General features: G+C 46.0%; 120 protein-coding genes, 3 tRNA genes and 1 pseudogene (2 of these 124 running past the window's edge). 39 read left to right on the forward strand and 85 right to left on the reverse strand.

Annotated elements, in window-relative coordinates:
• The 3 genes in view from IT393_09925 to IT393_09935 are tightly spaced (at most 17 nt apart) and all read left to right on the forward strand, a layout consistent with a single transcriptional unit that may run on beyond the window.
• Positions 1-96: the 3' portion of a MerR family transcriptional regulator gene (locus tag IT393_09925; GenBank protein ID MCC7202962.1), read on the forward strand. 354 nt of this gene lie to the left of the window's left edge; only the last 96 of its 450 coding nucleotides appear in the window; its start codon lies beyond the left edge, outside the window; it ends in the stop codon at positions 94-96.
• A gap of 9 nt (positions 97-105) precedes the next feature.
• Complete coding sequence (locus IT393_09930; GenBank protein ID MCC7202963.1) at positions 106-873, forward strand: flagellar motor protein; 768 nt, start codon at positions 106-108, stop codon at positions 871-873.
• 17 nt (positions 874-890) lie between these two features.
• Positions 891-1,625, forward strand: a complete 735-nt coding sequence (locus IT393_09935) for an OmpA family protein (GenBank protein MCC7202964.1) — start codon at positions 891-893, stop codon at positions 1,623-1,625.
• A gap of 23 nt (positions 1,626-1,648) precedes the next feature.
• On the opposite strand, the gene IT393_09940 is transcribed toward IT393_09935, so the two are convergent.
• From IT393_09940 to IT393_10125, 38 genes are all read right to left on the reverse strand, one after another.
• Positions 1,649-1,954, reverse strand: a complete 306-nt coding sequence (locus tag IT393_09940) for a hypothetical protein (GenBank protein ID MCC7202965.1) — start codon at positions 1,952-1,954, stop codon at positions 1,649-1,651.
• 6 nt (positions 1,955-1,960) lie between these two features.
• Positions 1,961-3,574 (reverse strand): HAMP domain-containing protein, encoded by a 1,614-nt coding sequence (locus IT393_09945; protein ID MCC7202966.1) that lies wholly within the window; start codon positions 3,572-3,574, stop codon positions 1,961-1,963.
• On the reverse strand, positions 3,571-4,023 hold the full coding sequence (locus IT393_09950) for a chemotaxis protein CheW (protein MCC7202967.1): 453 nt from the start codon (positions 4,021-4,023) through the stop codon (positions 3,571-3,573). The genes IT393_09945 and IT393_09950 overlap by 4 nt, the downstream gene beginning before the upstream one ends.
• 34 nt (positions 4,024-4,057) lie before the next feature.
• On the reverse strand, positions 4,058-5,107 hold the full coding sequence (locus tag IT393_09955) for a chemotaxis response regulator protein-glutamate methylesterase (protein ID MCC7202968.1): 1,050 nt from the start codon (positions 5,105-5,107) through the stop codon (positions 4,058-4,060).
• Positions 5,108-5,122: 15 nt separating this feature from the next.
• Positions 5,123-6,907 (reverse strand): chemotaxis protein CheA, encoded by a 1,785-nt coding sequence (locus tag IT393_09960; GenBank protein ID MCC7202969.1) that lies wholly within the window; start codon positions 6,905-6,907, stop codon positions 5,123-5,125.
• A 197-nt stretch (positions 6,908-7,104) separates the two neighbouring features.
• A complete protein-coding gene (locus tag IT393_09965; protein MCC7202970.1) occupies positions 7,105-8,232 on the reverse strand; it encodes a protein phosphatase CheZ in 1,128 nt (375 codons plus the stop codon).
• Positions 8,233-8,251: 19 nt separating this feature from the next.
• Positions 8,252-8,635 (reverse strand): chemotaxis response regulator CheY, encoded by a 384-nt coding sequence (cheY, locus tag IT393_09970; GenBank protein ID MCC7202971.1) that lies wholly within the window; start codon positions 8,633-8,635, stop codon positions 8,252-8,254.
• Positions 8,622-9,008 (reverse strand): response regulator, encoded by a 387-nt coding sequence (locus tag IT393_09975; GenBank protein MCC7202972.1) that lies wholly within the window; start codon positions 9,006-9,008, stop codon positions 8,622-8,624. Before IT393_09975 ends, cheY begins: the two co-directional genes overlap by 14 nt.
• A 41-nt stretch (positions 9,009-9,049) precedes the next feature.
• Complete coding sequence (locus IT393_09980; GenBank protein MCC7202973.1) at positions 9,050-9,904, reverse strand: protein-glutamate O-methyltransferase CheR; 855 nt, start codon at positions 9,902-9,904, stop codon at positions 9,050-9,052.
• Positions 9,891-11,870, reverse strand: coding sequence for a HEAT repeat domain-containing protein (locus tag IT393_09985; protein MCC7202974.1), 1,980 nt, complete (start codon positions 11,868-11,870; stop codon positions 9,891-9,893). The genes IT393_09980 and IT393_09985 overlap by 14 nt, the downstream gene beginning before the upstream one ends.
• 55 nt (positions 11,871-11,925) lie before the next feature.
• A complete protein-coding gene (locus tag IT393_09990) occupies positions 11,926-12,639 on the reverse strand; it encodes a FliA/WhiG family RNA polymerase sigma factor (GenBank protein ID MCC7202975.1) in 714 nt (237 codons plus the stop codon).
• An 80-nt stretch (positions 12,640-12,719) separates the two neighbouring features.
• Entirely contained in the window at positions 12,720-13,610 is an 891-nt protein-coding gene (locus IT393_09995; protein MCC7202976.1) for a MinD/ParA family protein, read from the reverse strand.
• Positions 13,611-13,643: 33 nt separating this feature from the next.
• On the reverse strand, positions 13,644-14,828 hold the full coding sequence (gene flhF / locus IT393_10000; protein MCC7202977.1) for a flagellar biosynthesis protein FlhF: 1,185 nt from the start codon (positions 14,826-14,828) through the stop codon (positions 13,644-13,646).
• Positions 14,818-16,944 carry a flagellar biosynthesis protein FlhA gene (gene flhA, locus IT393_10005; protein ID MCC7202978.1) on the reverse strand — a complete coding sequence of 709 codons (2,127 nt, stop codon included), beginning with the start codon at positions 16,942-16,944 and terminating at the stop codon, positions 14,818-14,820. Before flhA ends, flhF begins: the two co-directional genes overlap by 11 nt.
• 35 nt (positions 16,945-16,979) lie before the next feature.
• Positions 16,980-18,041 (reverse strand): flagellar biosynthesis protein FlhB, encoded by a 1,062-nt coding sequence (gene flhB / locus IT393_10010; protein MCC7202979.1) that lies wholly within the window; start codon positions 18,039-18,041, stop codon positions 16,980-16,982.
• 1 nt (position 18,042) lies between these two features.
• The gene (gene fliR, locus IT393_10015) at positions 18,043-18,813 is read right to left on the reverse strand and encodes a flagellar type III secretion system protein FliR (protein MCC7202980.1); all 771 of its coding nucleotides are present in this window, start codon (positions 18,811-18,813) and stop codon (positions 18,043-18,045) included.
• A gap of 19 nt (positions 18,814-18,832) precedes the next feature.
• Positions 18,833-19,102: a flagellar biosynthesis protein FliQ gene (fliQ, locus tag IT393_10020; protein MCC7202981.1), complete on the reverse strand. Its 270-nt coding sequence runs from the start codon at positions 19,100-19,102 to the stop codon at positions 18,833-18,835.
• A 20-nt stretch (positions 19,103-19,122) separates the two neighbouring features.
• The gene (gene fliP / locus IT393_10025) at positions 19,123-19,920 is read right to left on the reverse strand and encodes a flagellar type III secretion system pore protein FliP (protein ID MCC7202982.1); all 798 of its coding nucleotides are present in this window, start codon (positions 19,918-19,920) and stop codon (positions 19,123-19,125) included.
• On the reverse strand, positions 19,898-20,977 hold the full coding sequence (fliO, locus tag IT393_10030; GenBank protein ID MCC7202983.1) for a flagellar biosynthetic protein FliO: 1,080 nt from the start codon (positions 20,975-20,977) through the stop codon (positions 19,898-19,900). The genes fliP and fliO overlap by 23 nt, the downstream gene beginning before the upstream one ends.
• 69 nt (positions 20,978-21,046) lie before the next feature.
• Positions 21,047-21,481: a flagellar motor switch protein FliN gene (fliN, locus tag IT393_10035; GenBank protein MCC7202984.1), complete on the reverse strand. Its 435-nt coding sequence runs from the start codon at positions 21,479-21,481 to the stop codon at positions 21,047-21,049.
• 27 nt (positions 21,482-21,508) lie between these two features.
• Complete coding sequence (fliM, locus tag IT393_10040) at positions 21,509-22,474, reverse strand: flagellar motor switch protein FliM (GenBank protein MCC7202985.1); 966 nt, start codon at positions 22,472-22,474, stop codon at positions 21,509-21,511.
• A 9-nt stretch (positions 22,475-22,483) separates the two neighbouring features.
• Positions 22,484-23,014, reverse strand: a complete 531-nt coding sequence (locus IT393_10045) for a flagellar basal body-associated FliL family protein (protein MCC7202986.1) — start codon at positions 23,012-23,014, stop codon at positions 22,484-22,486.
• 251 nt (positions 23,015-23,265) lie between these two features.
• A complete protein-coding gene (locus IT393_10050; protein MCC7202987.1) occupies positions 23,266-24,597 on the reverse strand; it encodes a flagellar hook protein FlgE in 1,332 nt (443 codons plus the stop codon).
• Between the two features lie 65 nt (positions 24,598-24,662).
• Complete coding sequence (locus IT393_10055) at positions 24,663-25,334, reverse strand: hypothetical protein (GenBank protein ID MCC7202988.1); 672 nt, start codon at positions 25,332-25,334, stop codon at positions 24,663-24,665.
• A gap of 18 nt (positions 25,335-25,352) precedes the next feature.
• Positions 25,353-26,384, reverse strand: a complete 1,032-nt coding sequence (locus IT393_10060) for a flagellar hook-length control protein FliK (GenBank protein ID MCC7202989.1) — start codon at positions 26,382-26,384, stop codon at positions 25,353-25,355.
• Between the two features lie 18 nt (positions 26,385-26,402).
• Entirely contained in the window at positions 26,403-26,981 is a 579-nt protein-coding gene (locus IT393_10065) for a hypothetical protein (GenBank protein ID MCC7202990.1), read from the reverse strand.
• The gene (gene fliJ, locus IT393_10070; protein ID MCC7202991.1) at positions 26,978-27,421 is read right to left on the reverse strand and encodes a flagellar export protein FliJ; all 444 of its coding nucleotides are present in this window, start codon (positions 27,419-27,421) and stop codon (positions 26,978-26,980) included. Before fliJ ends, IT393_10065 begins: the two co-directional genes overlap by 4 nt.
• Entirely contained in the window at positions 27,418-28,743 is a 1,326-nt protein-coding gene (gene fliI / locus IT393_10075) for a flagellar protein export ATPase FliI (GenBank protein ID MCC7202992.1), read from the reverse strand. The genes fliJ and fliI overlap by 4 nt, the downstream gene beginning before the upstream one ends.
• Position 28,744: 1 nt before the next feature.
• Positions 28,745-29,386, reverse strand: a complete 642-nt coding sequence (locus IT393_10080) for a hypothetical protein (GenBank protein ID MCC7202993.1) — start codon at positions 29,384-29,386, stop codon at positions 28,745-28,747.
• A 19-nt stretch (positions 29,387-29,405) separates the two neighbouring features.
• Positions 29,406-30,413, reverse strand: a complete 1,008-nt coding sequence (gene fliG, locus IT393_10085) for a flagellar motor switch protein FliG (protein MCC7202994.1) — start codon at positions 30,411-30,413, stop codon at positions 29,406-29,408.
• A 29-nt stretch (positions 30,414-30,442) separates the two neighbouring features.
• The gene (fliF, locus tag IT393_10090) at positions 30,443-32,056 is read right to left on the reverse strand and encodes a flagellar M-ring protein FliF (protein MCC7202995.1); all 1,614 of its coding nucleotides are present in this window, start codon (positions 32,054-32,056) and stop codon (positions 30,443-30,445) included.
• Positions 32,057-32,159: 103 nt separating this feature from the next.
• Entirely contained in the window at positions 32,160-32,456 is a 297-nt protein-coding gene (gene fliE / locus IT393_10095) for a flagellar hook-basal body complex protein FliE (GenBank protein ID MCC7202996.1), read from the reverse strand.
• Positions 32,457-32,486: 30 nt separating this feature from the next.
• Entirely contained in the window at positions 32,487-32,897 is a 411-nt protein-coding gene (flgC, locus tag IT393_10100) for a flagellar basal body rod protein FlgC (GenBank protein MCC7202997.1), read from the reverse strand.
• A 2-nt stretch (positions 32,898-32,899) separates the two neighbouring features.
• Positions 32,900-33,310, reverse strand: a complete 411-nt coding sequence (gene flgB / locus IT393_10105) for a flagellar basal body rod protein FlgB (GenBank protein ID MCC7202998.1) — start codon at positions 33,308-33,310, stop codon at positions 32,900-32,902.
• Positions 33,311-33,462: 152 nt separating this feature from the next.
• Positions 33,463-34,815 (reverse strand): sigma-54-dependent Fis family transcriptional regulator, encoded by a 1,353-nt coding sequence (locus tag IT393_10110; GenBank protein ID MCC7202999.1) that lies wholly within the window; start codon positions 34,813-34,815, stop codon positions 33,463-33,465.
• Complete coding sequence (locus IT393_10115; protein ID MCC7203000.1) at positions 34,815-35,585, reverse strand: hypothetical protein; 771 nt, start codon at positions 35,583-35,585, stop codon at positions 34,815-34,817. Before IT393_10115 ends, IT393_10110 begins: the two co-directional genes overlap by 1 nt.
• Before the next feature lie 5 nt (positions 35,586-35,590).
• On the reverse strand, positions 35,591-37,666 hold the full coding sequence (locus tag IT393_10120; GenBank protein ID MCC7203001.1) for a tetratricopeptide repeat protein: 2,076 nt from the start codon (positions 37,664-37,666) through the stop codon (positions 35,591-35,593).
• A gap of 158 nt (positions 37,667-37,824) precedes the next feature.
• Complete coding sequence (locus IT393_10125; GenBank protein ID MCC7203002.1) at positions 37,825-39,222, reverse strand: sigma-54-dependent Fis family transcriptional regulator; 1,398 nt, start codon at positions 39,220-39,222, stop codon at positions 37,825-37,827.
• An 85-nt stretch (positions 39,223-39,307) separates the two neighbouring features.
• Between IT393_10125 and IT393_10130 the strand changes: the two genes are divergently transcribed.
• Together IT393_10130 and IT393_10135 are read left to right on the forward strand one after the other, a co-directional pair.
• A complete protein-coding gene (locus IT393_10130) occupies positions 39,308-39,751 on the forward strand; it encodes a hypothetical protein (protein MCC7203003.1) in 444 nt (147 codons plus the stop codon).
• Positions 39,752-39,793: 42 nt separating this feature from the next.
• Positions 39,794-40,066, forward strand: a complete 273-nt coding sequence (locus tag IT393_10135; protein ID MCC7203004.1) for an HU family DNA-binding protein — start codon at positions 39,794-39,796, stop codon at positions 40,064-40,066.
• A gap of 163 nt (positions 40,067-40,229) precedes the next feature.
• On the opposite strand, the gene IT393_10140 is transcribed toward IT393_10135, so the two are convergent.
• Together IT393_10140 and ilvD are read right to left on the reverse strand one after the other, a co-directional pair.
• The gene (locus tag IT393_10140) at positions 40,230-40,418 is read right to left on the reverse strand and encodes a hypothetical protein (GenBank protein ID MCC7203005.1); all 189 of its coding nucleotides are present in this window, start codon (positions 40,416-40,418) and stop codon (positions 40,230-40,232) included.
• A 271-nt stretch (positions 40,419-40,689) separates the two neighbouring features.
• On the reverse strand, positions 40,690-42,354 hold the full coding sequence (ilvD, locus tag IT393_10145; GenBank protein ID MCC7203006.1) for a dihydroxy-acid dehydratase: 1,665 nt from the start codon (positions 42,352-42,354) through the stop codon (positions 40,690-40,692).
• A 180-nt stretch (positions 42,355-42,534) separates the two neighbouring features.
• On the opposite strand from ilvD, the gene IT393_10150 reads away from it, so the two are divergent.
• Entirely contained in the window at positions 42,535-43,401 is an 867-nt protein-coding gene (locus IT393_10150; GenBank protein MCC7203007.1) for a response regulator, read from the forward strand.
• On the opposite strand, the gene IT393_10155 is transcribed toward IT393_10150, so the two are convergent.
• Both IT393_10155 and lexA read right to left on the reverse strand, forming a co-directional pair.
• Positions 43,391-44,701 carry a DNA polymerase IV gene (locus tag IT393_10155; GenBank protein ID MCC7203008.1) on the reverse strand — a complete coding sequence of 437 codons (1,311 nt, stop codon included), beginning with the start codon at positions 44,699-44,701 and terminating at the stop codon, positions 43,391-43,393. The genes IT393_10150 and IT393_10155 overlap by 11 nt on opposite strands.
• A 238-nt stretch (positions 44,702-44,939) precedes the next feature.
• Positions 44,940-45,539, reverse strand: coding sequence for a repressor LexA (lexA, locus tag IT393_10160; protein ID MCC7203009.1), 600 nt, complete (start codon positions 45,537-45,539; stop codon positions 44,940-44,942).
• A gap of 582 nt (positions 45,540-46,121) precedes the next feature.
• On the opposite strand from lexA, the gene IT393_10165 reads away from it, so the two are divergent.
• The 9 genes from IT393_10165 (at position 46,122) to IT393_10205 (ending at position 53,861) form a co-directional block, all read left to right on the forward strand.
• Entirely contained in the window at positions 46,122-47,264 is a 1,143-nt protein-coding gene (locus tag IT393_10165) for a chromate transporter (protein MCC7203010.1), read from the forward strand.
• 101 nt (positions 47,265-47,365) lie between these two features.
• Positions 47,366-47,683 carry a helix-turn-helix transcriptional regulator gene (locus IT393_10170; protein ID MCC7203011.1) on the forward strand — a complete coding sequence of 106 codons (318 nt, stop codon included), beginning with the start codon at positions 47,366-47,368 and terminating at the stop codon, positions 47,681-47,683.
• Between the two features lie 2 nt (positions 47,684-47,685).
• The gene (locus tag IT393_10175; protein MCC7203012.1) at positions 47,686-48,144 is read left to right on the forward strand and encodes a YaiI/YqxD family protein; all 459 of its coding nucleotides are present in this window, start codon (positions 47,686-47,688) and stop codon (positions 48,142-48,144) included.
• 103 nt (positions 48,145-48,247) lie between these two features.
• Complete coding sequence (locus tag IT393_10180; GenBank protein MCC7203013.1) at positions 48,248-48,727, forward strand: hypothetical protein; 480 nt, start codon at positions 48,248-48,250, stop codon at positions 48,725-48,727.
• A gap of 208 nt (positions 48,728-48,935) precedes the next feature.
• Positions 48,936-49,487 (forward strand): hemerythrin domain-containing protein, encoded by a 552-nt coding sequence (locus IT393_10185; GenBank protein MCC7203014.1) that lies wholly within the window; start codon positions 48,936-48,938, stop codon positions 49,485-49,487.
• 80 nt (positions 49,488-49,567) lie between these two features.
• Entirely contained in the window at positions 49,568-50,134 is a 567-nt protein-coding gene (locus IT393_10190) for a cytochrome b/b6 domain-containing protein (GenBank protein ID MCC7203015.1), read from the forward strand.
• A gap of 323 nt (positions 50,135-50,457) precedes the next feature.
• Positions 50,458-51,540, forward strand: coding sequence for an HlyD family secretion protein (locus tag IT393_10195; protein ID MCC7203016.1), 1,083 nt, complete (start codon positions 50,458-50,460; stop codon positions 51,538-51,540).
• Positions 51,541-51,643: 103 nt separating this feature from the next.
• On the forward strand, positions 51,644-53,143 hold the full coding sequence (locus IT393_10200; GenBank protein MCC7203017.1) for a DHA2 family efflux MFS transporter permease subunit: 1,500 nt from the start codon (positions 51,644-51,646) through the stop codon (positions 53,141-53,143).
• A gap of 73 nt (positions 53,144-53,216) precedes the next feature.
• The gene (locus tag IT393_10205; GenBank protein ID MCC7203018.1) at positions 53,217-53,861 is read left to right on the forward strand and encodes a DUF853 family protein; all 645 of its coding nucleotides are present in this window, start codon (positions 53,217-53,219) and stop codon (positions 53,859-53,861) included.
• Positions 53,862-53,895: 34 nt separating this feature from the next.
• Here the strand turns inward: IT393_10205 and IT393_10210 are convergent, their stop codons facing one another.
• The 17 genes from IT393_10210 to IT393_10290 all read right to left on the reverse strand — a co-directional run bounded on the left by IT393_10210 (position 53,896) and on the right by IT393_10290 (position 67,376).
• Positions 53,896-54,726: a methyltransferase domain-containing protein gene (locus tag IT393_10210; GenBank protein MCC7203019.1), complete on the reverse strand. Its 831-nt coding sequence runs from the start codon at positions 54,724-54,726 to the stop codon at positions 53,896-53,898.
• Positions 54,727-55,074: 348 nt separating this feature from the next.
• Positions 55,075-55,146 (reverse strand) — tRNA-Thr (locus IT393_10215).
• Positions 55,137-56,000, reverse strand: coding sequence for a purine-nucleoside phosphorylase (locus IT393_10220; protein MCC7203020.1), 864 nt, complete (start codon positions 55,998-56,000; stop codon positions 55,137-55,139). Before IT393_10220 ends, IT393_10215 begins: the two co-directional genes overlap by 10 nt.
• Before the next feature lie 316 nt (positions 56,001-56,316).
• The gene (locus IT393_10225) at positions 56,317-57,081 is read right to left on the reverse strand and encodes a DUF4115 domain-containing protein (protein MCC7203021.1); all 765 of its coding nucleotides are present in this window, start codon (positions 57,079-57,081) and stop codon (positions 56,317-56,319) included.
• Entirely contained in the window at positions 57,059-57,826 is a 768-nt protein-coding gene (locus IT393_10230) for a tetratricopeptide repeat protein (GenBank protein MCC7203022.1), read from the reverse strand. Before IT393_10230 ends, IT393_10225 begins: the two co-directional genes overlap by 23 nt.
• Positions 57,823-58,749, reverse strand: coding sequence for a sugar kinase (locus tag IT393_10235; GenBank protein ID MCC7203023.1), 927 nt, complete (start codon positions 58,747-58,749; stop codon positions 57,823-57,825). The genes IT393_10230 and IT393_10235 overlap by 4 nt, the downstream gene beginning before the upstream one ends.
• 17 nt (positions 58,750-58,766) lie before the next feature.
• Positions 58,767-59,630: an S-methyl-5'-thioadenosine phosphorylase gene (gene mtnP, locus IT393_10240; GenBank protein MCC7203024.1), complete on the reverse strand. Its 864-nt coding sequence runs from the start codon at positions 59,628-59,630 to the stop codon at positions 58,767-58,769.
• Complete coding sequence (gene hfq / locus IT393_10245; protein ID MCC7203025.1) at positions 59,617-59,889, reverse strand: RNA chaperone Hfq; 273 nt, start codon at positions 59,887-59,889, stop codon at positions 59,617-59,619. The genes mtnP and hfq overlap by 14 nt, the downstream gene beginning before the upstream one ends.
• Positions 59,890-59,904: 15 nt before the next feature.
• On the reverse strand, positions 59,905-60,849 hold the full coding sequence (gene miaA, locus IT393_10250; protein MCC7203026.1) for a tRNA (adenosine(37)-N6)-dimethylallyltransferase MiaA: 945 nt from the start codon (positions 60,847-60,849) through the stop codon (positions 59,905-59,907).
• Positions 60,850-60,878: 29 nt separating this feature from the next.
• Positions 60,879-62,672, reverse strand: a complete 1,794-nt coding sequence (mutL, locus tag IT393_10255; GenBank protein MCC7203027.1) for a DNA mismatch repair endonuclease MutL — start codon at positions 62,670-62,672, stop codon at positions 60,879-60,881.
• Between the two features lie 20 nt (positions 62,673-62,692).
• The gene (gene ybgF / locus IT393_10260) at positions 62,693-63,592 is read right to left on the reverse strand and encodes a tol-pal system protein YbgF (protein MCC7203028.1); all 900 of its coding nucleotides are present in this window, start codon (positions 63,590-63,592) and stop codon (positions 62,693-62,695) included.
• A 58-nt stretch (positions 63,593-63,650) separates the two neighbouring features.
• Entirely contained in the window at positions 63,651-64,940 is a 1,290-nt protein-coding gene (gene tolB / locus IT393_10265; GenBank protein MCC7203029.1) for a Tol-Pal system beta propeller repeat protein TolB, read from the reverse strand.
• Positions 64,937-65,722: an energy transducer TonB gene (locus IT393_10270; protein ID MCC7203030.1), complete on the reverse strand. Its 786-nt coding sequence runs from the start codon at positions 65,720-65,722 to the stop codon at positions 64,937-64,939. Before IT393_10270 ends, tolB begins: the two co-directional genes overlap by 4 nt.
• Positions 65,723-65,740: 18 nt before the next feature.
• Entirely contained in the window at positions 65,741-66,145 is a 405-nt protein-coding gene (locus IT393_10275; GenBank protein ID MCC7203031.1) for a biopolymer transporter ExbD, read from the reverse strand.
• Positions 66,146-66,880, reverse strand: coding sequence for a MotA/TolQ/ExbB proton channel family protein (locus IT393_10280; GenBank protein ID MCC7203032.1), 735 nt, complete (start codon positions 66,878-66,880; stop codon positions 66,146-66,148).
• A gap of 93 nt (positions 66,881-66,973) precedes the next feature.
• A tRNA-Asp gene (locus IT393_10285) sits at positions 66,974-67,051 on the reverse strand.
• Between the two features lie 249 nt (positions 67,052-67,300).
• Positions 67,301-67,376: transfer RNA gene (locus tag IT393_10290), tRNA-Val, on the reverse strand.
• A gap of 214 nt (positions 67,377-67,590) precedes the next feature.
• Between IT393_10290 and IT393_10295 the strand changes: the two genes are divergently transcribed.
• The 3 genes and pseudogenes from IT393_10295 (at position 67,591) to IT393_10305 (ending at position 69,851) form a co-directional block, all read left to right on the forward strand.
• Positions 67,591-68,142 carry a YbhB/YbcL family Raf kinase inhibitor-like protein gene (locus tag IT393_10295; GenBank protein ID MCC7203033.1) on the forward strand — a complete coding sequence of 184 codons (552 nt, stop codon included), beginning with the start codon at positions 67,591-67,593 and terminating at the stop codon, positions 68,140-68,142.
• 27 nt (positions 68,143-68,169) lie between these two features.
• On the forward strand, positions 68,170-69,132 hold the full coding sequence (locus IT393_10300) for a TIGR01212 family radical SAM protein (GenBank protein MCC7203034.1): 963 nt from the start codon (positions 68,170-68,172) through the stop codon (positions 69,130-69,132).
• A gap of 650 nt (positions 69,133-69,782) precedes the next feature.
• A pseudogene (locus tag IT393_10305) lies at positions 69,783-69,851 on the forward strand (SEC-C domain-containing protein).
• Between the two features lie 16 nt (positions 69,852-69,867).
• Here the strand turns inward: IT393_10305 and IT393_10310 are convergent.
• The 13 genes from IT393_10310 to IT393_10370 all read right to left on the reverse strand — a co-directional run bounded on the left by IT393_10310 (position 69,868) and on the right by IT393_10370 (position 83,535).
• Positions 69,868-70,140, reverse strand: a complete 273-nt coding sequence (locus tag IT393_10310) for a DUF2442 domain-containing protein (GenBank protein MCC7203035.1) — start codon at positions 70,138-70,140, stop codon at positions 69,868-69,870.
• Positions 70,124-70,360: a DUF4160 domain-containing protein gene (locus IT393_10315; protein MCC7203036.1), complete on the reverse strand. Its 237-nt coding sequence runs from the start codon at positions 70,358-70,360 to the stop codon at positions 70,124-70,126. The genes IT393_10310 and IT393_10315 overlap by 17 nt, the downstream gene beginning before the upstream one ends.
• A gap of 31 nt (positions 70,361-70,391) precedes the next feature.
• Positions 70,392-70,592, reverse strand: a complete 201-nt coding sequence (locus IT393_10320; protein MCC7203037.1) for a YwbE family protein — start codon at positions 70,590-70,592, stop codon at positions 70,392-70,394.
• Positions 70,580-72,064 (reverse strand): SAM-dependent DNA methyltransferase, encoded by a 1,485-nt coding sequence (locus IT393_10325; protein ID MCC7203038.1) that lies wholly within the window; start codon positions 72,062-72,064, stop codon positions 70,580-70,582. Before IT393_10325 ends, IT393_10320 begins: the two co-directional genes overlap by 13 nt.
• 2 nt (positions 72,065-72,066) lie before the next feature.
• On the reverse strand, positions 72,067-72,534 hold the full coding sequence (locus IT393_10330) for an HTH domain-containing protein (protein ID MCC7203039.1): 468 nt from the start codon (positions 72,532-72,534) through the stop codon (positions 72,067-72,069).
• Between the two features lie 46 nt (positions 72,535-72,580).
• Entirely contained in the window at positions 72,581-72,790 is a 210-nt protein-coding gene (locus tag IT393_10335; GenBank protein MCC7203040.1) for an ATP-binding protein, read from the reverse strand.
• 185 nt (positions 72,791-72,975) lie between these two features.
• Positions 72,976-75,762 carry a DEAD/DEAH box helicase family protein gene (locus IT393_10340; protein MCC7203041.1) on the reverse strand — a complete coding sequence of 929 codons (2,787 nt, stop codon included), beginning with the start codon at positions 75,760-75,762 and terminating at the stop codon, positions 72,976-72,978.
• A gap of 30 nt (positions 75,763-75,792) precedes the next feature.
• A complete protein-coding gene (locus IT393_10345; protein ID MCC7203042.1) occupies positions 75,793-76,221 on the reverse strand; it encodes a hypothetical protein in 429 nt (142 codons plus the stop codon).
• A 6-nt stretch (positions 76,222-76,227) separates the two neighbouring features.
• Entirely contained in the window at positions 76,228-76,533 is a 306-nt protein-coding gene (locus IT393_10350; protein ID MCC7203043.1) for a type II toxin-antitoxin system RelE/ParE family toxin, read from the reverse strand.
• Positions 76,530-76,748, reverse strand: coding sequence for an addiction module protein (locus IT393_10355; GenBank protein MCC7203044.1), 219 nt, complete (start codon positions 76,746-76,748; stop codon positions 76,530-76,532). Before IT393_10355 ends, IT393_10350 begins: the two co-directional genes overlap by 4 nt.
• Positions 76,749-76,832: 84 nt before the next feature.
• Complete coding sequence (locus IT393_10360) at positions 76,833-79,880, reverse strand: DUF1156 domain-containing protein (protein MCC7203045.1); 3,048 nt, start codon at positions 79,878-79,880, stop codon at positions 76,833-76,835.
• Positions 79,864-80,862: a hypothetical protein gene (locus IT393_10365; protein MCC7203046.1), complete on the reverse strand. Its 999-nt coding sequence runs from the start codon at positions 80,860-80,862 to the stop codon at positions 79,864-79,866. The genes IT393_10360 and IT393_10365 overlap by 17 nt, the downstream gene beginning before the upstream one ends.
• Positions 80,863-80,865: 3 nt before the next feature.
• Positions 80,866-83,535: a hypothetical protein gene (locus tag IT393_10370; GenBank protein ID MCC7203047.1), complete on the reverse strand. Its 2,670-nt coding sequence runs from the start codon at positions 83,533-83,535 to the stop codon at positions 80,866-80,868.
• A 394-nt stretch (positions 83,536-83,929) separates the two neighbouring features.
• On the opposite strand from IT393_10370, the gene IT393_10375 reads away from it, so the two are divergent.
• The 6 genes from IT393_10375 (at position 83,930) to IT393_10400 (ending at position 88,284) form a co-directional block, all read left to right on the forward strand.
• Positions 83,930-84,253: a hypothetical protein gene (locus tag IT393_10375; protein ID MCC7203048.1), complete on the forward strand. Its 324-nt coding sequence runs from the start codon at positions 83,930-83,932 to the stop codon at positions 84,251-84,253.
• Positions 84,254-84,411: 158 nt separating this feature from the next.
• The gene (locus IT393_10380) at positions 84,412-85,155 is read left to right on the forward strand and encodes an ABC transporter ATP-binding protein (protein ID MCC7203049.1); all 744 of its coding nucleotides are present in this window, start codon (positions 84,412-84,414) and stop codon (positions 85,153-85,155) included.
• Between the two features lie 68 nt (positions 85,156-85,223).
• The gene (locus IT393_10385) at positions 85,224-85,943 is read left to right on the forward strand and encodes an ABC transporter permease (protein ID MCC7203050.1); all 720 of its coding nucleotides are present in this window, start codon (positions 85,224-85,226) and stop codon (positions 85,941-85,943) included.
• Between the two features lie 96 nt (positions 85,944-86,039).
• Positions 86,040-86,810, forward strand: coding sequence for a hypothetical protein (locus tag IT393_10390; protein MCC7203051.1), 771 nt, complete (start codon positions 86,040-86,042; stop codon positions 86,808-86,810).
• On the forward strand, positions 86,801-87,559 hold the full coding sequence (locus tag IT393_10395; protein ID MCC7203052.1) for a hypothetical protein: 759 nt from the start codon (positions 86,801-86,803) through the stop codon (positions 87,557-87,559). The genes IT393_10390 and IT393_10395 overlap by 10 nt, the downstream gene beginning before the upstream one ends.
• A complete protein-coding gene (locus tag IT393_10400) occupies positions 87,556-88,284 on the forward strand; it encodes an SDR family oxidoreductase (protein ID MCC7203053.1) in 729 nt (242 codons plus the stop codon). The genes IT393_10395 and IT393_10400 overlap by 4 nt, the downstream gene beginning before the upstream one ends.
• A gap of 59 nt (positions 88,285-88,343) precedes the next feature.
• Here the strand turns inward: IT393_10400 and IT393_10405 are convergent, their stop codons facing one another.
• Both IT393_10405 and IT393_10410 read right to left on the reverse strand, forming a co-directional pair.
• Complete coding sequence (locus IT393_10405; GenBank protein ID MCC7203054.1) at positions 88,344-89,267, reverse strand: hypothetical protein; 924 nt, start codon at positions 89,265-89,267, stop codon at positions 88,344-88,346.
• 54 nt (positions 89,268-89,321) lie between these two features.
• Positions 89,322-90,509, reverse strand: a complete 1,188-nt coding sequence (locus IT393_10410; protein ID MCC7203055.1) for a sigma-70 family RNA polymerase sigma factor — start codon at positions 90,507-90,509, stop codon at positions 89,322-89,324.
• A 102-nt stretch (positions 90,510-90,611) separates the two neighbouring features.
• Between IT393_10410 and IT393_10415 the strand changes: the two genes are divergently transcribed.
• The 13 genes from IT393_10415 (at position 90,612) to IT393_10475 (ending at position 100,458) form a co-directional block, all read left to right on the forward strand.
• Positions 90,612-91,100, forward strand: coding sequence for an Hsp20/alpha crystallin family protein (locus IT393_10415; protein ID MCC7203056.1), 489 nt, complete (start codon positions 90,612-90,614; stop codon positions 91,098-91,100).
• A 78-nt stretch (positions 91,101-91,178) separates the two neighbouring features.
• A complete protein-coding gene (locus IT393_10420; protein ID MCC7203057.1) occupies positions 91,179-92,405 on the forward strand; it encodes an aminomethyltransferase family protein in 1,227 nt (408 codons plus the stop codon).
• A 91-nt stretch (positions 92,406-92,496) separates the two neighbouring features.
• The gene (locus IT393_10425; protein ID MCC7203058.1) at positions 92,497-92,733 is read left to right on the forward strand and encodes an AtpZ/AtpI family protein; all 237 of its coding nucleotides are present in this window, start codon (positions 92,497-92,499) and stop codon (positions 92,731-92,733) included.
• 1 nt (position 92,734) lies between these two features.
• Complete coding sequence (locus IT393_10430) at positions 92,735-93,133, forward strand: hypothetical protein (protein ID MCC7203059.1); 399 nt, start codon at positions 92,735-92,737, stop codon at positions 93,131-93,133.
• Positions 93,117-93,905, forward strand: coding sequence for a F0F1 ATP synthase subunit A (gene atpB, locus IT393_10435; protein ID MCC7203060.1), 789 nt, complete (start codon positions 93,117-93,119; stop codon positions 93,903-93,905). Before IT393_10430 ends, atpB begins: the two co-directional genes overlap by 17 nt.
• 27 nt (positions 93,906-93,932) lie before the next feature.
• Positions 93,933-94,169: an ATP synthase F0 subunit C gene (gene atpE / locus IT393_10440; GenBank protein ID MCC7203061.1), complete on the forward strand. Its 237-nt coding sequence runs from the start codon at positions 93,933-93,935 to the stop codon at positions 94,167-94,169.
• Between the two features lie 24 nt (positions 94,170-94,193).
• A complete protein-coding gene (atpF, locus tag IT393_10445; protein MCC7203062.1) occupies positions 94,194-94,679 on the forward strand; it encodes a F0F1 ATP synthase subunit B in 486 nt (161 codons plus the stop codon).
• Positions 94,676-95,221, forward strand: a complete 546-nt coding sequence (gene atpH, locus IT393_10450; protein ID MCC7203063.1) for an ATP synthase F1 subunit delta — start codon at positions 94,676-94,678, stop codon at positions 95,219-95,221. The genes atpF and atpH overlap by 4 nt, the downstream gene beginning before the upstream one ends.
• Before the next feature lie 105 nt (positions 95,222-95,326).
• Entirely contained in the window at positions 95,327-96,835 is a 1,509-nt protein-coding gene (locus IT393_10455; protein ID MCC7203064.1) for a F0F1 ATP synthase subunit alpha, read from the forward strand.
• 9 nt (positions 96,836-96,844) lie between these two features.
• On the forward strand, positions 96,845-97,696 hold the full coding sequence (atpG, locus tag IT393_10460; GenBank protein MCC7203065.1) for an ATP synthase F1 subunit gamma: 852 nt from the start codon (positions 96,845-96,847) through the stop codon (positions 97,694-97,696).
• An 88-nt stretch (positions 97,697-97,784) separates the two neighbouring features.
• Positions 97,785-99,191: a F0F1 ATP synthase subunit beta gene (gene atpD, locus IT393_10465; protein ID MCC7203066.1), complete on the forward strand. Its 1,407-nt coding sequence runs from the start codon at positions 97,785-97,787 to the stop codon at positions 99,189-99,191.
• 4 nt (positions 99,192-99,195) lie between these two features.
• A complete protein-coding gene (gene atpC / locus IT393_10470) occupies positions 99,196-99,468 on the forward strand; it encodes an ATP synthase F1 subunit epsilon (protein ID MCC7203067.1) in 273 nt (90 codons plus the stop codon).
• A 33-nt stretch (positions 99,469-99,501) separates the two neighbouring features.
• A complete protein-coding gene (locus tag IT393_10475; protein MCC7203068.1) occupies positions 99,502-100,458 on the forward strand; it encodes a PilZ domain-containing protein in 957 nt (318 codons plus the stop codon).
• On the opposite strand, the gene IT393_10480 is transcribed toward IT393_10475, so the two are convergent.
• From IT393_10480 to IT393_10495, 4 genes are all read right to left on the reverse strand, one after another.
• Positions 100,412-102,874, reverse strand: a complete 2,463-nt coding sequence (locus IT393_10480; GenBank protein MCC7203069.1) for a glycogen/starch/alpha-glucan phosphorylase — start codon at positions 102,872-102,874, stop codon at positions 100,412-100,414. The two genes, IT393_10475 and IT393_10480, sit on opposite strands and share 47 nt — an antisense overlap.
• Entirely contained in the window at positions 102,838-103,638 is an 801-nt protein-coding gene (locus tag IT393_10485; protein MCC7203070.1) for a response regulator, read from the reverse strand. Before IT393_10485 ends, IT393_10480 begins: the two co-directional genes overlap by 37 nt.
• A gap of 22 nt (positions 103,639-103,660) precedes the next feature.
• Complete coding sequence (locus IT393_10490) at positions 103,661-106,897, reverse strand: response regulator (protein MCC7203071.1); 3,237 nt, start codon at positions 106,895-106,897, stop codon at positions 103,661-103,663.
• A gap of 91 nt (positions 106,898-106,988) precedes the next feature.
• Complete coding sequence (locus tag IT393_10495; protein ID MCC7203072.1) at positions 106,989-107,804, reverse strand: NYN domain-containing protein; 816 nt, start codon at positions 107,802-107,804, stop codon at positions 106,989-106,991.
• A gap of 180 nt (positions 107,805-107,984) precedes the next feature.
• Here IT393_10495 and IT393_10500 point away from each other — a divergent pair, with 180 nt between their 5' ends.
• Entirely contained in the window at positions 107,985-108,731 is a 747-nt protein-coding gene (locus tag IT393_10500; protein ID MCC7203073.1) for a hypothetical protein, read from the forward strand.
• Positions 108,732-108,733: 2 nt separating this feature from the next.
• Entirely contained in the window at positions 108,734-109,981 is a 1,248-nt protein-coding gene (locus IT393_10505) for a histidine--tRNA ligase (protein MCC7203074.1), read from the forward strand.
• Between the two features lie 7 nt (positions 109,982-109,988).
• On the opposite strand, the gene IT393_10510 is transcribed toward IT393_10505, so the two are convergent.
• The 7 genes from IT393_10510 to aroA all read right to left on the reverse strand — a co-directional run.
• Entirely contained in the window at positions 109,989-110,279 is a 291-nt protein-coding gene (locus IT393_10510; protein ID MCC7203075.1) for an integration host factor subunit beta, read from the reverse strand.
• A 10-nt stretch (positions 110,280-110,289) separates the two neighbouring features.
• Positions 110,290-111,192 carry a signal peptide peptidase SppA gene (gene sppA / locus IT393_10515; GenBank protein MCC7203076.1) on the reverse strand — a complete coding sequence of 301 codons (903 nt, stop codon included), beginning with the start codon at positions 111,190-111,192 and terminating at the stop codon, positions 110,290-110,292.
• 16 nt (positions 111,193-111,208) lie between these two features.
• Positions 111,209-112,882, reverse strand: a complete 1,674-nt coding sequence (locus IT393_10520; GenBank protein ID MCC7203077.1) for a 30S ribosomal protein S1 — start codon at positions 112,880-112,882, stop codon at positions 111,209-111,211.
• A 112-nt stretch (positions 112,883-112,994) separates the two neighbouring features.
• Positions 112,995-113,306 carry a hypothetical protein gene (locus tag IT393_10525; protein MCC7203078.1) on the reverse strand — a complete coding sequence of 104 codons (312 nt, stop codon included), beginning with the start codon at positions 113,304-113,306 and terminating at the stop codon, positions 112,995-112,997.
• Between the two features lie 77 nt (positions 113,307-113,383).
• Positions 113,384-114,046, reverse strand: coding sequence for a 1-acyl-sn-glycerol-3-phosphate acyltransferase (locus tag IT393_10530; protein MCC7203079.1), 663 nt, complete (start codon positions 114,044-114,046; stop codon positions 113,384-113,386).
• 13 nt (positions 114,047-114,059) lie between these two features.
• On the reverse strand, positions 114,060-114,737 hold the full coding sequence (locus IT393_10535; GenBank protein ID MCC7203080.1) for a (d)CMP kinase: 678 nt from the start codon (positions 114,735-114,737) through the stop codon (positions 114,060-114,062).
• A 16-nt stretch (positions 114,738-114,753) separates the two neighbouring features.
• Positions 114,754-115,343, reverse strand: the end of a protein-coding gene (aroA, locus tag IT393_10540; GenBank protein ID MCC7203081.1) for a 3-phosphoshikimate 1-carboxyvinyltransferase. It continues 694 nt past the right edge of the window; the window shows 590 of its 1,284 coding nt (coding positions 695-1,284); the start codon falls outside the window, past its right edge — the gene reads right to left on this strand; its stop codon occupies positions 114,754-114,756.

Raw genomic sequence — 115,343 nt, forward strand, 5'->3', positions numbered from 1 at the left:
GCAAACAGCAGAAAATGCCAGACATGCAGGGTTTATGATGCAGCGAGGGAAAATCAGTACCTGGTACCGTCAATATTTGTTGAATCAGGAGATTGAAGATAGAAAATGGATATTCTCATTCCTCTTGGTATTGTTTTTAGTATAGCTGCTATTCTGATAGGGCAGGCCCTTGAGGGCGGACACGTCGGGTCTATCATGCAGTTTACAGCCTTCCTGATCGTTATCGGAGGGACTATCGGGGCTGTCATGGTCAACTACCCTCTTAAGCCATTTCTTATGGCATTTAAACTCGCCATAGGGGCAATATTTCCGGGAAAGACTGATTATGAGGGTTTTATTTCTCAACTCGAGAATTTTGCACAGATTGCAAGAAAAGAGGGCATCCTTGCCCTTGAGTCACGGGTCAAAGATGTTAAAGACCCCTTTCTTGGGAGGGGACTCCAGTACGTAATTGACGGGACTGAGCCGGAGATGCTCAAAAAGATACTGGAAATTGAGATGTCGTATCAGGAAGAGCGCGAAATGTTGTCAGCAAAGGTATTTGAAACAGCCGGGGGATTTGCTCCGACTGTCGGAATCCTTGGGGCAGTCCTGGGATTAATCCATGTCATGGAAAACCTCGCAGACCCGAGTAAACTGGGTGGAGGTATAGCAACGGCATTTGTTGCAACAGTCTATGGGGTCGGCTCAGCAAACCTCCTCTTTCTGCCGCTTGCCGGAAACATAAAGATAAAAATAAAGAGCAAGACACTTATAAAGGAGCTCACAATAGAAGGGCTAATCGGAATAGCCACTGGCGAGAATCCGCGTCTGCTTAGAGAAAAATTAGAGGGCTTCATTGAAAAAACAAATAATAAACAGACTAAGAAATAATCAATAATGGAGCACTGATGTCAAAGAAGAAACATGAAGAACATGAAAATCACGAACGGTGGCTGGTATCTTATGCAGATTTCATAACACTATTATTTGCATTTTTCGTAGTAATGTACTCCACATCATCCATAAACGAGGGTAAATACAGGGCTGTTAGCGAATCTGCCCAGGCGGCATTCAATCCATCAAGTCTTACTTCAAAGAAAGTCGAGATCGGACCAAAATTATCCTCAGGAGACAGGACGACCGGCAAAGTTGAATATATAGCCGCAATAAAGAATGTACTGAAGACATTTGAACAGAATAAAAAGGTATCGGTCTTTCAGAACACAAAGGGTATAGTTATCAGGATTACAGATACAGCACTTTTTGATTCCGGAAAGGCAGAGATCAAGAGTGAGGCATTAGAGACCATTGACCATCTGGCAGGCACCCTCACAGGCATCAAAAGAAATATTCAGATAGAAGGACACACCGACAACATCCCGATCAACAGCCCTGTTTATCCCTCAAACTGGGAACTGTCTTCTTCAAGGGCAACAAGCATAGTGCGCCGTTTTGTCAATATGCGATTGGAACCATCCAGCCTTACTGCAATAGGTTACGGTGAGTACCGTCCGATAGCGTCAAACGATACTGAAGAGGGACGCAGCAGAAACAGGAGAGTTGACATCGTTATTTTAAATGAGAAACAGCAAACCGGCGAAGAACAATTCACAAATCCCTTTGCAAACTTGAAAGTGGAATGATTGTTAATACTATTAAGTTTACACTACGCAGTAATATCAATGTGATTTGATTTGTCTCCGGTCTCATCCTTATCGCTTTCATCCGCATAATCTTTTTCTTTTTTTTCTGATTCGTGCTGTTGTCCCTTTTCTTCGTCTCTTACACTTATTTCAACCCTGTCAACCGGTTCCTTATCTTCAATAGTCTTTCCTTTGGTCTCCGCGCTCTTCTGTCCCTCAGATGTATGCCTGGCTTGTTCTGCCTGTACCTGTTGCTGCTGAACATGCTGAACCCTGTCAACTCCGGCAATATTGGACAGCACCTGCTGTATGTTGGATACGCCTGCCATTGTAAGTTATAACCTGAATTGGGAGGTCACGGCCTGTAACTCTGATGCTATTTTAGAAAGTTCGTTTGCGGAATTGCTTGTTTCCCTGACACTGCCTGCAGTCTCTCTTGTAACAGCAGCTATGCCCTCCATATTTGATGATATATCCCCGGCTGCAGCAGACTGCTGCTCAGAGGCTGCAGCGATCTGATGAATCATATTTGATACATTTCTTACTATATCTACTATCCTTGTCAGGCTCTCGCCTGCGCTCGAAGCAAGTTCCACACCTGTCTCAACATCTTTTCTCCCGCTGTTCATTGCATCAACCGCCCCCGCTGTCCGCTTCTGAATAAACTCAATCTTATCCCTGATTTCTTTCGTTGATTTTGAAGTCCTCTCAGCAAGTTTTCTGACTTCATCTGCCACTACAGCAAACCCCTTTCCATGTTCACCGGCCCTCGCTGCCTCGATTGCAGCATTCAGGGCAAGAAGATTGGTCTGGTCCGCAATATCATTTATGACAGTTATAATATACCCTATCCGGTCTGAATTCCTTCCAAGCTCTTCAATGGTCTTTGCAGACTCTTCCACATATTTTGCTATTCCCTGCATCCCTGACACTGTCATGGAAACAACCTCGCCTCCGTTCATTGCCATTTCCGAGGCCTTCCTGGCAAACTCAGCAGCCTGACTCGTATTGCCGGCAACCTGACTTACTGTAGCACTCATCTGCTCAATGGCAGTAGCGACCTGCGTAACCTGCATGTTCTGATTTTCAGTACCTTTGGATATATGCTCAGAGGTGGCAGACAACTGCATTGCCGTGAATCCGGCACGTTGAGTTAATTCAGCCGCCCTGGTAAGCACATCAGTTATTTTATCCGCAAATGTATTGAAACTTAGGGCAACTTCCCCTGATTCATCCATCCTGTCTGTATCAAGCCTCCGTCGCAGGTCTCCGTCGCCTTCAGCAATTTCTTTAAATACCAATGCCAGATTGTGTAATGGCGAAACGGTCATTCGAGCTATGAAGTATGCCATAACGAATCCTGTAATTATCATGGCCAGGCTCATAAACGTAAATATCCTGTTATTCCATCCTGTTATGGATTCTATGTCTGAAATCCTGTTACTGAACATTTCAGAAGTTCTTCGTTTATACAATTCAAGCCGTTCTTTAAGCCCTGATACAGATTCACTGAATCTCGTCATACCGGATTCTATCATCTGCGGGTCTCTGCTGATTACTGCCTCTGTTATCAGCCGGCCGTCATGGTTAAACCTTTCAAATAATTCGCTTATTTCTTCAATCTCCCTGATCCCGGATGCATCACTGATTTTAAGTTCATTGATTGATGCGGTAAATCTGTCTGAGCTCTCTTTGGCCCTGGCCATGATACGGGTATCTGCTGATCCAGCCGTATTTGAGTAATAACCCACTATTGCCTGAAATTCGGATAAAAGAATATGTGTATGCTCAAGGCGCAGATAATCTCGGTTCCTGAGTTCATGTGAATGCCTCTGAATGGCTTTGTTTGAAATAAAGGAAAACAGGGTGGTAGAAACAAACAGGAGAGATAATATGCAGAAACCAAGATATATTTTCTGTCTTATTCGAAGAGAATTTAAATACCTCATTCCTGGCCTACAATAAGCAGTTCTTCCAGATTCAAGACTGTAATCAGCCTATCTTCCTTTTTACCGATACCCATAATGTACTTGGAACTGGTATTTTCATCAATAGCAGGACAGGGCTCAAGCTCATCAGGACTGAGATTTATAACATCTATAACAGCATCCACGACCAGGCCTGTCATCCTTGTCCCGGAATCAACGACAATAATCCTTGATGATTCTGTACATTCTGTGACACTTGTGCCCATTCTGTTCCTTAAGTCTATTACCGGGACTATTTTTCCCCTGAGGTTTATTACACCTCCGACATAGGAAGGGGCCTTTGGGACCTTTACTGCTCCAATAACTCTTATGATCTCCTGAACCTTCATAATGTGTATACCGCACTGTTCATTTCCTACCATAAAGGTAACTATTTGCAATGTATCATCTGCAACTGCATTGTTCTTCATTATGAAAGTATCCTTTCTGTCATACCATGCCCTCTCACAACATATTGATTATTTCATCGGCGATCTTTCCAAGCGGAACTATCTTATCTACTACACCACTGTCTATAGCAGCCTTTGGCATCCCAAATATTATGGAACTCTCTTCATCCTGGGCAATAACTTTTCCGTTCATTTTCTTGATCATCTTAAGCCCTTCACAGCCATCCTGTCCCATCCCTGTCATAATGACACCAAGGGCATGTCCTGAATAAGTCTTCGCTACTGATTCCATAGCAACATCCACTGAAGGCATATGTATCATTTTGGGTTCATTGGTCAATCTTATGTGCACATCACCTGCCCTGCCCCTTTCAACTGTAAGATGTGAACCTCCCTTTGCAATAAGCGCCAGTCCAGGTTTGATGATGTCGCCATCTTTAGCCTCCCTCACCCCAATGTGGCACAACTCACCCATCCTCTCTGCAAAGGATGCAGTAAACAGGGGCAGCATATGCTGCACAACTATAATCCCGGCGGGAAAGTTTCCCGGGAGCCTTGGCAGCACGTCCTGAAGAGACTTGGGACCTCCTGTCGAGGATCCAATAATTACAATATTAATGCTGTGCGCATCAGGCTTATGCTTGAAGTCATGATTCAAAACAGAAACAGGTATTGCATCAACTAACCGTTTCATCTTATTTTTACTGCGGCCAAACATCTTTACCTTGCTTACAATTTCATCCTTTATATTGGTAATATTAACGATATTTCCTGACAGATGCTTCGGCACATAATCAACAGCTCCAATATCGAGCGCCTTCATGGTCTCCCTTGCCCCTTCTTCAGTAAGGGAGCTGACCATTATAACAGGCACAGGCATATCCTTCATTACATGCCTCAGTGCATCCAGCCCATTCAGCCGAGGCATCTCAATATCCATTGTAACAACATCAGGAACCAGGGACTTTACTTTGCGTACTGCATCCTCACCATCTGACGCCTCCCCGATAACCCTTATATCCGGGTCAGAGTTCAGCATACCGGTAATTGCCTTTCTCATAAATGCAGAATCATCCACCACAAGAACCCTAACAGGACTGCTCATTACGAAGGACCTCCCCTATGCTGTTGCCAACTCCTTTTGTTTGTAAATCAATGATCCGGGGTCAAGTATCAGCCCCACTTTGCCGTCGCCTGTAATAGTTGCGCCAGACACCTCTTTTATATCTGTAAAATATGAACCGACTGGTTTTATTACAACCTCTTCCTGATGGCACAACTCATCTACAATGACTCCAACCTTTTTCTCAGCAATATCCATGAGGACAACATACACCCAGTCACGCTCCGCCTCATCGCTGGCCAGTTCCAGCGCATCGCTGAGCTTAATAAGAGGAATCAGGCTGTTTCTGACATTAAGGATTCTCTGACCATCAATGATTTTGAGACTGCTCTTGGGAACCCTGAAAGTCTCATGAATGGAAACAAGGGGAAGCGCATACATCCCGTCATTTACCTTGACCATCAGAACCTGAATTATGGCAAGTGTAAGCGGTATTTTAAGCGTCATCTGCGTCCCTTTGCCAACTTCTGAATTTACATCTATTATTCCATTTATACGTCCTATGTTGGTTTTTACGACATCCATCCCGACGCCTCTGCCTGATATGTCACTAACCTTTTCAGCAGTACTAAAGCCTGGTTCAAAAATATAGTTTATAATCTCTTTGGATGATAATTTAATATCCTGATTTCTAATAAGACCACGCTCCCGGGCCTTTTTTTCAATAACTGAAGGATCAATACCCTTTCCATCATCCTCAATCTGAATTACTATGGAGTTGCCTTCCTGACATGCTTTAAGTCTGATAGTACCTGTCTCAGGTTTTCCATTTTTTACCCTATCCCCGGGTGCCTCAATCCCGTGATCTATGGAATTCCTGATGAGATGAACCAGAGGGTCATTAAGTTCTTCTATTACTGACTTGTCTATCTCTGTGGCCTCACCAAGCATCTCGAGATTGATCTTTTTATTTGCCTTTCTGGCAATATCGCGCACCATCCTTGGAAATTTATTAAATACCTTCCTGATTGGCACCATTCTCATCTTCATAACTGACAGCTGAAGGTCTGTCGTGATAAGACTGAGGTTGGATGAGGTCTCAAGGAGGGTCTTGATCTTCTCGTCTCCATCGTATAATCCCTCAATATCAGAGAGTATCTTTGTCAGTCTGTTTCTGCTAAGTACCAGTTCACCGACGAGATCCATAACGTGATCAAGCCGGTCAGTATCAATTCTCAATGTCTGTTCTTTTTCTTCAACAGCTGCAACAGCCTGTTTTTCCGATACCCTGTCTGCCGACTCATTTACCGCAGCCGGTTTAACAGGTTTAACAGATTCGGATAGTTCGACCTCCGGAGCCTGAGAAATCACCTGGTTTGCACCTGGCTTCTCTTCAGCGTTTTCGGATGCATTGGGATCTGATGATGACGAATCAACAAGCGCTGAGTATTCCAGAAGTAATGCCAACTTTCTTTTTATAGTACTTATATCAACCTTATCGCCGGAACTATCCTTTATCTCGCTCATCAGGACCTTCAACACGTCAACTGATTCAAGGATTATATCTATGGTCTCAGATGTTGCCTGTATCTCCTGCTGACGGAGTTTGTTCAATACATTTTCAGACTGATGGGCCACCTCTACAAGACGCGTAAATCCGAGAAATCCGGCAGAACCCTTGATACTATGCACCGCCCTGAATATCTCATTAATAAGACCCAAATCACCAGGGGCCTCCTCAAGCGTTACAAAACACTTATCAAGCCCTTCAAGCACCTCATCAGTCTCTACAACAAAATCCCTTATCAGCTCCTGCATCTCATCCTGCGTCTCGTCCGCCATCTCCCCCTCCTGCAATTTCAATTAAAACATGTGTATTCTTAATTTTTGCTCAAAAACGTTCAGATGCAAGGAAAGACATAAGATTTGAGGCGAGGCGTACTGTGTAGTACGTTGAGTCTCATATTTTATGTCTTGACGCCGCACGACCCATTGCATTTACTTCGCAGCAATGGGTGCCCGGCGTTTTTCAGCAATAATTAATCGAAACCGAATTCCTTTAGTATATTATCCACCACATCCTGCTTCAGTGTAGGATTACTTGTAAACTGTTTAAGTGAGCTGTCCCCTTCTATTGAATCCTTAGATTTGAGTCCAAAGGTAACAATCAGCTGAAGCAGACGCTTCTCCACATCTTCAATAAGACCCACTATCATCTTGATCTTCTGCCCTGTCAGGTCCTGAAAAGAAAGGCTGGTGATAATATCCATCAGTATCTCCCGGTTCTCTGAAACGACATTTTTTACTTCCCCGATTGAATTTACAAGATCATTACCCCTTTCTGCAGACTCGGCATGATGAATAATCAGATCATGATTATCAAGCACCTTTTCAACCTGGCCCATCACTGTATGTGTTGCAGCCTCTGTAGCCCTGGATATTTCCGACAACTGTACAGATGCCTGCGGAATTTTGTCTGAAGCATGTGTTATATTTGGTTCAACTGCCTGCATCTTTTTTATGGTTGTATTGATATATCTGGCAATATCACCTAACTGTCCATACAATTCTTCCTTGACTTCATGCTGAAAATCACCCTGAGACATTGCCCTTGCCGCATGAACGAGCTGATCTATATCATTAGTGGAACAGTCAGAGACATTAAAGTCTGATTTATTTTCATACGTATTCTGTACAGTATCTGCAAGACCGCTGCCCTGACCATAGTCCTTAAACAATTGTGCAAGGTCAAGCACTATTGTAATATACCCGTTATTCCTGATAATACCACTTATATACTCAGAGCTTATGCTCTTTGTAATCGCCGGGGGATCTTCAAGGCTTTTATCAGAAACTCGCAATACCTCAGATACGGCATCAACAAGAATGCCAATTTTATCTCCGTTTAATCCAACTATAATAATTCTCGTATCTTTTGTTATTTCTCCTGCAGGTATTCCAAGTTTTCCCCCGAGGTCAATTACCGGAATGACAAGGCCGCGAAGATCTATGACACCCAGGACATTGCCAGGGAGTTCAGGCATCCTGTTGATATGCTCATATCTGTTGATCTCATGTACATCAGCAATATTAACCGCAAATTTCTCCCCGCCTACTGAGAACCCCACCAACTGCAATACCCCCTCTGACTGTTTTTGTGCCTGCATTATATGGCTCCTTGCTACATTATTTACCGTCAAATATCTTCTCTATCTTCTCCTTCAGGACATCGGCTGTAAAAGGCTTCACAACATAATTATTGACTCCTGCCTTTATGGCATCCAGTACATTCTCTTTCTTGGCCTCTGCTGTCACCATGAGTACAGGTACAGAGCTCAGTACATTGTCTGCGCGTATAGCCCTTAACAGGTCAAGTCCGGTCATATTAGGCATGTTCCAGTCAGACACCACAAGACCGAACCCACCCTGCCGCAGTCTTGCAAGCGCGCTGTTGCCGTCTTCTGCCTCTTCAATATCCGTGTAACCAATCTGTTTCAGGATATTCTTCACTATCCTGCGCATAGTGGAAAAATCGTCCACAACGAGCACCTTCATCTTAAGATCTAACATATCTGCACCTCTCCAATATTATTTTTACCTCTTCTACGAGACTCTCCTTCGTTATAGGCTTTGTCAGAAATGCCGTAGCGCCTTTTTGTATCAATTCAGTCTTTCTTGTGTTGTCATTCTCTGTTGTTAATATAACCAGTGGAATCTGCATATACGAAGGATTACTGCGCACCCATTCTATCAGCCCTGCACCATCCATCTGCGGCATATTGAGGTCTGAGATGATCATATCCACGCCGGATGAAACGAGTTTCTCTATCGCCTCAACCCCATTGCCGGCTGATATTGTCCTGAATCCGGCGCTGCCAAGGTACAGTGATACTATTTTCCTCGTTGTCCTGCAATCATCTACCACTAAAATGCTTTTTTCCATAAGACACCCTTTTCCTGCTGTTAGGTTCTTAATTACTATTCCTACTTCTGATAAATCAGTACGTTATTGGCATTTACGATCTTAAATGCCCTTGATATATTAAACAGCGATTCTGAATGACCTATAAACAGATAACCGCCGGATAACAGACTGTTATACAGGCTTGAGATGACTTTCTTCTTGGATGCCTCATCAAAATATATCAGGACATTTCTGCAGAATATGATGTCCATCCCCCTGTACATCCTGATGGCAGCGTCATCAGACAGATTTATATTACTGAATCTTACCAGCCTTTTAACATCCGGTTTGATGGCATATTTGCCGCCGCCATTCTTTGTAAAGTACCTGTCCAGATGCTGCGGGGACAGATTGCGCACGGAATAATCATTATACTCACCCCTTCTTGCCGAGCTCAGCACAGCTTCACTTATATCGCTTCCGTGTATCTCTATGTCCCAGTCTTTATACTCAGGAGCTGACAGTGTATCCGAAACCATGATGGACAATGTATAAGGCTCCTCTCCTGTAGAACAGGCAGCGCTCCATATGCGCAGTTTATTGCTTCCCCTGGCTTTCAGTTTTTTAACAATCTCCGGCAATACAACGGATTCAAAAGCCTGTAACTGGCCAATATCACGGAAAAAAAAAGTTTCATTTGTAGTTATTATATTAAACAGAAATGTAAACTCTTTTTCCTTTCCGGCATCATGTTTCAGGAAATCTATATACTTGTCAAAGCTCCCATAACCGGCATCTTCAATATGCCTCGCGAGCCTGTTTTCAAGTAAATATTTCTTGTTATCCGGAAAGTGCATGCCGCTTCTGCTGTAAATCATGTCCCTGAGTGAATAAAATGCGTTATCACTCATTTTTACTGTATTAGTAGTTAACATATTTGGATGACATCAGCTTGTTATATGCCTCAACAGCAAAATCCCTGATCTCCTGATCCTCATCTGAGGCTGCAGCCCGCAGAATATCTTCTGCCTCCTGTGCGCCAAGCTCTCCGAGCGCCCATATTGAACTTTTACGGACTGTGTAATCCTGGCTTACCGCAAGTCTCATGAAATGAGGAATTGCCCTGATACTTTTCTGCCTGACAAGTCCTTCAATAGCCATTATTTGAATCAGGTCATTATTATTCTCAAGCAGTTCAATAAGGGTATCAATAGCCCTGTCATCCTTATATTCACTTAATAGTTGAGCCACGACCATTCTGACTTCATCTTTCTCATCATGGGCGGCAATTATCAGATTATCAAGCAAACCTTCATCTTTCTGAATGCCAAGGACCTCAAGGCACGCCCGCCTGACTCTCCAGTTTTCGTCATTGAGCAGTCTATTAATCTCTTCAGATGAATCAATCCATCGCAATTCTCCGAGCCCCTTTACCACCATTTCTCTTATAGATGGATTCTTACTATAAAGTCCGTTGATAAGCCCGTAAGCCAGTTCTTCTTTTTTATATCTGAGACCTATCCTGATTAAAGCGCTTACGATCCTTGCAATGACATTGTGATACTCCTCTTTCATTAGCCGCTCTAACAACGGCTTTATGGCATCTGCCTCTGCCATCTCTCCAAGCGCTTCCACAGCAGCTTCTCTGATGTGTCCTTCATCACAGGACAATTTGCCGGAAATAAATCTGAAGGCCTCCTGCCCTCCTATATTTCCCATTGCACTCAGGATTTCCATCTTCAGGTCTCTGTCAACTTCATCAAACAGTAAGGTGAGCGAAGTTATTGCCTTTTCAGACCTTAAAAGACCAAGCCCCCTCACAGATACCAATTTATTGATATCATTTCCATGATTTAATGAGTTGATCAGAGTAGTCTCTTCGCCGATATCCTTTATAACTTCGACTGCCTTATTCAACAAGTCTGTATTGTCCCTGTCAAGCGCATCTGTCAGTTTGAGAACCTCTTCTGCACACCTGCTGCTGCCTATTGCCTGAAACGCCTTCATTATGTATATGATATTATCCTGTTCTGACTTATCAAGGTTTGCTGCCAATCTGACGAGATGACCTGTGAATTCATCCCTGCCAAACTTGTCAATCACAGGGCCGATTTCTCCATGCATTAATGTTACTATGCCCATTACTGCCATATCCATGATCTCTGGTTTAACACAGGCGATAACTTCGAGCAAACCGGCAACTGACACATCCCCGCTTATATGCGATAATGCATCTATTGCCATATACTGAACATCTGCATTTTTTGTAGATTTAATAAGGCTGACAAGGGGGTTGACTGCCTTTATGTCACCAAGCCTTCCAAGTGACTCAACTGCAAAAAGCGTCACCCAATCCTCCTGTTTAAGCAGATCAATAAGGTAATCAACGATTGACTGGTCTGTTATCCTGCCAAGTCCTTCTATTGCAGAACTTCTCACATTGTCGTTTGAGTCCCTCATCATCTCTATCAATATGGGTACGGCCTCACCAAGTTCCAGCCTTCCGAGGATATCTGCTATCATCTTTCTTACATCCTCGTCCCTGTCATGGATGTGAAGCCGTAGTATATTGAGCCCGCTTCCGCCTGTCTTTTCAAGTATTTCCTGTGCAAGATTCTTCACAGCCACCCTTTTATCAGCAAGCAGTGGTATGAGATTATAGACCGCAGCCTCATCATCATATACCAGCAATGCATCCATAGCCGCCTGCTGAACACCAAGGTCATCATCCTGTAATGATTTAATGAGGGGGTACAGAAGTCTTCCGTCTTTAATGCCAATTATCTGCCTTATTGCATCGCAGCGGACAGAGCTGTCACTATCCCCAATTTGCTCCGGAAAACTCTTAATATCCTGTTCATAACCTGACATCATAGCAACCCTTTTTATCGGAAATGACACATGGTACTTTAATTAGTTATTTAACCATTCCTTAGTGATACATAACCGGCAATCATCAGCCGTTCTTCTCCTTAAGCCTTCCTTTCAACCTGATCATGGCCTGGGTATGCAACTGTGAAACCCTTGATTCAGTTACCTCAAGGATCCTCCCTATCTCCTTCATGGTAAGTTCATTATAGTAATACAAAGAGACCACCTTTCTCTCCTTCTCAGGCAGGTTATCAATTGCACTCGTCAATGTCTTCTGCCTGTCCTTTGTCATAAGAAGCGAAAGGGGATCACGTTTCTCAGGGTCCCTTATGGTTTCAAGCATGTCTCTGTCACTGTCTTCCCTGTTCATTCCAAGATCTTCTATGCTTATCATCGAAGAACTGCGGGCCTGTGTCAGAAAATCCTGATATTCATTAATACTCATTTTTAAGGCTGCGGCAATCTCCTCCTCCGAAGGCGGCCGGCCCAGTTCCTTCTCCAGAGATGATATCGTCTTGTACAAAAGCCCTGATTTCTCCTTTACTGACCTCGGGACCCAGTCCATTGCCCTTATTTCATCCAGCATTGCCCCTCTTATCCTGAACTCAGCATATGTCTTAAACAGGGTCTCCTTCGATGGATCATATTTATCCATTGCATCCATTAATCCGATTATCCCCGCGCTTATGAGATCATCAATGTCTATGTCAGGCTGCAGCCTGTATGAAAGTCTGTATGCCATGTATTTAATCTTGGGAGCATATTCCTGGATAAGCTTATCCCGTGCATCAGGGTCCATAATCCCCTTATTAACAGCCTTTCCCTTTGAATTAAACTTGCTGACTTTAGTGACATTTTTTTGCATACATCACCCCTTTATTAAATTTGGTCCCATCCAGACTGCCCCATGAGCCTGCGCCATAGAAACTGGATATTGCCCTTAATATCATTGTTAACAGGCCAGCCGCAGACTGTCCTTGCCAGAGACGAATAGCATCTGCCGGCCTCTGAATCCGGGTACAATTCGACGACTGATCTTTGACTAAGTACGGACATACGTACAGACTTGTCATTTATGATGTGACCTATATAGTCAATTGAGATGTTAAGATATTTGTCAGCAGCTGCGCTCAATTTCCTGTAGACCTCCCTGCCCTCTCCGCTGTCTTTTACCATGTTCACCAGAAGCCGGAAACGGGTCTCTCCATATTTAGTATGCAAGATCTTCATAAGGGCATAGGCATCGGTTATTGAGGTAGGCTCAGGCGAGGCAACAACAACAATGTCCTGTGCCGCTGTATTAAAATACATTACATTGCCGGTAATGCCGGCGGCTGTATCAATCAGAACAACGTCTATAGAGCTGTCAATCCTGTCGAGTTCAGCCAGCAGATTTAATTTCTGATCTGTAGTCAGTTCAGACAACTCCTGTATGCCGGAACCGGCAGGCAGAATTTGCATCCCTCCGGGACCTGTTGTTATAACCTCACCAAGCTTTTTTTCACCGCTTATTAAATGATACAGGTTATACTCAGGGGCAAGCCCAAGCATGACATCTATATTGCCAAGCCCCATATCAGCGTCAAGAATTAATACCCTCTTGCCTGATTGAGTCAGAGCATACGCAAGATTTACCGCAACATTTGTCTTGCCGACACCACCCTTTCCGCTTGTAACGGATATCACCCTTACCCCATTCCCGGCTTTAGAATTGCAAAGCCCCCGGGCCGGTTTATTCATCATCTCCCTAAGTGTCAACGCCTGTTCCATTTATGCCTCCCCCTGATTTGACTTATCACCTTTTTAGTTGCTGCTAACTGCATCCATCTTCAATATCAACCTGCTCAGCCGGCCTGCTGTGGCAAGTTCAATATCCTCCGGAACACGCTGGCCGGTGGTAAAGTATGACAATGGCTTCTGAGCATTAATCATTGAACTGAATATGGCACCGTAATTGTCAGCCTCATCAAGTTTTGTGAACAATAAACTGTTTATCCTGATTCCCTTAAACTTCCCGATTATATCGTTCAGGACAATGTTACTGCTTGTTGCTGAAAGGACGAGATGGCTGTCCATCTCTGTCCTCTGACTCATCAATTTGTCAAGCTCACTGATGTATGCCCTGTCCTTGTGGCTTCTGCCTGCTGTATCTATCAGGATCAGATCAGAGTCCCTCTTTTTGTCTATTACCCCCCTGAGATCCGACGGAGACAGGACTACCTCAACAGGAAGCCCGATGATCCTGGCATATATCTTCAACTGCTCTACAGCACCAACCCTGTAAGTATCAAAAGTAATCAGGGAAACTTTCTTTTTGTCAATCAATGTATATTTCGCTGCTATTTTTGCAATGCTCGTAGTCTTGCCAACACCTGTTGGGCCAATAAATATGGCGATCTTTCTATCCCTGCTATCAGTGCAGATGGGCCCTGTCGCCTTTACCTGTTTCCGGATCAACTCATATCCATAACTGTTTATGTCTTCAATATTGTCCTTCTGTTCATCAGATAACCTGTTATGCAGTATATGCACAAGCCTGTATGCTATGCCCCTGTCCATACCTTCAGATATCAGTCTTCTAAAAAAGATGACAAGATTATCATGAAGTATTTTCAACTGTTCCTGATCCCCGCCCCTGAGAAGCTCCTGAATATAACCCTTCAGCAGCCCGAGTTCTGACTTTACATCCCTCAGCTCGCCGGGGGTCCTGCTCATATCATCCCTGATGCTCCTCAGTTCCTTCTTCAGGAACTCATCCGTTTCAATTATTGCTGACTGCGGGTCTTCAGACGGTGCCTTGCCATTCTGAACTTCAGCATAATCCCTGGCAGCGACAACCTCTGTTACCTGGCGGCTGAATATGCCGAATACACCGTTGTCCTTTTTAAGCTGTTTGGCAGACAGTATGACCGCATCCGGACCAAGCTCGCCTTTTACCAGTTTCAAGGCCTCCTGCATGTCAACAGCTTCATATTTCTTAATTTGCATCGCTATACCTCACTATGCTTATGGGTTGCAGGCTCACAGAGGATGACAGTTCATTGGATGATAAAATTGTTATGTTGGGAATGAATCTTTCCAATAGTTTCCTCAATGGCAGCCGTATGGATGGAGATGTAAGGATAACCGGATAAATCCCCTTTTGGGCTGATGACTCTATAAGCCCCTTTAACTGATTGATAAATACCTGGGCCACTCTCGGTTCAAGAGATACCTGCATGCCCTGTGTCGTTTGCCTGACAGCAGAGTTTATCTTTTCTTCGAGTACAGGCTCAATGGTTATAACCGGAAGACTGTTGCCATTCTGATACTGCCGGGTAATAGTCCTCGACAGATTTGCCCTGACATATTCAGTCAGGGCATCTGTGTCTTTAGTCACAACAGCATAATCAGCCAGCGTTTCAAGGATCGTCAAAAGGTCCCTCACAGGCACTCTCTCCTTAAGCAGATTCTGCAATACCTTTACAACGCCGCCAAGCGGAAGAAGGTTCGGAATCAGTTCCTCGACGACCCTTGGATATTTGCGGGCAAATCCATCCAGCAGAGCCTGGACTTCCTGCCTGCCTGTGATCTCATGGGAATGCATCTTTATGACTTCAGTAAGATGTGTAATTATAACAGTTGTGGGCTCCACGACTGTAAATCCGGTCATTTCAGCCTTATCCTTATCCTGAGACGATATCCATAGGGCCGGTAGTCCGAAGGACGGCTCCCTCGCAGGAAGACCCTGTATACCCTTGTTTAAACCATCCGGATTTAAAGCAAGGAATCTGTCTATCATCAGCTCTCCCTCAGCCACCTCTGTACCTTTGATAAGGATCACATATTTGTTTGCACCAATATGCATACTATCCCTGATATGGATAGGTGGTACGATTATTCCCATGTCTGAGGCAAACTGATGCCTTATGGATTTAATGCGGTCAACCAGCTCACCCTTTTGATGAGGGTCTACAAGCGGAATCAGACTGTACCCTATGTGCAGTTCCATGACATCGAGCGGCACTACTCCGTCATGACCCTCTGTCTTCGTATCACTCTTCCCCTCCGATGCTGTCCTGCCTTTGGATATAGATGTGTTTATTTCCGGTTTTACCAGACCTGTGGCCTCACCAGCCGATTGTTTGATATTATATGCAACCCATGCCACTGCCCCTGTTAGGATGGAAAAAGTTATAAAGGCAAAATGAGGAAGTCCTGGTATTAAACCAAATATAAATATTACTGCAGCGCTTATTGCAATGGCTTTGTGATGCGACAGAAGCTGCTTCGATACCTCTTCTCCGAGGTTTGACTCTGAAGCCGCCCTTGTCACTATCAAACCAGCTGATGTGGATATAATCAAAGCAGGGATCTGTGCCACAAGACCGTCTCCTACAGTAAGCAGCGTATAATTCTGCGCAGCTGAGCCTATTGCCATTCCGTGCTGCAGTACTCCAATGACAAGACCTCCGATTATATTGATGACCGTAATAATGATGCCTGCAATAGCGTCTCCGCGGACAAATTTACTCGCACCATCCATTGCCCCGTAAAACTCTGCCTCATGCGCAACCTGACCGCGCCTTCTCCTTGCCTCGGCTTCATCTATTGTCCCTGAATTAAGATCCGCATCTATACTCATCTGTTTCCCTGGCATGGCATCCAATGTAAATCTCGCCGCCACCTCAGCTATACGGCCGGCGCCCTTTGTAATGACTACAAAATTGATTATAACGAGGATTACAAATACGATAATACCCACGGCATAATTGCCGCCTACGACGAAGTTGCCGAATGCCTTAATAACCTTGCCTGCTGCATCTGGGCCCTCATGCCCCTTGAGTAATATAAGCCTCGTAGAGGCGACATTCATAGATAACCTTGCAAGTGTCGTGATAAGGAGGACTGAAGGAAATACGGAAAATTCAAGCGGCTTGAGTATATACATGGATACAAGCATTATTACTATGGAGAAGGTAATGCTGAAAGAAAGCAGTACATCCATTATAATTGCAGGCACCGGCAGTATCATTACAACAATAACGCCTACTGCCATTACAGCAAGCAGTGCATCGCTGTTTTTCGTCATTGACAGGAGAATTCTCCTGTTTGATTCTGTCATTGCGTACGCCATAGTCGTTTAAGCTTCCCCCTTTTCTATCCCTTCTTTTTCAACCTGTAGACATAAGCAAGGATCTCTGCAACCGCCTTGTAAAGATTCGCAGGTATCTCTTCACCTACTTTTACTATCTTGTATAATGTCCTCGCCAGCGGCTTATTCTCTATAACCGTTACACCGTTGCTTCGCGCGATCTCCCTGATCTTCTCAGCAATGAACCCTGCGCCTTTTGCGACAACTTTTGGTGCATTCATGCTGCCATGTTTGTATGATAATGCAACTGCAAGATGCGTCGGGTTGGTTATGACCACATCAGCCTTTGGAACGTCTGCCATCATCCTTTTTCTCGCCGTTTCCCTCTGCATGCTCCTGATCCTTGACTTGACAAGCGGATCCCCTTCCTGCTGCTTATACTCTTCCTTGACCTCTTCACGCGTCATACGGAGATTTTTGGCATACTGCCACTTCTGAAACCCGAGATCAATCCCTGCGAGGATGCCTATAACTATACCAGTCCAGACAGCAAGTTTTAATGTCAGCTGCCCCATGTATGAGAATATGTAATGCACATCTCCGTCTATCAGCATCGGGAAATTGTGAAATTCACCTTTGATCAGAACATAGGACGTATATCCCACGATCGTTATCTTGATAATAGATTTAAACAGCTCCATTATTGAACGCAGGGACATGATCTTTTTAATCCCCTCGACAGGATTAATCCTGTCGAAGTTGACGTTGAGCGCCTTCGGACTGAAAACAAGACCAATCTGCAGCACATTTGAAATAACGCCCGCAATTGCCACCAGTGCAAGAAACGGGATCATTGTAATAAACACTTTTCTGAGCACCTCTGACCAGAATGGATAAAAGTTGTCTGCAGAAAGCTCTATTGTGCCGCTCGCATTAAATATACCTGATGTCATGTCCATCAAATTGCTATATATTCCGGGGAGTAAATAATACATTGCAATTGTCCCTGCCATTAATACTGCAAGAGAAGACACCTCCGGGCTTTTTGCAACCTGACCCTTTTCCCTCGTCTCCTGCAGGCGTTTGGGCGTAGCCTGTTCTGTCTTTTCCATATCATGATCAGCCATGTCACCTCACCATAACACTAAGAACATTAATGAAGTCATCCTTCATGCCTTCAAATGCCCGTTGAACCAGATTTGATAACAGGGGAATGGATAAAACCATGATCAGCAGCCCTCCGGCTATCGTAACAGGATAACCAACCATCATTACATTCATCTGAGGCATCGTCTTTGAGATAATTGCCAGGGCTATGTTGGCAATAAACAGGGCAACTATAACAGGCGCACCTATCCGTACTGCAAGGACAAACATATCCCGCGACAGCGTTATAATACCGGACATCATCTGCTGTGATAAAGTAAATCGCATTGGTGATACTATCGCAAAACTCTCAGCCATCGCCGCTATAAAGAAATGATGTGCATTAATAGATAGGAATATCAGGGTTACCAATATGGTCTGGAACTGACCGATTATCGGCACATGAGTACTCGTCTGGGGATCAATGACATTGACCATGGAAAATCCTATCTGAAAACCTATAATCTCGCCGGCCATATCCACTGCACTGAATATCAGCCTTGCTATCAGGCCTATTGTAAAACCTATTATCACCTCAGCCCCCATTGCAGCAGCAAGTGTCAGAAGATCGGCAGAAAAAACCGAAGCGTCAATTTTTACAATGCTTATCAAAATAAGCGATGTAAACAGCGCAAGCCCTATTTTGAAACCCCTGGGGACATTGCGTGCACCCAGAATCGGTAGAAAATAGATCATTGACGCCGTCCGTACAAATATCAGGATAAAGGAATTTAGTTGTAATAAGACATCCATAGAACATCCAGCCCTGTATTTATTTTATGTATGCCGGTATATTGGTAAATAACGATGTTGTAAATCCCAGCATTACCCTCATCATCCACGGAAAAAATATCAGCAGCGCCAGGAATGTAACGATAATCTTGGGAACAAATGTCAGGGTTGCCTCGTTAATCTGCGTTACTGCCTGGAATATGCTTATAGCAAGTCCTGCCACCAGGCTCACGAGAAGCATGGGGGCGGCTATCATAAGTGTCGTCTCCAGGGCACTCTTGCCAATTGTCATTACAAGTTCAGGTGTCATTCTTCATCCTTGCCATGCATTTAACCAAAGCTCCTTACTATCGAACCTATAATCAGGTACCATCCGTCAACAAGAACAAACAGCATCAGCTTAAACGGCAGTGATATCACTACAGGCGGAAGCATTAACATTCCCATTGACATTAAGACGCTTGCAACCACCATATCAAGCACAAGAAATGGTATATAGATCAGGAACCCTATCTGGAATGCCGTCTTAAGTTCACTTATCATAAAGGCAGGTATGAGCACATGAGTCGGCACCTCTGCCACATTTTTAGGATCCGGTATCCTTGCCATCTCTATGAACAGCGAGAGGTCTTTCTCCCTTACCTGCCTGAGCATAAATTCCCGTACCGGCACTATTGCCCTGTCAAATGCAACCGCCTGAGTTATTTGATTCGTCATCAATGGCTGCAATGCCTCATTGTTAACCCTGGTCCATACAGGCGACATTATGAAGAAGGTCAGAAATAATGACAGGCTGATTAATATCTGATTTGGCGGAATCTGAGGCGTGCCGAGCGCCTGACGCAGAAGCGAAAGGACAACAGCAATCCTGGTAAAAGACGTGACCATGACGATAATAGCCGGAGCCAGTGATAAAACTGTCAGAAGCATGAGGATCTGCACTGTAACTGCAGTCCCACCGGCCCCTTGTTGCCCTCCAATACTGAAATTGATATTGGGAAGGACGCCTGCACCGGTTGATGTAACCGCACCCCAGGCTAAACAACCGCCATTAACAGGGGAAAGTAATGCTGCCGTTCCGGCAGCAATGATCTTTAATATAGCCTTATGCCTTTTCCCACAATTCATCTTGCAGCTCGACCTTTTCATTTGTTGATTCTGGTTTAATCTGCTGATCCAGTATATCGTTGAAATCTTCTTCTCTCCCCACCTTAGTAAGCATGGTAATATTTGCAGCTGTTACACCAACCACAATCTTCTCTCCGGCAACCTCCACCAATGCTATGGATTTTCTGGGTCCAAGGTAGGTGCTTGTCAGCACCTTGATCTTCTGATCCTGTCCGGTAAGCCCGATTTTTCTGCCGAGATATTTTTTTACGAGGAAGACTATGGCAAACATAACTGACAGTACAATAGCGAGCGATGCCACCATCTTGATGACCGAACCTGTGAAACCAGGCTGTTCATTCACGACTAACGGTTTGCTTTCTACTGCATCATGCCTGACAGGAATATCCTCTTCTTTTGTCATATCTGTGCCGCTTTCAGCCGGCGACTGACCTGTGCTGGCCACAGCATTTGCATCTTTGTTGCCAGCACCTCCATTCTTCTCAGCTACTGCAGCAATTGCAGATACTGCCGGCGAAACGGCTTCGTCAATCAGGGGCGACTCCCTGCCGGTTTCAGGCAAAACGATCTCAACCGGGATTGCTTTGGGCTTCTTTACCCCATTCTTAGCCACAGCCTTTGAAGCAGCTGCGGGCTTTCTGCCCGCCGCTTCAGGTCTCCTGCCATAACTGAGTATAAACCCGCTGTTCACCCTGCTCAGACTGATCCGGGCCCTCATATTGAGCGCCCTGTCATAAGTAAATAATCTTACCCTTACTGTTTCAGGATTTAATTGATATACAAATATGTTCTTTACGATCTCATCTTCCACATTCAACCATTGTTTGGGAGGATCCGTATAGGTCTGAGGAAATTCAATCTGAACAAAGTCATCCTGATACTGTATTTTTTCCTGTCCTGGTTTACCGTCAAACTTAAGATCTATTTTTGTATTGTCAGGCGTAACTGCGATGCTTATATTACCGAGCAGTGCAAGCCCGGCTGGTTTGGCCAATGAATAGTTATACGATGTCAGCGACAATGACAATAGCATCATAACAAATATCATTCTTTTCATACGATACCCCCTTATCCGGCTGCATATACGGCAATTTCGCAGTGTGGGCGTTAATCCCTCGGGCCGCAGCTACTTAAGTTGCTCAACCCTGTCAGTCAGGCTCATTACATCCGTCAGCCTGACCCCAAACTTATCATTTACCACGACTACCTCGCCCCTTGCTATCAATTTATCATTTATCAGTACATCCATTGGTTCGCCGGCCATCTTGTTCAATTCGATTATTGATCCCTGTCCCAGTTGAAGAAGATCCTTTATAAGCATCTTTGTTCCGCCCACATGGACTGACACCAGCAGGGATATGTCGAGGAGGAAATCGAGATTGCCTATTCCACTTACGGTATTGGCAGCCTTGAGCGGCGTAAAATTTGCAGGCTTTGCATCCACAGCCTTTTCCTGCGATACAACCTTTTCGCCGGATTCACCCTCTGCATTCTCCTGTGAAACTGTTGTCTCTTCCTGAATAGACTGCTCCCACTGGGCCGCCAGCTCATTATCATCCATTTCTCCTACCCCCTTCTGTTAATACACTCAATAAGGTTTCATAATCTGGAATGCAAGGTTCCCCTTGTACACACCCGGCCTGCCTGAATACCTCGGCTTGCCTTCAATGCTGGCAGTTATATTTTCATCAGCCGGTTTATCGAGAATAAGGATGTCTCCAACGCTCAGATTCAGTACATCTTTAATCTTAATCGTTGTCCCTCCCAGTTCAACGCTGATATTAAGGGAACAATCTGCCAGCTGCTGCTTAAACCTCTCCATCCACTTAGTGTCTACTTCATAATTGTCACTCTGATAACCGGCCTGCAACTTTTCTTTAATGGGTTCAATGCAGGGGTAAGGAATGCAGACCTGCAGCTTTCCTGGCACACCTTCCACCTCAATATTAAATGCAATGACTATGACTATTTCAGTAGGCGTAACTATCGAAGCAAACTGCGGATTGATCTCAGTCCTCGAAAACTGAACTGATACCGGATGCACCGGTCTCCAGGCCTTTTCTATATCCTGCAGGCATAGAGTAACGATCTTTTTTATAAGCCTGTGCTCAATCTGTGTAAAGTCCCGGCCTTCTATCTTCACATGTGTCTGCGCCTTGCCGCCGAATAAATTATCAACCAGCAGATATATGACTCGCGGATCAACAACAAGCAGGCTGAATCCCTTCAACGGGTCCATCCGGAATACGTTGATGCATGCAGGCAAAGGTATATGCTTCATGAATTCACCAAACTTCATCAACTCAACGGAAGCCATATTCACTTCCACCATCTTTTTAAGCGTCACAGACATGCTAACCTGAAATAGCCGTGAAAACCGTTCGCTGATTATCTCAAGGGTAGGCATCCTGCCCCTTACCACCCTTTCATGACTTGTAAGGTCATATGAGCGGCAACTGCTGTCATCTGTCGCAGACAGGTCTGTTGCCACGTCTCCGCTCTCAATCCCCTTCAGCAGGGCATTTACTTCTTCCTGTGATAGTATCTTTTCCATATCATCTCTCTATTGCATCACGAACTCAGTGAAATAAACCGCTTTGACTTTCCCTGTGCTGACAAAATGATTGATCCTTGCAACCATATCATCCTGCAATTTCAGTTTTCCTCCCGTATCCTTTACATCTTCAGCCGTCTTGCTGGTCAGCAGCATAAGAATGGCATCTCTAATCTGAGGCGTCTTTGCTTGAATCTCTGCAGCCATTCCCTCAGATTCAACTTCCAGATTTATCGTAATCTTAAGATATGTAACGTCAGACGGCTCAGCCAGGTTTACAACAAAGGGATCGAGCGACATTATATGTCCTGCAGCCTTTTCCTCATCACGTTGCGCTTTTGCAGCCGCATTACCCGCGTCATCGCCTTTCTGAAGGAATAACTTCCATCCAGCGAATGCGCCTGCCAGAATCACTACGAGACCCGCGCCTATTATTACAAGGAGCATGAATTTCTTTTTAGACGGCTTTGGAGAAGCTGACTCACCCTCCCTGCCTTCTTTATCTTTTTCTCCGCCATCTGCATTATCATCCTTTGCCATTTTCCCCCCTGTGAAATATGTCAGGTTTAATCGTAAGACTGATATTCAACATTTTGCAATGTATATGCCACAAAGCAGTGGATTTTATAATTATTATATCCTCAATATTTCAAGTAGTTACAGATTAGAGCCGGAGCAGGTGCGGCAGATATGGCGTCAAACTCGCAATGACATGTCATGTAATTGACATAACCTTATAAGACACAAACAAAAAAGCCCCCTCAGATCATGAGGGGGCTTAATGAGACTGATTATCTCTTCAGGTTTACAAGTTCCTCGAGCATTGAATCAGTAGTTGTAATAATCCTTGAGTTTGCCTGAAATGCCCTCTGGGTTGTTATAAGCTTTATAAACTCCTCAGCGAGGTCTACATTTGACAGTTCGAGTGTATTGGCTAATATCCTTCCGCGTCCGCCGCTGTCCGGAGCTCCAAGGACAGGCTGACCTGATTCATACGATTCTGCATACAGGTTTTTCCCGATCTTGCTCATGCCGTCAGGGTTGGTAAATAACCCGATCACGACCTGACCAATGGTGTTTGTCTGTCCATTGGAGAATGACCCGCTTATTATTCCAGCCTGATTTACGCTCAAAGACTTCAATGAACCGGCAGAATAGCCGTCCTGATTCAGAAATGAGGTGCTCGACACTGCGCCAAATTGTGTTGTACCGTCAAGCCCTGACCCGCCATTGGCAGTGCCTGTTCCAAAGTCAAAACCTATCACCTGATTCTGTTGTCCCCCGCCTGTAAAGCTGAAATCAGACATCAGGCCTGCCAGACCAAGGTCTGTCACAGGATTAATATCCATATCTGCTATATTCTCTGCAACAAGCGCTCCGCTCGTATCAAATTGCAGATACCCCCTTCCCATGACTTCTGTTCCGGCTATACCTTTGGCAACTGCATTCCACTGCCAGTAATTTCCTGAGGCACCGGCCGTGTCTTCATGCACCTTGGTAAAGTATGTCGTAACAAGGTGCTGATTGCCAAGTGAATCATAAACTGTCATTGAATTGGAAAAATGATATGAGTTGCTGATGTTATTAATATCAAAGCCTGCTGCAATGGGCACTTCGCTTGAATCAAGATTGGCGGTCATCTGGACTGTTGACGTTATGTTGGGCGGTGTAGTGGCTGCTGACACATCAATATTGTCTATATTGTTTGTAATGTTTCCCGCGTTGTCAGCCTGATAACATTGAAGGAAATATCCTTCCGGGTTTATTATGTAACCATCACTGTTTATATTGAACTGACCGGCCCTTGAATAGAATGAAGTGCCTGCGGAATCATTAACAAGGAAGAACCCGTCACCATCAATGCCAAAATCAAGTGCGCTGGATGTTGATTCCATTGACCCCTGTGAAAACAGCGTTGAAACATCGCTCAGATATACTCCACGGCCTATCTGATTACCTGATGAGCCTGTAAGGCTCTGACTAAGGACGTCTGCAAAAGAAGCCCGGCTGGCCTTAAAACCAACTGTATTAACGTTTGCAATATTGTTTCCTATAACTGAAAGTGAAGTACCGTTTGCATTAAGACCGCTGATTCCTGTGAATAGTGATGTTAATATTGCCATCTGTTTTCCTCCTTTATTTATTCCTGCCGGTCACAAGGGCCGGCACTGCATGCAGCTCATGTCTGTTAAATTTTCACATCCCTCACCTCCTCAATGTCAGTCAATGGTATCCTCATGCCTTGTATCATAAGATACGGGACGTCATTCTCATATGACACGCCATCCACAGCCCCGGTAATATTCGGCCTTATGTCCATTTCCTTTCCGTTGAGATCCTTTGCACTCACCTCGAATGTATACCCGCCGGCAGGCATGATGTTGCCGGAGTTATCCCTGCCATCCCAGACTGCGGTATGAATTCCACCGTCCTGAGGACCGGCATTTATACTCCTCACCGTCTTGTTGTCTTCATTTATAATCCTGATGACCACTTCACTTGCATCATCATTTAACTGATACCCGATCCCGGTTGAACCTTTAATGCCATCCATCGAAAGCCTGTTGCCTGAAGCCATGATATTTTTCCCGATGAAATTGACAACCTGCCTGTTATTCATATCAGTCTGACCGCCTGTCAGCGTCTTCAGCCCGCTGTTAATCCCGGCCAGGTGGTCAAGGCTTGAAAACTGTGAAAGCTGTGTCACGAATTCAGTATGCTCCATCGGCTTTAACGGGTCCTGATACTGTAATTGTGTGACAAGCAGCCTCATAAAGTCCTCCTGACCAAGCGTCTTCTTAACCTCCCTGTCAACCTTACTGGTGGAAGCGAGCTCATTTCCTGCGATTGAACTAATCATAATACCTCCTTCTTATTGTCATACAAAAATGCTGATACTGTTTGCACCTGACCCGATAATTGCACCTCCCGTGTCACATGCTGCAGCATCGTCATAAGGCAGGTCAGTCAATGGCATATCGTCAGACAAATCCCTCCTGCCCCTGTCAGAAAACCATCCGGGCATACTGCCATCATAACCGGAATACGATACATTTACGGTAAACTGATCAATATTCAGGCCTGATTTTTTCAATTCGTCAACAAGCGTGTCCAGGTTAGACTCCAGCATGTCTTTCACGAGCTTTTCCTCAACAGTAACAATGGCCTTTATGCCGTCATCAGCGACAGAAATATCTATATGCATATTGCCAAGTTCTTCAGGCTGAAGTCTTATCCTGGCCGAATGGCCGCCTATGAAATACATGTCAGCCAGCTTGTCTGCTAACTGCGTTAGAACCCCTGTTCGCAGATTGTGTGAAGAACTATGCGCGGCCGCCTTAACGTTCCCGCCGGGATTTTCCATGTGCATATTCGGGATAATCTCCGGCTTTACATCAGTAGACGTATCAGCAGCATTATCCGATTGTTTACCTGATGCCTCACGTAATAGCTTCATATAAGGAGCGTCCATGAATGATTCAGGTCCATCCATGGCAAACATGGGGATATCAGTAACGGGTGAATAGCCATTCTCATCTTTCAAACCATTGTCAGTCCGGTCATCATCACTACGTTCATTATGTGTGCGCAGAAGATTGCCAGGGGACAGAGAATCAGATTGTAATAAATGTGTCTTTTGTAACTTTGCATCCCGCAGTTGAGCTGTCAAAGGGGTCAATTCAGATTGCAGCACGTCTGCATCCTGCGACTCACTGTCATGATTCAGGCCTGCAGAGAGAGACCCGAGTCCTTCATCCTTTGGAATAACGTTGTTGTCACCCTGTGCTGATAACATCAGAAGCAATGCTGAAAACATTTCACTGTTATCAACACCTGATTTATTTCTCCTGACGGCATTTGTTCTGTCTGACGTGCGTCCTGTATCAGCAGGTTTCTCTGCTGCAGCCATTGGAAACTGCGTGGTCATTTATCTGTCAACCTTTCCCGATGCCATCCTGGCACTTAGTGACGCGGCCTTGTCAGGAGAAATTGAACCAAGTATCTTTCCTGCCTGTTTCCCTTTTATCCTCATTAGCAGATTAACGGCAAGATCCGTTTCCATTTTCTCTATCCTCTGAGCAGCCTCTTCAACGGACATTGATTCATAAAGCCTGGCCATACGTGTAAGGCTGTCCTGAGGTTTATTGCCTGCCGGACTGCTTTGCATCCTGTCACGCATGGCGGTATATTGCTTTAGTGACAGTTCTACAGAAGACCTTAACATATTCAGCCGTTCTTCATCCTTCTTCAAGGCCTCTTCCCGCTTTGAAAGTTCCCTCTCCCTGTCTTCAAGGGCCTTCATTATTGACTGAATGTCTTTTTCACCGTCATCAGACACTTCTCCGCCTGTACCGCCATCCGCCGGCTGAGCCGGTGATTCACCGTGTCCGTTGTCCTGTTTCTGAACAGCCACTGCCGGTACAAATAAAAACATACCTATAAGAAACGTAAACAGGATGGTCAGGTATATTACAGGTTCTTTTCTTTTTAACAATGAATTACTCAATTATTCCTCAGGTATCTGTTATTGCTTATCTCATTCATCACTTTCTTATCTTCCCTGCTGACACCTTCCTTCTTCACGTCAATCTCTTTTTCTTTGGCCCTCTCCACAACCTTTTTATCCTGTGATGCTACTGTCAATGCCGTCTTTCTTTCATTGTATGTCCTGGTTACCTCAGCTACCCTCCGGCGTTGAACTTCCATATCAAGCGTTATCTGCTGCAGGTAGGAATGATACATGAATATTTCGTGAGGAGGCACCGACCGCTCCTGTCTTTCCTTTAATTCTTCCGCAGCACGATTGCATATCTCCTCAAGAGCAAAGAGTTTTTTTTCTTCAAGATCAAGTATCTCCAGAACTTCAGCCAGTTCATACTTCATAGTCTCCTCAAGAAATTCCCTGTATTTGAGAAGGGGATCGAACCTTATGCTTTTATGTTTCATGCAGCCGCCTTTACTTCAAACAGTCTGGATAGTCTTTTTATACTATCCTCAATGGTAACCTTATCCTCTATCCCCTGGCGCAGGTAATCATTGATACGCTCAATCATGCTTATGGCATAATCTATGTCAGCATTGCTGCCATTCTTGTAAGCCCCTATATTTATCAGGTCTTCAGCCTTCCTGTACCTTGAAACGACTTCCCGCAGCTTCCTCGCGTCTGCCATGTGTTCAGGGGAAACAATGTCTATCATAGTTCTGCTGATGCTGCGAAGTATGTCAATGGACGGATAATGGTTGTGTGTTGCAAGATCCCTTGAAAGGACTACATGACCATCCAATATTGACCTTACAGCATCAACGATAGGGTCATTCATGTCATCCTCTTCAACGAGAACCGTATAGAGCCCTGTTATATTACCCTTACCAGCGCAGGTGCCTGCCCTCTCCAGTAATTTTGGAAGGACTGAGAAAACTGAAGGCGTATATCCCTTGGTAGTAGGCGGCTCGCCTATGGCAAGGCCCACCTCTCTCATGGCCGTTGCAAACCTCGTAACAGAATCCATCATCAGCAGGACCTTTTTACCGCAATCTCTGAAGTACTCGGCAATGGCCGTGGCAATATATGCCCCGCGCATCCGTATAAGCGGCGGTTGATCCGACGTCGCCACGATAACGACTGATCGTGCAAGGCCGGCATTCTTGAGGTCCTTATCCAGAAACTCTTTGACCTCTCTTCCCCGTTCACCGATCAGCGCAATCACATTCACATCTGCAGACGTATTTCTCGCCATCATGCCAAGGAGTACGCTCTTGCCTACTCCGCTGCCGGCAAATATGCCAAGCCTCTGTCCCTGACCGCATGTAATCAATCCATTCATGGCCTTGATGCCCAGGTCAAGTGGTTTTTCAATCCTGCGCCTGTCCAGCGGATTAAGAGGGGAATTATATATTGGATATTCCATCTTGCCTGCTATATCCCCCCTGCCATCAATGGGATTTCCAAGCCCATCAATAACCCGTCCAAGAAGATTCTCACCAACACGGACGACTGCCCTGTGTCGCTTTGCCATGATCTTACTGCCCGGACTCAACCCCCTTGTGTCTCCGAGAGGCATAAGCTGAATCTTCTCACCCTTAAATCCGACGACCTCAGCCTCTACAACATGAGATGCCTCTTTCGGAAAAATCTCACAAAGCTCGCCGATTGAAGAACCTGGTCCGTGTCCTTCTATAATAAGGCCTGTAATCTGAGTAACCTTGCCGTAGACCCTGATAGGATCTGTCTCGTTAATTATTTTGTGGTGCCTGGTCAGATTTAGCATATTATTTGGCCGCTGTCAGTGCCCCCTTGATTACCTTAATCTGAGAATCTATTCTTGCATCAATATCACCCTGATTGGTCTCAATCAGGCAGCCACCAGGCTGTACAGATTCATCCGCTTCAAATATGAGGCTCTTTATACCGTCAATGCACTGCAGCAACTCTGAGCGTTTTTTATTCAGCGTATCATAATCAACCGGGGCAACCCTGATCCTCAGAACCTCCCTGTCTGATGCCCTCTTAATAGCCTCTTTTGCAATATTTACAACAAGCTCACGGTCTTGCTCCACTGCCGCCCCTATTATCTTTCTTGCAATCATAACTGATATATCTACCACATCATTTTCAATCTTCCTGTATAATTCATCTTTGAGTTTCTCTGCACCTTCTATCAGCCCCTTCATGATCTTTAGTTCAGTACCTATCTCCTTTAAGATCATCATCCTGCCCTTGTTCAGGCCATCCTCCAACCCACTGTTATATGCAGCATCCCTGACATCCTGCATGACGTCAGAGTTCGGTTCCTCCTGACCTGCAGATGCCTTTCTGGCGGTCCCATCATCAACTTTATTCAATTGAAATGGTCTTATATTCGATCTATCCTTAACCTCTGTTTTCAGAACCTTACCCGACACTTTGCACATACCCCTTTCATGTTATATTTCAGGAAAGCATGTCATCACTTCCCTTGCCGCCTATAACAATCTTTCCCTCTTCCTCCAATCTCTTGGCAATCTTTAATATTGCCTGCTGGGATTTTTCGATTTCACTGACCCTGACAGGCCCCTTGGCCTCCATGTCTTCCTTAACCCCCTGTGCAGCCCTTTCCGACATATTCTTAAAGAATTTGGCCTTCAAATCCTCACCCGCACCCTTAAGGGAAATCATAAGGTCTTCCTTGCTGATCTCTTTCATAATCTCCTGCATACCCCTGTCATCTATGTTCATGAGGTCTTCAAAGACAAACATCATCTTTCGTATAGCTTCCGCCAGATCCGGGCTGGTCTGTTCAATGCTGCTCATGATCGCCGATTCATTGCTCCTGTCAAGGCTGTTCAGAATTTGTGCAGCCACATCAGGTCCACCGATCTTTTTTTCCACTATAGAGCCGCCCATTTGCAGTTCCTTATTCAGGACCTCTTCTATCTCTTTTATGACGCCGGGTGAAACCCCCTCTATTGTCGCTATCCTGTGCATTACATCGCCCCGTATTGCAACAGGAAGCAAAGAAACCACCCGGCTTGCATGATCAGCATCCAGGTGTGCCAGGATAAGCGCAATAGTTTGCGGATGCTCGCCTTTTACAAGATTTGCAATGCCGCGCGGATCAATCCATTTTAATGCCTCAAGGCCCTTGTCTTCGGATACTATAGCGAGGTTTTCCATCACCTTGCCTGCCCTTTCAGCACCCATAGCCTTTGTAAGCACAGCACGCATGTAGTCTTCACCGCCAAAAACAAAACTGTCCGGTGATGTGGCAATCTCATGAAATTCCCTTACGACGGTCTTTACCTTCTCAGGCGCTATCTTGCTCGCCTTCGAAAGGTAATTGCCTATTAACTTTATCTCCCTGGCATCGAGGTTTTTCATAACCTCAGATGCAACATCCTCACCCAGTGTCACCAAAAGGATTGCAGCCTTTTCATATCCATTATTCTGATTCTCCGTCATACCGTTATCCTCTCCCCATGATGAATGCCCTATTTTTCACTGATCCATGATTTAATTAATTTTGCCGTTTGCTGCGGATTCTCCCGGGCAATTTTCAGCACCTCATTTCTTGCCATGACCTCTGAGTCCATCTTAAGAGGAGGATGTATGCCACCCTCAACCTCACCCGATGACTGGAAAACTCCGCTCATTCCGCCTGGATAAGATGCAATCTGGGGTCTCGTTGCAAGAGCTGTCTTCATAAGCGGCTTTACAACAAACAGGAATACAAGCCCTGCTACAACCAGGGCAACGGCATACTTGATGAAGGGCAGCATGGCGGTCAGCTGAAACCTGGTCTCAGGCTCTGCTTCGGAGTCTGCGGATATTAATGATGACTCGAACGGTATACTCAGCACCTCGACCTGATCTCCCCTTTCCTCGTTATATCCTATTGCTTTTTTTACAATTTCAGTATATTTGCCGAGCTCTTCAACTGTTCTCGGAATATATTTCCTCGTATCCTTGCCATCACTACCCTTGACAATCTCATAATTTCCATCTATCAGTATAGCTGCTGACAATCTCCTGATTGTCCCGGCAGCCTCTACAATATGATTGACCGTCTTGTTTATTTCATAGTTTATTGTTTCCTGTGCCTTCCTGGATTGCGATGAAGTGCCCTTTGTATCGCCTGCGGCCTGAGGGTTTTCATTCCTGGCGGATGGAAGGTTTGAGACCACGCCCGGGATCCCTGACACCCCTCCTGAAGAGCCCGAAGCATTCTCCTGAACCCTTTGCTCGCTCCTGACAGCAACAGTGTCAGGATCATACTTCTCTTCAGTCGTCTCTACCTGTTTGAAATCAAGAGTGCCCGATATACGAACAGAGACCTTGCCGGGCCCGACTGCCCTCTCGATCATGCTCTGCACCCTTTCTTCCAGTGACTTCTCAAGATTCCGCTGATACTCAATCTGATAAGTGGACATGTTTGCAGCATATCCGTCATCAGAAGGTTTTGATAATATATTCCCATGAGTATCAACAACCGATATATTCTGTGCGCTCAAACCCTCCACACTGCTTGCGACAAGGTGAACGATCCCATAGATCTGGTTCTGGGACAACGTCCCCCCCCCTTTTATCTTCAACACCACAGATGCCCGGGCTGACTCTTTTTTCTCAGAGAACAGTGTCTTTTCAGGTACGACCAAATGAACCCTGGCCTGCTCAACTTCACTAATCTGGCTGATGGTTCGGGCCAGTTCTCCCTGAAGCGCCCTCCTGTAATTTAATTTCTGGACAAAGTCAGTCATGCCGATGCTTGTCCTGTCAAAAATCTCAAATCCCACGCCGCCGCCTGAAGGTATCCCCTCACCTGCCAGCAGCAATCTCAGTTCATGAACTTTTTCATGAGGAACCAATACCGCATTTCCGTTCTGCAATTCATATGGCACCTTCAACTCCTTCAATTTCGCAGTAATTGTCCCTGCATCTTCAGTAGACAGGTTCGCATAAAGAAGCTGATATACCGGTTGATTAGCCCAAAGCACAACAGCTATCACCACGGCTATCATAGCGGCAACCCCAGCCACAGCCATTACCTTCTGGCCAATAGGTATCGCCGCAAATCTGCTTTGCAATTCGGAAGGATTAATCGCCATAACTATATGTTCCCTTTCTTGTCTTATCTCTCATAACCAGTCAACGAAAGTTGACGCTCAAAATCGTCCGGTTGCAATGTGTACCCCCGTTTTTCAGCGTCAACTATACCTGGGTGCGCATTATTTCTTCATACGCACTTATTAACTTGTTCCTAACCTGCATCATCATCTGCAAAGACAGGTTCGCCTTTTCCACGGCAATCATCACCTGATGAATGTTCTGGTCTTTACCTGACAATAAATCCTGCACTGCCTGATCAGCCCCATTCTGCACTGTATTGACCTTTTCGACTGACCCCCTGAGCATCTCCGCAAATGAATTTACGGAGTCATCAATTTTTGCTGCGGACTTGTTGTCAGCTACGGGAAATACATTGGCCCCAATGCCGTTTATCTCCATTTTATTCATGACTCACCATCCCCTTCTTTCTTACCTGCCGATCTCCAGCGCCTTTTGAGCCATAGCCTTTGCAGAGTTTACTGCAGTAACATTGGCCTCATAGGACCTCGACGCCGACATCATATTAACCATCTCTTCAAGAAGGTTTACATTAGGAAGCTGCACATATCCTTCTTCATTGGCATCCGGATGCTGAGGATCAAATACAACCTGGAAAGGCCTTTTGTCTTCCACTATCTCTTTAACTTCCACTGCACCGGCACTGTTATCAAGGGCATTGTCAAGCACCTCTGAAAAGACAACATCCTTCCTCCTGTACGGACCGCCTTCCTGAGTATGCGTGGATTGAGCGTTGGCAAGATTGCCTGCAATTATATTCATCCGGATCCTCTGAGCCTCAAGACCTGATGCACTGATTGAAAAGATTTTTCCGATATCCATATTTATCTCCCTTCTCTGATTGCGTTTGCAATCATTCTGAATTTTGTTGAAATAACCTGCGCTGAGGCATTATACAGAATAGAATTCTGTGCCATATTCGCCATTTCAAGCTCAACGTTAACACTGTTGTCATCATAGCCGGCATTGCTCTCAGGCCTGTTAATTACTGCTGCACCGCTGCTGTTCAAGCCGGTATCAGCGTTAAGATGCATGGGATTTGTCCTTGATATCTGCTGCACCCCTCCGGAATTCTGCGCAGCCCTGAGTTCATCAGTAAAATTAATATCCTTGGCCTTATAGTGCGGTGTATCCTGATTGGCTACGTTGGCAGACAGCAGCTTATGCCTGTCACTCATCATATCAAGCGCCTTGGACAGGAATGAAATTGTATTATCGAATAGTGTCATAGTCATTGCAATGAAACATAGTTTGCAAACGATATACCATAGCCAGAATCATTTTATTTATTTTGTTTATCAATATGTTACAACTCACTTCATTCCACCTGCCCTGATTAATTCATTTCAGAGGGCACTTTGTTTCCACCTGAGCAGGCAATTTCTGCCTACACAATAATTCCTTCCTCCCTGTATTCGCTCAATTTATTTCTAAGGGTGCGAATCCCTATGTTCAAAAGCTTTGCTGCTTTTGTCCTGTTCCAGTTGACATCCTCAAGGGTCTTAAGTATAAGGGCTGTTTCCATTTCCCGGACAGACATCCCTGCAGAAATGGAAGATGGCGTATTCCGGCTGTCTCTCTTACCCTCAATCATAAGGTGACCCGGAAGCAGAGTGTCGCCGTCGGCAATCAGGATCGCCCTCTCTACAACATTCTCAAGCTCCCTGATATTCCCCTTCCAGTCATGGCTGATTAAGACATCCACGGCCTCATCTGATATTTTTGTAACCGGGGCCCTGTTCCCGCGTGATCTATTGTCCTTAAGTTTCTTCATAAAGTGCCTTGCAAGTTCAGGGATGTCTCCCTTTCTGTCCTTCAGCGGAGGGAGTACCATCGGGAAGACGTTCAGCCTGTAGTAGAGATCCTCCCTGAATCTTCCCTCTTCCACCTCTCTTTTCAGCGTCCTGTTGGTTGTGGCAATAACACGGATGTCAATATGAACAGGCTCTTTCCCGCCTATGGTGTCTACCTGCCTCTCCTGCAGCACCCTCAATAGCTTGGCCTGAAGCGGAAGACTCATCTCTCCCACTTCATCAAGGAGCAATGTACCCGTATTTGCCTGTATAAACTTTCCGTTTCTCTTGCTGATGGCCCCGGTAAACGCCCCCTTTTCATGACCGAATAATTCACTCTCAAGGAGTCCGTCAGGTATAGCCGCACAGTTTATGGCGACAAACGGATTTCCGGCCCTGTAACTTCTGTTATGAATAAACCTGGCAAGCATTTCCTTCCCGGTACCGCTCTCACCCTCTACCAGCACTGTAACATCACTAAATGCAATTTCCTGCGCAGTCTTTAATAATCTGAGCATACCAGGGTCTTTTGATATAATAGCTGCTGCTTCTTTATCATCCGATGACGGTTTATTTGCATCCTGAACAGACTCAATACCACGTTTTACAAGGTCCTCAAGGGCATCCGCGGAAAATGGCTTCATTATGTAGTCAAAAGCGCCCAGTTTCATCGCCTCAACTGCATTATCAATGGTGCCGTAAGCAGTAACAAGGATTACCGGGACATCAGGGGAGCGCCTTTTTACCTCCTTTAGCACATGAACTCCGTCGCCATTTGCCATCCTGACATCCGTTATCACCATGTCAAACTGTTTTGATGAAAACTTTCGTATAGCCTCATCTCCGCCGGATGCAATATCAACTGAATATCCACACCTCCTTAGTGTTTCACTCATGGCAAAACGCATTTCGCAGTCATCATCTGACAGAAGTATTGTCCGCCCCATCAAGCTCCCCCCCCCTTTAAAGGCAAATGCATAACAAAAAGACTGCCGGCCCCTGGCTTGCTGTAGACATTAATGCTCCCTCTGTGGGCGCTTATAATATTGTGCACGATGGTAAGGCCGAGGCCTGTGCCATTTTCCCTGGTCGTGAAAAATGGGTCGAATATCCTGTTCATGTCTGCAGAGGCAATCCCGGCACCTGTATCCTGAACTGATATATCAACTGTATCGTTGGCAGTATCCTCGACTGCCTCAATAGTGAGGCTGCCTGAATCCTCCATGAACTGAAGGGAATTCAGAAACAGATTAAGAAAAACCTGCCGCAGTAATGTCTTATCGCAAAACAACCTGAGACGGTCAGGACATCTTTTTACCACACTGATATTCTTTTTATTTATCAGATACGACACGCCTTCGAGACTGTTATCAATTATTGTCCCAATCCCTGCCTTTTCATAAGCAGGTTTGGGAAGCCTGGTAAAGTGCAGCAGGTTTGATAAAACCGCATCAATATTTTTGACTCCATAAATTATATGCCCCAATAAAACCTGTTTATCAGGGTCTGCTGCCAGCTCTTTCCGTAATAAGGATGTAATCAGTTCAATGCTCCCCAGGGGATTTCTGATGTCATGGACTATCTTTGTCACCATCCCCCCCATAGACTGCAGGCGCACTTCCCTTTCATGGCCGTCTCTGTAATTTAAATCAGGATATGGTTCTGTTCCCCCGTATTCAGGCACTTCACATCTGTGTGATATATTTTTATCGTTCATGGCAATTAATTCAGTTGTCCTGAAGCATAGGCAATGTCTTTTATGCGCTCCTCAGAAATCTGTTTGACAAGATTATTATTGCCCCCGGATAACTTTGAGAACACCTTTTTGGCATCCTCCGCCCTTCCCAGCCTTAAAAGGCAGTCCCCTATCATAAACTCCACTGTATCAGAGCCTTCCTTAAGCCATCCCCCTTTTAATCCTGCATTGTATGCATCCATTGCCTCCTGGTACTTCTGCAATCCATAATAAGCATTGCCAAGCATGACATAACCATTTGACGCAAACCCGGCGTTTGGCTGTTTCCTGACACCTGTAAGCATATCCCTGAGGACAGCAATGCTGTCTTCATACTGAGTCCTGTTCTGCAACATGGTCGCAAGTTTTATATAGGCATCAGGATAGCGGTACGGTGCATCTCTTATTACTGCATATAAATTATTGCTCGCCTTTTCATACTCTTTGAGGTTATAGAAACTGTTGCCGGCAAGAGCCCTTGCTTCATTTGTCATACTGCCGTCCGGGAATTCTGATAAAAGTCGTCCAAGCAGCCCGACCGCCTTTCTGTCATCACCGGACAAGGCATACAACTTTCCTGCGTTAAACAACGCCTGCTCTCTTCTGCTTCCATTTCTCTCAATAATGGCTTCATAGATCACATGTGCGTCATTGTAAAAGTGAAGCCCCTCATGCATGGCAGCTATACCCATGAGAAGTCCTTCGTTCTTCACATACCTGAGGTTATCCCTGTAAAAGGCATGGTATAGTTTAAGAACACCGGCCTTGTCACCCCGGTCAAGCCTGTCCCTTATCTTTATCCCTATTCTGTCAATAGCATCGCTGAGCGCTTCTGAGACCTCACTTCTTAAATTACTGTCTGGATTATTGATAAGTTCGAGATAGACGTTAAATGACTGCTGGAGCCTGCCCTGTTCCTCCATTACTTTAGCTGTCTTAAACCTTGCTGTGGCAACAAGGACATTATTTTCTGAAGCTGTTTCAACATCCTTATAGTATTTCAACGTATCCTGATTGAACTTATCAGCCGGAATCGCCGGACGTCCGCGAGATGATCTGGCCTCCCTGTTGGATTGAAGCTTCATGTCCCCCAGTGCAAGCATACTCGAAAAGGAATCATCGCTGTCAGGGAAGTACATGATTACATCACGAAATATCTTCTCAGCAACAGGATAGTTTCGCGAAATGGCAAATGTCTCTGCCGCCCTTTTAAGGGCTAAACCGGCCTGACCGTCTTTTGGGTACAGATTATAAAAAGTCAGAAAGCCTTCCCTTGCCTTTATAATTTCTCCATTCTGAAACTGACACTCACTATATTCATGCAGGATTTCAGGATTGCCTTTCATGTAGGCCGGCCATCTTCTTAGTCCCTCTTCAAAGTACTTTCTTGCATCACCAAACTCATTGAGTAAAAAAAGTAACTCAGCAGCAAGGAATACCCTTTCCTTCTCCATCTTGCCATTGTATCTTAACATCAGCACATCAAGGTCTGACAATGCATCTTTGAAATTACCCAACTTAAGATTGATAACTGCCAGCATATATTGTGCCCTTGCAGCAAACAGGGTTGACGGATAATCCTCGATCACCCTCCTGAAATTTCCCTTAGCCTCAGCAATCAGGTTTAGATCAAGGTATATGTTGCCTGTCTCAAGAAGTATTTCCGGAATCTTTCCCTTTTCCCGTGCCGGACATAACCTCAGACCAAACTGAAATGACCGGAGCGCGTTCATCATAACCTTTTCATTTTTCCTGCCATCTCTTAATGCAAGCCAGCGGTATATGCTGCCTGCGTAGAGTGATGAGACAGCGGAGACTTCACTGTTCCTGCCGTCCATCGTAAACTGCACAAACTGATCAAGGGCCAGTTCGTAATTACCCCCCTTAAAAGCAACCAATGCCTCCTGGAATTCCTTCGCTCCGTCACCGTTCACCCTGTCTGTCCATGAAACGATAATCGTTTCAGGAGATGGAGGAAACAGGGCAGGCGTCTTGTATAATACAGATGCGCTGGAGTCGCTTATGCTGAGAACGACAAATAGTAAGATAATAATTATCTGCATCGAAGATGCTTAGAAGCAATAGACGTGCCAGTAAATATCACGGGACACTCGTTTTATAACTAATTGATATTGTGGATGAATTACATATTGAAAAGGATGGCGTGGTTTTATCTTGTCAATAACTTGACAAGATGGCAGTCAAAATATTTATTGCAGGATCAGGCATTAATATGAAAGTCTAACTTCTTCTTCTTGAGTTTTTCCACAAGAGTAGTGCGATTTAAGGAGAGTAGCTGTGCTGCCTTATTCTTTACGCCCTGTGCCTTTTGCATGGCCTGAAGGATCAGGTTATTCTCAAACTCCTCTACGACATCCTTCAGATTGACACCGGTTTCAGGAAGGGTTACGTGCAGTGCGCGGGCGCCGTCTTTGCTTAACTTATGTGAAATGAATTTATCAGGCAGGTCTTCAGGACAAATAGTTCCATCGCCTTTGAGTATTACAAGTCTTTCAACAAGGTTCTCAAGCTCCCGTATATTCCCGGGCCAGGGATATGTCACAAGTATTTCCATTGCTGCAGGTGAAAATCCCTTTATCTCTCTCTTCTTTGACTTGTTGAAATAACTGAGGAAGTGATCCATCAACAAAGGTATATCATCTGTACGGTCTCTCAATGGGGGAATTACTACTGGTATTACATTAAGACGATAATAGAGGTCTTCCCTGAACTTTCCTTCATGGACGGCTGTTTCAAGATCAATATTTGTAGCAGCAATAATCCTGACATCCACCTTAATAGTCTTAACACCACCTACACGCTCGAACTCGCGCTGCTGCAGTACCCGGAGGAGTTTGACCTGAAGCGTCGGACTCATGTCGCCTATTTCATCAAGAAATATTGTCCCTCCGTCTGCAAGTTCAAATCTTCCAATACGAGTGCTGCTTGCACCGGTGAATGCGCCCTTTTCATGCCCAAACAATTCACTCTCCAGCAGTGTTTCCGGGATGGCGCCGCAATTTATCGGAATAAGAGGCTTATTCTTTCTTGGACTATTGTAATGTATGGTCCTTGCAACCATCTCTTTTCCAGTACCGCTCTCCCCAAGTATGAGGATAGTGCTGTCAGTCTCTGCAACCTTCTCTATGAGTGAACAGACTTTTTGAATACCTTCACTGCACCCTATGAGATTCTCAAAACCATACCTCTGATGAAGACTCTTTTTAAGCTGACTATTCTCTGTCTGCAGGTCCTGTAATTCAATCACACGTTTCAGAAGTATTAAGACTTCCGTACCGTTAAATGGCTTCATCAGGTAATCATATGCGCCTGCCTTCATTGCATCTATTGCGTTAGATACAGTGGCATAGCCTGTAATGACTATGCAAGGCAAATCAGCATCTATGGCCCTGATATTTTTAATGACATCAATACCGCTCATCCCAGACAGCATAAGGTCTGTAATTAATACATTAAACTTATCCCTGCCTGCTGCTTCCATGGCTGACTGTCCATCTGCTGCAGCAGTTACCTCGTAGCCATTCATCGAGAGGAGAGTAATCATCGTCTCCCTGATGTCAGCATCATCATCTACAAGGAGAATGCGGGGGGATTTCATGACATAATCTTACAAATTCTTGACGCCAATGTCAACATTTATATAATTGACTTAATTTAATCTTTTATGATACAAGAATACGGTCATGGAAAACGATAGTATTGTCATTATTGGAAAGAATAACGGGTTGTCTGAACTAAGAAAGACATGGGGAGAGAAGGGCATAGAAGTAACACTTATCAAAGATGCACATGAGGCAAAAAAGAGAATAGGAAAAACCCCGTGCAGTCTTGTTGGACTTGATCCTGATACATTCAATTCAATCGTTTCACAGAATAGCCAGCCAACAGTGTCACTTAAAGATTATATAGAAAAAAGAATCCACGACTTTATCAGGAGATTTAAGTCATCAGAAGGATCCAACCTTTACTATACCCTTTTGCGTGAAATTGAAAAACCTCTCATAACCATGACACTTAAAGAGACTAAGGGGAATCAACTGGAAGCAGCCCACATCCTCGGATTAAACAGAAATACCCTCAGGAAAAAAATCAAAGAGTTAAATATATCGCTTGACAAGATGAAATAATGTCTGTTAATCTGTCTCCTGTTTTTCCACCGGAGGCCTTCAATGACAAAAGCAGAACTGACAGACAAGATAGCAATTTCAGCAGGTATCAGCAGGACAGCAGCATCAAACGCGCTGAACTCCATGCTTGAAAATATAACCAGGGCATTGCAGAAGGGACAAAAGGTAACTCTGCTCGGGTTCGGAACATTCTCAGTACAGCACAGGAAGGCCCGCTCCGGCAGGAATCCAAAGACTGGTGAAGAGATAAAGATACCGGCAGGTAAATTGCCTAAGTTTACAGCCGGGACAGCCCTCAAGAATTCCCTCAAATAGAGAACGCTGAAAAGCACCCCACTGCGGCGTCAGGAAAAAAGATTTGAACTTCAACGTACAACACAGTACGCCTCAGCTCAAATCTTATTTCCTTCCTTGCATTTGAGTACTTTTGAGCGTTCTCCCGTTGTGACGCTGAAAAGCACCCAACTGCGGCGCCGGTTCATGGTTCCAGGTCTAAGACAGTGTTGCAATTCATGCAGAGATATCCCTCTCCTTCAACCATACGGCATGTCTCTGAGATATACCTGATCTCATATACCATCCCGCATTTACCGCAGGTAATCTGATGCTTTAAATTAGAACCAGGGTTTCCTGTTTCCGTACCCCCTGTTTTATCATTATCTGACACGTCAACCTCCGTTTCATCTGAAATTCCCCGTTATTTACCACAAAGACACAAAGGACACAAAGAATTATATTTCAGATACATCATCCCAAAATGCTCCTATGTACCTGTCATTCCCACGGAACCTGTCCCCGCATGATTTAAGCGGGGAGTGGGAATCCAGAATCAAGCACTAGTTCTGGATTCCCGCTTGCGCGGGAATGACATTTTCATCGACCCTTGTGAGCCCAGGCTCATGACGGTTCACTCGATAACTCACCAGCATCCGGGCTTGCTACACGAGCACAGCCCCCTTGCTGCCGGACGTAACCATCCGTGCATATCTTCCAAGCCAGCCCTTCTCGATCTTTGGAGGCGGCTGTTTCCATTCAGCCCTGCGTCTCGCAAGCTCATCTTCACTTAACTCAACATCAAGGGTCCTCTTGTTAATATCAATGCTGATAATGTCACCGTCTTTGATCAGTGCTATCGTTCCACCCTCTGCTGCCTCAGGTGACACATGACCGATACAGGCACCGCGGGTACCGCCTGAAAACCTTCCGTCCGTAATCAGCGCCACCTTATCCCCAAGACCCATGCCCATTATATTTGCCGTTGGAGAAAGCATCTCCTGCATACCCGGACCTCCCTTAGGCCCCTCATAGCGAATAACGACAACATGTCCTTCCTTAACCTTTCCTCCAAGGATCCCGGCACATGCCTCTTCCTGTGACTCAAATACTATTGCAGGTCCTTCATGCCTTAACATTACAGGCGACACCCCTGCAGTCTTCACAACCGCACCTTCAGGTGCAAGATTGCCAAACAGTATGGCCAGCCCGCCATCTTTGCTGTAGGCATTTTCTACCGGCCTTATGACCTCTTTGTCCTTCAAAACTACATCCCTGATGTTATCGCCGATGCTCTTTAGTGTCACGCTTTTCTGCCTCAGGTCTATTACCCCTTCCACCCTGCTCAACTCTTTCAGGATAGCGCTCACCCCCCCGGCATTGTGAACATCCTCTATATGCCATTGTGAGGACGGACTTACCCTGCAGATATTTGGTACGCGAGCCGAGAGGTCATTTATCCTGCCAAGGTCATAATTAATCCCGGCCTCCCAGGCTATTGCAAGGGTATGAAGAATCGTATTGGTGGAGCCTCCCATAGCTATATCCAATGCAAAGGCATTATCAATGGCCTCTTTCGTTACAATATCACGCGGTTTGAGGTCCGCCTTAACAAGACCTAATATCTGTCTTGCTGCCCCTCGAATGAGATCGTCTCTTTCTTTTGACACAGCAAGCGCCGTACCATTGCCTGGCAGGGCAAGTCCAAGCGCCTCCATCAGGCAATTCATTGAATTTGCTGTAAACAGGCCTGAACATGAACCGCATGTCGGGCAGCCATGGTCTTCAATGTCCTTTAACTGTGACTCAGATATCCTGCCTGCCCTGAACTCACCTACTCCTTCAAAGACAGATATGAGGTCAACCACCTTCCCGCTCGTAGTCCGTCCTGCGGCCATTGGTCCGCCGCTTACAAATATAGTCGGGATATTCACACGCATGGCCCCCATGATCATCCCCGGTACGATCTTGTCACAGTTTGGTATGCAGACAAGACCGTCAAGCATGTGCGCCTGGGCCATCGTCTCTACTGAGTCAGCTATAAGCTCCCTGCTTGGCAGTGAATAGAGCATCCCCTTATGACCCATGGCAATCCCGTCATCCACCCCTATGGTGTTAAATTCAAACGGGACGCCGCCTGCCTTCCGTATCTCTTCCTTTACGATCCGGCCAAACTCCTGCAGGTGAACATGGCCCGGGATAATATCAATGTATGAATTCACTACGCCTATAAACGGCTTGTCAAAATCACCATCCTTAAGACCGCAGGCCTTCAGCAGGCTCCTGTGCGGCGCCCTTTCAAACCCCTTTTTTATCGTATCACTGCGCATAATCCCTCTCTCCTTACTTTAGCAAGGTATCACCTTTGATAATGAGTTCGTATTACGATTTTGTATTATAACACTCCACCAGTCATCCGGTAAAGACCCAATTCCGGCACAAAGTTGACATACAGGAATGGAGGGGATTAAGATAAATTCATACAGACCCATTATCATTCAGGTAAAACCATGAAAGAAATCATAGAGTGGCTGGTACATGCTGAAGGCAGGACATGCTCTATATATAATAAGGCGGCAGATTATTTTCATGCTGATGAGGAATTCAGCGGATTCGTCAGACGGCTTGCTTATGATGAAAAGGTGCACCATGCCATAATAACTCAGGTCTATGACCTGGTGAAGGGAAGGAATAACCTGCCGTCATTGATTGCTGTAATGAGTGACACAACAAGGAACGAATTTGATGCGTGCCTGTCCGGGATTGAAAAAGGCATAGAAGCCGGAACACTGACGAGAAGTGCCCTTGCTGATCACATAATTTCCATCGAATTCTGTGAATTGAACGATGCATTTGCCTACATGTTAACAACAATGAAGGATCATGATTCACAATTCAGGACTGCAGCCATCAATATTCACAAACACAAGATGACCATTAAACAGTTTCTCAACTCTTGTAATGAATTTAAGGAACATCTTGACCGCATAACACATTTCCCTGATATATGGGAAGAAAAGATCCTGATTGTTGATGATGAACACGTTATTATTGATGTCATGCAGGCGATATTGTCAAAGGAAGGCATGATAGATACAGCTTCAAACGGCAGAAAAGCCCTGGAAAAGGTTCAGGATAAATATTATGCCGCAATTATAAGTGACATTAGTATGCCTGTTATGGACGGTATGGATTTCTATAAGAGGGCTGTGGAGCTTTATCCATCAATAAGCAAGCGGTTCCTGTTCTTTACTGGGAGGGTGGACGAAAAGACAGAGGATTTTTTCAGGGAGTATAATCTGTCATACCTGGAAAAGCCATCACGCCTCAAAGACATCAGGAAAAAGGTCATAGACATATTGACTGCTATACCTTGACATTCAACAGAGGTACCCCTATCTTTTGCCTCTTGTTTTCCCCTTTAAACAATTCCCCCTTTCTTGCAGGCACGTCCCCACGCTCCCCCTCATGTTGTGCATGAATCTTTACCGGCAGGCTTGAGGCATGCTGAACCGTATGCTTGCCAAACCGTTGTGAGAGCTCATCAACAGCGCTGTATATCCTGCCCATCTTCTCTATTCCAGGCACATCATCAAACAGGGAGTACTGGACACTGCTGACAGGGACAAGACCGGCCAGGATAACGCCTGTTGACCTGTACTGGGTACCGCTCCTGTATATCTCCCTGAAGCCATTCCTGAGTATGCCTGTAAGCTCTGCCGGGAATGAAGTAGGGCGGCTTAGTTTCAGATCAACCCCATTGTCCCTGAAGTCCTGCATCCTCAGAAACAGGATTAACCCCGAAGCTGCAAGTTTATGGCGCCTTGCCTTGATGCAGGCATTCTCAAGGTTTTTAGACAACTGGGCAAATATAAAGGTCTCATCCATTGACGAAGGGGTAAAGGTCTTTGTCTTGCTGATTGATTTATAACTGCTCTTTGACTCCCGTACTACAGGATAAACGCTCCTGCCATTTAACTCATGCCATATCTCCTGATAGGGTTTGGAGAGGTATGCCTTTATAAACTCCTCTTTGCTGCGTGCAAATTCAAGGGCCGTTACTATATTAAACTTTCCAAGAAATGCAGAGGTGTTCGGACCTATGCCCCACAGCTTTCCAACAGGCAGATCTGAAAGGTATCTGTGTATGTCACCCCCGGGAATTATTGTGATCCCGCATGGTTTTTTATACTTTGAGGCGACCTTGGCAAGCACCTTGGTAAGGCTTACACCGATAGAGACACTTATCCCCAGCTCCTTTGCTATCGCCTCCTGCACCCGCCCTGCAATATCTGAATATGGACCGTGAAAAGTCCTCCTGAGGCCGGTAAGATCCACAAATGCCTCATCAATCGAATACTCCTCCACATCAGGTGAGAAACGCCTGAGTATCTCAAACATCCTTATGGAAAAGAGGCTGTAGGTCTCATAATCAGATGGAAGGAGTACAACATCAGGGCAGGCCTTCTTAGCCTCAAACAGCCTCATCCCGCGTTCTATACCCCTTGCCTTTGCCTCATAGCTTGCCGCAGCAACTATACCCCGCTCCTTTCCTGTTATGACAGGCCTCCCCTGAAGCTCGGGATGTATCGCCTGCTCGCATGATGCAAAAAACGCATCCGCATCCATGTGCATTATGGCCCTCGGCCATGAGTGGATTGTAATAGGCTTATCCATGCTTTGTCATTCCTGCGAAAGCAGGAATCCAGATATTGTTACTCACAAATACTTTTATACAAGTCATTCCATTGTGGGCTCTCTTTTTCAATTAATTTTAGTTTCCATATTCTTTTCCATTTCTTTATTTGTTTGCTACAAAGAATATAAACATAATAATTCTTCATTCCTTACCTCTGGATTCCCGCTTACGCGGGAATGACAAATAATAATTCCATACAACTACACATATTATCAATTATATATACTTCCTCACGACTGCCGTTACCACACCGGCAATCTTCAACTCACTCTTGGGTCTTATAGCTTTATACTTCGGATTTGCAGGCAACAGAGAAACCGCATCCCCGCGCTTTCTCAGATACTTCATGGTCCACTCCCCGTCTACCTCAGCAATCACAATATCACCGCTCTTTGGGGTCTGAGACCTGTCTACTATAACCATGTCACCAGGGAGTATGCCGGCCTCAACCATGGAATCACCGGACACCTTTAGCAAAAATGTAGCCTCCCTGTTCTCTACAAGCAGGTCATCAAAAGAGAGCGTATCCGCCAGCTCTTCCTCGGCAGCGCTCGGAAAGCCGGCCTCTACAGTGCCAAGGACCCTCGTGCCTGATACCAATGACCTCGGTATAAGCCTCCCTGTATGGTCCCTCTCTACCACCCCCATCTCTTCAAGCCTGTTTACAAACTTGAACACGGCATTCTTCGACCTCATACCGAGCATTTTCCCTATCTCAGAAAAACTCGGCATACGCCCCCGCTGCTTATAAAACCGGGCTATGGCATGAAACCGCGATTTTAATTTAGCCTCTCTGCTATGTTCCAGCTTCTTCACTCGAAAATACTCCTAAGTACCCGTCATTCCCACGTAACCTGTCCCCGCAGGATTTAAGCACCCGTCATTCCCACGGAAGTGGGAATCCAGAATCAGGCCCACGGTCTGGATTCCCGCTTACGCGGGAATGACGTTTTCATGAACCCTGGTGAGCCCTGAGCTGTGAGCTTGTCGAACAGTCGAAGGGCTCATGACAGTTCACCTTAAAATCCCAGTTATTTACCACAAAGACACAAAGGACACAAAGAATTATATTCCAGATACATCATCCAAAAATGCTCCTATTCACCCGTCATTCCCACGTAACCTGTCCCCGCAGGATTTAAGCGGGGAGTGGGAATCCAGTATCAGGCCCACGGTCTGGATTCCCGCTTACGCGGGAATGACGTTTTCATGAACCCTGGTGAGCCCTGAGCTGTGAGCTTGTCGAACAGTCGAAGGGCTCATGACGGTTCACCTAAAAATACCACCCTCACCCGTACCCTCTCCCTGCCATCTTTATAATAGGTGAACATTCGTTTACTGTCAAGGAGAAAACTTCATTTATTGCAATAACCCGCTTTATTAAAGTAATATGTCATCATGCAAAACAACCATCGCCTGCGTGAGGTGGCATTGCTCTTTCTCAAGCTTGGCGTCACGGCGTTCGGCGGCCCGGCGGCTCACATAGCCATGATGCGGGATGAGGTCGTAAAGCGCCGGAAATGGGTGGATGATCATCACTTTCTTGACCTGCTCGGTGCAACAAATCTTATACCGGGTCCTAATTCAACTGAGATGACAATCCACCTAGGCCTTCTCCGGGCAGGATGGAAAGGCCTTATCACAGCCGGCACATGTTTCATCCTTCCTGCCATGCTGATGGTCATGGCAATAGCATGGGCGTATGTCCGTTTTGGCGCAATGCCTGAGGTCTCCTGGCTCCTCTACGGCGTTAAACCGGTTGTCATAGCAATAATTGTACAGGCGTTATGGGGATTGGGGCGCCGGGCCGTCAAAGGATTATTAACGGCAATTATTGGACTGACCGTTCTCATACTCTATTTCTTTGGAGTTAACGAGATACTCCTGCTTTTTGCCGGCGGGTTTGTTGCAATAATTGCAAATAATCTGACATGGTCACGGAAAGACAACCTCCCTGGGTTAATTGCACCTGTTGCCGGGCTCTCATTACCGGCAGCAGCATCATCTGTTGTCCCTTTCAAACTTTCACACCTCTTCCTCATATTCCTCAAGATCGGCTCAGTCTTATACGGGAGCGGCTATGTACTGCTCGCATTTCTTCATAATGACTTTGTTTCGCGCCTCGGCTGGCTCACAGACCAGCAGTTGATTGATGCCATTGCAATCGGACAGGTAACTCCGGGACCTGTATTCACTACCGCAACATTCATAGGATATATACTTGGAGGCATCCCCGGGGCAATACTTGCCACCATCGGCATATTTCTCCCGTCATTTATCCTGGTGGCTGTTACTAACCCGCTAATCCCGCGTCTCAGACACTCTCCCCGTATAAGTGCGTTCCTGGACGGCGTAAACATCTCATCCCTTGGACTGATGGCCGCAGTAACGGTTCAGCTTAGCCAGACATCCCTCATAGACCCTCTTACAATTATAATGGCCGTCACAGCCGCCATCCTGTTGGTTTACTTTAAAGTCAATTCAACATGGCTCATTGCCGGCGGGGCCGCGACTGGTCTTATCAAAAGTTTCCTTCTGTAATCTTAATCATTCGGTTCATTGACAGCAATATGGCTAACTGATATTATGTCAATATACTTTCATTATTTCTAAACTAAATAAAGACTTTAGAGGCTGAATTCATGGAAAAAGAGATATACGAGATACATGCAAGCATATGTCAGATTATGGCAAATGCCAAGAGGCTTGAGATCATCAGCATCCTTGGAAACAGGGAATTGACAGTCGGTGAGCTTGCTGAAAAGATGGATATCAGGATGGCCAATCTATCCCAGCACCTGTCTATAATGAAGGCAAAGGGGATACTCAAATCCCGTCGGGAAGGTGTCAGCATCTATTACCGTATTGCAAACCCTAAGGTAGTTCAGGCCTGCAAATTGATGCGTGAGGTTATGATGGAGCAGATCAGGGAAAAGGGACGCCTTTCGATGTCAGGGTAATTATGAAAATATGGATTGACGCAGACGCGTGCCCCCGGGCCATCAGGGAGATTGTGTTCCGGGCCTCGCTGCGCCTTGATGTCCCGGTCTGCCTCGTGGCAAATCAGGATCTGTCGGGAGCCCATTCTATTCTGGTAACGTCTGTGCGGGTTGCCCCTGGTTTTGACAACGCGGACGAGCATATCATCCGGCATGTCACATCAGGGGACCTGGTGATTACTGCCGACATTCCGCTGGCCGCCCGGATCGTTGACAAGGGAGGGGTTGCCCTCGACCCTCGGGGGGATCTCTACACGGAAGAAAATGTAGGGGAGCGGCTCTCCATGCGCAACCTGATGCAGGAACTCCGGATGGAGGGGATAGTCAGGGGTGGGCCTGCCCAGTTGGGCCTACCGGACCGGCAGCGCTTTGCCTCTGCCCTGGACCGCCTGCTGACCCGCATGCTAAAGAGCGGTCGCTGACAGCAGACTCGTTAAGAAGTCTTGTTGCGACCTTATCATGTCAGGGTAATCAATGTCAGGATAATCTATTGACACAGACATGGCGTATTGCTATTTTATATCTGTGCTGTTTACCCTCATACATATAATCCATCTCCTGACCGTCATAATCTGGATCGGCGGTCTAAGCTTCATAACAATAATTGTCATCCCAATGCTTATAAAGTGGGACGCCCCCCTTCAGAAGGCCCTCACCTTTCAGAGTATTGAACACAAGTTCGCCCCTATAGCAAGGGTTTATAATCTTATAACCGGGGCAACGGGTTTCATAATGGTCTACCTCACCGGCTGGCACAAACTTTACTTTACGGCAAAAGGGCTGCCACTGCTTATTATGACTGTCATCTGGCTGATCTGGTTTGTAATGCTCTTCGGACTCGAACCGCTAATTGTAAAAAAGATGCTCGACAACATGGCAAAGAACGGTGTAAAGATGGAGATAGAGGCTGTCTTTGCAAGAATGAACCTGATGCACTGGGTCCTGCTGACTGCCTCGCTCGTGGCATCAATTGCCGGAATAGTCTTTGCCCATAGCTACTTCTAAGGCAGGCCGGTACTGTCAATGCTCAGGGCTGGGATAATCTTCTATATCCCTGGCTTTATCATAATATTGACAGGACGGCGCATCCTGTGCCCTTTGCTCGGATTTGTTTAACCTCTGTCCCACCAAATATGATTCACATCATAGGATATTTCCTGAATCGTTGTAATATTATTTACAAGCATAATTTATAAGGAAGGATGTACGGCCAATGGTTGCAACAGATGCCTTAAAAAAAGATCACAGGGTAATTGAAGAGATGCTCAGGCTGCTGGAATTGACATCTAAAAAGCTGAATAATGGTGTAGACGTATCAGCAGACATCCTCCAAAAGTCATTGGATTTTATACTAAATTTCGCTGACAAATATCATCACGCCAAAGAAGAGGACATCCTGTTTAAAAAGATGGGAGAGAAGGGCTTCGGCATAGAAGGCGGCCCTGTTGCCGTAATGCTTGATGAACATAATACCGGACGAGGTTATACGCAGGCATTGTCAGCGGAAATAGAAAAGTACGCGGCAGGCGATGGTGACGCACGCAAGGCTGTCGCTGAAAATTCAAGAAATTATGTACGCCTTATGACTACTCACATCATGAAAGAAGATAACATCCTCTACCCATTGGCGGATAAGATAATTTCTCAGGATGAACAGAAAGAACTCCTTAATGAGTTTAACCTCATAGAAAACCTTCGGTTTGGAAATGGGCGGCTCTTCTTCTATCTGAGTATGCCGGATGATCTGATCAGGGCGATGCACTGACAATGGCCTTGACATACCTGCGATGCTGGATGTATTATGATTTTTCAAATTTTAATGGGTCCGGGAGGAACAAATAATCTATGGAAAATCAAGATAAATTCACCGCACTGCACAGGATACTGCACTGGATAATAGCCCTGACAATGCCCATCCAATTCATAACCGGTTTTTTACGCATGTACTGGATGAACAAAAACCATATTGTCAGCATCATTGAGAATGAAACTATAAATTCACCACTATCAAAAGAGCAAATGGTGAATATTGCAATATCAATCCGTGAACCAATGTGGGAATGGCATGAACTATTTGCCGACATAGTTATTATTGCCTTTATTGCAAGAATTATTTATATGCTGGTAAAGAAGTCCCGTTTTTCTAATCCATTTACAGGGACTCTCACTTTGAAAGAGCGATTAAAAGGCCTGACGTATGTCTATTTTTATCTGTTTGTCTTCATTTCTGCAGTTACTGGAATTTTCATTGAATGGGAGCTTCTTCCTCAATGGAAAGAAGGTATTGAAACAATTCACAAGTGGGGCCTTTATTGGTTTCCTATCTTCATTCTGCTTCATTTTGGAGGAATTTTCCTTGCCGAATTATCCAATGAGAAGGGTCTCACTTCTAAAATGATTGGGGGAGATTAAGTATCTCTAAATCGGTATTTCATCCCGAATCTTCGCGTACGGCCCGCCATGCCGGCGGGCGTGCAGGTATGGCGCAGTCTCTTTGCTATCACATCTTTTGAATGCGGGAAATTGCTCTGAAAAACATATTTTTCTTATGGTACATCACGCCCGTGGATAGCATTACAATAGTTCCAATACATTCTCTTTCGCCCCTGCATTGACGTTCTTCATCAAGGCAAGATGTAAAAAGCAGACACCAGTGTTATATTTATTAATGGAAAGCCACGCAAACCGGCTATAGTCAAAATATATGAACCTTACCGCCTGGGATGGAGGATCAAATGACGGAAATGACCGGCAACAGCAATAGAAAGATCATAGCCTTCGTCACACTGGGGCTGCTCGCAGCCGTATGCGCGGCCGCGCTCATTGTCTATCTCAATTACAGGCAAAAGCACATAAGCACTGACGATGCCTTCATAGACGGCAACATTCACACAATTGCATCAAGGATACCAGGCACTGTAAAACAGATACTGGTCAGGGACAATCAGCCAATTAAGGCAGGAGACCTGCTCATCCTGATAAGTCCTGAAGACTATCAGGTCCAGGAGCAGGAGGCTTTCGCAGCATACATGGCAGGTGAGGCAAGGCAGGCAGCGGCATCCGCTTCGCTTGAGTCAGCGAGAAAGAAGCTGGATGAAGTCACGCTATCAGCAGCATCAGCAAAGGCTGACTTGCAGCTCAATGAAGCTGACATGAGACAGGCTGAACTTGATATGAAGCGCGCTGACGACCTCTACAAAAAGGAGGCCATATCCAAAGAGGCGTACGAGCAGGCACTGACCAATTACGAAACTGCTGCTGCCCGTGCAGCCTCTGCAAACGCAAATCTCACCAGGGCCATCTCATCAATCGGGACCCAGAAGGCTATAATTGAAGAGGCATCTGCAGCAGTTAAGGTGCAGGCATCTGAGGTGGGCAAAGAGCAGGCTGCACTTTCTTATGCAAGGCTTAATGTGGGATACACAAAAATATTTGCGCCGGTTGACGGCGTGGTTACAAAACGTACAGTACAGAAAGGCAACCAGATACAGCCAGGACAGGCGTTGATGGCTGTTGTGCCGCTGGACGATATCTGGGTTACAGCCAACTACAAGGAGACCCAGCTCAAAAATGTCAGACCAGGACAGAAGGTACAGATAAGGGTGGATATGTATCCGGACAAAAAGTTTCAGGGCAGGATTGACAGCATAATGGCCGGAACCGGTGCCGCATTTTCCCTCTTTCCGCCCGAAAATGCCACTGGCAATTATGTGAAGATAGTGCAGAGGATACCAGTGAAAATTGTATTTGAAAAACCTGATTCAGAACACATCCTGCGTGTCGGCATGTCAGTGGAACCCACTATCCTTGTTGAGTGATGTAACGATTTGACACTGCTAAAACAGGAATTTATCGTTTCCTGACTTTGCCAGAATCTGCGGGGATATACATTTGAATAAGTGGCTTATAGCATTGACAGTCATGCTTCCCACACTGATCGAGATAATAGATACCTCGGTCGTGAATGTATCGCTCGAACACATACGCGGCAGTCTTTCAGCCGGCGTTGATGAATCCACCTGGACAATAACCTCATACCTCGTTTCTAACGCAATCATAATACCACTTACAGGGTGGCTCAGCAGGAGATTCGGCAGAAAGAGATATCTGCTCTTTTCAATAGGGCTCTTCACTGCCAGCTCATTCATGTGCGGGGCAGCGTGGAACCTCCAGAGCCTGGTATTCTTCAGGATACTCCAGGGTATCGGCGGCGGGGCAATGCAGCCAATCTCACAATCAATCCTGCTCGAGTCGTTTCCGCCCCGTCAGCACGGCATCGCGATGGCCGTATTCGGTGTGGGTATCATGTTCGGACCGATTGTAGGACCGCTTATGGGCGGCTGGCTCACTGACAACTGGTCATGGCACTGGATATTCTTCATCAATGTGCCGATCGGCATAATTTCAATGTTCATGGTCCTGTTCTTTATCTCTGATCCTCCATATCTAAAGGGGAAGGGGCTAAAGGTTGATTACGCTGGCCTTGGCCTGCTCGCCATCTCGCTTGGCTGCCTTCAGGTGGTGCTTGACAAAGGACAGCAGGAAGACTGGTTTGCTTCACAGTTCATAGTAGCACTAACATTCATCTCTGTTGTTTCTCTGATTTCCTTCATAATTAATGAGCTCCGCGTTGAAAATCCAATTGTTAACCTCAGACTATTCAGACAGGCAACATTCAGCGCAGGCAATATTGTGATGTTCTGCGCATTTTTCAATCTTTTTGGCAGCATAGTGCTTCTGCCGATATACCTTCAAACTCTTATGGGATATACTTCAACCCTGTCAGGTCTTGTGCTCGGCCCCGGAGGCATTGCCACGCTCATAGTCATGCCAATAGCAGGGCTGCTTGTAACCAGGGTGAATCCAAAAACACTGCTCGCTTTTGGTATCATCGTATGTTCGTATTCAACATATGTGATGTCCCAGTTCAACCTGTATGCAGACTTTACAACTATACTCTGGCCCAGGATTCTCCTTGGAATTGGGATGGGGTCTCTCTTCATACCGCTCACAACCATGACAATGTCCGGTATAAGAAAAGAAGATATGGGAGATGCCACATCATTCTATAATCTGCTGCGGAATCTTGGAGGCAGCTTTGGGGTGGCATTTGTTGCCACGACACTTGCAAGGAGGTCCCAGTTTCACCAGGGCAGGCTGTCAGAGGGGTTTACTCAGTTTGACCCGGCGTTTCAGCAGGCAGTTTCAACAATTGAAAGTACCCTGCGAGGGGCAGGGGCTGATCCGGCAACCTCGTCATACGGCAGTCTCGATATTCTATACAAAGAACTTATACGTCAGGCAGCAATGCTCTCCTTTAACGATGCCTTTTACATTGTGAGCATATTGATGCTGCTTACACTTCCGCTGATTTTTCTGATGCGCAGGACAAAGTCGGCCGAATTACCGCCGATGCATTAAATGATACCCAAAGAGATCAGACAAACGAACTTCGGGTGCTCCCGAAAGAGTAAACCAGGACGCTGCTGCACACCTGTTGGAACATCCCGGAACACCAAAGGATGCACCAAAGGCTTTTCTCGAGCAAATAGAACAGGTGATCCGGCTTATCCGCTCGAAGGGAATCGGCGTCTTCTTCTGCACGCAGTCACCAACGGATATTCCACAGACTGTGCTGGCACAGTTAGGCAACCGTGTGCAGCACGCGCTGCGGGCATTCACGCCAAACGATGCGGAGAACCTGCGCAAGACCGTAAAGACCTATCCACGCTCCGATTTTTATGAGATTGACAGGGCGCTCACGTCAATGGGGATCGGGCAGGCGCTGATTACGGTGTTGAATGAGAAGGGAATTCCCACGGAGGTTGCCGTTACGCATCTGGTTCCGCCCCGCTCCGTGATGGGTCCGCTGCCGGAGAATGAATATCGTAATCTGTTTCTCTCTTCAGAATTCTATCGTAAATACGAAAAGACGATTGACCCCGTGAGCGCTCAGGATATCCTTTCAAGCCGGATGGCGCAGCAGCAGACACCGGCCGGAGCTCCAGTTTACAAATCCTCTCAAAGGAAAGCAGAAAAAGGAATGGTGGAGCAGGTGCTCTCCAGTTCTGTCGGGCGGCAGATTGGAAGAGAGCTTGTGCGCGGTGTGTTCGGGATGTTGTTTGGCAAAAGACGATAATGAGAGAGCACTAATACCAGTGGCTTGAATCCCGCTACGGCTCCGGTTTTTGGTATAAACGGTTCGGCCGCAGCATTCGCCACTTCTCCGCAGTGAGATACTGGCGCAACTGAGCGAGATCAGGTGAGATATGCAGAAATTCCTCGTTATGGTCGGTGTGGTCTGCCAGATTCGTCAGCAGAAATCCGCCGGGCTTTACGGCTTCTGCCAACGCCAGCAAATAATTCATGGGGTCTGGTACATGTTCGAATATTTCCGTAGCCACGCAGAGATCACATGCCGGTAAATCAGGAATCGGACAGCTCGGTGTGCAAGCAGCGATTGAGGCAGGCAATTCCCACCGCTGGCAGAGCCAACGCAGGAAGTCCATATGCAGCAGTGGCAGGTCGGCCAGAAACAACTGCAACGGCTTGCCTTGATTCCGCAACCGGCACGCCCACGCAATCGAAAACTGCGCCAGACCACAGCCAAAATCCACGATAAGTGGATCGGCCCGCTCTTCCAGGATGCCCAATTCGGGCCACGATGTGAGCAACGGTTCATCGTAGCTGAGCAGGCGCATAAACTGCAAGGGCTCATGTGCTGCGTAAGCCTGCTGAAGTTCCATCGGCGTGTTTCCCCAGAACGGCTGGCACAATTCCATCTGTACCAGCACGTGAGCCTTGAATGACCGCCCCCGATGCCCCTTAGGCAGCGCGGCCCAGGAGCGATAGAACCGGTCGCGGCTCTCCTGGAGGCTGATTCTCAACCGCTCCGCGTTCCATTCACAAAACGCCTCCTGCCACCGGTTCAGGCGGGGAGTCGTGAAACCGAGCACCGTGCACCGCTTCGACTTATTTCGCCACATTTGGGACAGCCAGCTCATGACAGTCCTTCCTTATGCACTCTTCTATCCACGTCCTCCTCCTACGCTCTCTTCAGAAATTAACAATTGCTCTTTGACAACTTAAGACCTTCTGATGGCAAACGAGAAGTGTCTTGTCCGTTAATGCATGTTTCAACTGGCTGATCTCGCTGTGGAGCCTGGACTCAGCGAGTTCAGGGCGGAGGTGTCCTGCTCGAGATATTCGGAACAACTATTTCGGGCTTAAAGTTAATCCTGCCATTGCTGCAGGCGTTATTAAAACAGCGCTTGCAGGGTTAACTGATCCTTCACATCCGCAGAGCTGACAGGACTCTGACCCAATCATACGCAACGCCTTGATTTACCTGAAGCCGGGGAAGGGAATTGAACCCTCAACCTACGCATTACGAATGCGTTGCTCTGCCATTGAGCTACCCCGGCAAATTGTCAATTACTGCGGAGAGCAGTCTTGATGCATCTTTACTGCGCATCACTGCCATATTAACTACATCTTCATGCCTCAGGGGAGATGCACTGATGCCGGCAGCATTATTGGCTATCATTGATATGACAAGGACCTTAATGCCAAGATACCGGGACATTATAACCTCAGGCACTGTAGACATGCAAACTGCATCTGCACCGAGTGTGCGGAGCATCCTGATCTCTGCCGGCGTCTCGTAGGAGGGCCCTGTGACCGCGGCAAGGGTGCCGGTGTGCAGGGTTATCCCAATATTTCCGGCAGCGGATAAGACCAACTCTGCCAGCTGCCGGTCGTAAGCCTCTGTCATATCTGTGAAACGTGTCCTGTCAGCGGCATGAGGGTTCGTCTGCAGCATTATGCTGCCCGCTGTCCTTTCTTCAAAGGGCGAAGGGGCTCTGAGTGGATTTGATCCCATCATGTTAATATGATCTGTAACGAGCATAAAATCGCCTGGATTGAAACCGGGTCTTATGCCTCCTGCAGAATTTGTCATGATAACCTGCCTGACACCCAGCGATGAGAGCACTCTGACAGGGAAGGTGACCTCATCCATGCTGTATCCCTCATAATTGTGCACCCTTCCCTGAAGAAGTATGATCTCTTTCCCATTTTTAGAGCCATGCAGAAGGCTTCCTTTGTGACCGCTGACTGTTGATATTGGAAAATCAGGGATGTCCTGATACTTGATTTCTGACACACCGTCCAGCAGAGCGCATGTATCCCAGCCTGAACCTGTTATAATTGCGGTTGAGGCTGAGATATTCAGTAACGCCGACTTAATGTATTTTACAGCATCATCAACTGGTCTCATTCTTGAAACCTGTTCACTCGAAAATACTCCTGAGTACCCGTCATTCCCACGGAACCTGTCCCCGCAGGATTTAAGCGGGGAGTGGGAATCCAGAACCAAGCTACTGGTCTGGCTTCCGGCTTACGCGGGAATGACATTTTTCATGCCCCTGTGAGCCCCGAACTTTCAGCGTGCCGGACACCCGAAGGACTCATGACGGTTCATCCGACAATGTCTGTTAATTATGCTGCCAGGATCATCTGCAAACAGCCCCTTTGTTCTGTCTGTCACAGCTCAGGGAGTATTTAGCGAATCAAGCCGGCTGCACAGGCCGTCGCTACATGCTGATGCCAGCGCTTGTGATAACTACGTTCCTTACCACAGCCCCCCGCTTGCCAAGGGGTTCAACGGATTTATCATTGACCTCAAGGTCTATCCCGCCGGCATTGCCGGCAGTAATGACAATTCTGCTTTCGCCGTTCCACTTTACACCTTCGCCAGGTTTCAGGATCACATCCTTTGTCTCTTTATCATCAATCGTTGCATTGATCCACGTCAACTCTCTCGCCTGTATGACAAGCACAAAAGGTTCAGCCTTTTTTTGCGCTACCGGCTGCCGGGGGCTTATGTCCTCGGCAGGAATGTCTGCCGGGGCTTCCCTGACATCCTTTGAATTCCGTATTGTCTCGCTATCCCTGCCTCCGGAGAACAGTATTATCAAAAAAATCACTACAATTATGCCGGCAGTGACCGGCAGAATTATCCTTGCCTTTCCTGGTTTCGATACCTTATCCTGTTTTGAATAATTTTCCGGAGTTTTTTCATTTGGAACATCTGGTTCGGTCTCAGCAGCAGTCTCCCTGATCCTCCTGCTGATTTCCTCTTCGCTGATGCCAAGACATTTCGCAAATGAGCGCACAAACCCATAATAGAATATATCTCCCGGGGTTTTGGAAAAATCATCATGCTCTATCGCCTCGAGATAGCGGAGATTTATCTTTGTAACCTCTGCCACATACTCAAGACTATATCCGCATGTCTCTCTTACACGTTTAAGATGTTCGCCTAATGTCTCCATGTCACCGTTTATTGAACATTTCAATATACTTCATGGCCTCAGCCGCTGCTTCGCTGTCAGGCGCCAGCGCTACCACTTTCTTAAACGCTGTAAGCGCCTCCTCTTTATTCCCCTCCCTGGAATATGCCAGGCCAATATTGAGCCACGCATCCACACTGGCCTGGTCCTTTTTCCGGGCCTCATCATATGCAGATATGGCTTCCCTTATCATATCAATCTTCATGTATGTGTGGCCAAGCCACAGATAAAACACAGAACTGTCCGGTTGTATCTTTACTGCCTCTTTAAACTCCGTAAGAGCTGACTTGAAATCACCTTTTTTAAAGTACGCAATGCCAAGGTTGTATCTCGCCCCCTGCGGCGTACTGTATTGCGGATTGCTCAGGGCCTTATCATACTCGCCCACGGCATCATCCCATAGTTCCATCTTCCCATACGCAGCTCCAAGGGCATTATGCGCATCACTATACATAGGGTCTATCTCCAGCGCCTTGCTGTATTCCCTGACAGCATCATTGAACTTCTCCATCCTGAAATAGACATGTCCAAGTGCATAATGATACGTCTTCTCATCAGGATCAAATTCCACTGCCTGGCTGAATTCAATAAAGGCCATCTGCAGATTGTTTTCATTCAGATAGGCAATACCAAGCTTGTGATGGGCATCAGCCTCCCTTTCGCTCTTTATCCTGCTCTTTGTAAGTCCGCAACCGGATAACAGCAATAGGACAACTGCCGCGAAGGCAAATATAGTCTTGTAATGCTTCATCTGTTAAATATCTCCCCGGCATCCTCAAAATGAGTAAGCCGTTTAAACTCCCTGTATCGGTTCAGTATCTCCTGATAGTCAAGAGAGCGGATCCTGTTGAGGCTGAAATCCTCAACGACAAAAGATGCCATTACGCTCCCGAATATGACAGCCTGCCGCATGTTTGCTTCGTTGAAATTGCGCGTGTTCGCAAGATAGCCAAGAAAACCGCCTGCAAAACTGTCGCCTGCGCCTGTAGGATCAAAAACGCTTTCTAACGGATAGGCGGGTGCAGCGAAAACATTCTTCGAGTTGAACATCAGCGCCCCATACTCACCCCTCTTAACGATAACGTGTTTCGGGCCATATGACATTATGGCACCGGCAGCCTTGACAAGATTGGCCTCCATGGCAAGCTGCCTTGCCTCTCCGTCATTAATAATCAGGACATCCACGCTCTTCAGCGTGTTTAACAAAGCCTCTCTTTTGCCTGAGATCCAGAAATTCATGGTATCACAGGCAATTATTCCTGGAGCAGCTACCTGCCTCAGTACATCGCTCTGCAATTCAGGATCAATGTTAGCGAGAAAAACCACTTCGGAATCACGATATGACTGAGGTATCGCCGGTCTGAATGTTTCAAATACATTCAGATGAGTCTCAAGCGTGCTGGCCTCATTAAGCTGGTAACCATACTCACCCTTCCACCTGAAGGTCTTCCCTGACCGCCTCTCGAGCCCTTCAGTATTTACACCCCGGCTTTTTAGAAACGTGATGTGCTGATCCGGGAAATCATCTCCCACCACTGCAACAAGATTGACTGAAGTAAAATAGCTTGCAGCCGTGGAGAAATAGGTTGCAGACCCGCCCAGGATCTCATTCCTCTCACCAAACGGCGTCTTGACACTGTCAAATGCTACTGAACCAACTACAAGTAGACTCATACTTCCCCCCTTACTGCCTATTTAATATATTTGCTGATAATTAATCCCAGTTTCTCTTTTGCTTCTGATGGAATGCCGTTGCGGGATGTTATTATTGCGTCCCTGAGCGCATTACGACACCCGCAATCTGATTTATCGGAAATCATCCCGAGCGCCTCCCTGATAATCTTCTTTGAAGTATCCACGTTCTTGTTCAGTATTGCTATTATTGCATCTGTTGTAACTGCCTCTTCCTCCTTATGCCAGCAGTCATAGTCTGTAACAAGGGCGATGGTGGAATAGCAAATCTCTGCCTCCCTTGCCAGCTTGGCTTCTGTTACATTGGTCATCCCTATAATATCAACTCCCCAGCTCTTGTAAATGTGCGACTCTCCCCGTGTAGAAAACTGCGGGCCTTCTATACATATGTATACCCCACCTCTGTGAACCTTAGCGCCGACATTTACCGCCGACTGATACAACGTCCCTGCGAGATTGCTGCAGACAGGGTCCGCAAGAGAGACATGTGCCACAATCCCCTCGCCGAAGAAGGTGCTGATACGGCGCCTTGTATTGTCATAGAACTGATCAGGGATGACTATCTCCTCGGGGTGTATATCCTCCTTCATACTGCCAACGGCGCTGACGGAGATAATCCTGCTTACGCCAATTTTCTTCATCCCATAAATATTGGCCCTGAAGTTTATGTCAGACGGCTGTATAACATGCCCCCTTCTGTGTCTCGACAGGAACGCCACCCGCCTCCCCATAAGTTTACCTATAATAAAACTGTCTGAAGGCGCGCCAAAAGGCGTATCCACCTTAACCTCTTCAATTCCTTCAAGCCCTTCCATCTGATAAAGCCCGCTTCCGCCTATAACACCGATATCAGCTCCCTGCATTTACTGCCTCCTCTGCCTTCTTTTCCTCACCCTCCCGCACGTCAAAGTCACGTATTGCCTTTTTGGGGACGATAACAGCAACGGAATGTTTATATATAAGGTTCTGGCTCTCACCCTTGACCAGTATACTGAAATTATCAAATGCCCTGATAGTACCCGATATTTTAGAACCATTCAGTAAATGTACTGTTACAGTCGTCTTTTCCTTTCTGAGGTGATTCAAAAACTGATCCTGCAGGTTGATGAATAATTTACTCATTGTTTCTCTCCTTTTTCAATTTAACCCCATCGCACATCTTATATCCCGCTCAATATCCTGGTAGTGGGAGCAGTCATCCTTCACATCATGCCATCTTATCCTTCTATCCCTGCGGAACCAGGTAATCTGTCTCTTTGCGTATCTCCTCGTGTCCCTTTTCAAAAGCCTGATTGACTCATCCAGACTATACCAGCCTTTGATATATCCTGCAATCTGTTTGTATCCAAGGCCGTTTGTCAAAATAAAGGCCTCATAGCCATTATCTATAAGCCCTCTTACCTCTGCCTCAAGCCCGTTTTCCATCATACGGTCTATACGTCTTTCAATTCTCTTATACAGCTCTTTCCGGTCCATGGCGAGGCCGATCATAACAGTGTCATATGGTCTTTCACCAAAACCGTGAGTATCCTGAATGTCTGATATGGGCACGCCGGTTATTTCATAAACCTCCAATGCACGGATTATTCTTACAGTGTCATTGGGCTTTATCCTTGCTGAAGACACAGGGTCAACATCCTGCAGCCGCTTATAGAGATAACCACTTCCGCGTTCTTCTTCCTCCTTAAGCAGTCTCCGGCGCAGTTCCTTATCTGCCTGAGGCGCCTCGCAAATCCCGTCAACAACAGCCCTTATATAGAGGCCTGTACCACCTGTAAGTATCGGCATTTTCCCATCTCTGTGAAGCCTCTCTATAACAGGCCTGACGAACCGTACATATTCACCGGCGCTAAATCGCTTGCCTGGACTGACAATACCAAGCATGTGATGGCGGACCCTGGCCAAATCCTCCTTTGCGGGCTTTGCAGTTCCGATATCCATCCCTTCATACACCTGCATTGAGTCAGCACTTATAACCTCCCCGTTAAGGACACCGGCAAGATGTATCGCCAGGTCACTTTTGCCTGAGGCAGTAGGGCCTGCAATAACAAGGAGCGGCCTTCTTTTTGCAAAATCTTCCATGTCAACCAGCCTGCTGATAATTTAAACTGTCACTTCCTGCCGAACATCCCAGCAAGCTCGTCATATGTAAATCTCCGTATTACAGGCCTTCCGTGCGGACAGGTATACGGCATATCAGTATGGAGCAAATCCTTCACCAGAGCCATCATCTCTCCTGTGGTCAGCAGCCCCTTAGCCCTTACTGCCGCATGACAGGCCTTTCTGCTCAACAGAGACCTTACAACCTTGTCCATTGCATCAATCTTCATGCCCTCTGACGCAGGGAAGTCCTTCTCTATGATCTCATCAGTCATATCAATAAGGAGGGATTTGAAGTCATCTCCAGTAAAGACATCAGGAACAGCCCGGACAATAAAGGACCTGTCCCCTATCTCACCGATGTCAAAACCAAGCTTATTTAAAAACTCCATATATTCACACAACGTGTGAGCTTTATCAAGACTTAATTCAATGGTTTCAGGAAGCAGCAGCGGCTGCGAGGCAAGGCCGCCTTCGTCGTATCCACGCATTAATCTGTCATAGACTATCCGTTCATGCGCTGCATGCTGGTCTATGATGCTGAACTGACCATTGATCTCAGCCACGATAAAGAGCGCTGCTGTCTGTCCAAATACCCTGACAATGGGCTCCGCATACATTTCCTGAGGCTTATATTCTGCATTTTCCAGAAACGGATTGAATCCTTCTGAGACTGTCAGACTTTCATTTGAAAATTGTCCCCTGTCCAGCCACCCGGCAGAACGGAGATTAATCCCCTGTTTGAAGGAGGCTTCTTTAAAACCGGTCATAAAGGCCGGCGTCAGGCCTGCATTCTCATTCCTTCCCCCGGCATGCAGCGCACCCCGTATGGCCTCAACAACCATGTCATGGACATACCTGCTGTCCCTGAATCTGACCTCCCTCTTCGTTGGATGCACATTTACATCCACTGACTCAGGCGAAATGTCAATGAAAAGGACTGCGATGGGAAAGCTGTCTCCGGGGATTAAGTCACGATATGCCTGCTGAACAGCATGGGACAAAGATGGATTCTTTACAGCCCTCTTGTTGACAAAAAACAACTGGTTCTCCCTGGTCCTGAAAGTCATGGCCGGGCTTGAAACAAGACCATCTATATTTCCGCTGTTGATTTTAAATGAAACAGGTATCAGCCCTTCTGAAATGTCGCTTCCATAAATCTGCAGGATCCGTTCGGCAATGTCTGTAACAGGGGGAAGGTCATAAATGACCCGAGGCCTGTCCCCATCCCCGGTCAGAATAAAATGTATATTTGTGTTAGACAGGGCCTGATGTGTTACAGTAGATAATATGTGACCGTGTTCAGTTGAGACTGCCTTAAGAAAACTTTTCCTCGCAGGCACATTATAGAAAATATCCCGCACCTCTATCTCTGTACCCTGGGGACAACCACACTCTGTATTCTTAAGAATGCTCCCCCCGGTGATTTCGATAAATGTCCCTGTCAGCGCCGCCCTCTCCCTCGTCTTAAGGCTGACCCTCGACACTGCCGCAATGCTCGCAAGGGCCTCACCCCTGAAGCCAAGGGTGCGGATATTGAAGAGATCATCTGATGATACAAGTTTGCTTGTGGCATGTCTTTCAAAGGCGCTGCATGCATCCCTTCGGCTCATCCCAGTCCCGTTATCCGCAACTGAAATGAATTTTGATCCGCCTTTATCAACTTTAATGGTGATCTGCGTGCTCTCTGCATCTATGGAATTTTCTATGAGTTCTTTTAACACAGAGGCAGGTCTTTCAACCACCTCTCCGGCAGCTATCTGATTGATTAAATCCTGTGGAAGGTGTCGTATTATATCAGACATAAATACAAATTCAGCTATAACTACTTAAGGTCCGCTAATCTTATCCTGGCGAGTGAAGCCTCCGGAGAATAGGGCAATTGCTCTACAACCTTCTTAAAATACAGCTTTGCCATGTCCTTATTTCCCAGCTTTTCATATCCGTAGCCCATCTTAAGCAGTGCGCCTGCCACCTTGTCACTTTTCGGATAATCAATCGTTACACTCTCAAAGACAGTTACAGACTTTGTATAGTCACCCTTGCTGTAAAAACACTCCCCTATCCAATACAGGGCATTTGGCGCTAAATTCCCTGTTGGAGACTGACGCAGGTAATTGTAGAAACCCTCTATGGCAGGATCAAAATGACCTGACATGTAATCCTTATATGCCTGATTGTAAAGTTCGGAGGGTGCTGATGCAGAAGCGCTCTCTGATGGTTTTGCGGCAGTTGACTGAGCAGGCGGTTGTCCGGACTGCGTCACAGGCGGTGCAGGGGCAAGAATTGTATCCTGCTGTCTGTTCCTCTCCCCTTTCGCTGATTCCAGGTTATCAAGCCTTCTTGACATCTCCTGAATAGCAGCGTCATGATCATCAACACTCTCTGTCAACTCAGTCACCTTGTGAGTATTTTCCTCTACTCCGCCCTGAATAATCTGGACATCGGTCGCAAGCTGCGTCAACCTCCCCTCAAAATCAGCCTGGTTCTTCTGCAGCATATCAATGGATCCGGAATTTTGAGATTCCAGCCTCGACATCAGCTCTTTAATAGACTGTTTCTCATCGGGCTGGGACTGCTGGAGATTTGAAAAATCCCTCTGTGTCTGAAGTAAAATGACCTTCATGCGGTTGACCTCATTTTCCAGATCAACGAATTCAGACTGCATGGCACAACCGGAAACAGAAATAACCAGTGCAACAAAAGTCAACAATATCTTTTTCACCTGAAAACCCCTCCTCGTCCTGCCAGTCCACAGCCGGCCATTAAGGCCTGCGCCGCATTTAATTAGGGGACCAGTCCGGCCCCGTGTTATTCCCGCCATTATTTGTCAATCTGAGCGCCTCACCGCCCTCAGCGCTTATAACATATATGTCAGACTTTCTGCCCCTTGATGATGCATATGTGACCCACTTGCCGTCAGGAGACCATGATGGGGACTCATCACTTCCGGGACCTTTTGATATCTCCCTTAGATCACTGCCGTCCGGGTTGACAAGACAAATACGAAAGCTCCCCCCCCGCCTGCATGAAAACGCTATCCTGTCACCTCTGGGCGACCATGCAGGTTCGCTGTTATAGTCTCCCTTAAAGGTCAATCTGCGTACATTGGTGCCATCTGCCTTCATCACATATATCTGCGGACTTCGTCCCCTGTCTGATGTAAAGGCAATCTCCTCACCGGCAGGAGACCAGGTTGGTGACACATCTTCTCCGTTGGCATATGTAATCCTCCTTAATCCCTTTCCATCCCTGTTCATTGTATATATCTCGGCATTCCCATCCCTGCTTGTTGAAAATGCTATTGTATTGCCATCAGGAGACCAGGATGGCGAAATATCCAGTCCTGAATAATCAGTCAGCCTCAACCGTTTGCTCGTGTTCAAATCTACCATATATATATCAGGATTGCCATCCCTGTATGACGTGTAGGCTATTTGAGTTCCGCCGGGTGACCAGTCAGGCGACATGTTGATTGACCTGTTTCCTGTAATCATCTTTGATGAAAAACCGTCATAGTCCATAATGTAGAGCTCCTTGCTCCCGGTGTGATCAGACACGTAAGAAATGCGTGTCTGTGCAATCCCCTTTTCTCCTGTCATCCTGAATACTATCTCGTCTGAATACCTGTGGACTATCCTTCGAAGGATATTATTGTTTCCTATATATTTCCTGGCATAGATCAGCTCTCCGCTCCCTGTCTCATACAATTTGCCATCCAGCCTTATCGTCTTTCCGTCCCTGAATACCTGCGCAACAACCAATGCCTCAGCGCCGGATGAAGTCAATTGTCCGCGAATGGCCTCGCCAAGCCTGTCTGGAACCCCTTTTAATTGAGGTCCCTGGATTGTAATCAGCTTAAAATATAAGGAGCGCTCAAGGTCATTTAAGAGTATCTTTCCTACTGCAGTTTTCAACTCCTGGTCATCGCCTGTAATCACTACTGATACAGGGATCTTCTCAATCTCTCCCTTCTTCGTCTCAATATATACCTCTTCAGATAGCGCTGCCTTAAATGAGAGGGCAGACAGCAATACAAAAAAAGTAAACAGATGTAATATTTTCTTCTTCAACCCTTCTCCCCGAATATAAACCTGTAATGCACTTTCAGGGAATCCCCTTTATAACCACGGGGTAACGGAGGAAAAGGGGTCGAAAGGGTCACAGCCCTCAGGGCAGTTTGATCAAAATATCTGTCTCCTGACGAATCCGCAACCTTCACGTTACTGACATCCCCTTTTCTGTTAATGGTAAATTCAATAAGTGCTTTTCTCATGTTACTGTGAGTTACAGGCTGACTCCACCTGTTATCAACCTTATTTTTTATGAGCCCGAGATAATAGTCATATTTAAATGAAGGCAGGTCTACTACTGGTCCGCTTACCATCTGACCGCTTCCGCCAAGTTTTGAATCTCTCTGAGATTGAACTTCGCCCGGCCCCCCAACCCTCTCTTCTGCACTGTCTCCTGCAGGCTTCACCGGTGTTGCAATTACCTCCTTCTGCTTTTTTATGCCACTCTCGATTACCTCTCTTAATTTCTCGATCCTTTTCGATGGACTTATGTCCTCTTTCTTTTCGATGACTGCACTTTTCTTTTTTTCTGTCTTTTTTACAGTTGCAGTGCTTTTCACGACCCTTGAGATTTCCGGTTCAGGGGCTGTCATGCGGCCCGGATTTTCTTTAGGAAGGTTTACAATGCTAACCTGTATCGAAGATAACGGAGAATATTTTGCTGTAAAGAGGTCCTTCCATCTTAAGAAACCGGAGGAAAATATCATTGACAGGATTGATATATGAAAAAGGAGGGATATTGTCAGCATCCACTTCAAGTTTGTCTCTGCTTGCCTGAACATAAGTAAACTCTAATTGTTCTACTCCACCTCCTTAAGAGATTCTGTAACCATACCAAGCTTGTCTATGCCCATCCCTTTAACTGTATCCATCACACTTACGATAGTCCCGTATGGTACAGACCTGTCTGCCTTCAAATAGACTGTCACATCAGCATCTTCAGCGCTCTTTTGCCTGATGGCAGATTCGATCCCCGCCATAGGGACCTTTCTGTCATCAATATAGACATTGCTGAACCTGTCAACAATAAGCATTATTCGCTGTTCCTGCTTTATCGTATTTACGGACGACTTCGGAAGGTCAACATCAATGCCACGGTACATAAGTGGGGCTGATATCATGAAAATAATCAGCAGCACAAGGACTATATCAACAAACGGCACCATGTTAATTTCAGACATCAGCCTGTATTTTTTATCAGTCAATCATGACCCCTTTTGAATCCTGGCTAAAGATGGTTCATCCGCTTCCTCGGCCTGACCGCTTCCTGCCCAGACATCGGCTTCAGCGTATGCTATGATCTCTCCTGAAAACACATCCATCTGCGATGCCATCTTTCTAACCCTGTTCAACAGATAATTATAACCTATGACAGCAGGGATTGCGGTAGCAAGACCTGCGCCTGTAGCGATGAGCGCCTCAGCTATACCAGGCGCCACTGCCGCAATATTTGCCGAACCCTGCAGCCCTATCTGCTGAAATGCATGTATAATACCCCACACAGTACCAAACAATCCGATAAAGGGTGTAACATTCCCGGTAGTAGCAAGAAATGAGAGATACTCCTCATAATATGATATTTCATCCTCGCTGGTGCTCTTTAATCTCCTGTCAATGGCATTCAGAAAGGCAGGCCGGTCGGTCAGCAGGCCCCCCTGTCCCTTCTTAATCTCATAGAACCTCGCATACCCCTCCTTAACCAGTGAAGCAAGCGGATTGTCCTTATTCTTTGACAAGGTATAGAGCTGGTGGATATTTTCAATCTTTGAAAAGGTACCCATAAATTCTCTGGAATCCTTTTCTATCCTGCGGAACTGGAAAAACTTAAAGAACATGACAGCCCAGGATACAATGGAGAATATGAACAGGATTAACAGGACTACCTTGGCTACTATTCCGGCTGAGAAAATGAGTTTTAGGATTTCTGATTCTATATGCATGCGGAACTTGTTTACGCTGAAAAACGCCGCAGACGGGCATTTTTGTGTGTAGCTGTTGCAACTTCTGCTGAGCTACAGATGCTCACCTTATTATGGCGGGGCCGACGAGACTTGAACTCGCGACCTCCTGCGTGACAGGCAGGCGTTCTAACCGAACTGAACTACGACCCCGCGGGTTGACGCTGAAAAGTGCCCATCTGCGGCGTCAGGGCATGGGAATTGAGCTTCAACGTACAACACAGTACGCCTCAGCTCAATTCCCATGCCCTTCCTTGCACCTGGACACTTTTGAGCGTCAACCTTGTTGTTTATGCTGAATTCTGCAAAATTACTTTATACGGCGTTGGACTCCTCAGGAAATCCTCAACGTACTATTTAGTACGCCTCCGGTTTCCTTGTCATCCACTCCTCTATAAGCAATGGTAGGCGGAACAGGTATCGAACCTGTGACCTCGGCCTTGTAAGGGCCGCGCTCTACCAATTGAGCTATCCGCCCACAGTTTACGCTGAAAAATGTCCATTTGTGGCGTCAGGAAGTATCAATTGAGCTTCAACGTACAACACAGTACGCCTCAGCTCAATTGATACTTCCTTCCTTGCAACTGGACATTTTTGAGCGTAGACTGAGTTACTTTTGCTACATTGGGTTACATCCTAACAACTTTAAAAAATATTGTCAATACGGAGTGTTCGGCTTATAATATTCCAATATGAACAGGGTTATAATCATTTTGACTTTCTCTGTTATGCTCCTGTCATTTGGCCGGGTAATGGCACAAAAAGGGGGTGAAACTATGAATTTTACTCTAAGCACCTCTGCCTTCATTGAAGGTGAAACTATTCCGGTTAAATATACATGTGATGGCGCTGATCTGTCCCCTCTCATGAAATGGGAAGGGATACCGGCAGGCACAAAGGGATTTGCCATTATTATGGATGATCCTGATGCACCTGTAGGGACTTTTACACACTGGGTTATCTATGACATTCCTGCGGATACCCATACGCTGCCGGAAGGCCTCGCAAAAGACCCCGAACTTTCAAAGGGTATCAAGCAGGGAACAACCAGTTTCAGGCGTACAGGCTATGGAGGTCCGTGTCCTCCGCCAGGCCGCCCGCACAGATACTTCTTCACAATCTATGCCCTTGATACCGGGACAACAGGATTAGCGTCCAAAGCATCAAGACAGGATGTTGAAAGCAGGATTAAAGGACACATCACCGGCAAAGCCACAGTGATGGGTCAATATGGGCGAAAATAGGGACAGCGACTATTTAACATCTGCAACATGAGCAAGCATTATTTTTCATACAGGGATTATCTTAAACAGGTCTTTCCATTCAGGGTTTATAAAATAGGGCTTGATGCAGGATTTACCTGTCCAAACAGGGATGGCTCTGTAGCATACGGCGGATGCGTCTATTGTGAAAACCGGAGTTTCAGCCCGAATTCCAAGGGATCAAAGCGGTCTGTCAGCGAACAGATCATAAACGGCATGGAGTTTTACAGAAAGAACTTCAGGGCAGAAAAATTCATAGCCTATTTTCAGGCATATACCAACACGTATGGCCCGGTAAATCTGTTAAATGACCTGTACAGAGAGGCGCTGTCATTTGATGATGTCGTCGGTTTGTCAATAGGCACCAGACCTGACTGTCTTCCTGATGAAGTGGTTGACCTCCTCGCATCTTACTCGAAAAAGACCCATCTCTGGGTAGAGATCGGCCTTCAGAGCATGTATGATGATACACTGACATGGATGAACAGGGGACACAACTTCGAACAGTTTGTTGATGCCATAACGAGGGTAAAGCTCAAAGGTCTCAGGGTATGCGTCCATGTCATATTAGGGCTGCCCGGTGAGACGCATGACATGATGATGCAGACGGCCGATATGCTTGCCAGCCTTGATATAGACGGACTTAAGATACATCACCTCTACGTTGCGGAAAATACACTGCTCGAAAAGATGTATGCTAAGGGGGGGATTAATCTTATCTCTCCTGATGAATACATACAGCTTGTCTGTGATTTCCTTGAACGAATACCGGCTGGTGTTGCAATACAGCGTCTCACAGGAGAACTGACAGGTGATTATCTCATAGCACCAAAATGGGGAGTATCAAAAAAGGTCATCCTGACACGTATAGAAAATGAGTTTGAACGCAGAGGTTCGTATCAGGGTAAAGAATGTAAATCAGAAAAGGATATAGCATCGCTGACAATATCTGCAAGGGAAGGGACATTATGAGCATCGCAGCAACAGACACAGGCTATTTCTCACAGGTATGTATAGAAAAATGCGGGGGAAAGTGCTGCGACCCATGGTGGGGCATAATCACCTACTCTATAAAAAAAGAAGGCGGCCTGTTCCGTCCCCGGGAGCTTAAGACAGAAATAGTCAGCAGCATCAATGAAAGGGCTCAGAGAATATCGGGAAAGTATGTAACGAAAGAGGAGACTCCCCGTCCCCTCTTTACCACACCGGAGAGATACAACCTTGCGGTTCAGGATATCAAGGTAGCAAACAAGACGATTTTAATAAATCTGAGGGCAATGTTTGCATTCAGATGTCTCTTCTTATCTGAAGACAAAAAATGCAGGATACATCCTGCGGCAACAGGCGGAACTGAAATAAGACCAGAACACTGCGGCTACATGGGATCTCCTGAAGCTAAACCAAATGAAAAGGGATTCTGCCGGATAATACACGCCGCAGCAACATCGTCCGACGATCCTCCTGCAGTAGATAAGGCCATTGAGACAGAATTAATGGCAAGTGAAAAACACTATAAAGATAGCTTTGACAAACCGGAAGATGCAGCAGAAGGCGTCGTAGAGCTTGTCAGGTTATACTGCCGTAATTACGCACCTCACATGTTACCTCCGGCAGCGGCCAGGACACCGGGACGAAATGATTCATGTTATTGCGGAAGCGGGAAGAAGTACAAGAAATGCCACGGGATGTAAAGCTGCTGAATAATAATTACTTGTTCGACCTCTTTGGTCTTGGAGCAGGTGTTCCGTACAACATTCCCTCTGCACTAATATCTTCATCAACATCGGGCCAATGTATTCCTTGACCATCTCCAATAATTTCATACTTTGCCCGCTCCTCAGCTGTAGCCTCTGATAATCTCCATGACCATGCAAGAGGAACGCTAATTGTCCGCCCGTCAACAAGATATGCAGTTATAGTGTCCTCAGTAATACTCACATCTTTAATCTTTATTTCCTGGAGTTTAACCGCAATGCTCATACCATGCCTCCTTTATCTTATCTATATTTTTATTAATAATCTCTCGAATAGTAGTTAGTTCTCTTGGTGAAAAGCCACTATTCTTGCACAAAGCAATTGGTTCCAACCAAAACTTACAGGTCATTCTCTCTCTTTGAACATGTACGTGCTTTGGTTCGTTGCAATCAAAACTATAAAAGTAAAATCTATACGGACCCTCAATTTTTTTTATTGTCGGCATATAGAAATGTTACTGAATATGGGGCATAGTGTCAAGAATACCAGAGGATATTCTTCACCCGTCCAACAATGCCGCTTTCAAGGCGCACCTTGATCCCGTGTGGATGCGTGGGTGACTTTGTCAGGATATCCTTAACTATACCTTCCGTCAGCCTTCCTGTACGCTGGTCATCCTTCGTTACCACCCGCACAAGCAGACCCTGTTTTATATCCGCTTTCTTTACCTCCTGCATGACGACAATATCTCCTTGAAGTTTTCAAGTCCAGCCTCGATATTCTCGATGATTTCAGCTGCCAGTGTGTCGGGATCAGGCAAATTGTCCAGATCTGCAAGGGACTTGTCCTTCAACCATATGATATCAAGACTTGTCTTATCGCGGTTGATGATTTCGTCATAGGTGAATCGCCTCCACCTTCCTTCTGGATTGGTCTTAATATCCCAGGTCTCTTTCCTCCTATGCCTGTTCTCAGGTTTGTAGCATTCAATGAATTCTTTAAGGTCGTCAGGTTTCAACGGGTTCTTCTTGAGGGTATGATGGACATTGGTGCGGTAATCATAGACCCAGACCTCTTTCGTCCATGGGGCTTTACTCGCTGGCCTCGCGTCAAAGAAAAGGACATTCGCCTTCACCCCCTGGGCGTAAAATATCCCTGTCGGGAGGCGCAGGATGGTATGCAGTTCCGTTGTCTCCAGCAGTTTCTTTCTTACGGTTTCACCTGCGCCGCCTTCAAATAGGACATTGTCCGGCAGTACGACTGCCGCCTTCCCGTCTGTCTTCAGCATGGTCCGTATGTGCTGGACAAAGTTGAGTTGTTTATTGCTCGTGGTTGCCCAGAAGTCCTGACGGTTGTAGGTCAGACCTTCTCTCTCCTGCTCCCCTTCTTCATTGGTAAAGGTCATACTGCTCTTTTTGCCGAAAGGCGGATTGGTAAGGACATAGTCTGCCCGCAAACCTGTATCTGCCACCAATGCATCCGTTGATGAAATTACGTTTTCACTGTCAATATCCCCGATGTTATGCAGGAACATGTTCATCAGCGCCAGTCTGCGGGTGTTGGCCACAATCTCGTTCCCGAAAAATGTCTTGTATTTCAAAGATTGTCTCTGGTCTTTGTCCAGATCATAGTTTTCCACGATAAAATCATACGCAGCCAGAAAAAATCCGCCTGTTCCACAGGCTGGGTCAGCTATGATCTTCATGGGTTCCGGCCGCAGGCATGTGACCATTACCTTTATAAGCGCCCTGGGTGTGAAATACTGCCCTGCCCCGCTCTTCGTATCCTCTGCATTTTTCTCCAGCAGCCCCTCGTATATCGCGCCTTTTACATCAGCTCCCATCAGGCTCCATTGCTCCCTGTCAATCATATCAATGAGCTTATAGAGTTTTGCCGGATCCTGAATCTTGTTCTGGCTCTTGATGAAGATCTGCCCCAGTATCCCTTTCTGTTTCCCCAGCTCACGCAACAGCGTGGTGTAGTGTCCCTCCAGCTCTGCGCCCCGTTTGGCAGTCAGGCTTTCCCAATTGTATTCTACAGGAATCGGAAGCGACCGGCTGTAGGGCGGCTTGCTGTATTCATCAGCCAGCTTCAGAAAGAGGAGGTATGTAAGCTGCTCCAGGTAATCACCGTATCCCACTCCATCATCACGGAGGGTGTTGCAGAAGGACCAGACCTTGCTTATGATGCCGGATGTATTGCTGCTCATAACTATGTTTTCTCCTTGCCATATTCTGCAAGTTTTGTACTTGTTGTATCACTCAAATAATACCCGCCTGTCTTTGGACTCCCTTTAAAAATAACAAGACCGGCTGATTGCATCTTTTGCATATCCCGTCTTATTGTTACAGGAGTAACTCCGGTTCTTTCACTTAATTTTTTTGAACGGATTCCCGGATTCTGCTCAAGAATAATTATAATCTTCGACATTCTTTCCTTTACTGTATCATTTACTGTATCACCTACTGTATCATTTACTATGTCACTTGCTGTGCCGGCTGATACAATAAGCTTTGCAAACATACTTTCATCCAATGGAATTATTATTTTGAAATAATTGCCTTCAATAAACTGGGGCTTTTTGCCAAGGGTATAAACAGGCAGGTACTTGTTAACGTTCAACACACCTGACCCAAGCTCATCCACCCGCCCAAGCTGGGTAAAGAATTTGCAAATCAATGGGTTTTTAGAAAAAGGAGTGAAGTTGTCCAGACGAATCGGACCTTCACCATTTTGAAATATTCACCAGATTGGCTTTCAATATTTCCACCTTTGAAGCATCCACACCTTTAACAGCGCCGGTATCAGCAACACCCAATAATATATCGCCCCCATCCCTGTTCAGCATGGCACAGATGGTTTCAAAAAGGCTCTCAGGCAGTTCCGCCCTGGCCTCTTTGACCTCCAGACGGATGTTTTCACGCTGCTTGAGCAATCTTTTTTACCAGCTCTATGCTCATACCTTAACCTTCCTTTTCCTGCCTGACTCCTTTGGTTGCTGTCCGGCCCTCTCCGCCATTACCCTATCCAACAATTTCTCCGCAGCTTCCCAGGCGGGATTGGCCACATTTATCTATAAATTTACGGAAAGCATCAGATAATCACACTTCGCCAATAGTTTCAGTGCACATTAATAATCCCAACACATTTAGCCCGGACATTAATCACGCCCTCATTTTCAGACCTCAAATAGGCCTCATAATTCCTGACAAGCATCTCACAGTGCTCTGTTATAGGATACTTCCGGTGGTTATCTTCTGTATCTTCCCATCTTTGTTCTTGCAGAAATGCAATGTCATCACTTATCTCTGCGCCAAAGAGAGGAAATCCCTTATAAATCTCCCTGTACGTATTGTCACTGAACTCTACCCTGAATATATATCTTGCACACAGATTACCTGAAAGTCCTTTATATCCTGCGCTCAGGATTTCTCCTGAGACATTGTCACTCTTGTAAAATTCAATTAATGCATTAATCAAAGGATGACCTATGCCCAATAGTTCAACCCCTTTTTTACGCGTTGCTGTCTTCCTTGTGAATGTCATATTCTCATATCGGGCTGATACATTATTATAATTCAGCAAGACATGAGGGGTTACAATAGTCACAATATCGCCGGACGGAATAAAACTGCCGCCGAGCCGAATGGTGGCCTTTTCACAAAAGACCCTCAAATCATCAAGAGTATATTTTCCCCTCAATTCCACATAGCTTGCAAGGTTAAATGTTGACAGGTCCTGCGTCAGCATCCTCAATGCATCACTTGCCTCGTCCGCCTGCCTTAGTGCATCATAAATCTCCATCTCAGTCCTGTTATAATCGCTGTTTACCAGGGCCTCTTTGTAGATATCATTGTAGTTTAACGCTGTCCCCATGAATCCGAGGACTTCTGACCTGAAATCCTCAGTAACCTCTCCTGTAACCCTGTCCACTTTCCCTATAGTTGCGGCTATTTCAAGAAGCTTTTGTTCAAGAATGGAATAAACCTTTTCTTCAATCGTCCCCTCTGCAACAAGATTATAGACCTGTGCCGTCTCCTGTTGTCCGTACCTGTGAATCCTGCCGATCCTCTGTTCAACCGCCATGGGATTCCATGGGAGATCATAATTAAACAACACCCTGCACACCTGCAGGTTTATCCCCTCGCCGCCGGCAGATGTGCTTATCAGGAATTGCGCCCCATCCTCATCCCAGAACGACTCACAGGCAGCTATCTTATCCTCCAATGCTCCGCCTTTAATCGCTGCTATCTTCCCTGCGCCATAATACTTTTCAAGTTCATCTTTCAGAAAATATAAGGTCTCAAGATATTGCGTGAATATAATCATCTTCTCATTCGTATTTTCCCGGCGTATCTGCTCTACTGCCCTGATGAGGGTATCAAACTTCCTGTCAGGCCCGTCATCAATCATTTCAATCAATTCCTTTATCTTCTGGTCCTCATTGGGGATATTTGCCTCTGCAATGATTGCATCCTCGTCCGTCTCAAGGGCATCCAGCGCCCAGTTGGTAATCTCCTCCTCAAACTGGGGACGCCTTTTAATGCGTTGCTTTAACTGAGCAATGTATGTATCCGCCTCCGTATAATCCATCTTCCCGTAACCGGCGGAAAGCAGGTCACTGACGACCTCTCTCATCAACTCCTGATACCTCATGATCTGCATAGAGATGTCGGCCCTTGTTATCGCCCCCCTCATTCCGCTCTCAAGCGCCATCTGTTTCCTTGCATAGATGGCAATAAGCCTCCTCCTTAATGCCTGCCGGATCGCCCTTGGGCTTGAAGACATGATCTTCTGAAATGTCGCCATGACAAAACCGACAGCCCTTTCCTGTTTGGTTGTCTTCTCCTTTCCAGCTCCGGCTGCAGTATACCCCTCTCTCAGATACTCTGTCAGGTTTTCGTAAAACCTCTGTTCTTTTAAAGACAGGCTGAACTTCTGGGAATGGACCTTCCTCTTCATAAAGATGGGATTTCCCGACGCATCAGTAACCTCCCTTTTGGTGCGCCTGAACATCACCCTGTTAAGGAGGCCCCTGTGGTCAAGCATTGCCTCAGGATTTTCAAAGAGCTGGTCATCCAATAGCTGTACCAAAGACCAGAACTGGTATCCATCCCCCTGATGTGGTGTCGCCGACAGAAATAATATATCCCGTGTAATCCCCTTTATCTTCTCTGCGAGTCTGTAGTTCTGCGTGGCAGTGATCTTATTCCCATATCTCTTGCGGCTGAGGTGATGCGCCTCATCAAACACGACAGTATCCCATTTAGGGCCTTTTACGAGCCTCTCAAGGCGGGATGTTTTTTTAATCGTGTCTATAGAAACAATGACATGGTTATGCCTCTCCCATGCGTAAGGATTGGCATCAGTGAAGTCCGACCCAAATATATCGAAGTGCATCCTGAAACAGTCCCTTAATTCGTTCTGCCAGTTCCGGGTAAGTCCCGCCGGACAGATAATGAGTATCCTCTCAGCCTCTTTTCTTGCGCTGAGCTCTCTCATAATCATCCCTGTCTCAATGGTCTTGCCAAGCCCCACCTCATCGGCAATCAGGAATCTCCTCCTCCTTGCCTCAACTATCTTGTGGGTCAGAAGGATCTGATGCGGCAGAAGGTCTGTCTTGCTGTTTGACAGCTCCCCGCCTGAGTTTTCGAGCGGAAATTGATATGCAAGCTGTTTAAGGAAGAACTCCAGGGGATTATCAGAGATCCCCTTTTCATATCTCTGAAAGATATCGTCTACCGGTTCAAGGAAGTCCTCTGGAAATGTCTCAAGGATCCTTTTCCCGTCTTTCTCAAATACTACATCAACCTTATAGGTTCCATCCCCTTCTGAAACCCTGAACACCTCACCTGAACCAAGTTCAGGACGGTATTTGTTTCTTACCTTTGTCTTTTTGTTTAGCATCAGCTTGCCACTGAAATCGGCCGTGTGATTTCAGCTTGATAGATTGTAACCTGTAAAATACCAGTCTGTCCCATTTGTGGTCTGTTTAGTGGTGTATCCGAAAATCAACTCAATATCAAGCCTTTCCCCCCGGTACTCTATCCAAAGGGTATCACCTTTAACAAGCCTGCCATTACAAATGATCTGCACCTGAATATGTTTTCTCTGAAGCGCGGAGGCGCCTGATTGCAGGACATTATGGATCTTCCTTGCCATTGAATGACGGTCTCCCGGGCTTGTAAGATAGAGGACGTCCTCTATGCCTGATACAATATATGAAGAAGAAGCCGGGATGTCATTCGCCTCGTTTCTTATCTCCCTGAGAAAGTCAATAAAACCTATCCTGTTTTCGTAAGGCGTTATACCTTCCGGATTGTATGGTCTGACTGAAGAACGTTCTATAATCTCATATCCAGGCATATGACTTCATTCACCTTTTTTCCCTAATCTCTTCCTTATCCATGCAGGGTTTCTGCGGCAGTCAAGAACAGCATATACAAGCGCGGTTTGATCCTCAACACGGTAATACACTGCAAATGGAAATCGCTTTGACAGCAAACGATGGTACTTCTCAAAATGCACAGAATGAATACCTGCATTTACAACCAGCGAATCAATATCTGAAAAGAGTGTGTCTAAGAAATAAGCGCCTACTCCCTCTGACTGTTTTTCATAGAAGCGGTATCCGTCAATCAAATCCTGGATCGCTGAGGATAATATTTTGATTTTCATGAAACTTCTTTTCTTATTATCTTCTTGGCTGAATCCCATTCTGAAAAGTTTTCACTTCCATGCACAATCCCTTTTTCTCTATCCTCCAATACTTCTTTATGCCACGAGGGAGATACAATGCCTTCAGCCTTATTACATAAATCATCCCAAATTGATTCCATCACCCTGATTTTTTCCTCAATTGACATCTTTTCCAATTGTATAGTATTTGACATGGTTCCTCCTGACTATTGCCTTTATATTAATATTTTTATCAATAGCAACATTATATTGGACTGTTGCAGCGAGGTCAATAATTCTCAGACTTCCATTAAACTCAAGACCCTGCTTACCGGGTCATTGAATGTCGGGTTCTTTACCCTTAAATATTCAAGAGCCGCCCTTATCTGCGGCATTGCAGGATTAAATTCCCTGAGCCATTGTATGATGTCCCCTGATTCATGGGCAAGCCCCATGAGAAAATGGAGGATGTCCACAAGGGCAACATTATCAAATTTCCCCTCTTCCATCTCAGGGAAGAGGGCAATCTGCAGAAGGGATGAGGTCTTTTTTGAAAAGAATGTCTGAAGGTCTTTATAACGTTCAACCGGGTGTTTCACCTCATAAGTCCGGCCTCTCTTGGCACGGCCCTTATGCATGATACCGGCCTTAATCAGATCTGCGGGTTCAAGTATCCCCCTTGTGGCCTTATGCACCTCATCGCTCTGGACCTCCATCCTGTCGCATAGGCAGGTGAGATAGATGTAACTGACAGGGTCAACGTATTCAAGCTCTGAAGGCAATGGCTGTGCTGATGAGACGAGCTGTTCCACCATCATCCGGATAGCGGTTAGCGCATCCCTTAATGGCACTACTTCATCCTTATAATCTACGATCATGCCGTAGTGCCTGCTGTATAGTTCAAGGCACTTGCCAATAAGGATGATGTTTATATCAGCAGGAGGAAGATTCTCACTCCACCCGCTTCCATATCTCCCAGCTTCAATCAGCCTGATCTCCTCCCTCGCCCTTTTCCTTATCTCCTGCCTGATCGTCGCCCACGAGCGCTTCCGCCCGCTGTCCTTATCTCCCTCTTTTACCTGTCTCTTTTTGCAGACATGGATGAGGTCGTAAGAGATAGACTGTTTGTCCTGCAAATGTAGCGAGCTTTCTGATTCGCCATGTATCGGATATATGGCTTCAATCACAAACCCTGCATTACATATAGATTCAAGCAACGCCTCCCATGCACTGCCCTCTGCATGGTGGAATGTAAAGACCATCAAACCATCATCTTCAAGATTCTCACAGCATCTTCTCCAGACCTCGGTAAGCCCCTTTTCATAGTCCGATGATGTCTTACCACGGGTGGGGTTTTCAACTATCTCTTCTGACTTTGGAGTAATCTCCGGGGCAAAATGCGGATATGTCTTTGCAAGGATTAATCTAAGCCAGACATAGAAGAAATCGGCCAGTTCGGAATAGTTGACATTGTCTGCATAAGGAGGGTCGGTGATGATGAGATTGGAACTTAACGTCGTGTCTGTCTGTTCGTCATTCCCGCGAAAGCGGGAATCCATTTTCCCGGAATCGCCACAGGTGATACTTGTGCCGGTGTTTCTTTCTATGACTTCATTTCTAAAAACAGTTACTGTTTCTCCTTTTGAATATGCTCTGTCAAAAGGCTTGTAACAAAACACTTTGCCATCCATTGCCTTATCCAAACATTTAATGAAGCTGCATTTGCCGAATTTCACACCCCATACGTTGCCTTCTGCAAAAGTTGCTTTCGGTTGAAAATCATGTCTCGCAAAGACACCCTCTGTTTTATTAGCATCTGCCCTGTGTCGCGTAAACACATTATTACTTTCTAATGTGGTGAACAACCCGCTCAACAGCATCTCCTTCAACACCTGATCCCCTTCCTCATCAATCGCCTTAAGGAGTGTGCTCAGGCAGAGCAACTGGCGGGGATTGAACATCTGGCGCCAATAGATATAGTGATGTTCAAGCAAACGATGTGTCTCCTGTCCGTCAGGGATTTCACCTTTGGGATACGGCAGGCTATCCTTTTCATTCTCCCATCTATTCTCCGCATCCTGATACCGCTTCAGATCAGACGGGGTTATCCGTTTAAAGAACTTGCCGTTGTTGTTTCTGATATTGCAGGCATGAGAGGCCGGCCCATTCGTTTTTACCTTTTCCCCGAACAGGTTCTCAGCAGTCACACCTGCACAGGAAGGACAGTAACCCTCAAGGCTATAGGGTTTTACAGGTAGCAGTCTCTCCTTGGGGAGCCTCCTGATAGAGACGATAATCTTATCCCTGGTACCACAGGAATGGCAGATAAAATCCCCCTTTGAAGGGATGTTCCCTTTAACCGGGGCATAGTCCTTTTTACATGCAGGGCATGACACATCCTCAGGCAGCGTGCCGCGGTGTTGCCAGACAGACCAGCAATGAGGACAAAGTAGGACAGTAAGCGGTACCTTCTTTTTTCCCTTTTTATATGAGAATGTGTCACTGACATCATCTTCTTTGAAACACCAGGGACAGGTTGCCCGATTGAAGCCCCCCCTCACCCTATCCCTCTCCCGCAAGGGGAGAGGGGAATTTAGCAATGCCCAGCGCTTGTTTGACCGCAGCTCACCTGAAGAATCCTTAAAGTTGTAGACCGTTAGACTGCCTTCAGCAATCAGTGAAGCAGGCTCAAGGTCAAGGTCATACTCTTTCTTACAATGAAGACAGACATAATCAGGGATATATCTTGTTGATGGGGACTTCTGCGAGATGATGTAGTCGGAGAATAGCGGGACTTCCAACCCGCAAATGGAGTTTGTGCAAATTGCGGACTTCACCCAGAAGGTATAGATGATGTCAGCGTCCTCAACTCCGGCGCCGCAGCATGGACACTCAGTTCTGTAATGACTCAGCAGCTCTTCCCTGACAGGGATACCGCTTGCAGTCTTTCTCTCCTCAAGGCGTTTGAACGCCGCCTTCAGGTCATCAATGACAACAGGCTCAGACTCTGTCTTAACTATAAACCATGCCACTGGGTTCAGGTCTATGCCGGTCACATGGCATCCAAGCCTGAGGGCCTCGATAATGGTCGTGCCGCCCCCCATGAACGGGTCCAGTATCTTTACGCCGTTGGTGTCCAGATCATTGGTGTGGTCTTTATAGAACTCCTCCATGATGTCTGTCCCGGCAGGCTTCATGGAGGCAAGCAGAATGGCCCTGAAAACGCTGGAGGCCCTGCGGGCAAACCACTTGTGCATCTGGTAGATGGGTTTAAATGCATTCCGTTCAGGCACGGCAAGCCTGTTTATCTCAACGATAGGAAAGGATTCTTCAATAGCCCTTTTCATTTCCACCAATTTCCAGCTCTACCCATGGGGTCAGCATCTCCATCAGCGAGAGCCCGCCATGCTTATAGAGCTTTGCGGCTGCATCACCAGTAGAACGGGTCCTTATACGGCCTTTAAGCATCGCCACACCCCTTGTTTCATCAATAATGATGTCATCAGATTTGGGAGGGTGCGGGTTATCTGAAAGTGATATATTTCTGTTATTGCCGAAGTAGCTGTTTAGCTCCCTTATTTCCCTCTCAGAGGATGTCTTGTCCATGCCAGTGCCGAAAAAGATATACCCGTGGTCGCTTGTAATAATTACCTTCCGTCTCCCCTTTATCTGCTGGACAGTATGCATCCATGCGGTCTCAAACTGGATATGAATATTTTCAAAATGGCGCTCAAACCTGGATCCGCTGTCTGTATAGGTATTGTCCGGAAAAGCAGACCAAACAAGGAGCGGGGAGTTGCCGTCAGGGGCATTAATGCCCTGTGTTATATTGTCTGTATAGATTGTTGTTATACCTTTGTCCTTTAGCTCTGCCCTTGTCTGGAGGCTTTTAGGGCTTATTTTCCCGCATTTAAACTCACGCTCAACAAAATCCATTGTCTCGCTCGGTATTGCCGCAATAGAGCAGTCAACCTCTTTGACACTGAATCCTGACCTCTCTGACAACTTCAGGATTATAGGTATCTCCCTTAAGGAAAGTCCGTCAAAAACAACTACAGCGGTATCTTCTTTCAGGACATTCAACATGCCTTTGCCGGTCTCTGGAGGCGATAATAACTCCCTGTATATCCTGTCTGCAGTAGAAGATATCAGCTCTTCAAACCTGTTAACCTTATCCTCTCCTGCCTTAAGATATTCAATATGGGACATGGAATCATAGAAGGACGCTGTCCACACCTCTTCAATAAACCACTTCTTAAGCCAGGCCAGTCTTGGTCCGGGCATTATCAGGTCATCAAGCAATTTATTGGAAAGGGAAAGCCCCTGCAAATTCTACCCCTCCTTATTTTCTGTAATAACGATCAAATCCGCTGAATAGTCTGCGCCGGAAATGGAAGGAAGTGACTCAACCTGCTGCTCGATCTGATTTTTCACAAACCGTCCGTTCTTTGTAATGCTGATCTCAGCAGTGACATCACCCTGCCCGCTTAAATTGCCCCTCAGTAATGCCGGGAGTGTCCCCATGTCCCCTATGCCGTCTTTCTGAAAAAATATCTTGTATGTTGCCTTAGTAATCTCAGCGCCGTCATATTCCTGAAGCCTGAAGGCTATCTGGTTTCTAAGGCTCAGGGCATCTGTCTGCGGGGTTATTCTTAAAGGGATTGTCTTCTTTTTTGGACATGTACATGGTCGCTGACCGCATCGCGGACAAGTACCGGCGGGAGGGACGTCACATATACAGGGAAACTGGCCGCAACGGTGACAAGACACAGACTCACGCGCACAGGCACACGGCATCTGACCGCATATCTGACATACAACAGGCTTCGGCACTGCATCAGACGGAAATGGGGCAGTTATCTTTGCATTGAAGAATTCAGTTTCAGTCAGGTCAATGTACCTGCCGCAGAAGTTTCCCCTGCTGTGCTGAATACCGATAACACCATCCCTGCATAGTTCTCTTACAGCGCCTGAAACCGCACGGGCCATGGCAGGGACAGGAAAACTGAGTGTCTTTTTGTACTCTTCATCCGTTTCCTTTACTAACTTGCCTTTAATCTCCTCAAGACGGTCTTCAAGGTGTTCCCTGAAGGTAAGGAGCGGGAAGAACTGCTGACTCAGCGCCTCGATTACCTTATCCTTTGAACAGTCTCCAGCTATCTGCTCCAGTTCTACACGGTCTTCATTGACTGAAGAACCATAATTTTCCCAACTGATAAATACGATACCCGCCTTCCTGATCCTGTCTAAAATATTTCCCTGATCCCCTCTTGCAATCCTTTCATAATCTGCCTTTTGAGATGATTTTTTGGCGCCATCAGCAAGGGACTTTGCAGACAAGACCCTTTTTGCCCATTTCAACAAGTCTTTGTCATTCAACAACTGGAATTTATCATCCTTTGGTTCGAGCAGTATTATGAGGTTTCTGTACTCCATGCCAAAATAGATATTATGACGTTCCTCCTGAGTCAACCGCCTGCCTGCAAGTACATATCTTAGACGGGATTTATCCATCTGCCTGAGTATTTCCTGTGTCTGCCCGACGGAGTTAAATACTAAGGCGCCTGATGTCTCCCTGAAGACCTCTGTCTTAATCAAATCTGTCAGCAACTCACGGGCATGGTCATCTGAGTACTTCAGTGACTTTAGCTCTACCTTTGCCTCCGGCTGTTCTTCAATATCAAAGAAATACCTGTCTCCTTCGGAATGAAAAAATGATGCGTATTTCTGGAATGTCAACAATGTATGATTAAAACTGTTTATATCAAACGATGGTGATAACATATCCGGCATCAGGCCGTCTTTCGTAACCCCTTTGTTTGCTTCAAGGCCCGTGATGGTGTAAAGAAGCACGGCAGATGCGAGCCTGCCGGAAGCAGGGACAGCCGCTTTAAGCTCTTCGACATTTTCCTTAGCCCGGTTGATGATGTCTCCGCTTATATCAATATCCCTGAGCATGACCATGTTTGCCTTGTCTTCTATAGAGGCATCGGCAGGCGTAATGATATCATTGGTCTCGTGTGTCAAACGAACTATATTACCAAGGAATGCAAGAGAGCCTCTCACATTCTGGAATGAACCCCTTGAGGGGATCCTCTTCAGGAGTATGTCCATGATAGACGGGGTAAATGGATATGTCTCACGGAATCTCCTCTTAAATGACTCTTCATCATCAATAACCGCGTGTCTCTTCCATAGCTGCACATAACTCTCTATCACAGGGCTGACTGTCTCAGGGTTAAAGCTGAGATAGTTTTCAAATAATCTGTGAAGTATTACCTTACACCTGTCCTGCGTATTATCAAATTGGACCGTGCACCTTGGAACACGCTTCAATGTGCTGCCGGGCTCCTCCCTGTCGCTGTAAATACTTGCGAATAGGGTCACCTTGTCAGAACGGTTGCTGTATTCGGAAAGCATCTGGAGAAAGGCAATGTTCTGGGCCTGAAGCGCAGGATTTGCTATTACCTTTATGCCCTGCTCAAGCTCGTCAAATATGAGGACCAGTCTCCTGCCCCCAAGCGCCTTCTCAAATTCGGCTAATCCGGGATGGGTCTTTCCCTTCCATGCCTCAGTGCCAAGGGCATTGAAGATCATACCCCAGACAGAATCATACGGGTTGTCGGTAAATTTATTAATGACGACAATAACATCGTCAGGCACATTGCATGTAATATCGTTTGAACTCAGCCATCTGCGGGATATATCAGGATGTTTGAAGAGATTATAAACCAGAAGCAGGAGATGCGATTTACCGCTGCCTTTCAGCCCTTCAAAAAGAAAGAGGCCGGAGGTATCCTTATTCGATTGAAAACGCAGATGAATCTGCTCCAATACCCGCAGCGTATCTGAGGTTGGATAGGTCAGGCTGTAGAATATCTCAGGATTAGGCTCTATTTTCTCAGGATCACCGGAGGCAAGATTGGCTAAATCAATAATCCCCTCAATACCTGCGTCAGATATGGTCTCTTTCCTCGGTTTTAGATATGCCGAATAGCTCATAGCCTGTTCTGATGCACACTCCTTAGTATTGACCACATATAATATATCAATCAGGCTGTTTTTGGAAGATGGCTTTTAAATGACTGTTCTGATTGACGGTCATAACTACGTTTTATATAATGTTTCTAACGGCAGTTGCCACACAAAACCGCCATTATGCGTTTGTAAACTTAATGCAAGAACTTACTTCAATACTTTCAGAAGCCACAAAGTCCATTCCAGGAGAGTACTTCCAATTACCTGTCGCTGGCAAAGAAGATCCAATCTACAGAGAGAGAGAGTATATTGCTACGAACTCTATCATCACATTCGGTCACTTTGGCCTGACGGTACGCGTTATTCTTTGGGTGGAGAAGTGGACAAGTCTGGTCATCCTTGGATTCGCGAGAACAATTTGGATAGGATAAAGCCTGATTTTATAGTCCATGTTCCAGGACAGATGGATTACAATGAACTCGTATTGGAGGTTAAACCTATAAACGCGAGGAAGCCAGGTATTGCTAAGGATTTACAGACCCTTACTGCGTTTCGTCAGAAAGCAGGATATAAGAGAGCCATCTTACTTGTTTATGGTGGTACAAAAAATGATGTTGATCGTTTCAAGAAGAAAGGGCAATCAATTGCAGAGCAAAATAGGGATGGGTCTATTGATCGTCAGCTTATCGAACTATGGCACCACAGCACTTGTGGGAAAATGGCAGAGAGTGTTGGATGGTGATCGGAAATCAGAATAATGAAGAACAATCTTAATAAAAAGATATGGAATTCGAGATATATTTTGACAACTCGTTCTTTATATTTTACTCCAAATTAGGTGTCCACTTTATCCACTTTACAATCTTTGCTACAAGGTCATTGATGAGGTAAAGAAGTTTCTTGAAGAATCATCCCACAGCCCCCATTGTTGAAGCCGTGAACCTCACAAAGGTTTTTGACGGATTCACAGCAGTTGACCATATATCTTTTTCCCTGTATCCAGGCGAGATTGTCGGACTCCTTGGTCCTAATGGTGCAGGCAAGACTACTACCCTTCAGATGCTTCTGGGAACGCTGACACCTACAGAGGGAAGCGTGAAGATCTTAGGCCTTGATCTCCGGAAGAACAGGCAGTCCATATTGGGCAGAATAAATTTTTCCTCAACTTACACATCAATGCCGTCTGCCCTTAGCATATATGAGAATCTGAGGGTATTTGCCACTCTTTACGGCGTAAGAAATTGCCGGAAGAAGATTGATGAGATAATGCATTTGTTCGATTTATCCGCTCTTAAAAACAAACTTGCAGAGACATTATCATCCGGCCAGTTGACCAGACTTTCGCTGGCAAAGGCTTTGCTAAATGACCCTGAGGTGCTGTTTCTTGATGAACCTACTTCCAGCCTTGATCCCGATATTGCAGACAGGACCAGGAGTATCCTGAAAATGAGACGGGACAGTACCGGCCTGTGCATTTTCTACACCTCCCATAACATGAAAGAGATGGAGGAGATGTGCGACCGTATTATTTTCCTCCACCGAGGGAAGATTATTGCAGAGGGGACGCCGAAAACGATACTGAAGCGCTACGAGGAGGAACACCTCGAGGCATTGTTCCTGAAGATTGCCAGGGAGGGAGGGTGAGTTTTTACCGTATATACTCAGTGGTCCTCCGGCATCTGTATCTGTATAAAAGGAGTATTGCGCGTCTCATGGAGACCTTCTACTGGCCCCTGCTTGACCTGCTGGTATGGGGATTTATCTCTGTTTATCTGGAACAGTATAAAGGAGGACTACCGGGTTTTGTCACATTCTTCATAGGCGCACTTATACTGTGGGACATGCTCTTTCGTTCCCAGCAGGGGATATCCATATCATTTCTCGAAGAGATGTGGTCAAGGAACCTGATGAACCTCTTTGTATCCCCGCTGCGTCCCGGTGAATTCATAATTGCGACTATGGTCATCAGCATTCTGAAACTCCTTTCAGCCTCTGCAGTTACCATCACCCTTGCCTGGCTTATCTATTCATTCAATCTCTTTACCATCGGGATATCACTGCTGCCCTTTATACTGTGCCTTACCGTGATGGGGTGGTCAGTCGGCATCCTGACTATCTCGTTTATCCTGAGATACGGTCAGAAGGCAGAGGTTCTGGCCTGGGGAATCGCCTTTCTATTCCAGCCCATTTCCGCTGTCTTCTATCCTGTCTCAGTCCTCCCGAAGTTCCTCCAGACCATTGCCAGATTTGTCCCAGCCGCCCATATCTTTGAGGGGATGCGGGCAGTCATCAGGCAGGGAGAGTTCCCTTTAAATGAACTGATATGGGCCGCAGGCCTCGACGCCGTCTACCTCATCGGCTCCATCCTCTTTTTCTATGCCATGTTCCATAGCGTAAAGGTCAGGGGGTTGTTGTTGCACATAGGAGAGTAGCAGATCCAGCCGAAACCTCAGACCCCGGACCGCTCAAATGCCCTCCGTTGCATCATTAACTTGCTTAATTACATGGTAGTAATGTAAACTAATATCATGAAGTATGCATTCAGATGGAATACGATAATATCTATTATTTGCTTTGGCTTTCTTTTATTCATTCTTGATATATTACCTGTTTGTGCTGAGAGTCTGAACATTCGTCCTGTCCCTTCACGGGATATCAAGGGTTTCCTGGAGGTCAGCCTCTATACCGAGTTGGCATCACGGACAGTAGTCGAAGAAACACCGCAGGGAATCAATTTTGAGGGAGATGCTGAATCCACCAGGCTTATGGCGAGACTCGCCACAAGGCCATGGCACCCGGTTGAGTTCTACATACATGCCGGGATGGCAAATCTTTTTATAGACCAGTTCAATGACTACAGGGGTGACTATGGATTTGCCTATGGCGGCGGTATATCTCTGACACTGTACGAAAACCAGGGGCCAAACCGGCTTAAGGTCCTTGCAAGGGGTGATGTATTGAACTTTGAGACAACTGATCACGTCTGGACTGTCATTAATTCTCAGGATGAATTTGTCAAGGAAACCATAATGTGGAGGGAGTATACCCTTGACGGGATAGGCATTTGGAGGTCCCCGAATTGGGAACCCTTTATCGGTGCACGATTTTCCTGGCTTGATTCAGAGGATAATATAAAACATCCCAGTGTTGGAAGGCTTTCCCTAAAGGAAGACCGAAATCTTGGCATGATCATGGGAACAAACATCTATCTTGACAAGAGGGAAAACTTTGCCGTCAACATTGAGGCTACACTGATAGACCAGGCATCCCTCAGAATAGGTGTCAAGCTATGGTATTAACTATTATTTCATTTGTTTTACTGGCATTCCTCAGCGGATGCGCAACTACGGGCGGCTATGAACGCTACGGCGGGTATAGTGGGGGTAATGACAGGATTTCGGAACACAGGGCAGCTTTTCCTGAAGATGGAAGGATAAGCATGGCATACTCCATCGCATACTGGGATGTGTTACAGGCTGATGAGAAGGGGGAGCAGGTACCTGAGGTTTACTACATCTGGCTTCGCAACAACTCTGCCGCAGATATCCGCATAGACCCTTCCAATCTTTCCCTGATCACAGAGAAGGGAGAGGTGATCCCGTTGAGCAGGCTTACAGCCTCGACACCTGAACCTCTTCAGGCTACAGAGGCTGGTACTCATGAGATTGCAGCCGGATATGCTGTCTTTGAGATTCCGATGTCAACCATGGAATCAGACAGGCCTGGCCGTCTGATTTATGATGACCATGAAGGTTTCAGGGCGGTCCGCTATCTTCAGGTTGAAGATATGATAAAATATGAAGGCCTGACATTAGAAACAACTGTATATTATTATGCCCCGGTCTACCCGAGGCGTTACTGGTTTCCATATTATTATCCTTATAATTACTATCCATATGATATCTATTTTTACTACTTGTATCCCTACTCGCCTCACCGCCATTACTATTATTCCCGGCCTTATGAACCCGGGAGACGGGAGTTCGGCACACCGTCCACAAAAGAACCTGTCGTGAAGCCTAAGGAGAAGAAAAGGCGTGAGTTTTGATAAGGGGGGGGCTGAACAGTAAACACCAAAATAAGGTCGCACTAATTACAGGCGGAGGGAGCGGGATCGGTTTTGCAATCACCAGGGCGCTGCTCGGGGAAGGCATGCGAGCAGCCATCTGCGGCAGGGATGAAGGAAAACTGAGAAAGGCAGAAGAAGAATTAAAGACGCATCCTGACAATCTCCTTGTAATGGCAGCAGATGTCTCCAAAAGGTCTGAGGTTGACCGCTGGGTTAAGAAAGTCATAAGTCAGTTTGGCAGGATTGATGTCCTTGTCAACAACGCGGGAGTAGCCCGCTGGTCTGACATAGAAAATATCACTGATGAACACCTTGACTGCCAGCTCGACGTTAATCTCAAGGGTCCACTTTATTGTTCCCAGGCCGTCCTTCCATTCATGAAGAAACAGCAGAATGGCTATATCATTAACATCTCCTCGGTTTGTGGTAAATCCGGTTTTGCAGGCACAGCCGCCTACAGCGCCAGCAAGTTCGGCCTCATGGCCCTTTCAGACAGTTTGAGGGAGGAAGGTGCACCATCCAATATCAAGGTTACGGCTATATGTCCAGGATTTGTAGCAACACCAATGGTCACGGACGCACCTGTCCCGCTTGATGAGATGATCAGACCGGATGATATTGCAGAGGCGGTATTGTTCCTGTTAAACCTCTCCGCACATGCCGCAGTCCGGGAGATTGTTATCACACGGAAAGAGGAAGGGTAGAAGAAGCAATGAGTTGAAAGAAATGAGCAATGAGGAGAATCATGCAATGAGATCTAATGCTAAAGGGGAATGCCAGTAAGGTGAAGCGATGCAACCGTGTCCATTACAGTCCTGCCATCGGCCTCCCACCCGCCTATCAGGTAAATAAAATCAGACACTGATTCAACACCCATTGCAGCACGTGGTTTATCAATATCCTGAGGTCTCTTCCAGACTTTATTATCCTGGTCATAATACGCAGCCCTTGTATGTATGCCGTCTGTGCTGTAACCGCCGAAGATGTGAATGCGTCCTTTGTGCATGCATATTCCATGAGCAGCAGCAGGCCACGGGAGTAATAAACCCTCTTCTTTAGCCCACTTGTTGCTGACAGGGTCGTAAATGTCTATCAAATCATATTCTGTCAGACCCTTTCCTGTAAAGGAAACGCCTCCGGTTGCGAGTATCCTGCCGTCAACCACGGCCCCTTTCAGGGCAAATCTCGGGACAGGCAGCGGTGCAATCTCGACCCAGCGCCCTTCAACAACGTTCAGTCTCTCACAGAATGTAAAACCCGGGTCTTTCGAAGGCCCCCCTTCTGTTGCATCAGGGTGATGGCCGCCCATTATGTAAATATCATTTCCAGATACTGCCACTCCAGGATAGTCATGAGGCATTAGCATGTCAGGCCCTGCCTCCCATGTGTCTTTCCTGAAGTCATATATCTCGACAGTTGTGAGAAACCTGAACTTGCCATCCGGCTTCTTATACCCGCCTCCAATCACATAAACTTTATCACCAATCAACGCCGCTACAGCACCTGAGCGTTGTGTGGGCATCGTCCTGCCCCATGACCATGTATTACTATCCGGGTTATATATCTCTACAGTATCAAGGCTGAGGAAGTTTGGACCTCCGCCGCCAAAGACATATATCTTCCCGTTATATGATACAGTTGCAGGATGCGAACGTGCTGTCTGTAAGGATTTCCTGATGTTCCACATATGCCGCTATTTTACTTAAAGACAGGGCAAATGGTCAACTGTTAAATAAAAGGATTATTTATCAAGGAATATTTTAAGCCCCTTAAATGCCCTGGGATGCCGCAGCTTTCTCATGGCCTTGACCTCAATCTGACTAACCCTCTCGCGGCTTATACCCAACTGTTTTCCAATCTCTTCCATGCTATAGCGTTTTGATTCACCTATTCCAAACTTCATCCGGATCACTTTCTCTTCTCTGGGACTCAGGATCGAGAGGGCCTCATTCAGCTCCTTCATCAGTTCATCACCTATAATGTCATCAGCAGGTGATGGCTGTTCATCATCCGCAACAAAATCAGACAGAGAGGCATCCCCATCCTCCCCGGCCGGCGCTTCCAGTGATACCTCTTTGTGCATCATATCCATTAAGCCTTTAGTCTTTTCTACAGGTATATTCAACCTTTCTGACAGTTCTTCTATGGTTGGTTCCCTTCCGGTTTCCTGAATAAATCTGAAAGATGTACGAATCACCTTCCTGATCTTTAACAATATGTGAGCAGGGACATTTAACGACGTGACAGACAAAAGGGCTGACCTCATTATATATTGCCGTATCCACCAGACAGCATAAGTTGAAAATCTGTAACCCTTTCTGTAATCAAATTTATCAACTGCACGCATCAGGCCTATATTACCCTCCTGGATCAGGTCCATTAGTTGTGTATCATTTCTTGAATATTTCCTTGCAATATCAGCAGAAAGCCTGAGATTTGCCCTGATAAAACTGTCTTTTGCCTCCTGCATCCTGTTCTCAATCTCTTCAATAGAAGATAATATACCGCTCGAATCACCCTTGCCTGTCTCAGAGTCAATTCTAATCTTTTCGACTGTCTTTTCAATTATCCCTGTAAGCATGTCTGCTTCAAGCACACGGGATGCAAGCAACTCCCTGTCCACGTCGCTTTTACCAAGTTCTATAATATCATCAAGAATATTTAATACATCCTGGCTATCGACATCATCATCAGGCAGGACTTCTGCACTTCCCTCAGTTGTCCCTGCTTTGTCCATTTCTGCCTCCGCGAGAACACGTCTCAGCTCCCTGATCTCGTCTCCAAGCATTCCTGCATCCAGCAACTTATGGACTATGGCTGAACGGCATTCCTCCAGATATTTGGCAAGCGAAATCTCCTCTTCCTTTGTCAGCAGGGGAACGGAACGTATTTCATTTAAATATGTCTTTACAGAATCTGATGATTTCATATTACTGGTTTATTATTATACCAGAATAGTGATATTATAAGGTTGCAGGAGAAATTACAATAAGTTAGAGTGAGTTTTACACAAGAAAGGAGGTTTATCACTATGAACAAGAAACCAGTATCCTGGAGGGGACCGTCTGAACTTGCCCGCATGGCAAAGGAGATGGAACATATGGTCGAGGACTCCTTTGGCCGCGGATGGGGTTTCCGTAGTATGCCATTTATGCGTCGCTGGCAGGCATTAAAAAGGGCTGAAGAGTGGGCTTCGGCTCCAAAACTTGATGTCTATGAGGAAGGAAATGACATTATAGTCAAGGCGGAAATAGTCGGAATGGATAAGAATGAGATTGAAATATCGCTCGAAGGAAATATACTCAGTCTTAAAGGTGAGAAAAAGAAAGAGGAAAAGGTCGAGGACAAGGATTATACATACAGTGAGCGTTACTTCGGCAGCTTTACAAGGACAATAGAACTGCCTGTAGAAGTACAGGGGGACAAGGTCTCAGCAAACCTCAGGAATGGTGTCCTTGAGATACGTCTGCCAAAGTCAGAGGCAGCGAAGAAGAAGGAAGTTAAGATTAAGGTTGACTAATGAAAATCCCCCTTAGTCCCCCTTTTTCAAAGGGGGAAATCAGTTCCCCCCCTTTAGTAAAGGGGGGATAGGGGGGATTTGAAGAGGGACTATCCATTGTATCGTTCTCCTCTCTACGAAACGCATAATTCATTCGGCGCTGCGTTTGCCGAGTTTCATGGCTGGGAAATTCCTTCAAATTACGGTAACCCTGCGGCAGAGCACCTTGCTGTCAGAAGCAATGCCGGTATTATGGACATGACGCACAGGGGGAAGATCCTGATATCCGGCGAAGACAGGACGAAGTTCCTCCAGAATATCCTCTCTCAGGATATCAGCAAGTTAACCCCTGGTTCAGGCGGACACAGTACACTCCTTAACACAAAGGGGCATATGCTTGCTTACATGCGCATCTATAGTGATGGGGAATCATTCCTTATAGATACCGAATCTGGTGAGACAGACAAGATATTGCAAACATTGAACCGTTATCTCTTCAGGGAGGATGTTAAAGTCGAAGATGTCACACTGAGATACGGACTTATAACTGTTAATGGTCCCAATTCACGAAAAATCATATCCGCCGCAAGCGGGACTGAAATCAATGATATGCCGGATTGTTCGCACGTTAACATAACAATTAATGGCATAAACTGCAGGGCAGTAAGGACTGCATATACAGGAGAAGAAGGATACGACATTTATACACCGTGGGACGATCTGTGCACTATCTGGGAAACAATCCTGTCGGCTGGCATTGCCTCAAAAATCCCCCTTAATCCCCCTTTTTCAAAGGGGGAAATCAGTTCCCCCCCTTTGGTAAAGGGGGGAGAGGGGGGATTTTGTGAGACAATAACCACATTCGGCCTGGATGCATTTGAAACATTGAGGATAGAAGCAGGCACCCCTGTTTACATGATTGACATGGACGAGAACACCATCCCGATCGAAGCCAATCTCGATCATGCCATCAGTTACACAAAGGGTTGTTATGTAGGCCAGGAAACGATAGCCCGCATAAAATTCAAGGGGCATGTGAACAGGATACTCACAGGATTATCAATCACATCGGGGACAGAAATAAATTCTGTCCCCGATATCAGCATTATCCCCCGTAAAGGCGACAGGATATTCAGGTTTATTGATAATACGGAACAGGACATTGGATTCATCACCAGCGCCTGTATTTCCCCTTCGCTAAAAAAGATAATCGCCCTCGGATATATAAAGACAGGATACAATGAACCTGGTTTAGAGGTCAGCATAACATGTGGCTCTGAAAAACTGACAGCCGGGGTTTCAAGATTGCCATTTCTTTCGGGATAATCCCGTCCATATTGTAGTTTCAAAAAAACGATTGACAAAGCTTCTATAAGATGTTAAAAATTTGGGTTATTTCAAGTGAGGGAGTTACCGTATGGTGAAGGACGGCGATAATGACAGGTACCGTTTTGTTCACCAGGTAGGGTTGTTTACCGCTATCCCTGTACTCCTTGTCGCAGGACCGGCCATAGGTTTCTTTATAGGAGATTATATAGACAGAAAGTTTGGTACAGCCCCGTGGTTTATGTTCATCTTCATAGTCATCGGATTTGTTGCCAGCATAAGACAGACCATAGAGTTTATAAACAAGGCAAGCAGTAACAAAAAATAATATGGACAGGGACTTTATAAAGAGATCAATCAGGGCATCAGTTGTTGTTACTGTAATACTTGCCCCTTTTACATTCCTCTACCTGGGTGTTCAAACCGGATGGGGGTTTACTGCAGGAGCGGCATGGAACATAGTTAATGTATATCTGCTGTCACAGGTAATAACTAATCTAATTACTCCTCACCCCTCGAACAGAAAGCTTGGTGCTGTGGCCGGTGTAATTAAATTTCCTGTACTCTACACGATCGGTTATCTGATCTTAAGATATACTAATCCATCTGTATATGGTATCATGGCCGGGTTTTCACTTATACTGGCAATTTTTTTCTTAAAGGCAATAGGCATCTATTACCTGAACGTTTCTTATCAGGGGAAGAAGAGTTATGGAAGCAACACATAGCGCGGCACACGGCGGCGAAGCGCCTGAAGTCGCCAATATAATAACACTGCTTAATAGTTGGTTTCATGATTCGTCTGTAATATCTTTTCTGCATCACTGGGAAAATCCCTTTTTCTCCGGGCTGATTATTATCGGACTGCTTATAGTCGCCAGAATGGCGTCAAGACAGAGGGCTATGGTGCCGGGGAAACTGCAGAATTTTGTGGAATTTGCGCTTGAAAGTCTCGATAACCTTGCTACAGGAGTCATCGGCCATCACGGAAGACATTATGCCCCATTCATCGGAACACTTTTTATCTATATCCTGGTCATGAATCTGAGCGGCCTTGTCCCGTTTTTTAAGTCCCCATCCTCAAGCCTTAACACGACTATAGGCCTTGCAGTCATCGTATTCATCTATGTGCAATATACCGGTTTGAGAAGGCTTGGCATCGGCGGATATATCTTTCATCTGCTGGGGCAGCCGCGGGATGTCATGGGATGGATCTTTGTTCCACTGATGTTCCCCCTTCATGTAATTGAGGAATTCATCAAACCTATGAGCTTATCTCTCCGTCTTTTTGGAAATGTCTTCGGTGAAGATGTCCTGATAGGCGCATTTGTTACAATGGGCATTATGGCATTGAGTTTTATGGGCAGCCCGATTGGGATACCGCTTCAGATTCCTTTCATGCTCCTTGCAATAATAACAGGAACAATTCAGGCACTGGTCTTTACGCTTTTGAGTACAGTTTATATCGCATTGATGTTGCCGCATGAGGAACATCATTAAACCATCATTAGAAAGGAGGAGTAAACAATGGACTTTCAAACATCTTTAGGTTTTGCACTCCCAATAGGAGTGGGACTTGCAGCAATCGGTTCAGGTCTTGGTCTCGGAAAGGCTGTAGGATCTGCAATGGAGGCAATGGGAAGACAGCCTGAGGCAGCCGGCAAGATCCAGACGGCAATGGTTATCGGTGCGGCATTTATTGAGGCATTGACCATCTATGCACTTCTGACAGTCTTTATCTTCCAGGGTAAAATCGGCGGATAGATAAGATTATAAAGGGGAGACACATTGAATCTTGAAATACAACAGATACTGACTCAGGCAATCGGTTTTCTCGTACTCCTGTTCATCCTGAAGAAGATAGCCTGGAAGCCTCTGCTCTCCCTCCTCGATGAAAGGAGGGAGAAGATATCATCTGAGTTCAGCACCATCGAGCGTACAAAGTCAGAACTCTCGAGGCTTGAACAGGATTATAAGGCGAGACTCTCAGAGATTGACGCGCAGGCCAGACAGAAGATTCAGGAGGCAATATCCGAAGGCCAGAGGATATCTATGGAACTTCAGGAAAAGGCAAGGGAAGAGTCCAAGGACATCCTTAACAAGGCAAAGGAAAATATAGATCTGGAGATTGCAAAGGCCCGTGTGGAGCTCAGAAATCAGGTCGCTACGCTGGCAATAAAGGCTGCTGAAAAGGTTATCAAAGAGGAAATGACGGAAGAACGTCAAAAGAGGCTCGTAACAGAGTTCATAGATGAGGCAGGTCAGTTAAGGTGAAAAAAGGGATCATCTCCGAGAGATATGCCAGCGCACTCCTCAATATTGCAAAAAAAAGGGGAGCAATTGAGCAGGTCTTCGACAATCTGGTATTTGTAAAACAGATGCTTTCTCAGAATGCCCCTTTAAAAATCTTCCTCGAAAGTCCTCACATTACACAGGAAGACAAGATGGCCTTCATTAAGAAGGCCTTTGGTGAGTCTCTCTCTGATACAGCCATGACATTTCTCATGTTGCTTGTAAAAAAGTACCGTCTGAAATTCCTCAGAGAGATTATAGATGAGTATGAGAGATTGTATGATATAGAGAAATCTGTGCAGAAGACAGATGTCATTACTGCATATCCTATAGATGATGTTGCTGCAGGAAAGCTGCGCACTGCAATTGAACGTGCAATGAACAAATCCGTCAAGATGTGTTTCATTGTGGACCCCAGGATACTTGGGGGGGTAATTATCAGGACACCGAATCTCATTATAGACGGCAGCATACGGCGGAAACTTACGGATATTAGTTATTCGCTGGCCTCACTGAAGGTTTAGTCATTCTGGATGAAGTTCAGAATGACAGAGTGGAACGGCAGGCAGGTGGCAGGATAATCAGTCCTGTTACGTGCTTACTGTTTACTGTATAAAGGAGAAATAGATATGGCATTAAGACCTGAAGAAGTAAGTTCAATAATTCAGATGGAGCTGGAAAAATTTCAGACGGAGCTCCATATGGAGAGCGTCGGGACAGTACTCCAGGTTGGTGACGGCATCGCAAGGATTTACGGGCTTGAGGATGCAATGGCCGGGGAACTCGTGGAATTCCCGGGCGGTGTAATGGGTATGCTCTTCAACCTTGAAGAAGACAACGTTGGTGCAATCCTGTTCGGCGAAGACGAGATGATTAAAGAGGGCGATACTGTTAAGAGAACAGGGAACATAGCCCGTGTGCCTGTTGGAGATGCAATGATAGGCCGTGTTGTTGATGCCCTCGGCAAACCAATAGATGACAAGGGCCCCATTGTTACCTCAAAATTCCGCTCGATTGAAGGAAAGGCGCCTAATGTCGTACAGAGGCAGCCTGTTAAAGAACCTGTCCAGACAGGGCTCAAGGCTATAGATGGCATGATACCAATTGGCAGGGGACAGAGAGAGCTTATCATCGGCGACAGACAGACAGGTAAGACCGCTGTTCTTCTTGACACCATAATCAATCAGAAAGGTACAGGGGTAATCTGCATCTATGTAGCTGTAGGACAGAAGGCATCAAATGTGGCAGGGGTGGTTGAAACCCTCTCCAAACACGGCGCTATGGATTATACCATAGTTGTTTCTGCAACTGCAGACAATGCGGCGTCCCTGCAGTATATAGCCCCTTATACAGGCTGCGCCATCGGCGAGGAGTTCATGTATACAGGCAGGCACGTGGTTGTCATGTACGATGATCTCTCAAAGCATGCCCAGGCATACCGCCAGTTGTCGCTCCTTCTAAGACGCCCTCCTGGAAGAGAGGCTTATCCCGGAGACGTATTTTATCTGCACTCAAGACTCCTCGAAAGGGCGGCAAAACTGAGGGACGACTTGGGCGGGGGATCACTGACAGCCCTTCCGGTCATTGAAACACAGGCAGGCGACGTGTCTGCATATATACCGACTAATGTTATCTCCATTACTGACGGCCAGATATACCTTGAACCAGACCTCTTCTATGCAGGCGTCAAACCTGCTATTAACGTAGGTCTCTCTGTCTCAAGGGTTGGTGGTAATGCCCAGACAAAGGCCATGAAGAAGGTCGCAGGAAGCCTGAGACTTAATCTTGCACAATACAGGGCGCTTGCAGCATTCGCCCAGTTCAGCTCTGACCTCGACAAGGCAACCCAGGACCAGTTGACCAGGGGTGAGAGGATGGTTGAAATACTCAAGCAGGATCAGTATGTCCCACTACCCCTTTCAAAACAGGTTATGATCATTTATGTAGGGACCAAAGGTTTCCTCGATGACATCCCGGCACAGGACGTACGTGCATTTGAAGCAGAATTTCATTCATTTATGGAAAAGGAATATCCTGACGTAGCCCATGAGATTGAAAAGACGAAGGTACTGTCAGATGATATTTGCAAGAAGATAGATTCCGCAGTGGAGAAGTTGAAGGCACGGTGGAAGAAGTAATATACGATTATGCTCACTATACGACAAATAAGAAGAAAGATAGTAGCTGCCCAGAAGACCAAGCAGATAACCCGCACCATGCAGATGGTTGCAGCATCAAGGGTCAAGAGGGCTGAAGCGCGGCTTCAGCAGGCAAAACCGTATGCAAACAAGCTTGAAGAGCTTCTTCTGAGGCTGTCGTCAACAGGTCAGTTCAGCCATCCCTTCTTTGAAACCAGGGATGTAAAGAATATTGCTCTGGTAATCATTACAGGAGACAGGGGCCTCTGCGGCTCATACAACGCAAATATAATCATGAAGGCAGAGTCCTTCCTTCGAAGTCAGGACAAGAATGTCAAGCTTTTCCTTATCGGTAAAAAAGGTTATGACTACTTCAGGAAGAGGAATTGGGAAATACTTGACAAGGTTACAAACATCAGCGGCAAACTGGATTTTAAGAGGGTTGAAGATATTACCAATCAGCTAATCGGTTATTATCTCTCAGGCACAGTTGATGAAATTCATCTGCTATATACCTCTTTCCGTTCATTAATGTCATACAAAGCGACTATTGATAAATTTCTTAAGATTGAAAACCCCGGCATTAAAGACAGCAACAAGTCAGTTCAGTATATATTTGAGCCTGATGTCAACGGGATATTTGAAAAGCTGCTGCCCAAATATGTTACCACCAAGATTTATATATCACTGGCGCAGTCATTTACATCTGAAAACGCTTCAAGGATGATGGCAATGAAACTTGCCACTGATAATGCCAATGAGATGATTGACAAGCTGACGTTGATGCGTAACAAGGCGCGTCAGGCGGCGATCACTAAAGAGATAACAGAGATAGTAACAAGCGCAGAAGCTCTGAAATAAGCAATGAGTGGATAACAATGAGCAATGAGTAGTAATAATGAAGCATAAGCAATGGCTTATGAGTAATTAGCAAGGAGGCCAGAAAAACATGAATTACGGCACAATAGTACAGGTAATAGGACCGACAGTGGATGTGCGATTCGCACAGGAGGGCCTTCCACCGATTCTTAACGCATTAAAAATCGAGGATAAGGAAAAGGGTATCAACCTGACGGTTGAGGTTGCCCAGCACGTCGGAAATGACATTGTAAGATGCATCGCCATGTCGTCAACAGACGGACTTGTAAGGGGCATGAAGGTTCTGGACACAGGGGCGCCGATATCCGTACCTGTTGACGAGCAGACCCTCGGAAGGATATTTAATCTCCTTGGCGAAACGATAGACGAAAAAGGGCCGGTAGCTCATCCTGAGAAACGCTGGCCCATACACAGGCCAAGCCCTGCATTTGAAGAGCAGGTGCCGGTTGCATCAGTGCTTGAAACAGGCATCAAGGTAATTGACCTCCTCGCCCCTTATGCAAAGGGAGGAAAAATCGGCCTCTTCGGCGGAGCAGGTGTCGGCAAGACGGTTATTATCATGGAGCTAATCAGGAATATTGCAACTGAGCATGGTGGATACTCAGTGTTTGCCGGTGTGGGTGAGAGGACAAGGGAAGGAAATGACCTCTACCTTGAGATGAGTGAATCAGGCGTTATCAGCAAGACATCTCTTGTATTCGGCCAGATGAATGAGCCGCCTGGAGCCAGACTAAGGATAGCGCTGGGCGCACTCACAATAGCAGAATACTTCAGGGATGAGATGAATCAGGACGTGCTCCTGTTCATTGACAATATATTCAGATTCGTTCAGGCAGGTTCTGAGGTATCAGCGCTCCTCGGCAGGATGCCGTCAGCTGTCGGATACCAGCCAAGCCTTGGAACTGAGATGGGTGAACTGCAGGAGAGGATTACATCAACAAAGAAGGGTTCCATTACATCTGTACAGGCAATCTACGTCCCTGCTGACGATATCACGGACCCGGCGCCTGCAACCACATTTACACATCTTGACGCGACAACGGTCTTGTCAAGGCAGATTGCAGAGCTCGGCATATACCCTGCCGTTGATCCCCTTGACTCAACATCCCGTATCATGGACCCGAGGATTTTAGGTGATGAACATTACAATATTGCAAGGTCAATCCAGAAGATCCTTCAGAGATACAAAGACCTGCAGGATATTATAGCGATCCTCGGCATGGACGAACTCTCTGAAGAAGATAAACTTACGGTTAACCGTGCAAGGAAGATGCAGAAATACCTGTCCCAGCCATTCTTTGTTGCCGAGGCATTTACCGGCACTCCTGGCAAATATGTCAAGCTGGCTGACACTATAAAAGGCTTTAAGATGATAATTGACGGCCAGCTGGACAATATCCCGGAACAGGCCTTCTACATGGTCGGCGCAATTGAAGAGGTCTTCGAGAAGGCGGAAAAACTAAAGGCCGGAGTATAACCTAATGGCAAAGAATTTCAAATTAACGATCGTTACCCCTGAGAAAATCATCTACGATGGCGAGGTGTCCTCCATCATAGCCCCTGGAGATGTGGGATACCTCGGAATCCTTGCCGATCATGCACCTATAATTACAAGCCTTACAACAGGTAAACTTGAGGTAACCGATCCAAATGGCATAAAAAACATCACGATGATCAGCGGAGGGTTCATGGAAGTGGTTAATAATACCGCCACAATCCTTGTAGATTCAACACCTCAGGCTGGACCGGCATAAGCGTACTCTGCTGACCTTTTCCATTCAGGAATTATGGCAACTATCGGGGAAATAACAGTAATAAAAACAGAGGCACTTTCATTTAACATACCCACTGAAAATCCTGTCCGTAATACAACGCTCATAGACTCTCCGGAGAAGATAAACAAAGATGTCTTGCATGAATTCAACGCCAGAATAAGGCAGGTTAACCTGATTACCCTGAATCGGAAGAAATGGCCTACCACAATCAGCAACTTTGACAACGAATTTATACATGTTATTGCACCTCAGGGATTTAAGATCTTTATAGGAGAACTTGTAATCGTGGAATTTCCGACTGACAATAACAACTTTATTATCCAGACCATTCAGCATAAGTATGCCATCCAGAGGACAGACAATAGGACAATGTCAACAGTACTTAGCCTTAAATTCCTCGATCCGAGAATGGATAAGCGGTATACAGCGCCGGAAAATATAAATGCTGGTTACGTAATAATAGACAACAATGCCTGCTGGCTTACAGATAACAGGTATTTTATGGCCAGGAAAACGGGTTACAGAACAGGGGGGGAAAAGTGTGTTGCTGTTCATGAAACATTTGGGTTTAAAAATGGATCAAATACAGCCGGAGCTGAGGATATTTCATTCCTCGATAAAGAGATACATGAGTTAAAGAACGATATGCAGCAGGCTGACATGGATAACATATCCACGGGAGGATGTTCAATCAGTGTGGCTGATAAAGATTTAAAACCCGGGTCTTTGCTGTTTTTATCTGTGACCCTGACACTTAAAGGTATAATGTATAAATTCAACAGTCTTGAACTTTTAATGTTTGCAACTGTTAAAAATATAAGACCCGCTGATGAATACTGCAAATATGGACTTAAATTCGTTAAACACCTGGATAATAATACCCTGCATGATTTTTTTGAGATCTGGTCCAGCCAGGAACATCCTATTTCGAACTCTTCACATCCCATATCTCCTCAGCATACTCCCTGATTGTTCGGTCGCTGGAGAATTTACCCATCCCGGCCACATTAATGATTGACTTCCTTGTCCACTCATCCGGGTCAATATACAGAGAAGATACCCTTTCCTGACAACTCACGTAGCCTGCATAGTCGGCAAGGATCATATATTTATCAACCTCAAGCAGATTCCGTACTAACCCATGGAATCTGTCGCCGCACCATGGGGTAAAAAACCCAGTGGCTATCATATCAATAATCCTGGCAAGCTCCTGGTTTGACTGATAATATGAACGGGGGCTGTACCCGTTTCGCCTTAACTCTTCAACCTCTCCGGCCTGAAGGCCAAAGACGAATATATTTTCATCTCCAATCTCTTCCTTCATCTCTATATTTGCCCCATCAAGGGTGCATATTGTAAGCGCGCCATTGAGCGCCAGCTTCATGCACCCTGTGCCGGAAGCCTCCGTCCCTGCTGTGGATATCTGCTCAGAGACATCGGCTGCAGGCATAATCCTCTCTGCAAGGGAAACATTGTAATTTGGCAGGAAGACCACTTTGATACGGTCATCTATGGACGGATCATTATTAATGATATCTGCAACTGAATTAATTAGCGCTATAATATCCTTTGCGGTCTTATAGCCTGGGGCGGCCTTGCCGCTGTAAATGAATGTCCGGGGCACAAAATCATCTGCATACGATGTCTTAAGTCTGTTATATAAGGTTATGACATGAAGGATATTTAATAACTGTCTCTTGTATTCATGAATCCTCTTGACATGGACATCAAATACTGAAGCAGGATTGACGCTCACTCCCGTCATACCGTGTATAACAGATGTCAGCGCTTCTTTATTGTTCCGCTTGATTCGCCACCACTCCTCCCTGAAACCGGCATCATTCACGAATAATCCAAGTTTCCTGAGCGCATACAGGTCTGTAATCCACTTGTCACCAATCCCGGAGCTTATGAGTCCGGAAAGCTCTTTGTTAATCTTCCTGAGCCAGACCCGCTGGCTTATGCCATTGGTCTTATTTGTAAATTTGCCAGGATAGAATTCATGAAAATCACGGAATATATCATTCTTTAGAATCTCAGTATGTATCCCTGCAACACCATTTACCTTGTTGCTCCCTATGATAGCAAGATTGGCCATCCTGACCCTCTTCTCTCCGGCCTCGTCTATTACAGACATCCTTTTTAAACGATCCGTATCACCAGGATAGCGGTGGTAGACATTCTTTAGAAAATTATGATTTATCCCATAGATTATATCCATATGCCGGGGAAGGACTTTTTCCATGAAGGTGACCGGCCATGTCTCAAGCGCCTCGGGAAGCACAGTATGATTCGTGTAATTTATAGTTCTCCCTGTAATATCCCATGCCTTGTCCCAGTCAAGTCCTTCAATGTCAATCAGTATCCTCATGAGTTCGGCAACAGCAAGCGACGGATGTGTATCATTTAACTGTATGGCAATCTTATCCGGAAACTCATCAAATGAACTGTGGTGATTCCTGTACCTCCTGAAAATGTCCTGAAGCGTTGCTGATACAAGGAAGTATTCCTGCCTTAGCCTTAGTTCCTTACCCTCAGGAGATGTGTCATCGGGATAGAGTATCTTTGATATATTCTCTGCATTATTTTTCTTTTCAACCGCCTTAATATAATTGCCATTATTAAAATACTCAAGGTCGAAATCCCTGCTTGATTTGGCAGTCCAGAGCCTGAGATTATTAACAGACCTGCAGCCGAAGCCAGGCACAGGGATGTCATAAGCCATGGCCATTACCTCATCGCAATCAACCCATTCCTGTCTGGTTTTACCATTACCGGCAGCAAACTCACGTACACTGCCATAAAATTTTACCGTATAAAGAAATTCAGGCCTGGGAAATTCCCACGGATTACCGTACCTGAGCCAGTTGTCCGGATGCTCTATCTGTTGAAAATCCTTTATCTTTTGATGAAACATTCCGTACTCGAACCGTATCCCGTAGCCGTATCCGGGTATGCCCATGGTTGCCATGGAATCAAGGAAACATGCTGCCAGTCTGCCAAGACCGCCGTTGCCAAGGCCGGCCTCATTCTCAACATCAAATATCTCATTGAGATCAAGGCCAAGCTCCTTTAAAACATTCCTTAACTCATCCTCCATCCCTGTATTTAAGAGACTGTTTGCCAGTGTCTTCCCAATCAGGAATTCCATTGAAAGATAATATACCCTCTTGGCATCTTCAAAGTGGTATGACCTGTGAGTCGCAAGCCATTTCTCCATCAGATAATCCCTTACAGTATAGACCACCGCTGAAAACCAGTCCCTCTTTGTAGCTGAATATACGTCCTTTCCGAGGGTATAGTGGAGATGCCTCAGAACTGATTCCTTAACACTATACGTTCTTTTTTTCAAACCTTTTTCTCCAGGGCATCCCGTTCCAGAGATGACAGAACAGATTGCTCCTTTTGCGGCTGATCTGAATTATCTACTGTATGCGGGACGTTAGATGAAATTGAACCTTTAACCACCTCACATAATATATTGTATTCTCTCTGTAAGGCAATCAAAATATCACCGGTCTCGGCAAAATCGCTCCTCTGCATGTCATTCGAAATTTTGGCAAGGACACGGGAAAAATGCTCGGCCCCCAGGCTGCCGGCCCCACCCTGCAGTCTCTGCAGGAGGAATAGCAGGTCGTCATTCTTTTTGTCTTTTATAAGCACCGGAGCTTCCTGAATGACCGCTGAAGTATTCTGAATCAGTGTATCCAGCATCTCTTCATATGCATCCAATTCGATCTTTAACCGCACCATTATCCTGTCCCTGTCAGCGAGTGGAGGACCGGCAAAGCGCAGGGCATTTCCGATCTTCTCCAGCAAAACAACGCCGTCTATTGGTTTTAGCAAATAATCACTTATTCCCATTTTGCCTGAACGAACTACGGATTCCCGTAATCTGTCTCCGGAGCATATTATGACAGGTATGCAGTTAAGGCCCGGCCTCTTGTGAATAAGTTCGAGTAGGTCCAGGCCATTCATATCAGGCAACATTACATCCAGTATCATCAGCATGACGGCCTCACCTGCTTCCATAAACTCAAGAGCCTTTTTTGCTGAAGGCGCAACGAGAGTCTGATACCCTCCTTTCCGGAGAATCCTGGATATCAGCGTTGAGGAAATCATATCATCATCTACAATCAATATTCTCATGTCCGCATCTCCTAACAGGATTTTATTCTGCCTCCTGATCCAATTGTAACAATGAGCGCACCTTCTCAACTTCAACTTTGATGTTTTCATAATGATACTGCACCTTCTCAAGTTCTCCTTCTCTTGCAGCAGACTCCGCCTGCAGGGCTCCGTGCTGAACATTAACAGCCCCGACATTAGCAGCCGCCCCTTTAACCGAGTGGGCTATCTGCCTTGCCAGCTCCATGTCAGCGGACTCAATGGCCTCTCCCAGTTTAACCATCTGGCCGGCAACATTCTCAGAAAACAGTTGAACCAGTTCCTTTAACAGCTCCTCATCACCGCCCAGGCGATTCAACGCACCGGTCTTGTCAAATACTTCATTTGACAACGTTGCCTGCCGGTTTTCTTCCCTGTAATCCTGATTTTGCTCCTGTCTCTCTCCCTGTTTTACATACCACACGTCAAGAATCCTGACCAGGTCCCCCATCTTTATCGGTTTGATGATACAATCATTCATGCCTGCCTCAAGACAACGCTCCCGTTCTCCCTCCATTGCATTGGCTGTCACAGCTATGATAGGAATACGGTTAAACGATTCATTGCTTCGCCTGATCTCTGTGGATGCCTCGTATCCATCAATCTCAGGCATGTGACAATCCATCAAAACCATATCGTATTGATCACGACGAATCTTGTCTAAAGTCTCCTTTCCATTGCATGCGATATCCACCCTGCACCCGAGCTTATTCAGCATATGATAAATTACCTTCTGGTTTACGGCATTATCTTCTGCAACAAGGATGACGGGCTGACCCGGGACCTGCATCCATACAGCCGGACCTTTCCTGTTGTTTTCATCAGGCATCTGAGATTCGACAGGCAGCCTGACGTTAAACCAGAATATAGAACCTTTTCCAGGGTCGCTATCCACACCAATCTCCCCGCCCATCAGGGTGAGCAGTTGTTTACATATCGCCAGGCCAAGTCCGCTCCCGCCATAGCGTCGTGACATGGATGTATCCGCCTGAGTAAATTTGTCAAAAATGTAATCCAATTTATCCGCCGCTATACCTATACCCGTATCTTCCACGCTAATCCTGAAACCCTTCACATTTTCATTCCCATCACTACATTCCACCTTCACAAGGACGTACCCCTTCTGGGTAAATTTTATGGCATTTCCTGCCATATTGGTAATTAACTGCTGAAGCCGCACCGGGTCTCCGCTGACATACCTTGGGACATCAGGAGGGTATTGAACAACAAATCTTAATCCTTTATCAGCGGCATTCACCGACAGCAAGGAATAGACATCATCAACAATCTGCTTGAGATCCAGTGGTACTGATTCTAAATCCAGTCTCCCTGCCTCAATCTTCGAAAAATCAAGTATGTCATTGATAATTGTCAACAGGGCATCAACAGAACGGCATATAGTCATCGCATAGTTCCGCTGCTCATTAGTAAGTTCTGTATTCAGCAGAAGTTCCGACATCCCTGCCACGCCATTCATGGGTGTTCGTATCTCATGACTCATGTTCGCCAGGAAATCGCTCTTTGCCTGAGCCGCCTGTTGTGCTGTGGTTCTTGCTATATCAAGTTCGTTGACAAGATGGGAAAGGTTTGAGCCGTTATCCTCAAGTGCGTCTCTCGCAATTATCAGATCCTGCGCGTACCGGTCGCGCTCTTCCATAAGCACCTGATGATTGATAATGCTGGCCATGGTCTTTCTTACCATATCCAGAAAGATATCTTTATGAATGCCAGGTTCATGACCCTGCGTCATGTAAAGGATCATATCTGCAATAACCCTCCCGTCAGATAAAACAGGGACATGATAATGCCCGTATGCGGCCGCTCCATTATTCTCATTTCGCTGGCAGCTGCATATACTATCTGAAAACTCTATATTGCCTGTGATTGCCGCTCGGCCGCAAGGACACTCGCCGCATGAAGTCCTCGTGCAAATGACTGATATTGAATCCTGGAGATACCTCTTTGCCTTCAAGGCACGGGTTCCGTCCTCACTCAGCAGAAAAATTCCGCCCATGGGCACTGTCTTCATCCATGGAACGGATAGAATCACATTCAGGGCCTGATCCAGTTGCTCATCCTGTGCTCCACCTTCAAGAGGTATACGAAGAAGTTCGTTCAATATGCCCTGAGTCTGGTATGCCCTCTCGATCTGCTCCTCACGGCTCTTGATATCAATGGTCATCTGATTAAAGCCACAGGCAAGGCTGTTCAGCTCTTTATACGGAGGTGGATTTACATGACTCGAATAATCCCCATCTCTGACCCTCTGGATCGCCGTAGTCAATGCCGTAATTGGAGTGAGAAATCTCTCAACCAGCAACATCCCGACAACCATGGCGAATCCTGCCACGGCAATAACAATAATAATAATTGATGACATTATGTGTGTAATTGGTCCAGTAATAATTTCTGCCGGTATCTCTGAAATGACACCCCATCCGACAGGCTCGACAATGGTTACGACGCCAAAAACCTCCTTACCCTGAAGCCCCACATACTTCTCTGTTCCAGACCATTGCCGGCGGGCTAACATTGACTGAATAGGTTTTATATCAGAAAACAGTATGCCCGGGGAATAACTGATTCCGTCCGGGGCCTTAAGCAACCTGCCTGATGAGTCTACAAGATATGAGAACACACCGGAACGGGTAAATGATAATTTTATATCCTCCCAGAACATATCAGAATCAATTGTTGTAAGCAGTATCCTTTCAGGATGATCTGACGGCCCCATAGGGATAGCAATGTAGTTATGCATCTCCTGAAAACTGCCTGACGGGGCCGGTCCCACATATGTTCTACCGGCAAGCGGCACTGAGACCTCAGGACAGGATGGGCATGGAATATAATGGGTAGCGTCAGCATGGCTGGTACTATCATTAGTTAACAGTACTCTTCCGTCCCTGTTTAAGATACTGATTGAATCAATAAAAGGCTCTTTACTTAAAACAGCCTTAAGATCTTGCCTCATCTGCACAGGGTCGTTCGTCAGAATAATTGAACCGCTGGTAGTCTCAAGAACAGATATGAGACGGGCGATTTTATTCTCAATATCATTACCTGTCGCCAAAACAGCCTGTTTTTCACTGAGAAGTCTGTTTTCCAGCATCAGCGACTTCAGCCTTATCCCTAAAAGCAGAGAAATTATAGCTACGGGCATGATGATAATGAAAAGAATCAATCCGTACCAGAACCTCCTGAGAGAGGGGTGTGTCTTATTATCTTTGGCAATATCAGACATTCTAATGCGTATCAAGCTTATAGATTTGCAAAGCTTTTATCGGCCAACATTCTAATTTAGTTAGGAATGCGTTAAAAATACCAGATTGGCGTTATTCTTCGTGTGCAAAACTTTTAATTATATACCCGCCGGACTTTTCGTCGAACTCAAGTTCAAGGAGCTTGAGGCTCTGAGCTGCTTCGAGCATTTTACCGAAAGTTTGAAATCCGTGATATGCCTCGCTGAAACCAGGGTTGCGGCGCTTGATGGCCTGTTTTACCATAGAGCCCCACACCTTCTCTTCCTCTCCCCGTTCCTCAAACAGGGCTTCCACGGTCTCCATAACCAGATCCAGGCCTTCCTGTCTCCGCTCTTCCTTGGACTTGGCAACTGTTCTGGGTGCAGTCTTTTGCTTTGAACGCAGGAGCCTGGCCTGACGCCGTTTATCAGTCCCCCGCACCAGGTCGTCATAGAAAATAAACTCATCACAGTTGGATATAAGCAGGTCAGACGTTGCCTTTTTTACACCAACGCCGATGACGATCTTATTATTCTCACGAAGTTTGCTGACCAGCGCCGAGAAATCGGAATCTCCGCTGATTATGACGAACGTGTCAACGTGAGCCTTCGTATAGCACAGATCAAGGGCATCCACAACCATCCGGATATCTGCGGAATTCTTCCCTGACTGGCGTACATGAGGGATTTCTATCAACTCAAACGCCGCCTCATGCATTGTCTTTTTGAAATCCTTATAGCGTTCCCAGTCACAATAGGATTTCTTGACTACTATACTCCCCTTGAGAAGGAGGCGCTCAAGCACCTTCTGGATATCAAACGCCTCATATTTGGCATCGCGCACCCCGATTGCGATATTTTCAAGGTCACAAAACAATGCCATATTTTCTGTTTTTGATTTAACGGTCATTATAACCTGCTTTAATGTTTGATTGTTTTATACCACATGACAATCAGATATTCAAACATTATCATACTTTCATGTCAGTAACGCTTTATATCGGAATAGCATTGATATTTCCTTTACTTTTTCCACATATTCAATAATAATGAGTGATAATTTTATCTATTATAATTTAATGGAGATTACATGAAATATCTTATTAAATTTGTGAATACATTTTTTGCCGGGCTGGTTGTTACGGCTCTTCTGCTGCCGGCATACTCGTTTGCAGAATGTCCGCCTCAGGTCAAAATAATTTCCTCAACACCTGCTGACAGGGCAAAGGGGGCAGATCCATCTGCTCCAATTATAATAGTATGGGATAAGACGACTTACACACTTCCTGCAGGCATCCTCGACTACAAACCCATGCTCGAATCCATAAACATTGCAGGAGGAAGGTACAAACTGGGCGCACTGCTTACTACAGAATGGGGGGCAGGAGGAAAAGTCGCCTGGGATGGCGACAGGGAGACCATAGCACCGGAAGCGCCGCTTGAAACAGGGACCCAATACAAGCTCTGGACCTATTCCTACACATCAGGAACTGAGAAATGCCCGCCTTACGGTGGTGAAATTGTATTTGTCACAGCAGGAGAACCTCCCCAGGATAATAATCCTGTGAGGAAGATTGATATATCAGCAATATATCATGGCAACGACGAGGGTACAGGCAAAATAGAGGGTGAGATTACCGCTATCCATGATGAGTTAAAGCTGATGACTGTAAAAGAGAGTTTTATGAAAAGCATAAATATCATTCTATATGACGGTCTGATGGTAATGAGAAACGGCGGTTTTGCCATGCAGGCAAACCTCAGGGTTGGGGATAAAATAACCGGTGACTTCATGGGCGGCCGGTTATACATGATTACTGCAACTGGCGGTCAATAGCGATGTCTCAAATCAGGGGAATCAAAGGTGTCAAAGACGTACTGCCTGATGAATCCGCGGCGTGGCAGTACCTGCAACAAAAGGCCCGTGACATATTTCACACTTTTGGCTATTCAGAAATCATTATTCCCATTATAGAATTTACAGAACTGTTCGCAAGAAGCATCGGCGAAACCACTGACATTGTGGAAAAGGAGATGTATACCTTTGACGACAGGGATGGCAGAAAGATTACCCTGAGACCTGAGGGTACTGCTTCTGTGGTTCGATCATATATAGAACATAATCTTCGTGATTCGGCTCCATTTTCAAAACTATACTACATAGGACCAATGTTCCGGCGGGAAAGGCCTCAGGCCGGCCGCTTCAGGCAGTTCTACCAGATAGGCGCAGAGGTCTTCGGCATAGGACATTACAGGATAGAGGCGGAAGTCCTTCATATGCAGACCCTGTTGTTCGGCTCACTTAATATAACGGGTGTCGAGCTGCAGGTTAATAGCATTGGCTGCCCGCAATGCAGGCCGGCATTCAGGGAAGCGCTTCGCACATTTTTTCTTGATAAAAAATCTGAATTGTGTGAAAACTGTCAGCGGAGGTTTGATGTAAATCCCCTGAGGATTCTCGACTGTAAGTCCTCGCACTGTCATGCACTAGCTGAGAAAGCCCCTAAAACAGTTGATCACCTTTGCAGTGATTGTCTGTCTCATTTCAACGGTGTTCAGGAGTCGCTCAAAGCCGCCGGTGTCGCTTTCATCAACAATCCGAGGCTTGTCCGCGGACTTGATTACTATACCAGAACAGCCTTTGAGTTCGTGGGAGGGGCGCTTGGAGCTCAGAACGCAGTTGCCGCCGGAGGCAGATATGACAACCTCGTGGAAGAACTCGGCGGACCGCCCACACCGGCCGTAGGTTTTTCTATTGGCGTAGAGAGATTGTTCTCTCTGTTTGACAACAGTTCTGTCACCAAGAATTTCCCTATAGTCTTTATTGCGGCACTGGGTGATGCTGCACAGAAGGAGGCATTCTCGATAATAAACCTCCTTCACAAAGAGGGGATATCCGCTGTCATGGACTACAACGGCGGGAGTCTCAAGAGTCAGATGCGAAGGGCTGACAAACTAAAATCAGCGAGGGTCATTATTATTGGAGAAGATGAACTGTCCAAGGGTTCAGTCATCCTCAGGGACATGCAGGACAATAAACAGGAGGAAGTGCCGGTCACAGAAATTATCAGCAGATTAAAAACTTAAACTGGCATCAGGCCTCTGCCCTGCCGTCTACAAGCTCCTTCAATTCCTTGCCGGCTTTAAAGAACGGGACCCTCTTCTCAGGGACAAAGACGTTCTGTCCTGTTTTAGGATTGCGCCCTTCACGCGTACGCCGCTGCCTTATCCTGAAGCTGCCAAATCCCCTGATCTCTATCTTATCGCCGCCTGCCAAAGCCTCCTTGATGCTGTCAAAGAGCATATTAACTATAATCTCTGTCTGCTTCTTTGTTAGTCCATCTGTATGCAGCGATACTTTCTCGATAAGGTCTGTCTTGGTCATGGTTCCCCTCCTAATATGCAAGCATGTATTTCATGCTGAATGTCCCGTCGCCTGCTGCAATCTTCTTTCCATTGTCAATAAATCCTGCAAGAGTACTGTTTTTGAGAAAGCGTTCAAACAAACTAATTTTCTTCTTCTTTTCAATTATGTGAGGCTCTCCCTTAATTCCTGCCAAATCAGCCGTTATCTTTATAGCATCCTGCATGCTTCCGAGTTCATCAACGAGGCCCAGTTTTTTAGCCTGCCTGCCTGTGAATACCCTCCCATCTGCAATAGGTATCAGGTCTTCCTTACTGATCCCGCGACCGGCTGACACAGCCTCTATAAACTGGTCATATGTGTCGTCAATAACACCCTGGAGCAGGTCCCGCTCATCCGGTGTCATTGTACGGAATAATGAACCTACATCTTTAAACTTTCCGCTCTTTATGACTACGCTCTCAACGCCCACCTTTTTCATGAGTCCGCTGACATTTGCAAGTTCAAGTATGACACCAATACTCCCTGTTACAGAACCAGGATTTGCCACTATCTTATCCGATGCGCTTGCTATGTAATAACCGCCTGATGCCGCCACGCTCCCCATAGACGTTACAATCTTCTTCTTCCCTTCATCCCTTATCTTGAGAACCTCTGCATATATCTCCTGCGATGGCGCTACAGCCCCTCCAGGGCTGTCTATCCTCAATAAAATAGCCTTCACTGAGCTGTTTTCCCTGTGCTCCCGGAGCTCTTCAATAATATCTTTGGAATCAAGAAGCACGCCCTCTATCTTTACAACAGCAATCTTCTCCCCTACGGCAATAGGAAAATCTCCTAATCCTACAGTAATGGTGTATGCTGCTACAAATATAAAAAGGGATACGGCGGATAATGACAGGAAAATTAACAGTATAGGGTGTTTTTTCCTCATTGGATGACTTCTCTGGTTAATCAGAGTTAATCTTCCGGGCAGCTTCACCTAATGTAATTCCACCTTTGTCCTGATTCTCCATATACTCAGCTATCTCTGCCCTCTCAAGGTCTTTCTTGTATTCCTTAATGGAAAGTGCAATCTTTTTTTCGGCAGTATCAATCTTCGTAACCCTGGCCCGGACCTCATCTCCTGTCTTCATCACGTCCTCGGCCCTTACAGGAGGCTCAACACCTGATTCACTTACATGGATAAGCCCCTCTACCCCCTCTGCCAGCTCAACAAAAATGCCGAAGTCAGCAATTTTTACTATCCTGCAGTCAACAGTACTTCCAACAGCATATTTTTCAGGAATCTCTTTTATCCACGGGTCCTCGGTCATCTGTTTGAGGCTCAGAGATATACGTTGTTTCTCCTTATCAACCTTGACAACTACAGCCTGAATCTTTTGACCTTTTTTAACTACCTCAGAGGGGTGCTTTATATGTTTCAACCATGACATGTCTGATATGTGGATAAGTCCGTCTATGCCGTCTTCCAGTCCTACAAAGGCCCCGAATTCAGTAAGGTTCCTGACCTTGCCTTCTATTACAGTCCCCGGGGTATACCTGTTCTCAACAAGGCTCCACGGGTTTGCCTCCAATTGTTTAAGCCCCAGGGAGATCTTCCTGTTCTGTTTATCTATACTGAGGACTGCTGCATTGACAGTATCTCCGGGAGAAACGACCTTTGACGGATGCTTGATGTCTCCTGCCCATGACAGGTCTGATACATGTATCAGACCCTCAACCCCATCTTCAACCAATACAAAGGCGCCATAGTCTGCAAGACTTACGACCCTGCCCTGCACCTTACTCCCAACAGGATACCTCTCTTCAACAGTAAGCCATGGATCAAGTGTCTTCTGCTTGTAGCCAAGCGAAATCCTGCCTGTATCCGGATCATATTTTAATACCTTTACAGAGACCTTGTCCCCGACTTTAAATACCTCTGAAGGATGTCCGATCCGGCCCCATGAAATGTCTGTAATATGGAGCAATCCGTCTACACCGCCCAGATCAACAAAAACTCCATAATCGGTGATGTTCTTTACAAATCCATCAATAAGCTTACCCTCTTCCATGGCCTCGAGGGTGCGCTCGCGGATCTTCTCAACCTGCTCTTCAATAAGGGCGCGCCTTGATACAACAATATTCCCTCTCTTCTGATCTACTTTAATGATCTTAACCGGACCCGTCTGGCCCACAAGCCTGTCCAGGTCTTTTATGGGGCGGACATCTATCTGAGAACCAGGCAGAAAGGCCTTTATGCCGATGTCAACGCTTAACCCACCCTTTACCTTGCCGACAATCTTGCCATCTATAGACTTGCCCTCTTTGAACAGCAGATCTATCTTTTCCCAAATCTTCCGTCTGTCTGCCTTCTCCTTGGAAAGGCTGATGTTCCCCTCGGCGTCCTCCCGTTCCTGGATATAAACAGCTATACTGTCTCCGATCTTTAAATTTTGCAGCTCCCTTGGTGTAAACTCTGAGACAGGCAGTGTCCCTTCCGATTTATAGCCTACATCTACCAGTACACATTCCTGCCTGATGGCAATAACCTCGCCGGTTATGATGCTCCCCTCCTCTATCCCCTGAAATGTCTGGTCATACAGCTTCTGCATATCGTTTACAGACGTAATATTATTCATTATTCGATGAAACCCCTTTCATTTTTTCTGATACATTAGCATATTTGGAATAAATAGTAAACCTTGAATTTTTACCCTGTCAAACATTCCCCGGCCTCCTCCCTGAAACCATTCATACCACGAACTCGAGGGCTACTACCACTGCAATAACGGTCAAAAAACCCAAACCGGACAGAAATAAATAGTCTGCAATGCGCTCATACTTTTCCGCCTTGCGTACCGAGCGAATAGATATATATGAACAAATACTGGCTGCCATAAACATCAAAATGGGAAATACAAGCATATCATCTATCAGCGTTGTTGCCCTGAGTTGCAACGTTTTAATAAAACCTAACAAAATAAAACAGAGCCCCAGAAGGTTTGATGATGTCGGCAGAATATGATGCGACACATTCCGAAAGTCATTCTCACGCTTTTCCATATTTCTCCCCTTATATAAATCAGCCGATCTCAGACTCACCGGCTCCTGCCATCTCACGAGTGGGCCGGGCTCTCCCTCTATTTCTGTTCAAGCAGGGCGGCGATATCGTGCATGATCGTATTGGTTATAATGGCATCTGTACCCTGCTTTTGATCCGTCAGTAACCCCGCCCTCACCCGATCCCTATCGCTTCGGGAGAGCAGCTTTTTGCTGAAGTCAAGGGGGTTGCCGAAACGGATCGTCACAGGATGCGGTCTGATGAACCAGCTTCCGGAATGCATGGCCTTGTCAGTGCCTGTTATTGCAGCAGGAATAACCTGCTTACCGCTCATCCTGACAATGAAACCTACACCCGGTTTTCCTGCCTGCAATCTGCCGTCAGGACTTCTTGTACCTTCGGGGTATATCACCACTATAGCACCGGAATTCAGCCTCTTCATGATATTCCGGATAGCAGTCCTGCCAGGCCTTTCTCTGTCTATAGGTATGCCTCCTAAAGCCCGAAGAAAGGCACCGACAAAAGGAAGGGTAAACAGCTCCTTCTTGCCAATAAAATATGCAGGACGCTTAAGGCTGTATCCCATAAGCGGTATATCGAGGTAGCTCAGGTGATTTGAGGCAACGATGACTCCACCTGATACCGGGATATTCTCAGCGCCTGATATCCGAAGCCTGAAGATAAATCGCGCAAAGAAAGAAATAATGAATCTGGTAATAAAATTAAGTATGTGGGCGGCCATAACCTCTTGAATATTATTTTGCTACCCCTGTAATCTGAGCCGATATTTTTTCTACAACCTTTTCCAGGTCAAGGGATGTGGTATCTATAAATATGGCATCATCGGCCTTCTTCAGCGGGTCTATGCTCCTGCCCCTGTCATGGGAATCCCTCTCTTCGATCCCCCTGATGGTCACATCAAGGTCTGCTTCCATACCCTTATCCTTCAGTTCCTTCCATCTCCGCCTTCCCCGTTCTGATATATCTGCGTCAAGGTAGAATTTGAAAACGGCATCCGGGAATACGACTGTCCCCATGTCCCTTCCCTCAACAACTACCCCGCCATATTGCCCGGCCCATATTAATCCTGTGTCTCTCTGTATTTTCACAAGATACCTGCGGACAGGTCCATAAGCCGACACTACGGATGCCATTCTGCTCATCTCAGGTGTCCTTAGCTCTTCACTGATGTCCTCACCATCAACAATGATTCTCTGGATATTTGATACAAGCTTTACTTCGAGTCTCGTATGGGTACAGAGCGTCTCAAGGTTTGCATCATTCGGCTCTATACCATTAACGTATGCCTTCCAGCCTATCGCCCTGTACATGGCACCTGTGTCAAGGAAGGCATAGCCAAGCTTTTTGGCAAGCATCTTTGCAACAGTACTCTTGCCTGCACCAACCGGGCCGTCTATTGTGATTATATTCATATTGGCATGTGCGTCCTTACCTGACACTTAACAGATGAAGCATTTCTTCAAACCTGGGGAATGATGTCTTAATGCAATCAGTGTCCTGTATGACCACTTCGCCTTCTGCCACAAGTCCGGCTATTGCCATAGACATAGCTATGCGATGGTCGCCATGGCTGTTGCACACCGCACCTTTCAGCTTTCTCTTCCCATTAATCCTCATGCCGTCAGCAAATGTTTCCACCTCAACACCCATTGAGGCAAGGCATTCAGCCATCACTGAAATCCTGTCACTCTCCTTAACCCGAAGCTCTGCTGCATCTCTTATTATGGTTCCACCATCGGCAACGGCCGCCGCTATACATATAACAGGAAGCTCGTCAACAAGCCTCGGTATAATCTCACCGCTTATCTCAATACCCTTCAATGGCGCTGATGTGACACGCACATCACCTACCGGTTCTCCGCCGGAATCCCTGATGTCTGTTATCTCAATTAATGCACCCATATTCCTCAGCACGTCAATTATCCCCGTCCTTGTAGGATTCAGTCCGACCTCCCTGATTACTACTCCGGAGTTATTTACAATGGATGCACCAACCATAAAAAAGGCTGCAGATGAAA

Source organism: Nitrospirota bacterium (genome assembly GCA_020851375.1).
GTDB lineage: Bacteria > Nitrospirota > 9FT-COMBO-42-15 > HDB-SIOI813 > HDB-SIOI813 > RBG-16-43-11.

Bases quoted from the DNA above. Each gene is read 5' to 3' on its own strand.
- IT393_09930 (MCC7202963.1), top strand. From the start codon at position 106: ATGGATATTCTCATTCCTCTTGGTATTGTTTTTAGTATAGCTGCTATT.
- IT393_09935 (MCC7202964.1), top strand. From the start codon at position 891: ATGTCAAAGAAGAAACATGAAGAACATGAAAATCACGAACGGTGGCTG.
- IT393_09940 (MCC7202965.1), bottom strand. From the start codon at position 1,954: ATGGCAGGCGTATCCAACATACAGCAGGTGCTGTCCAATATTGCCGGA.
- IT393_09945 (MCC7202966.1), bottom strand. From the start codon at position 3,574: ATGAGGTATTTAAATTCTCTTCGAATAAGACAGAAAATATATCTTGGT.
- IT393_09950 (MCC7202967.1), bottom strand. From the start codon at position 4,023: ATGAAGAACAATGCAGTTGCAGATGATACATTGCAAATAGTTACCTTT.
- IT393_09955 (MCC7202968.1), bottom strand. From the start codon at position 5,107: ATGAGCAGTCCTGTTAGGGTTCTTGTGGTGGATGATTCTGCATTTATG.
- IT393_09960 (MCC7202969.1), bottom strand. From the start codon at position 6,907: ATGGCGGACGAGACGCAGGATGAGATGCAGGAGCTGATAAGGGATTTT.
- IT393_09965 (MCC7202970.1), bottom strand. From the start codon at position 8,232: ATGCAGGCACAAAAACAGTCAGAGGGGGTATTGCAGTTGGTGGGGTTC.
- cheY (MCC7202971.1), bottom strand. From the start codon at position 8,635: ATGTTAGATCTTAAGATGAAGGTGCTCGTTGTGGACGATTTTTCCACT.
- IT393_09975 (MCC7202972.1), bottom strand. From the start codon at position 9,008: ATGGAAAAAAGCATTTTAGTGGTAGATGATTGCAGGACAACGAGGAAA.
- IT393_09980 (MCC7202973.1), bottom strand. From the start codon at position 9,904: ATGTTAACTACTAATACAGTAAAAATGAGTGATAACGCATTTTATTCA.
- IT393_09990 (MCC7202975.1), bottom strand. From the start codon at position 12,639: ATGGACCCTGATGCACGGGATAAGCTTATCCAGGAATATGCTCCCAAG.
- IT393_09995 (MCC7202976.1), bottom strand. From the start codon at position 13,610: ATGGAACAGGCGTTGACACTTAGGGAGATGATGAATAAACCGGCCCGG.
- flhF (MCC7202977.1), bottom strand. From the start codon at position 14,828: ATGCAAATTAAGAAATATGAAGCTGTTGACATGCAGGAGGCCTTGAAA.
- flhA (MCC7202978.1), bottom strand. From the start codon at position 16,944: ATGACAGAATCAAACAGGAGAATTCTCCTGTCAATGACGAAAAACAGC.
- flhB (MCC7202979.1), bottom strand. From the start codon at position 18,041: ATGGCTGATCATGATATGGAAAAGACAGAACAGGCTACGCCCAAACGC.
- fliR (MCC7202980.1), bottom strand. From the start codon at position 18,813: ATGGATGTCTTATTACAACTAAATTCCTTTATCCTGATATTTGTACGG.
- fliQ (MCC7202981.1), bottom strand. From the start codon at position 19,102: ATGACACCTGAACTTGTAATGACAATTGGCAAGAGTGCCCTGGAGACG.
- fliP (MCC7202982.1), bottom strand. From the start codon at position 19,920: ATGAATTGTGGGAAAAGGCATAAGGCTATATTAAAGATCATTGCTGCC.
- fliO (MCC7202983.1), bottom strand. From the start codon at position 20,977: ATGAAAAGAATGATATTTGTTATGATGCTATTGTCATTGTCGCTGACA.
- fliN (MCC7202984.1), bottom strand. From the start codon at position 21,481: ATGGATGATAATGAGCTGGCGGCCCAGTGGGAGCAGTCTATTCAGGAA.
- fliM (MCC7202985.1), bottom strand. From the start codon at position 22,474: ATGGAAAAGATACTATCACAGGAAGAAGTAAATGCCCTGCTGAAGGGG.
- IT393_10045 (MCC7202986.1), bottom strand. From the start codon at position 23,014: ATGGCAAAGGATGATAATGCAGATGGCGGAGAAAAAGATAAAGAAGGC.
- IT393_10050 (MCC7202987.1), bottom strand. From the start codon at position 24,597: ATGGCAATATTAACATCACTATTCACAGGAATCAGCGGTCTTAATGCA.
- IT393_10055 (MCC7202988.1), bottom strand. From the start codon at position 25,334: ATGATTAGTTCAATCGCAGGAAATGAGCTCGCTTCCACCAGTAAGGTT.
- IT393_10060 (MCC7202989.1), bottom strand. From the start codon at position 26,384: ATGGCTGCAGCAGAGAAACCTGCTGATACAGGACGCACGTCAGACAGA.
- fliJ (MCC7202991.1), bottom strand. From the start codon at position 27,421: ATGAAACATAAAAGCATAAGGTTCGATCCCCTTCTCAAATACAGGGAA.
- fliI (MCC7202992.1), bottom strand. From the start codon at position 28,743: ATGCTAAATCTGACCAGGCACCACAAAATAATTAACGAGACAGATCCT.
- IT393_10080 (MCC7202993.1), bottom strand. From the start codon at position 29,386: ATGTGCAAAGTGTCGGGTAAGGTTCTGAAAACAGAGGTTAAGGATAGA.
- fliG (MCC7202994.1), bottom strand. From the start codon at position 30,413: ATGACGGAGAATCAGAATAATGGATATGAAAAGGCTGCAATCCTTTTG.
- fliF (MCC7202995.1), bottom strand. From the start codon at position 32,056: ATGGCGATTAATCCTTCCGAATTGCAAAGCAGATTTGCGGCGATACCT.
- fliE (MCC7202996.1), bottom strand. From the start codon at position 32,456: ATGGAGATAAACGGCATTGGGGCCAATGTATTTCCCGTAGCTGACAAC.
- flgC (MCC7202997.1), bottom strand. From the start codon at position 32,897: ATGGATATCGGAAAAATCTTTTCAATCAGTGCATCAGGTCTTGAGGCT.
- flgB (MCC7202998.1), bottom strand. From the start codon at position 33,310: ATGACTATGACACTATTCGATAATACAATTTCATTCCTGTCCAAGGCG.
- IT393_10110 (MCC7202999.1), bottom strand. From the start codon at position 34,815: ATGGGGCGGACAATACTTCTGTCAGATGATGACTGCGAAATGCGTTTT.
- IT393_10115 (MCC7203000.1), bottom strand. From the start codon at position 35,585: ATGAACGATAAAAATATATCACACAGATGTGAAGTGCCTGAATACGGG.
- IT393_10120 (MCC7203001.1), bottom strand. From the start codon at position 37,666: ATGCAGATAATTATTATCTTACTATTTGTCGTTCTCAGCATAAGCGAC.
- IT393_10125 (MCC7203002.1), bottom strand. From the start codon at position 39,222: ATGAAATCCCCCCGCATTCTCCTTGTAGATGATGATGCTGACATCAGG.
- IT393_10130 (MCC7203003.1), top strand. From the start codon at position 39,308: ATGGAAAACGATAGTATTGTCATTATTGGAAAGAATAACGGGTTGTCT.
- IT393_10135 (MCC7203004.1), top strand. From the start codon at position 39,794: ATGACAAAAGCAGAACTGACAGACAAGATAGCAATTTCAGCAGGTATC.
- ilvD (MCC7203006.1), bottom strand. From the start codon at position 42,354: ATGCGCAGTGATACGATAAAAAAGGGGTTTGAAAGGGCGCCGCACAGG.
- IT393_10150 (MCC7203007.1), top strand. From the start codon at position 42,535: ATGAAAGAAATCATAGAGTGGCTGGTACATGCTGAAGGCAGGACATGC.
- IT393_10155 (MCC7203008.1), bottom strand. From the start codon at position 44,701: ATGGATAAGCCTATTACAATCCACTCATGGCCGAGGGCCATAATGCAC.
- IT393_10165 (MCC7203010.1), top strand. From the start codon at position 46,122: ATGCAAAACAACCATCGCCTGCGTGAGGTGGCATTGCTCTTTCTCAAG.
- IT393_10170 (MCC7203011.1), top strand. From the start codon at position 47,366: ATGGAAAAAGAGATATACGAGATACATGCAAGCATATGTCAGATTATG.
- IT393_10175 (MCC7203012.1), top strand. From the start codon at position 47,686: ATGAAAATATGGATTGACGCAGACGCGTGCCCCCGGGCCATCAGGGAG.
- IT393_10185 (MCC7203014.1), top strand. From the start codon at position 48,936: ATGGTTGCAACAGATGCCTTAAAAAAAGATCACAGGGTAATTGAAGAG.
- IT393_10190 (MCC7203015.1), top strand. From the start codon at position 49,568: ATGGAAAATCAAGATAAATTCACCGCACTGCACAGGATACTGCACTGG.
- IT393_10195 (MCC7203016.1), top strand. From the start codon at position 50,458: ATGACGGAAATGACCGGCAACAGCAATAGAAAGATCATAGCCTTCGTC.
- IT393_10200 (MCC7203017.1), top strand. From the start codon at position 51,644: ATGCTTCCCACACTGATCGAGATAATAGATACCTCGGTCGTGAATGTA.
- IT393_10210 (MCC7203019.1), bottom strand. From the start codon at position 54,726: ATGAGCTGGCTGTCCCAAATGTGGCGAAATAAGTCGAAGCGGTGCACG.
- IT393_10220 (MCC7203020.1), bottom strand. From the start codon at position 56,000: ATGAGACCAGTTGATGATGCTGTAAAATACATTAAGTCGGCGTTACTG.
- IT393_10230 (MCC7203022.1), bottom strand. From the start codon at position 57,826: ATGAAGCATTACAAGACTATATTTGCCTTCGCGGCAGTTGTCCTATTG.
- IT393_10235 (MCC7203023.1), bottom strand. From the start codon at position 58,749: ATGAGTCTACTTGTAGTTGGTTCAGTAGCATTTGACAGTGTCAAGACG.
- mtnP (MCC7203024.1), bottom strand. From the start codon at position 59,630: ATGCAGGGAGCTGATATCGGTGTTATAGGCGGAAGCGGGCTTTATCAG.
- hfq (MCC7203025.1), bottom strand. From the start codon at position 59,889: ATGAGTAAATTATTCATCAACCTGCAGGATCAGTTTTTGAATCACCTC.
- miaA (MCC7203026.1), bottom strand. From the start codon at position 60,849: ATGGAAGATTTTGCAAAAAGAAGGCCGCTCCTTGTTATTGCAGGCCCT.
- mutL (MCC7203027.1), bottom strand. From the start codon at position 62,672: ATGTCTGATATAATACGACACCTTCCACAGGATTTAATCAATCAGATA.
- IT393_10270 (MCC7203030.1), bottom strand. From the start codon at position 65,722: ATGTTCAGGCAAGCAGAGACAAACTTGAAGTGGATGCTGACAATATCC.
- IT393_10280 (MCC7203032.1), bottom strand. From the start codon at position 66,880: ATGCATATAGAATCAGAAATCCTAAAACTCATTTTCTCAGCCGGAATA.
- IT393_10295 (MCC7203033.1), top strand. From the start codon at position 67,591: ATGAACAGGGTTATAATCATTTTGACTTTCTCTGTTATGCTCCTGTCA.
- IT393_10300 (MCC7203034.1), top strand. From the start codon at position 68,170: ATGAGCAAGCATTATTTTTCATACAGGGATTATCTTAAACAGGTCTTT.
- IT393_10310 (MCC7203035.1), bottom strand. From the start codon at position 70,140: ATGAGCATTGCGGTTAAACTCCAGGAAATAAAGATTAAAGATGTGAGT.
- IT393_10315 (MCC7203036.1), bottom strand. From the start codon at position 70,360: ATGCCGACAATAAAAAAAATTGAGGGTCCGTATAGATTTTACTTTTAT.
- IT393_10320 (MCC7203037.1), bottom strand. From the start codon at position 70,592: ATGCAGGAGGTAAAGAAAGCGGATATAAAACAGGGTCTGCTTGTGCGG.
- IT393_10325 (MCC7203038.1), bottom strand. From the start codon at position 72,064: ATGAGCAGCAATACATCCGGCATCATAAGCAAGGTCTGGTCCTTCTGC.
- IT393_10340 (MCC7203041.1), bottom strand. From the start codon at position 75,762: ATGCTAAACAAAAAGACAAAGGTAAGAAACAAATACCGTCCTGAACTT.
- IT393_10345 (MCC7203042.1), bottom strand. From the start codon at position 76,221: ATGCCTGGATATGAGATTATAGAACGTTCTTCAGTCAGACCATACAAT.
- IT393_10350 (MCC7203043.1), bottom strand. From the start codon at position 76,533: ATGAAAATCAAAATATTATCCTCAGCGATCCAGGATTTGATTGACGGA.
- IT393_10355 (MCC7203044.1), bottom strand. From the start codon at position 76,748: ATGTCAAATACTATACAATTGGAAAAGATGTCAATTGAGGAAAAAATC.
- IT393_10360 (MCC7203045.1), bottom strand. From the start codon at position 79,880: ATGAAAAGGGCTATTGAAGAATCCTTTCCTATCGTTGAGATAAACAGG.
- IT393_10370 (MCC7203047.1), bottom strand. From the start codon at position 83,535: ATGAGCTATTCGGCATATCTAAAACCGAGGAAAGAGACCATATCTGAC.
- IT393_10385 (MCC7203050.1), top strand. From the start codon at position 85,224: ATGGAGACCTTCTACTGGCCCCTGCTTGACCTGCTGGTATGGGGATTT.
- IT393_10390 (MCC7203051.1), top strand. From the start codon at position 86,040: ATGAAGTATGCATTCAGATGGAATACGATAATATCTATTATTTGCTTT.
- IT393_10395 (MCC7203052.1), top strand. From the start codon at position 86,801: ATGGTATTAACTATTATTTCATTTGTTTTACTGGCATTCCTCAGCGGA.
- IT393_10405 (MCC7203054.1), bottom strand. From the start codon at position 89,267: ATGTGGAACATCAGGAAATCCTTACAGACAGCACGTTCGCATCCTGCA.
- IT393_10410 (MCC7203055.1), bottom strand. From the start codon at position 90,509: ATGAAATCATCAGATTCTGTAAAGACATATTTAAATGAAATACGTTCC.
- IT393_10415 (MCC7203056.1), top strand. From the start codon at position 90,612: ATGAACAAGAAACCAGTATCCTGGAGGGGACCGTCTGAACTTGCCCGC.
- IT393_10425 (MCC7203058.1), top strand. From the start codon at position 92,497: ATGGTGAAGGACGGCGATAATGACAGGTACCGTTTTGTTCACCAGGTA.
- IT393_10430 (MCC7203059.1), top strand. From the start codon at position 92,735: ATGGACAGGGACTTTATAAAGAGATCAATCAGGGCATCAGTTGTTGTT.
- atpB (MCC7203060.1), top strand. From the start codon at position 93,117: ATGGAAGCAACACATAGCGCGGCACACGGCGGCGAAGCGCCTGAAGTC.
- atpE (MCC7203061.1), top strand. From the start codon at position 93,933: ATGGACTTTCAAACATCTTTAGGTTTTGCACTCCCAATAGGAGTGGGA.
- IT393_10455 (MCC7203064.1), top strand. From the start codon at position 95,327: ATGGCATTAAGACCTGAAGAAGTAAGTTCAATAATTCAGATGGAGCTG.
- atpG (MCC7203065.1), top strand. From the start codon at position 96,845: ATGCTCACTATACGACAAATAAGAAGAAAGATAGTAGCTGCCCAGAAG.
- atpD (MCC7203066.1), top strand. From the start codon at position 97,785: ATGAATTACGGCACAATAGTACAGGTAATAGGACCGACAGTGGATGTG.
- atpC (MCC7203067.1), top strand. From the start codon at position 99,196: ATGGCAAAGAATTTCAAATTAACGATCGTTACCCCTGAGAAAATCATC.
- IT393_10475 (MCC7203068.1), top strand. From the start codon at position 99,502: ATGGCAACTATCGGGGAAATAACAGTAATAAAAACAGAGGCACTTTCA.
- IT393_10485 (MCC7203070.1), bottom strand. From the start codon at position 103,638: ATGAGAATATTGATTGTAGATGATGATATGATTTCCTCAACGCTGATA.
- IT393_10490 (MCC7203071.1), bottom strand. From the start codon at position 106,897: ATGTCTGATATTGCCAAAGATAATAAGACACACCCCTCTCTCAGGAGG.
- IT393_10495 (MCC7203072.1), bottom strand. From the start codon at position 107,804: ATGACCGTTAAATCAAAAACAGAAAATATGGCATTGTTTTGTGACCTT.
- IT393_10500 (MCC7203073.1), top strand. From the start codon at position 107,985: ATGAAATATCTTATTAAATTTGTGAATACATTTTTTGCCGGGCTGGTT.
- IT393_10505 (MCC7203074.1), top strand. From the start codon at position 108,734: ATGTCTCAAATCAGGGGAATCAAAGGTGTCAAAGACGTACTGCCTGAT.
- IT393_10510 (MCC7203075.1), bottom strand. From the start codon at position 110,279: ATGACCAAGACAGACCTTATCGAGAAAGTATCGCTGCATACAGATGGA.
- sppA (MCC7203076.1), bottom strand. From the start codon at position 111,192: ATGAGGAAAAAACACCCTATACTGTTAATTTTCCTGTCATTATCCGCC.
- IT393_10520 (MCC7203077.1), bottom strand. From the start codon at position 112,882: ATGAATAATATTACGTCTGTAAACGATATGCAGAAGCTGTATGACCAG.
- IT393_10525 (MCC7203078.1), bottom strand. From the start codon at position 113,306: ATGGAAAAGCGTGAGAATGACTTTCGGAATGTGTCGCATCATATTCTG.
- IT393_10530 (MCC7203079.1), bottom strand. From the start codon at position 114,046: ATGGCCGCCCACATACTTAATTTTATTACCAGATTCATTATTTCTTTC.
- IT393_10535 (MCC7203080.1), bottom strand. From the start codon at position 114,737: ATGAATATAATCACAATAGACGGCCCGGTTGGTGCAGGCAAGAGTACT.